We start from the raw sequence: 96,137 nt of genomic DNA, 5'->3' as shown, positions 1-96,137 counted from the left end.
AACCGTTATCAACTAACGAGAGGCGGAGAGTGCAAAGATGGGTGGCCTTATACACCTCGTTGCTTTTTTTGCCCGCTCATAGTAGTCTTTACCTCTGATTTCGTATCCAGATTCTATAATCTAGATTCAAGAATCAATTTCGAAATGCCCACAATAAACCAATTAGTTAAAACAAGAAGGAGCAAAACCGGCCGAAAGTCAAAAGCGGTGGCGCTGACTAAGGGCTTCAACGCGATTAAGAATCGTCCTCGATTTTACTATTCTCCTTTCAAACGTGGTGTCTGCACCAAGGTGACGACCAAGACTCCGAAGAAGCCAAACTCGGCTATCAGGAAAATCGCGAGAGTTCGCCTTACGAACGGCATGGAAGTAACCGCTTATATTCCGGGAATCGGCCATGCTCTCCAAGAGCACTCGGTGGTGCTTCTTCGCGGAGGACGCGTGAAAGACGTCGGGCTTCGATACACGATAGTGCGCGGGGTCTTGGATGCAACCGGAGTGGAGTCCCGAAGAAAGGGAAGAAGCCAGTATGGGATGAAACGCCCTAAGAAGGCGTAACGCGGAAGCAACACGGACGAAGAACGCAGAATGTGCACAGAAGTTCCGTTTCAGTTCCGAGTCTAAGTTCCGATTCTGTTCCGTGTATTAAAAAGATGCGAAGAAAAATAAAAAACAAAAAAGAAATACTGCCTGACGGCATTTACAACTCGGCGAAAGTGTCGAAGTTTACGAACTATCTCATGGAGAGAGGCAAGAAAAATGCCGCCCGAAAAATCATGTATGATTCCATGAATTTGATTAAGGAAAAAGCAAAAGTTGAAAATCCTCTTGAAATATTTGATACCGCGCTCCGAAATACCGCTCCCAACATGGAAGTGAAATCCCGCCGAGTGGGAGGCGCCAACTATCAGGTGCCGATTGAAGTGAGACCCGAGCGCAAGCAGGCTCTTTCAATGAAATGGATTATTGAGGCCTCGAGAAGCAAAAAAGGAAAACCCATGGCGGAGAAACTTGCCCTCGAAATTATGGCGGCGTCCAAAAACGAAGGCGACGCTGTCCGCAAACGCGAAAATACTCACAAAATGGCGGAGGCAAACAAAGCGTTTGCGCACTTTAGCTGGTAGTCGATTTCCTTTTTTCTGTTATAATAGGAATATGAAGAAATATAAATCAAATAGACTTTTTGCAGAACCTTCTTTCTTTGAGGGTGTAGCTAGTGTTGTTGATCTTGGTGCTGTTATACACAAGGATTACAATTTTTCCGAAACTGGAGTGGAAGCAGATCATAAGGCCTTACAAAATGACTGGCGAGCTGTCGGTGATGACATTAGAAATTCTATTTCAAAATATGAGCAACACCTCGCCGAATCAACAAAATAGTCAGCCTTCCGGCCAATCTGTTGCAGTTCGATCTCAACAATATTATTCTGGTCCGTTACCACCGCCCGAAGTGTTAAAAAAATTTGATGAAGTTGTTCCCGGGGCTGCCGAAAGAATAATAAAGATGGCAGAAAATCAATTTGCGCATAGGACGGAATTAGAAAGAAAAGTTATTGACTCAGACATTGCTCGATCAAAGTGGGGTCAAATACTCGGTTTCCTCATTGCAATAGCTGGATTGATAGGTTCTGTCTTTATTTCTATTTATGGAAGTGGATTAGTCGGTGGAATTATTGGAGTCGGTACCCTGGCTTCATTAGTGGGCGTGTTTATGTATGGTTCAAAGACTCGAAGAGTCGAGCGAGAGAATAAATCCAGAGAAGAAAGAGAAGATAAAAGATAATTAGGATTTTTTTCAGGTATTTTGCATTGTCTTTCAATTTCGTGTAGTCTTTTCTCCATTCAGCTAAAGCTGGATTTTATTTTTTCTACAACAAATATTAATTTATTATTTATGAACCGTGATTATCCTTTAGAGAAAGTCAGAAACTTCGGAATCATAGCGCACATAGACGCAGGGAAGACCACCACTTCCGAGCGAATTTTGTTTTACACGGGAATGAGCCATAAGATTGGAGAGGTGCATGAGGGAAATACGGTTACCGATTGGATGGAGCAGGAGCGGGAGAGAGGCATTACCATCACTGCGGCGGCTATTACATGCTTTTGGAATCCTTCCTACATGTCGAAGATCCTGAATTCCGAAGGAGGACCGGACCTTTCTTTGAAACACAGATTTAATATTATCGACACGCCCGGACATATTGATTTTACCGCCGAGGTGAAGAGGTCTTTGCGTGTATTGGACGGCGCGGTCGTTGTTTTTGACGGAGTAGCCGGAGTTGAGCCCCAAAGCGAGACCAACTGGCGTTATGCGGACGATGGAAAGGTGCCCCGAATTTGCTTTATCAATAAACTCGACAGAACCGGGGCGTCTTTTGAGCGGTCATTCAATTCCATTCTCGAACGTCTCACCAAAAATGCTGTGCGCGTCCAGATCCCAATGGGACTCGAAGAAAAATTTGAGGGCGTGATTGACCTTTTGAAAATGAAGGCGTATCACTTTGCGGGCGAGATGGGCATCGATATAAAAGAATCCGAAATTCCCGCAGAGTATCTCGAAGAAGCGAAAAAATATCGTGCCGAGCTTGTCGAGAAAATTGTTGAGCACGATGATGTTCTCATGCAGGATTTTCTTGACGGAAAAGAAATTTCCATTGCCGATTTGAAAAAGACGTTGCGAAAAGCAACACTTGAAATCAAATTGATTCCTGTATTTACCGGCTCGGCTTTGAAGAACAAGGGAGTTCAGCTTGTCTTGGACGGTGTTGTCGAGTATCTTCCGTCGCCTCTGGACATTCCTCCAGTAAAAGGAATTGACCCCCGCGACCCGAGTAAGGTGGTCATTCGACATGCTTCTGATGAAGAGCCTTTTTCCGCGCTCGCGTTCAAACTTCAGAACGACCCTTTCGTGGGTCAGCTAACGTTCTTCCGAGTTTATTCTGGAACAATCGAGGCGGGGTCATATATTTACAATTCAACCACGGACAAAAGAGAGCGACTGGGAAGAATCGTCCGACTGCAGGCGGATAAAAGGGAAGAGGTGAAAAAAGTTTTCTCGGGAGAGATTGCCGCCGCGGTGGGACTTAAGGACGCGCGGACTTCTCATACCTTCTGTGACGAAGACAATCCGATAATTTTGGACCCAATTAAATTCGTTGACCCAGTGATGTCACTTCGCATTGAGCCAAAGACAAAAGCCGACCAGGAAAATATGGGAACAGCGTTGAAGAAACTTTCCGACGAAGACCCTACGTTTAGAATCAGCTCAAACTCCGATACGGGAGAGACAATCATCTCTGGCATGGGAGAATTACATCTTGAAATCATGGTTGACCGAATGAAGAGAGAATTTAAAGTTGAGGCGAATGTGGGCGAGCCGCAAGTGGCTTACAAAGAGACGATTCAGGGAGAAGCGGAGGCGGAGAATAAATACATCAAGCAGTCGGGAGGGAAAGGTCAGTACGGCCACGTGCGGATAGCTCTGAAGCCACTCGGTCCTGCGCCCGAGAAAATCCCAAAAAATACTCACCGGGAGCCCGGTTTTGAATTTATAAACTCAATTAAGGGAGGGGTGATTCCGATTGAGTTTATCCCTGCTTGCGAGAAAGGAGTTCGGGAGTCCATGGACCGCGGAGTGGTGGCGGGATACAAGATGACCGATATTTCCTGTGAGCTTTTGTTCGGTTCTTACCACGACGTTGACTCGTCTGAAATCGCATACAAAATAGCTGCTTCGCAGGCATTTCAAGATGCCGCCAAGCGGGCGAAGCCGGTCATTTTAGAGCCCATTATGAAAATCGAAGTGCTTGTCCCGGAGAAATTTTTCGGAGATGTGACCGGAAGTCTCAACTCCAAACGCGGACAGATCGAAGGATTTGATGAAAGGCAAGGAGGAATCAAAGTCATTACCGCCAAAGTGCCTCTTTCAGAAATGTTTGGCTACACCACGGAGCTCCGCTCGATGTCAGAAGGGCGCGGAAGCGCAAACATGGAATTTGACCACTACGAGGCAGTGCCCGCGCATGTGGCTACAACAATTATTGAATCACGAAAGTGATTCAATAATTGTTCGTCCGACCGCTTCTGCGGTTTAGGGCTACGGGGATAATTGAAGCCCGCAAATAGAATATGGATTATTGAATCTGGATTTTGGAATGAATTAAGACAAAGCCGTCGAGTGCCGGAGGCGCTCGACGGCTTTTTCTTGTCGAAAAAATTATGTCAAGGTTTAACCTTGCCGAAGGCTACCAAGACTTGACAAGATAGGATTAATGAGTAAGGTGAACTTCAGAAACAGACACTGACCTTGTTTGTTTAGACACGGAAAATCCGATTGGTCATCGCAACCAAAAAAAGGACAGTATGAAACTATTAGTCGCAGTTGCAAGTGTTTGCCTCGCAATTCCTGCATTCGCCCAGGCGCCACCGTCAGGATTTGAACTCCTTGTCGGGTACAGGAATGTTCGCGTACCAGGGGTGAAGTTTGAGCATGACACCCATTCAGACGATGGATTCTTGCCAGACGCCGATGTGCCCGGTTCTGCCGGGACCACTGGTTTCGATAACGGACTGATGCATTACGCCGTGGTTGGTGTTGGCTATCATTTCCCTTTTAACGATTCGCTCGATTTGACCGCCGACTTTGGTGGGCTTTTCGGTGGCACGCGCGATGATCGCCAAAATGTCAACGACTTCAGGGCTCCTCAAAACGGATCCTTTGTCTATTCTGAAGCCAGATACGGCCTGCTTACCAGTCTCAACCTTTCGTACCATATCAAGAACCTATCGCTTGGTGTGGAGGGGACTCTCACAGGAATCTTCATTGACAATGGGTGGGATCGTTTCGGCAAGGATGAGTCTCAGCACACCAACTTTCGCCTGGAGCCGACAATCGGTCCTACCATCGGCTATTTGTTCTACGATTACGTCAGAGCTGAAGTTACTGTTCAAGCGGGCGATGGAGGAATCGTTGGCGCATTCTCGCTCAGATTCATTTTTTGAAATCGCCAGACAGTTTACATCAGGCATCGGAATGAATTTCCGATGCCTTTTTTTGCTTAGTTTCTTCTGAACTTGATGGCTAGCAAGGAAATTACTTGATATTTCTTCAGACGTGAGAGCGAAAATTCTCTGGAAAAAATTGTCCGCAGTTCTCCGGCTCGGCTCTTCGGCGGACGAGGATTAGCGAGTTTTTCGCAGGAAAAAACGAGCGCTTTCTTTTCCAGAGATTTTGAGTGGCCTGTTGACATTGACTTTGATTCTGATAAGATGGCACATAATGCACGTTTGTGCTTTTTCAATATTAATTATTTATTATTAAGAACGATTCAGGATTCAAGATTTAAGATTCAGGAGTTATTCCTGAATCATGAATCTAGATTCATGAATCTATTAAACATATGGTAGAAGTATTTGATCGGTCCAAGCCTCACGTAAACGTGGGAACCATCGGCCACGTTGACCATGGAAAGACGACATTAACAGCGGCGATTTTAAGCGTGCTTCACCGAGCTGGCAAACAAGCCACAGTGAAGGGAGTTGACCAGATTGACTCCGCTCCCGAGGAAAAAGCCCGCGGCATTACCATCTCTCTTTCCCACAATGAATATTCAAGTGACGCTCGTCACTATGCTCACATTGACGCGCCCGGACATGCCGACTACATCAAAAACATGATTACCGGCGCCGCGCAGATGGACGGCGCGATTCTCGTCGTCGCCGCAACTGACGGTGTGATGCCACAGACAAGAGAACATATTCTTCTTGCATACCAAGTGGGAGTGCCTAAGGTCATTGTTTTTCTAAACAAATGCGATATGGTGCCTGACAAGGAGTTGATTGACCTTGTGGAAGAAGAGGTCCGCGAGCTTTTGACCAAGCAGGGCTATGACGGAAAAGACGCTCCAGTTATCCGCGGGTCGGCTTTGAAAGCTCTTGAAGCAAAAGACAATACCGATGAATGGTCAAAGAAAGTTCTTGAACTCGTTGACGCTCTCGACACGTATATTCCGATTCCGGTTCGCGAACTCGACAAGCCATTTCTTATGCCGGTTGAAGACATTTTCTCGATTGAAGGAAGAGGAACGGTGGTTACCGGAAGAATTGAAAGAGGTATTGTGAAAGTCGGCGAAGACGTGGAGATTGTGGGAATCAAGCCTACCGCAAAGACCGCTGTTACCGGAATTGAAATGTTCAACAAATCGCTTGGAGAAGGAATGGCCGGAGATAATGCAGGAATTCTCCTTCGAGGAACCAAGAAAGATGACATTCATCGCGGACAGGTCTTGGCAAAACCGGGCTCTGTTACCCCGCACACCGATTTTGAATCAGAAGTCTACGTTTTGAAAAAAGAAGAAGGAGGCAGACATACGCCATTCTTCACCGGATACAAACCGCAATTCTATATTAGAACCACAGACGTGACCGGAGAGGTTACATTGCCTGCCGGAACGGAGATGGTAATGCCTGGAGACACCATTAAATTCGTCGTGAAGCTCGTCGCCCCTGTTGCCCTTGAAGAAAAACAAAGATTTGCTATCAGAGAGGGAGGTAAGACGGTTGGCGCGGGGGTGGTGACGAAAATCACAAAGTAACGCAGAACTAGCACGGACGAAGAACGCGGAAAACCACAGAAGTTCTGTTTCAGTTCCGAGTTTTTGTTCAGATTCTGTTCCGTGTAAACAAAATGCCGAAAGAAACCCCAAAAAAGAAAACTTCTAAAGTTGCGCCAAAGGAAGAGGCGTCGCATAAACTGCGAATCCGAATTCGTGCCTACGAGCACAAAATTCTCGATTCTTCCGTAAAGCAGATTATGGACACCGCTCTTCGCTATGACACGACCGTTCAAGGTCCTATTCCTCTTCCAACGGAAATAAAAAAATATACCGTCAATCGTTCCGCTTTCGTCTACAAAAATGCCCGCGAGCAATTTGAAATGAGAACTCACAAACGGCTTATCGACATCGTGAATCCAAACGCCAAAGTCATTGAGGCGTTGACCAATCTTTCGCTTCCGTCTGGAGTGAATATTGATGTCAAGATGATATAACGTTCGGGAAGCATCTTTTTCAGAACCAGAAAGCCTCTCCAGCGAGAGGCTTTCTTCGTCCTCGGAAAATTTTTCCAATCAGAATTGGAAACCATGCAAATTTTCCTGCGAATGTTCTGAAAAAGACTTCCCTCACTCTGACGGTAAGAAAGAAAAGAAAAAAGAATGGATGGTCCCCCCACATATCAGGGAAATTTTTCAATATTCTAATGTTGACCTGTTTACAGAATATGAGATACTTTCCTCATATGGAAAAGCCGAAATTTGAAGAATATCGTGACGATTTAGCGAAGAAGCTAGAAGACATAAGAAATGCGGATAAGGATAATCCTGAAATCGCAAAGAGCAAAGCAGAGGGGTATTTGGAGGCTATTAAAACAGCGAAAGAGTATCAGACGTCTAGAGAGAAACACATAAGACATCGTCCTAAAATAAAACAGAGCCCTGAAGTCTCCGAACCGAAGGAAAAACGGTCTGAGATTTCTGCTGAGCTTCCCAAGGAAGAGAAAGATATGCCGAAAGAGTTTCCAGGCAAAATGACGGAGGGAGAAAAAGGCCTGATCAATGTTCTTAGAATTCACAATTCTGAAAAATTGGCTTTGTACGATACTTTTTTGAAGATTTTAAAAAGACATAGTGGGTTTACTGAAAGTTTCGCAAGATTTCTCTTTGAAAGCAAGCTAAGCGCGGAAGATTTATCACCGTTTCTTGATACGTTGTTTACCAGATTAGAAATAAGTGCAACAGATCCAAATAGGAGAGGTGCTTTTATTTCAGGGTACTTGAGAGATATAAAAAAGAAGCATTTAAAAAGGGCAGCGATAGTTCGTACGGATGATCCTCGATATTCAAAACATATGAGGGCTTCTTCGGAAGCCCGTCGAGTAGGACATCATCATAAAAAAGGAGGTCACACATAGGTAAGCATTTTCAAAGATAATTTCTTTAATTTGATACGAACAAAAAACTCCCCTATGGGAGTTTTTTGTTAAGAAAAAAGAGCGTATTTAGCGCTCTATGGATTGAGATTGTGCGGGCGGTTGAGATTGCACCTTCTTGATCAACAGCCTGCCGACGATGATGAAGGCTATGAGCAAGATAAGTCCAGTCAGTGCTCCCAAAATTGCATATTTCCATTGGCGAACGAATTCCATTTCGGTCATATAATCTTTGGTTGGTTTGGAGACTCAAGGAACTCGTGGTGTTACGAATTTCATGAAGCCATCGAACATCTGCACTATCTTTCCAAAAGGTAACACATCGTGTTAACAGAATCAAAATCTAACCTAATTAGCTTGAACAAATATTCCAATGTCTTAAATAACATCAAAAAGCCTACATACGTTATAATCTTGCTATAGCAAGATTATAACGTATGTAGGAATATCAAGGAATTTCCTTGATATCGATCTAAATTTTTTACCGAAAAAGTTTTTAGGGTCCAAACGCTGAACTATGCGGAACTAACTCCGTCAGCACGAAAAAACCTCCCAAAGGGAGGTTTTTTCGTGCTTGCTCCGTGTTTTTTATTTTTCTCTTGTCCAAGGGGACCATTAGACAGAGTTAGTAAGGGTAGCTTCTTGCTGATTGACTTTTCCCTGCACTCCTATAATGTTGTTTTCAGCAAACAATTCTTCCACATGAAGTGAAAGAATAACAGATAAGGAGTCTATGTTGACCGGAGAAATCGTGGTAGAGCGTCTTCGACCCAATAAAGTCACGCACAAGGTGGTTGGCGACCTAAACGACTTGTTGAAAAAACAACATTCTGAAGCAATGCCTGTCAGTCGAGAACATCTTCTCGAACGAATGCGGGAAGTGGTGGTTGTCGTTGCTTGGAATCATAATGAAAGGGTTGTGGGCATGGGCGTTCTCATCATAGTCGCAGGCCTAAACTTTACCTGTGGCGATATTCGTCATTTTGTGATTAACGACGGTTTAAATATTCTCTCCGTCGGCATGCGTATCGTCCAGGAACTCATGAATTTCCACCTACACGGCATTGCGTACTATGAAGGTGGTGTGTGGGTACAGGACGAGGAAATGAAACGAATCTTCACGGCTCTTGGTTTTGAAGAAAAGCCACAAAGCAGGTATCGTCTTCGAGTACCCAAAGTTCTTTGAATCCAGCTCTTTTTTCCCTTAATCGCCCGAACTAGGAGTAATCATCTGGTTCGGTTTTTTTTGACAAAAAAAAGCTTATTTGATAGGCTTCTAATCACTGTTTACAGAATGGATGTCGTGACCCTAAACCGCAGAAGCGGTCGGGCGAAGCCGAAACAGGAACCGCCAGTTTATCTCGCCGAAGCTTTATGCGGAGGCGGACACTGTGTTCAAAAAAGCAATGAAATTTCTCTTAGGAACAAAAAAGGGCATGACCCAAGTCTTTAACGCGGAGGGGACAGTTTTTCCGGCTACTTTAGTGTCTGCAACGCCATCAGTTGTAACGCAAGTTAAGAAAAACGATACGGATGGATATGAAGCAGTCCAAGTCGGATATGGAGAGAGAAATAAAAATAAAATCAATAAGCCGATTCGCGGTCATATTAAAGAGTTGGGCAATTTCAAATTTCTTAAAGAATTCAGAGTGCAAGATACGAAATTTGCGTTAGGAGACAAAATTAATGTGACAGTTTTTCAAGAAGGAGACATCGTGACGGTGACCGGAGTAAGTAAAGGAAAAGGTTTTCAAGGAGTAGTGAAGCGACATGGATTTGCCGGAGGGTCGCGAACTCACGGACAGAAACACTCTGAAAGAGAGCCGGGAGCAATCGGAGGAGGAGGCGGGCGCGCCGGAGGCCGAGTGGCAAAGGGAATACGAATGGCGGGACGTATGGGAGGAGACAAGGTGAGCGTCAAGAATTTGAAAGTGGTCAAAATTGATGCTGAAAATAACGAGATTTATATAGGAGGAGCAGTGCCGGGACGAAGAGGAACGCTTTTAGAAGTTAAAGGTTTTTAAAGTCATAAAGTTATAAAGTAGGAGATAAGAAATTCAGAAAAAACTTTATAACCTTATAACTTTCCACTTTATAACTATTATTCATGGAATCAAACGTCTACAACCAAAAAGGAGAAGAGACAGACAAGATTACATTGCCGGAAGCTGTCTTCGGCTTGCCATGGAATGGAGATTTGGTGCACCAAGTTGTTGTTTCCATGATGTCTAGTGCACGGCATCCTATCGCTCACACTAAAAATCGGGGCGACGTGAGTGGAGGAGGCAAGAAGCCCTGGCAACAGAAAGGGACTGGGCGGGCAAGGCACGGCTCTATCCGCTCACCACTGTGGGTTGGAGGAGGAGTAACGCATGGCCCGAGAAATGACAAAAATTTCGAGAGAAAAGTGAACAAGAAAATGAAATCCAAAGCGCTTTTCACGATTCTTTCAAAGAAGCAGAAGCAGGGAGAAATAATTTTTATAGATGAAATATTGTTGCCAGAGGCAAAAACAAAACACGCTATCGGCGTTTTGAAAACTCTTTCAACCATTCCCAATTTCGAAAAAATTTCAAAAAAACCAAAAAATGCTCTCTACCTCCTTGCTCCGAAAGAAAAAATGTTGAGAATGCAAAGGGCCTTCGGCAATATCGGCAGTATGGAAGTTGACGCCCAAGAAAACCTTAATCCTTTGAAACTTCTCAAATATAAATATTTGGGCGTAGCGTTCCCTGATGAATTTTTGAAGGTGATGGAAGGGAAGCAGAAGGCGTTAAGAAACCAGAAAAGGAAAGCGGAGAAAATTAAGGGAAAGGTGTAAGCTGTTAGGTGTTAGGTTTTAGCAAAATACAAGGACTGACACCTTACACCTAAAACCTTAAACCTATTCAAAACAATGGCATTATTTAACTTCAAAAAGAATAAGAAAACCGATGAGCCTCTCAAAAAGGCAAAGAAGGGCGTTGCCAAGCAGGAAAAAAGCGTCGTACTTGCAGAGGGAGAACCGAAAAAAGAGCGAATCGTTCCTTCGGGAAGCCGTCCATCGGTAATTTTGAGGCCTCGAATTACGGAGAAAGCTTCAAGCATTGCCGAGAAGGGCTTCTATACGTTTGATGTTTCGGCTCTTGCAAACAAAAAAAATGTTATGGATGATGTGGCTAGAATTTACGGAGTGACACCAATCCAAGCGCATATCGTCAAAATCCCGAGAAAGAAAACATTTAACCGCGGAAAGCTTGGAATGCGCTCTGGAGGCAAGAAAGCGTATGTGAGATTAAAGGAAGGAGACAAAATAGAGTTAGTCTAAATGAAGTTTATAAGTTACGCTCCGCTCAAGTTTCTAAGTTAAAGAGAAGAAAAAACTTACAAACTTAAAAGCGAGTCAGCGAGCTGAACTTATTAACTTACAAACTAAGATGAAATCCTACAAGCCCACATCAAAATCACGACGGCACATGACCACTGTTTCTTACGGAAGTTTTTTAACTGTGTCCGAGCCACACAAGCCTTTGACTGCCGGATTTCGAAGACCAGTGGGAAGGAATAGCCAAGGGAGGCTTACCACTCGACACAAAGGAGGCGGACACAAGAGGGTGTTCCGAGATGTTGATTTTACCTATACGAAAATCGGCGTGCCCGCAAAAGTTTTGACGGTAGAGTATGACCCGAACCGATCCGGATTCATTGCCCTCATTGGCTACACTGATGGAGACAAAAGGTACGCACTGATTCCCATGGGGCTCAAAGTCGGAGACGTGATTGAATCCGGAGAAAAAGTTGCCGTAAAGCCGGGCAACAGACTTCCACTTAAAAATATTCCTGTCGGTACGTTCGTGTATAACGTGGAGTTGAAGCCCTCGGGAGGCGCCAAGATTGCGCGGGCGGCGGGAAACTTTGTGGAAGTAGTGGCGATAGACGGAGGCGAGGCCCACCTCAAAATGCCCTCGACTGAAATTCGAAAAGTAAGTGAAAATTGTTTCGCTTCTGTGGGCTCCGTTTCAAATGATGAAAACCGTCTTGTAAACATTGGAAAAGCCGGACGTTCTCGCTGGCTCGGTATCCGACCAACTGTTCGAGGAACCGCCCAGAATCCCGTTGACCACCCATACGGAGGAGGAGAAGGAAGGCAGGGCCGTGGCACGCGTCGCGCTAAAACCCGCTGGGGCAAGCCCGTCGGTAAAGGCCAGAAATCCCGCCGAGCCAAAAAATACTCAAATCGTCTTATTGTTTCAAGGAGAAGGGTTGGGAAGCAACGATAAATATCACTCACAATCAAATTTTCAAGAACACGGATAAAGCCGGCCAGCGCCGGCTTTTCCTATTCCTTACAGGAACTGTCCACTTTTTCGCTCTCTCTGAATCGAGCTGAAAAAGTCTTGCGGAGCTCCATGTATTCGCTCCTCACTCGCCTCGCCACTGTCAAGAGCTCCTCGCATAAGAATACTCAGAGTCATTGACAGACCTGCTGGCGAAGCTCCGCAACCCGCCCGAACGTAACGATTCGGAACGGGCGGGTGTTCTTGAAAATTTATTGCTCGCTCTTTCGACTAAGATCGGCACTTTTTTGCCAAGAGGCAAACCATGCAAAAGTACCTGCGAATGTTCTAAAAATGAAGTGTCTCACTCCGACGTCTGAAGAAAATGCCGTGAGGTAGTTTTTGGTACAAATAAAAAACCACTGTCGCGCTTGCCGAAAGTGGTTTTAGAATTCAACGAGAAGCATGGGCCGACTCAGGTGGTTTTTTTGAGGACAACTCTCGCATGAGTGCCCGACCCCTAGCTTGGAATTCTGGAGAGCGCAATACCTCCCAATTTGGATTGGGAAGATCTGCAGGTTCCGTGTGCCAAAAATGCTGGCGCTTCGGATCGTAAAGAGCAGAAGGGTGTAATTTTCGTTTCATATTTTTTTCTTTTTTCATTATCTCATATGTAAAGTCAAAGTAAAACTAAGAAGATGGCAATATTTCTGATAATTTAATTTAAAAATTTTTTTGGCAGTTGTTTATGAAAAGAAAAAAACCATTGGATGGTGTGTCAACGTGGCAGGTGGACATAGTTGCACTGCCTCCTGGCAGTTTTTTGTAATTGGGAAAAGAAAAAACCACCGGCATATTGAGGTGCGGGTGGTTGATGGAGGACGAGCGTATCAGTCGGGATTGAGCTCGAACGTTTTGCCGGTGAACTGCGATTTGATCCGAATTGAAGGCTTCCTGCGCCTTACGATTGTGCCGGCAGGTTTTGCTCCGATGCCGAATCCTTTTGCCAATGCGATGAAACGGTGCTGGTCTTTCTCGTCAACGACAACCAAAGCGCCTTGCCCACCATTCCATGTGGTGTAACAGTCCTCATCATTGAAGCCTCTCCAGCGCGCGCAGTCTCGCATGATGCGAGGAGGTGTCCAAAGCTTCGGTAGGTCAGCGGAGAGCCCTCGTGGGAACAGTCCATCTTCGCCAAACTTCGATTGAATTGCGCCACCGGAAAGATGGGCGATGTAGTGCATTGGAATGTAGCGGCCCCATTTGTCCCAGCCGTTAGCGGTTGCCAGAAAAGTATCGTAGATGATTGAAGGGGCGGCCGCGGCGTTGATTGCTTTGCTCGCCTCTCCGTTGTAGTACCACTCATGTCCAAATTTGAGAGCCAACGCCTTTCTGACGGCGCTAATGCCGTTTGACCTGAACCCATGTTCTCGAAGAGCGATTACAATTTGTCCAGGTCGGAGTCCCTCTCCAGTAATCATTCGATCTTGGCGGCCGATGCCCAACGCGAATCCTGCCCAGTTAAATTTGGTCGTTGCTTCCGGATTTTCTGATCCGACGCATACGCCAAGTTCTGCTGTTTCTCCCCCCAGTAGAACGAATTTATGAACATGTGCCAGATCGCCGAGCCCCTTCATGAGATGAACGAAACTGGAGAACCTCTTGGTCACCAATTCTCCAATGGAAGAAGCGTCCAGAACATTCATGAAGACGAGTGGCAATCCACCGTACCGGGTGATGTCACCGAAAGTCATCGCAATCAAGTTGGCGGCGCCTTCAAGATGAACGCCCGCCGAATCAATCAAAATGACTTTTGTCCCAATTCCATCTGCGGCTCCCATTTGAAAGGTGGTGCCATCAGATTTGAATCGAAAGCCTCTTGGGCCTCGAAAATGTCCTTGAGACATGTCTTCCACGGTTACCCATGGAGAAAGTTCGTAAGTCGATCGGCAGATTTCTCCGCAGATTGCACTGAACGAGTCTCCAGCTTTGATGTTGACGCCATCCACGGCGTACAAGTCCGGTCTGCTTTTCCGTGTTTTCATAGTTGAGCTTTCCGTGTCTGTTTTGGTTTTGTCTAACTCTTCGGTGACTTTAGCACACTATACATAAATATCAACGAAGTCTCGAAATGCAAGTCTTGCCCTTAGAATCTGGCTCCAAAATCTAGTGCTGTCTCCTCGCTTTGACAAATGTGTGCTATCTGGTAACATTCTAAATCAAGCTCTGTAGAAGGCTAAATCATTCATTTTATGAATGAGTGCCCGAAACACTTTGTCAGAAGGTGTTTTTAGGGGCTTTTTTATTCAGGAAGTTAAATCACGGAAGTCACACAGACGAAAAACACGGAAAGGCACAGAAGTTCAGTGAGAGTTCCGTGTTAAGGTTCCGATTCAGTTCAGTGTAATTATCATGACACGCTCTGTCGCCAAAGGTCCATATGTTTCGGAGATTCTCATGAAGAAGATTTCCGGAAAGAAGCCAGAACAAGCTGGGGTGATTAAAACGTGGGCGAGGGCGAGCCAGATTGCGCCCGAGATGGTCGGATTCAAGTTTGGAGTTCATAACGGCAGGGATCACGTTGAGGTTCTGGTTACTGAAGACATGGTCGGACACCGTTTGGGCGAATTTTCCCTCACTCGCAAGTTCCTGCGACACGGAGGAAAGATGCAGAAAGAGCTTGAAATGAAAAAGAAAGAGGCCGAAATCGCAGGAGCCCAGTCGGCGAAGGCGGTTACGGCGGAGAAGAAATAACACGGAAGTAACACGGACGAAGAACACGGAAAGGCACAGAAGTTCAGCGGGAGTTCCGTGTTAAGGTTCCGAGTCGGTTCAGTGAAAAAAACATGAAAGCATCACTCAACGATTACAGACAGTCACCGCGGAAGGTCCGCTTGGTTGCAAATTTTGTTAAGGGAAAAAAGGTTTCCCAAGCTCTTTCGGTGTTGAATTTTATGACAAAGGATGCCGCACAACCAATTAAGAAGCTCATTGATTCCGCCCTCGCCAACGCAAAAAATAATTCCGACGTCAGTTCGGATTTTCTTTTTATTAAGGACATTCAGGTGAACCCGGGAGCGGTATTGAAGCGAAGAATGCCGAGAGCCAGGGGTACGGCATTTCAGATAAAAAAAAGAACGAGTCACATCACAATTGTTTTGGAAGAAAAAACAATTGTAAATTCGAAATCCGAAGCACGAAATCCGAAAAAGAAAGAAGCTAAACAGCTAATAGCTAAAAGCTAACACCTAACCCATGAGTCACGTTGTCCATCCTTATGCCCATAGACTAGGAATTTTAAGAGACTGGAAAAGTCGCTGGTTTGGCGTGGGTCACAAGCGTTATAAAGAGTTTCTAAAGTGCGACATTCTGATTCGAGAATTTTTGCAGGAAAAGCTTCGAGGATTCTACGTAAGCTCCATTGAAATGGAGCGAAGCGAAAAATCACTTCGGCTCATCTTGAAAACTTCTCGGCCCGGAATGATTATCGGCAAGGGCGGAGATGGGGCTCAACGCCTGCGAACGCAGGTCTTGAAAGAAATGGGAAGGCTCAAACTCGCACTTCCACCGGAATTGAAACTCGATATTGAAGAGGTCCGCTCGCCAGAATCGAATGCGGCTATTGTGGCATATATGATTGCCGAAGGACTTGAAAAGAGAATGCCTTTCAGGCGCGTAGTAAAACAGATGATTGAGAAAGTCATGGCGAACCGAGATGTGAAGGGAGTGAAGATTTATCTTGGGGGACGCCTTGGAGGAGCTGACATGGCAAGGAGCGAGGAAATAAAGAAAGGTCAGATTCCGCTTCAAACCTTCAGGTCTGACATTGATTTCGCGAGGGAAAAAGCGCACATGACCTATGGAGACATCGGCATCAAGGTGTGGATTTATAGAGGAGAAGTCTTTGATAAGGAAAAGAAATAGCACGGAATAGCACGGACGAAGAACACGGAAAGGCACAGAAGTTCAGTGAGAGTTCCGCGTTGAGGTTCCGAGTCGGTTCAGTGATACATATATGTTGTTACCCAAAAAAGTTAAACACAGAAAGTGGCATACGATGAGGAGGAATGCCAACAAACCCCTGGTTGAGACCAGAGGCATCGCCCTTTCCTTTGGCTCCTACGGCTTGAAAGCGCAAACTGCAGGAAGAGTGACTTCAAACCAGATTGAATCGGCGAGAAAAGTCATGTCCCGTTTTGTGGGCAAGGTCGGAAAGATTTGGATTCGCATTTTTCCCGATATGCCGTATACTGCAAAGCCAGCGGAGGTGGGTATGGGCAAGGGAAAAGGAGACCCGCAGGGATACAGCTTCCAAGTCAAACCGGGAAGAATCTTGTTTGAAATTGACGGAATTACGGAAGCGGACGCGAAAGAGGCGCTTCGAAAAGCCGGCACGAAATTGCCGATTAGGAGCAAGATTGTTTCGAGATAACACGGAAGCCACACGGACGAAGAACACGGAAAGGCACAGAAGTTCAGTTTAGTTCCGTGTTGAGGTTCCGAGTCAGTTCAGTGTAAAAAAATGAAAGACATAAAAGACAAAAAGGAAGAGGAATTGGTGAAGCTTCTCGATGAAAAAAGAGAGGCGCTTCGAAATTTTCGATTTGCCATGGCCGGGAGCAAGCAGAAGAATGTAAAGGAAGGGAAGGGATTGAGGAAAGATATCGCGAGGATACTGACGGAGGTGAATGCGAGATAGCACGGAAGCCACACGGACGAAGAACACGGAAAGTTCAGCGGGAGTTCCGTGTTGAGGTTCCGAGTCAGTTCAGTGATAAAAAATATGGAAACTCAAATTCAAACAAAAGAAAAAGAAACAAAAAGCAAACCAAAGCAGCTCACCGGTCTTGTGGTATCCACCAAAATGAAAGACACGATTGCTGTTCGAGTTGAACAGTTTAAGAAGGCGCCTAAATACGGGAAATTCATAAAAAGAAGCAAGAAATTTTTGGCCCACGATCCAGGCAACACGAAGAAAGAAGGCGAGAAAGTAACCATTGTAGAATGCCGGCCGCTGTCGAAGAATAAGCATTTTAGAGTAATATAACACGGAAGCCACACGGACGAAGAACACGGAAAGGCACAGAAGTTCAGTGGGAGTTCCGTGTTAAGGTTCCGAGTCAGTTCAGTGCAATATCATGATTCAACCACGTTCCATCGTAAAAATTGCGGACAACTCCGGAGGAAAAATCGGCAGAATTTTCAAGGTGCTCGGCAGTTCCAAGAAACGGTACGCGGAAATCGGTGAAATAGTCGTTCTTTCCGTTCAAAAAGCTGAACCGCGAAAAATGACCAAGAAAAAAGATGTGCTTCACGCGGTTGTGGTGCGACAAAGAAATGCGTTCAGGAGAAAAGACGGTTCCTACATTCGCTTTGACGAAAATGCCGTGGTGATACTGGAAAAAGGCAAGCGTGAACCGATTGCGGGAAGAGTTTTTGGACCGATTCCACGAGAAATCGCGGAGTTCGGTTTTCAGAAAATCGCGTCATTGGCGCCGGAGATCGTGTAAATAACACGGAAGACACACGGACGAAGCACACGGAAAGGCACAGAAGTTCAGCGGGAGTTCCGTGTTGAGGTTCCGAGTCAGTTCAGTGAAATAAAATGAAAATAAAAAAAGACGACAAAGTAATAGTGTTGACAGGCAAGGACAAAGGCAAGTCTGGCAAAGTGACCAAGGCATTTCCGCGGGAAGACCTGGTGCTTATTGAAGGCGTGAATATGAAGAAAAAACACATGAAGCCAAGAAAGAGCGGCCAAAAGGGAGAAATTATAAATAAAGCCTATCCGATTCATGTGTCGAATGTTAAGAAAACAGAGGAGTAGCACGGAAGCCACACGGACGAAGAACACGGAAAGGCACAGAAAGTTCAGTTTAGTTCCGTGTTGAGGTTCCGAGTCGGTTCAGTGTAATTTTATGAATACCCTAAAAGAAAAAGAAACAAAAGCATTCGCGACCCTCAAAGAAAAATTGGGGTTGAAAAACGTTATGCAAGTGCCGAGAGTTTTGAAAGTGGTGGTTTCGGCCGGTGTGGGGTCTATCAAGGACAAGAAGAAAATCGAATTGGTGGCAGACCGGCTGACGAAAATCACTGGCCAGAAAATTGTAACAAAAGGAGCGAAGAAATCTATCGCGTCATTTAAGGTTCGCCAGGGGGACACTTCGGGTTATCAGGTAACCTTGCGAGGCGACCGCATGAGAGGATTTTTGGATAAGCTTTTGAATGTTTCGCTTCCACGGACCAAAGACTTTCGAGGCATTTCCGTGCGGTCAATAGACGACGTAGGAAATATCACTATTGGCATCAAAGAGCATACTATTTTTCCTGAAACCGCCGATGAAGAGCTCAAAGACGTCTTCGGTCTTGCCGTTACTGTGGTAACTTCGGCCAATTCGCGCGAACAAGCCAAAACATTTTTTGAATATTTGAATTTCCCGTTCAAAAGGAATGAGGAAATGAAAAAACCTGCAAAAAAAGACGCAAAGCGGTCTCGAAAGCCGAAGGTGGAAGCGAAGTAGGCGACTAATAGGTGTAAGGTTTTAGGTGTTAGGTGCTAGAAAATCAGACCCGGAAGGGTCGTTCTCCGTAGGGGTTAAACTCCTAAGGAGAGGATTGTTCTCATTTCCAAAGGGACTCTTTGGGGTTCTAAAAGAGTCCCTTTGGAAATCCGACTCCTCCAAAGTTATGCACATGCAAAAAACCACAGAAGTGCTATTGTAAAGCTGTTATCAAGCAGAATTAATCATTTAATAAAAATCAATTATGGATCAGCAAACTCCAAATATTCCAAATGCTACTCAGCAAAATTCTCCAGCTCCACAGATGGGAAGTGGGGGGAATGCAATGGCAGTGTTTTGCTATCTCGGTATTCTTATTATTATTCCATTTCTCACTGACGGGAAGAATGATCCGTTTGTGAAATTCCATATCAAGCAGGGGCTAGTTCTCATCATTTCATTTGTGGTAGGAATGGCTATCGGCATTATTCCGATTCTAGGATGGATTGTTGGAGGATTGCTCCTTCTTTTCAACGTTGTAATGGTAATTTTAGGGATAGTGAACGTTCTTTCAGGAAAAAAGAAAGAATTACCTCTCATCGGTAAATATGCAAGCAAATTCAATTTTTAATCGATACATTCGAGCGAAAAGTTAAAGTAATTTTCAATCAGAAAAAGCCCCGCTCCGCGGGGCTTTTTGCAAGGCGTATTCTATTTTTTTCAATTTCTGGTATATTTCTCATATGGAATTGCCTCGCATGGAAGAAATACCGGAGTCGCCAAACATCGAAGAAATTTTATCGGCGCCATTTTCATATCTTCATGAAGGTTTCCAAACACGGGCATTTGTAAGTGAAGATGGCAAATATGTCCTAAAGACTTTTAAAACTTTGGATGAGGGTAAACAGCAGTTTATTGCATGGGGCCTCGACCCAGATAGAGTAACTCAAGAGTTGGTAGATAATAGTGAGAAAAGCTATAAATTAGCATTTCATGATTTCCGACAGGAAACCGCTCTCGTTTACTTACATTTAGAGAAGAGTAGTCCTTCGCTGATAGAAAAGGTGACCCTTGATGGTAAGGAATATAATACCCGCGAGCTTCAATTTATATTGCAGGAGAAAGTAGAATTAGTAGGTGACCGGATTAAAAAACTTATTGGTGCAGATGATATTGAGGGTGCAAAAAGAGTTATCGATGACGTAATGAATTTTATTGCCAGAATGTGGGAAAGGGGCGTTACCGAGGATACGTTTAATTGGGACCATAACTATGGCTATGCATCGTCTGGATACATTGCCCAGATTGATGTTGGTACCTTTTGGAAAGGAGAAGAATATCTAAAAAAGGAGATAGAAGCTAAAAAATTACTGGACAGTGTTTCTTCTAAGTGGCTAAAAGAAAACGGTCCTCAATTAGTTGGCCATTATGAGCAAAAAGCTCGGGAACTCTACGAGGAGTATGAAATGAAATAGCCTTCGGCAGGACCGTCCTTGACATAGGTTGTTTAATTTTCTTAAACAATTTAGCGAGCCGATCTCTTTTTGAGAGCATTGCGGGAAATAATTTGAAAATAGAGAAGCCGAGTAGAAAAACGCATCTGGCGGCAGGAGCGGGGCGACTCATGCGTTTTTCGTAGTGAGGCGACTACTATTTTCAATTATTGAAGCTCGCTCTCAAAAGAGACTGCGAGTGGCCGTTGACTTTGCGAATGGCTATGGTAAGCTATTTTCTACGCTCTTTTGAGCTGTTTTTTAAGTAAATAGCACGGAAGCTACACGGACGAAGAACACGGAAAGGCACAGAAAGTTCAGTTTAGTTCCGTGTTGAGGTTCCGAGTCAGTTCAGTGAAATAAAATGGCAAAAACATCTGTCATAGCTCGGTCAAAAAAGAAGCCAAAATTTTCCTCAAGAATAGTGAGGAGATGTTTTCGATGCGGGAGAAAGAGAGGGTTTATGAGAGATTTTGACCTCTGCCGTATTTGTTTTCGGGAATTCGCCAACGAAGGAATGATTCCGGGAATCAAGAAATCGTCATGGTAGAAAATAGCTGTTAGCTGTTAGGTGTTAGCTTTTAGGAAAGGATATTAAAAGCTCTCAGCTAATAGCTAAAAGCTTTAAGCTATTAAAATGGACCCAATTGCCAATTTCATCACCCAAATAAAGAATGCCGGAGAAGCCGGAAAGGAGACCGTGGTTTTGCCGTACTCGAAGTTTAAAAATGCGATTACCGATGTTTTGGAAAAGGAGGGTTTTATCAAAGCCCAAGCGAAGAAAGGAAAAAAAATCAATAAGTCTATCGAAATCACTCTTTTGTACGAGGGCAAAACTCCAAAGATAAGGGGAGTGGAGCGAGTTTCAATGCCATCAAAGAGAATTTATTACGGCGCTAGCGAGCTTCATTCCGTAAAATCGGGCTTGGGCAGATTGATTCTATCGACGTCCCGCGGGATTCTCTCGGAAAGACAAGCTCGAAAAGAAAAAGTTGGAGGCGAGGCGTTGTTTAAAATTTGGTAACACAGAACAACACGGACGAAGAACACGGAAAGTCACAGAAGTTCAGTGGAGTTCCGTGTACAGGTTCCGAGTCAGTTCAGCGATAAAAAAATGTCACGAATTGGAAAACAAAATATTATGGTTCCACCCAAGACTTCCGTTGCAATGAATGACGGCAAGGTTACCGTAAAAGGGCCATTAGGAGAAATCTCCCGCCAATTAAGCGAGCGTATTTTGGTCGTGAGCGAGAATGACCACGTCACGTTAGCTCCCCGAGAGCAGGATACAGAGTCATTAAAGCTTTGGGGAACGTATGCCTCCGAAATCGTGAGTATGATTGAGGGAGTGAATAAGGAGTTTCAAAAAAAACTTATCGTGGAGGGCATCGGGTTCAAATCGGAGGTCAAGGGGAGCGATTTAGTCATGAGTCTCGGTTTCTCTCATCAGGTAACATTGAAAATCCCACAGGGCTTAAAAGTTACGGCCGAAAAGAATATAATTACTGTTTCCGGTATCGATAAAGAATTGGTCGGCCAGTTTGTTGCGAAAGTCAGAGCGCAGAAATTGCCGGAGCCCTATAAGGGAAAGGGCATACGAGGGTTCGATGAAGTGATTCGGAGAAAGCAGGGGAAGAAAGCGGCGTAGGGGCATGTAACGCAAAACGTGTAACGTGTAACGTAAGAAAAAGAAAGATCTTTCTCAGACGTTACCCTAGTCCGACACGTCGGACGGGTTTAGGACAGGTTACAGGCTACATGTTATATGATGAATATGAATACCAAACAAGACAAAAGAATACGACGACACCGAAGAATCCGCGCAAAGGTCAAAGGAACGGGGGAAGCTCCTCGGCTTGTCGTGTACCGCTCCAACAAATATATCTATGCCCAGCTTGTGGATGATGACAAAGGAGCGACACTAGCCCAATCGAACTCGGGAGAAATAGGAAAGGGCACAACGTTGGAAAAGGCAAAAGAAGTAGGGAAGACAATCGCAAAGAAGGCCAAGGAGAAGAAAATCGGAAAAGCGGTGTTTGATCGGGCAGGTTTTATTTATACAGGGAAAGTAAAAGCGGTTGCGGAAGGAGCGAGGGAAGGGGGACTTAAATTTTAAAACACGGAAGCCACACGGACGAAGAACACGGAAATGCACAGAAGTTCAGTGGAGTTCCGTGTCGAGGTTCCGAATCGGTTCAGTGATAAAAATATGGATACTACTACACAAAAAAATACCAACTCTGTTGCGCCAGCCGTGCCAGTTCATGCGACTGATGAGAGACGGCCGAGGATGGGCAATCGCGACCAAAAAAAGAACCCGAGAAGGGGTTTTGAGCGCGCTCCGAGAGTTAAGCCCGAATTTGACCAACAAATCGTGAGTATTCGCCGTGTCACGAGAGTGGCTTCGGGGGGAAGGCGCTTCAGCTTTAGCGTGGCCTTGGTTGCGGGCGACCGTAAAGGCCGAGTGGGAGTTGGAACCGGCAAGGCAGGAGACACCTCGATTGCAATCGACAAAGCATTGAAGAATGCAAAGAAAAATATGATACAGATTCCCCTCACCACTTCTCGGTCAATCGCGCATGAAGTGGATGCCAAATTTACGAGTTCAAGAGTTGAGATAAGACCTGCTCCGGGAAAGGGACTGATTGCCGGAAGCTCGGTTCGTAATGTGCTTGAGCTTGGTGGAGTAACCGACGTGACGGCTAAGATTTTCTCGAGAAGCAAGAACAAGCTCAACAATGCTGAAGTGGCAATACGTGCGCTCGGGAAACTTAGAGAGAATATAAAGAAGGTGTAACGCAAAACGTTTAACATGTAAAGTAAGAAAAAGAATTTTCTTTCTTACGTTACACGTTACATGCTACACGTTACATGATTTAATAACATGCAATCAAACACCTTACAAAGAAATACCCAGCAAAAAAGAAAGATGTCCGTTGGACGCGGAGGAAAGAGAGGCAAGACTTCCGGAAGGGGGACGAAAGGTCAGAACGCGAGGGCGGGAAGAAAAAAACGTCCAGAGCTTCGGGATCTCATTAAAAAACTTCCCAAACTTCGCGGTCGAGGAGTGGGAGGGGGCAAGAGTTTCCGTCCTAAATCTATCCCAGTCAATCTCGAGACGATTGAGAAGTATTTTGCAGACGGAAGCGAAGTGACTCCGGCGAGCCTTGCATCCTCGGGCATAGTGAGCGCTGAAAAAGGATTGAGCTCGTCTTTCAAAATTCTAGGCGATGGGGAACTTACAAAGAAAATTATGGTAATCGGTTGCGCAGTGTCCGCGAGCGCGAAGGCGAAGATTGAGAAAGCCGGCGGAACGATAAAATAACACGGAATAGCACGGACGAAGAACACGGAAAACACACAGAAAGTTCAGTTTAGTTCCGTGTCAAGGTTCCGAGTCAGTTCAGTGAAACAAAATGAAAGAAAAAATCCTACTCTTATTACATGACAAGATGTTGCGGAAGAAACTTCTGTTCGTGCTTTTTGGTTTGGTGATTTTCCGATTGCTCGCGGCGATACCAATTCCCGGAGTGGATCCTCTGCGACTAGAAGGTTTTTTTTCCAATAATCAATTCTTCGGCCTTTTGAACGTTTTCTCGGGTTCTGGTCTCGCGACACTCTCTATTGTCATGCTCGGAGTGGGTCCTTACATCACCGCCTCGATTATCATGCAACTTTTGACCATGATGTCACCGAAATTGAAGGCACTTTACCACGAGGAGGGGGAAGCAGGAAGGATGAAGTTCGCGCAATTATCAAGAAGGATGAGCGTCGTTTTAGCCGCGATTCAGGCGTACGGATTTCTCGTCCTGTTACAAAAGCAAGGGGTGATAGATCCTCTGGCTACATTTGATTTCGTTATCAACATCTTCGTCATTACCGGCGGGTCGGTGCTCTTGATGTGGATTGGGGAGCTCATTACGGAATACGGCATAGGGAACGGCACATCGCTCATCATCTTCGCGGGAATTGTTGCGCGAGTGCCCCAGGTTGCGAGCCAACTGATTTTTAAGTATGTTTATCCTACTCTCGATCCGTCAGTTATTCCTAAATTACTCGGTTTTTTAATTGTTGCAATTTTAGTTGTTGTTGCTGTCGTTGCTATCACAGAAGCCGAACGTCCTATTCCTGTAACATATGCTAAACGAGTTCGAGGGATGAAAGTATATGGCGGTATTTCCACTTACTTGCCTTTGCGAGTCAATCAGGCAGGGGTGATCCCAATCATCTTCGCGCTTTCCATTTTGCTTTTCCCGCAGATGATTTTAAATTTTTTTGCGAGTGGTGTGAAAAATGAACAAATAATTTCTTTTGCCAAATCCGGATTAGCGTTCTTGGAAAATCCTTGGTTTCATAATAGTATCTATTTCATTTTGGTATTTATTTTTACCTACTTTTACACTGCAGTCACTTTTGACCCAGTTACCATTTCAACGAACCTGCAAAAAAACGGAGCTTTTGTTCCGGGAGTAAGGCCGGGAGGGTCGACATCGGAATACATCGGAAAAGTGGTTACCAGAATCACGTTGGTCGGCGCTCTTTTCCTCGCAGTTATCGCTGTCATGCCTTTTATTATGCAGGGCGCAAGTGGAGACCCAACATTAGCTATCGGAGGTACCGCGCTTTTGATTGCCGTTTCGGTGGTCTTGGATTTCGTAAAGAAAATCGAAGGGCAGGTCTCGATGCGCGAGTACTAGATAAAGACATGTAACGCAAAACGTGTAACGTAAGAAAAAGAAATCTCTTTCTCAGACGTTACACGTTACAAGATACGTGAATAAAATGACTTCACAAAAAACAGTTCTCTTTTTCGGAAGAGCAGGTTCGGGAAAAGGAACTCAAGCTCAACTTCTCGCGAAGTATTTTAAAGAAAAAGATAATCGCGACGTTCTTTATATTGAGACGGGTAGAATGGGCCGTGAGTTTGTGGATTCTTCATCCACTTCCACGAGTAAAATTATTAAAGAAGTTATGGCGCAGGGAGGGCTTTGGCCTGAGTTTTTTCCTATATGGCTGTGGAGTGACTATTTGATAAAAAATTTTACCGGGGAAGAGCATATTATTCTTGATGGAGTATGCCGAAGGTTGCACGAAGCTTTCATGCTTGATTCTGCTCTCAAATTTTATAAAGTGGCTAAGCCCTACATATTTCTTATTGATATTCCAAATGAAGAGGCACAAAACCGTCTTCTTGAGCGAGGACGCAATGATGACGACAAAAAATCTATCACCGCACGACTTCAGTGGTTTGATAAAAATGTGATGGAGTCAGTGAACTTTTTTAAGACAAATGTTGCGTATAATTTCTTTTCCATTGACGGTAAGCAGTCGATTGAGGAGGTACATAGGGAGGTTGTGCAAAAGATAAATAGTAAATTAGTGAGTTAGTAAATTAAAATCGATTCGCTAGTATACTAACTTACTAACTTACTAACTTACTAACTTACTAACTTACTAACTTACTAACTTACTTACTAACTAACATACCTCATCTATTCTAAAAATGGTTTCCATCAAAACAAAAAAAGATATCGAGATACTCCGAGAAGGCGGGAAAAGACACGCACTTATTTTGAATGAAATCGCGAACCGTGTTACTTCGGGAATTGCGACAAACGAGCTCAATGATTTGGCAAACACATTGATTGCAGAAGGCGGGGATACTCCCGCTTTTTTACAATTTAAGCCCTACGGTGCAAAGCGTCCCTACCCCGCGAGTCTCTGCGTCTCAATAAATGATGAAATTGTCCACGGAATACCAAACGAAAAACCTAAAATTTTAAAAGAGGGTGACATCGTGAGCTTGGACCTGGGACTCATGCACAATGGACTCATTACGGATATGGCAGTAACTATTGCCGTCGGGAAAATCGGCAAGGAGAGTAAAAAACTTCTCACTGTTACAAAAAAGTCGCTCGATGCAGGTATAAAAGCCGCGAAGAGGGGCAATCATGTGGGCGACATCGGTTTTGCCGTGCAATCTGCGATTCTGCCCTATGGTTTTGGAATTGTTCGTGAGCTTTCCGGCCACGGAGTTGGACACAAAGTGCATGAAGACCCGTATGTGCCGAATTTTGGAGAAAAAGGAAAGGGAGAGGAATTAGTTCCCGGCATGGTGATTGCTATCGAACCCATGGTGAATATGGGGAGCGAAAAAATTATGCTCGATGACGACGGCTTCACCTATCGCACTCGCGATGGGAGCCGAAGCGCGCACTTCGAGCACACAGTTTTGATAACGGAAGGCGATGCGGAAATTTTGACAAAGCCCTAACGCAAAATTCTAAGAGCCTGCTTGCAATCTACCTGTAGAGTATAAACAGGCTCGAAGCGATTGGTGGACAAACTATCTACAATAAAGGTAAAATAGATACTACTATGGCAGAAGACAAAGAAAATGCGGGGTTTGAAAAAATTCAAGGTCTAGACGCGCTTGAGGCGAAATTCAAAGACAAAAAACCTCCTGAAGAAAAGAAGGAAGCCTCTCTAGCGCAAAAAAAAGATATTGGAAAAGTGGACGAGAAAATACTTAAACGGTTGGCAGAAATTTCTAAAAAAGTAGGAGACCCAAGGAAAACAGTTATTGAAAATACAGATGCCCTCTTTGAAAAGCGAGCTAAAATCGCAGTTGAATCTGGGGACGAAGGTTTGATTAAGGCATCTAATGAATTGCACGAGATATTTAAGAAGAGTGTGATTGAAGATTCAGCTATTCCTGTCGAAGGAAAAAAAGAAACCACTTTATCTGACTCGCTTAGACTTTTGGGAGAAAAAGTATCGAAGGCAACACCTAAAATAGGGACAGAAGAAAAAAAGGGAGGCGAAGCTCCTCTTGTTACTCATCTTGCCGATGAATCTTTTGGGGCGCCGAAAAAGCCCGATGCCCCTTTGTTGAAAAATGATGCAGAATCTGGAGATGAGAAAAAAGAGAAAAAAGAGAGAAAAGGGAAGAATCAAACTAGATTCAAGGGGGAAGAAGGGGAAGAAGGGGAAGGAGAAAAGAAAAAAGGAGGAAAAAAGAGAGGAAAAATAGCCGGAGGACTACCGCCAGAGACAACGGCAAAAGCTGAGCCTCCTCCAAAAAAAGAGGAAATCCCTCCAAATCCCATAGGCGCTTCTGAATCTAAACCCGCAAATGTCGAGCCCGCTCGAACAGAATCTTCTAAACCTGTTAGAAATTTTGAGGACTTATACGAACGACTTGAGAAAGAACCGTCTATTGTCTTTAACAATGTTGAGCTTGCGGGCAGTGTTGCGGTAGAACGTATCAAAGATAAACTCGAAGAGGTTAAATCAACTACTTCTCCAGTGTATAGATATTCCGCGTTCGACGCATTTATAAAGCTATTTTCTGATCGGAATGTTAAAGGCTATCTTCGCAGGTTATTTGTGGAGTCTGACCAGGAGGTAGGAAATTTGGCAGAAGTAAATAAAAATTTTCAAGAAATAAAAAGCATACCAGGAGTAGCTGACTCAAAAGAAAAAAAAGAAAATATTGACGACTATGTTCATAAAACTATGGAAAGAGCGGCAAGGATTATTGAAGAAAATCCAACTTTATATTCCATGCTTGAAGAGGCATACATGAAAGCCAAATATCTGACACCTCTCGAACTAAGTGTTAAAAAACCAGAACCTATTGCTCCACTTTCAAATCCTGAAGACACAGCTCCTGTTGTCCCCGAAGTGACCCCTCCAGTCATTTTAAAGCCACCAGGCGAGGAAGGTGTTGCGGAACAAAAACCGCCTGAAGAAAAGTTGCCTCAGAAGTCGCCCGAAGAATTGGCTCAAGAAGAGCAATTAATTCTAGAGCTGGGCCTAGCTCCAAAGCCGCCAGCGTCACCTTCTGAAGAAAAGCTACCCGCTCAACCTGAAGCGTTGACGTCAGAGTCTTCTAATTCCACAGCAAAGAGAGAGGTATCCTCTGCGGACGCAGGTATACCCTTTATGATTACTCGAGATATGCAGGAACGACTAATAGGAATGGGTAAAACACAAAGTGAGATTGACTCTCTCAAACCAGAGGAGGCATGGAGAATTCTTGAAGGAAAGGGAGAGCCAAAAAATGATGCTGAAGCTTTGAAACCTGCCGATGAGGAAATTCCATCAGCGGGAGAGGCTCTATTGATGACCGAACCTCCTGAAGAACCAAAACCTGTCGAAAAGCCGGTAGAACCAGTTGTGTCAAAAGCCGAAGAGCCACTGAAAACTGAACCTGTGCCTAAAGCTGAGCCGCCGAAAACTGAACCAACGCGAGAGCCCGAGGCAGTGATGAGGGGAGCAACACTATCACGCGTTACGAACGCGGAAATACTGGCGATGAGCATTCGGCAGATGCAAAATTATGACGCCAAATTTCCACTTTTCCTCGCTCAATATCCGGAAAGCGAGGAGTGGATTGAAAACGATGACGCGGACAAGATTCGGTCAGTTTTCGAGGTGTATACCAAGAAAGAAAAAGTTATAAGCGGGCTTAAGAGCGAATTTCAGGGCTTTTTTGAAAATGTTTCAGGTAAGTTTACTCCGGAAGAACTCGAGGCGATTCAGGGTGAAATTGATGCGAAGTCCATAAACAGTCCAGAAGAGATTATTCGACTTGCGGATATTCTCGACACTATTAAGAAGAATCAAGCCGAAATTAAAGCCAACGAGGCCGCAATAATACAGCTTGTCGGCAATAAGAGTGTTGACGACCTTGCAGCCAAAATAGGACTATTGCAGGGAGAAAAGGAGTCGCTTACAAAGAAAAAAGGAGAATTTAAATATGTCGGATTCAAAAAGTTTCTTCGCGAGTGGATTCCCGGCTTCGGGGGCAAATTTCAAAACGAGGTTTCCTCGCATGATGAAACTGTTGCAAAATTGAAGACGGTGAGCGACAACATTACCGCGAGTCTCGCGGCTCTCGCGAAAGGTGAAAATTTTGCAAAGATAAGGACAGAATTTGAAAACCAAACAAAACAGATTAGGATATCGTTATTGGAGAGTCTGGATTCTTGGAAGCGGATTTCGGAAATATCGATAGAGAAAGCCCAAAGCCAATTGGCGGAACTCATGAGTCCGGGTATGGACCCTGACAAAGCTCAAGAGAAATTTGATGAGTTGAAGAGAATGGAAGACGAAGAGGGTGTCGATTTCCTTGAGGGATTAAATGAAGATGAGATGCAGAAGAGAAATGACGATGCGGTCGACGGAAAAGTTTCTGGCGAAATAACCAAAGCTTTAAAAAACTTCTCGTTTGGGGCGAATAGTGTCGAAGAGTTGCAAAAAGCTCTTAAGAGTCATTTGGAAAGAAATAAGGCCGGATCAAGAAAAGGAGACCAAGCAAGAAAAGCTGTGAGGGATTTGCTCGTGAAAGTGGGTAAAGATTTGCCCGGCACTCTTGAAGGTAAAGCAAAAAGAGGATTTATTATTACTATATTAAAAGGCCTGCCAGAATAAATCTATGAACGAGCTTGATACAAAAAAAATTGAATCTCTCTTGGAGGAGGAAAAATACGATGAGGCAGCTTCTTTGATGGCGGAATTTTTCGGCAGAGAAATGACAAAAAAAGAGAAAGCTTCTTTTTACCTTGCATACGCGGGGTTGTATCTTGAAGTTATGGCGGGAATTAGCGGGAGATACAACGAAGCCTTGAAGCAGATTAGGAAAAATCTTGAGGAAGTAACAGCTTTTGAGAAGAGGGAAAAAGACAAACTCAATCTCGAAGAAGTGAGGACGTCGCTTTAAGATGTGTAACGTAAAACGTGTAACGTGTAGCGTCAGAAAAAAGAATTTGCTCCTCTTACGTTACAAGTTAAACGCTACACTTTTTATTTGCCGATGAATTGTAGGTTTTTGCTAAACTCTATATAATGGAGTCAACATGAGTGAATCTACTTTCCCTGCCGTTGAGAAGAAATTCAGCACTCCCGAGGAGGAGCTTTCTTTTTTGCGCGGGGAAGTAGCGAAAAGAGAATCAGAGCTCAAAGAAAAAGGCATCGAGAAACCAAAGGAGCAGGTCATTTCTGAAGAGGTCCAAAAGTATAAACAAGTTCCGGGAGGCGAGGTTCTCCACCCTCAATTTGAAATGTCAAAGGAGGAGCGCGGGAAAATTGTACTTGACCTCACGCCCGAAGAGCACGACCAGAAGATGAGTGAATTTCTCGGAATACTCGAGGAAAAGGGCATTAAAAATACTCTTTCAATCATCGAAGAGCTCGGGAGTCCCCATCTTGAAGATGATTTCGAGCGTTTTTTGGTTCAATATATTAAGGCCGGATTTGAAGTGAAAGGAATAAAAGAAAAAGACCCGCTGTTTCGCGCTCTCGAAATGACTCTTTACGAAATCACTCTGCCGGAGAAGGCAAAGGAAGAAAATCCAAAGACGCTCAAGGAGCTCGTGTCCTCAATGGAGCAATTTTACGCAGGTATGCTCTCCGTGTCCGACAGAAGTGACAGGGGGCCAAACTACTTTACCATTGAGCTCGCGGTTGAAAACCACAGTAACGAATTTATTTTCTTCGCGGCGGTGCCGGACTCCAAGCGCGATCTTTTTGAAAAACAGGTTCTCTCTATTTTCCATAATGCTAGGATTTCCGAGCGAAAGGATGACTACAACATTTTCGACAGTCGAGGGGTCTCTCTCGGCTCGTCCGCCGAGTCAGCGAAGAATCCTATTTTTTCTCTCAAAACATATGACCAGTTTGACCACGATCCTCTGAACGTGGTTCTGAATAGCTTTTCTAAAATCGAGCGGGACGGCGAGGGAGCGGCAATTCAGATTGTCTTTAAGCCTGTCGGGGACGAGTATACTTCCAAATACAAGTACGCGCTTGAGCGAATCGGGAAAGGCGTTAAGGTGAAAGAAGCCATAGATTTTCCTGAAACAGTCTTTGGGCACGTCTTTAAATTTGGCAAGGAGGTTGCGAGAGATCTCACCAATAAGAAGGAAAAGGAGGAGAAAGAAAAGCAGAAAGAACTCAGAAATGTAGACGAACTAGTGGTGGAAGATATCAAACTCAAGATTGCAAGTCCAATCGTCGCTACGAACATTCGTATCGTCGCTTCCGCAAAAGAGGAATCGAGGGCGCTGTCTATTTTGCGCGACGTGCAGTCCGCGTTCAACCAGTTTGAAAACAGCCACGGCAACAGGCTTGCATTTACAGAACTCAAAAAGGGGAAACTGAATAAACTGCTTAAAGATTTTTCTTTCAGACTCTATAACGAGGATGAAAAAATTCCGTTGAGTCTGAAGGAGCTTACCACCATGATGCATTTGCCATCGACTGAAATCAAATCGGCTCCACAGTTGAAAATCTCGAAAGCGGCGAGCGCTCCCGCTCCAATCGGTCTCGCATCTACCGGAATTCTTCTTGGGATAAACAAAAACAGGAACACAGAAACTCCGATTTATATTGGACCCGATGACCGTCTCCGGCACTTCTATACTATCGGCCAGACTGGTACGGGAAAAACGACGCTCTTGAAAAACATGATTGCCCAGGATATCGCGAATGGCGAGGGGGTCTGCCTCATCGACCCACACGGCTCCGACATTCAGGATGTCTTAGCCATGGTGCCAAAAGAGAGATACGAGGACATCATCTATTTTGACCCAAGCTACACCGCCCGCCCGATGGCTTTAAACATGCTCGAGTACGACATTAGATTTCCGGAGCAAAAAACATTTGTGGTGAACGAGATGCTCTCCATCTTCAACAAGCTCTTCGATATGAAAACGGCGGGAGGTCCTATGTTCGAACAATATTTCAGAAACGCAGTTCTGCTTTCGATGGAAGACCCGGAGAGCGGGAACACCCTTCTCGATGTCTCGAGAGTATTGGCGCAAAAAAGTTTCAGGGAATTGAAGCTCTCGCGGTGCAAGAATCCGATTGTCGTTCAATTTTGGAGAGAGGTGGCGGAGAAAGCCGGTGGGGAAGCCTCGCTCGCCAATATCGTGCCGTACATCACTTCGAAATTCGACGTGTTTCTCTCGAATGACATCATGCGGCCGATTATCGCTCAAGAAAAGTCCAGTTTTAACTTCAGGCAGATAATGGACGAGAAAAAAATTCTGTTGGTCAACCTTGCAAAGGGTCGTTTAGGGGAAATCAACGCCAATCTTTTGGGGCTCATTTTGGTCGGCAAAATTTTGATGGCGGCGCTCTCTCGGGTTGATTCGTTCCACAAAAATCTGCCTCCTTTTTATCTCTACATTGATGAATTTCAGAATGTTACGACAAATTCGATTTCGACGATTCTCTCCGAGGCGAGGAAATACAAGCTTGGGCTCATTATCGCGCATCAGTTTATCGCCCAGCTTGAGGAGAGCATTCGAGATTCCGTTTTTGGAAACGTGGGCTCCATTGCCGCATTTCGTGTCGGCGCGGAAGACGCGGAATATTTGGAGAAGCAGTTTTCTCCGGTATTTTCAATGAAGGACCTTATGAATATAGATAACCGAAACGCCTATCTCAAGCTTTTGAGCAACGGTCGGCCGGTGAAGCCCTTTAATATTGAAACCGTGTCGCCAGACACGGGCAAGAAAGAAAATGTCGATAAATTGAAGGAACTCTCATACTTGAAGTTCGGCAAAGAGAGGGCAGATGTAGAGGAAGAAATTATGAGAAAGTACGAGAAAAAGCCGCCGGAGAGCAGTTTGTAGTCTCTTACCCCACTCTGTTTATTGTACAAAGAATTCTGGTATTTGTTGATTTTCTGGTCTGATTTGATATAATGACCCTATTATGGTGGATTTAAAATTTACAGCGGCGTATAAAAAAACGGGCAAGTGGGTTAGCGCTTGGATTGAGGAGATTCCGGGTGTTAACACTCAAGGCAAAACACGAAAGGAAGCGCATGATAACTTGAAAGAGGCTCTGATTTTGACGTTGGTAGCCAATAGAGAGATTGGAAACAACGGAAATAAGCGCGGTATTTCCCGCGAACTTTTGAATGTGAAAGTTCCGGCATAGTCACAATGAAACGTCGCGATTTGATTTCTTATGCTGTGTTCTGTGGCTGTCGTTTACTCCGCGAAGGAAAACGCCACTCATAATATTGGAATCCGAAAAATCAAAAGACCTCAACGTTGCCTCGCCATAGCGAAATAAATACTTTCTTAGCTAAGAAAATATGCAAAGATCTCGGCATTCCAATATGGGGAAAAGATAAATGATCGCTTAAGGCAAATGGACAACTTGAGGATGAATAGTATACTGTACCAAAGTAGAAAGTAATTATTTATATAATGTTTGAGAGACAAATTAAACCAGAGTGGGCGATGCGCGGTGAATCTTCGAAAGCACTTTTAGAGCGGGTCAAGGAAATGCAAGGAGGAGTTAATGCGGAGATATTGGAAAAAGGCTATGATCGATTTGCTGATTTGAAAGGAGGATTGCAAAAAATACTAGAGACGCGAGAGGCTTAAAACTGATTGCCGAATCATTAACGTTATGAATCCGCTCAAACAAAAAATCGAGCCCCGACTCAATCTGTCCGGCTTTACCCCCGAGGAGAGAGAAGAACTTATTGCCACCGTGCTAAACATTGTTCAGGATAAGATATTTATTAAAGTGTTGGACGAGCTTTCGCACGAGGAGAAGGCGGAACTTGAGAAGATGACAGAAGGAGAATACAAGGATAAGCTACGGTCATTCCTCCAAATCGCTCTTCCGCAATTTCAAAAAATTATCGACGATTGCGCAGACGAAGTTATCGGGGAATTCAACGCCCTACGGGCTTAACACAGAACAACACGGACGAAGAACACGGAAAGTCACAGAAGTTCAGTTTAGTTCCGTGTTAGAGTTCCGAGTCAGTTCAGCGATAAAAAAAATGCATCCCAAAAACGAAAAAACCCTAGTAATCATCAAGCCCGACGGAATCCAAAGAACTTTGGTCGGAGAAATAATTAAGCGCTACGAGCAGATTGGACTCAAGCTCGTGGCTGTTAAAATGCTTGCCCCATCGGGAGAGCATATAGACAAGCACTACAATCTCGACCCGCAATGGAAAATGAATGTCGGAGTGAAATCCATCAAAGGATACAAGGATAAGGGCCTGAAACCGCCTTCGGAAGATCCTTTAGTGATTGCGGAGCAGGTAATTAGCGTACTCAAAAAGTACATGAGTTCTGGACCTGTCATCGCAATGGTCTGGCAGGGAGCACACGCTGTAAAAATTGTCCGAAAAATCACCGGAGGAACTGAACCTCTTTCGTCTGATGTCGGGACAATCCGTGGGGACTTTGTTTTGGACTCGTACGAAATGGCGGACAGAGACGGCCGGGCAATAAGAAACCTCATTCACGCATCTGGTTCGGTCAAAGAAGCGGAGGACGAAATCAAACACTGGTTTTCCAAAGATGAAGTCATTGATTACCATCTCTCTCCAGAAAGTATTCTCTACGATACGGATTTGAAGGGGATATTTAAGTAGGTCCCAATTTTTCCCACGAATTTTTAATTCGTGGATGAAAAATTGAGGATGCCGACATTTCTTAATGTCGGCGCACAATTTCTGTCCCTCGCCACGCTCGGGATCCTCAATCTTGCACCCACTCGAGAACTCGTGGGCAAGATTGGGAGATGCCGACATTTCTTAATGTCGGCATGAATTAATTAGGTTTTAGGTTAAAAATCCCAAGGGTTACCCTTGGGATTTTTAATTTTTTTCATTTTATTTACTTACACCTTAAACCTAAAACCTTACACCTATTTTAGCTTGCATTCCATTCTTACGAGTCTATAATGAGAGCAGGGTTATTTGGAGTATTATCTAGATTAAAGCATATTTAGGAAGCTCAAATTGTTGCGCCATGATGAAGACCGTAAAACGCCATCTGATTAGTGCAATTGAGGGCATCCACCTAGTTTTTGACTAGGGCAATACTTTCAAATGACCCTACTAAAAAATCCTCATGGAGGATTTTTTAGCTTCTATACATCTTTTCTGATGGTACGAGTTACCCAGTAGTGGAGAGGCTCAACGGGGTAGGCAGGTTACACGCTATACTATTTTCTGCTACTATATATCAATGATTCGAGAAACGTTATTGAAGCAGATTTTTGTTCTGATTGTTTGCATCGTGGTATTGCATTTTTCGGCTTTAGTTTTTTATCTTTACTGGTCAATTTGGTGGTATGATGAGGTAGTACACTATCTCGGCGGGGTTTGGATAGCACTTGCTTCTCTCTGGCTCTTCTTTTTTTCCGGCTATGTTCATCTCAAGGCGAATCGGTCTGCGCAAATCCTCGCCATGGTTGTGATTTTTGCTCTCACAATTGGGGTGCTCTGGGAACTCTTCGAGTTTCTTTTCGGGGAGAGCTTCATTGTTTCAAATTACGAAATTGATACTCTATCTGACCTCCTCATGGATATAGCTGGCGGACTTTCAGGGTATCTGTATTTTGTGTTTAGGAAATACGAGAAAATTTTAATTGAAAACAATTGACAATTAACATGTGACATTTGACCAGGATCCAATTTTTCAAGTCACATGTCAACGGTCACATGTTAAATGCAAATGAATAATCCTTCCATCACATTTTACTCCGGCGTTGGCACAGTGACGGGCTCGAATTTTCTGTTTGAGTTTGAAAATCTGCGGATACTCGTTGATTGCGGGCTTCTTCAAGGGGATAAATTTTCCGAGGACCAAAACGCAAAACCGTTTCCCTACGACCCGTCTTCCATTCAGTATCTTTTTGTCACTCATGCTCACATGGATCACATAGGGAAAATTCCGAAGCTCGTCCGTGATGGATTTACAGGTGTAATTTATTCTACTCCCGAGACGAAGAGTCTTTCCGAAGTGATGTTTCCCGACGCTTTGCGCCTTCTTCAAAAAGAGGCGGAACAAAGAAATACAGAGGTTCTTTATACTGAAGAAGATATTACCCACGCGCTCTCCCTCTGGAATGTAATTCCGTATCACACAAAGACGGAAATAATTCCCGGTCTCTCATTTTATTTGAAAGACGCTGGGCATGTTTTGGGTTCTTCCATGGTTGAATTTTCGTTTAAAACTTCCAACGAGAGCAATGAATGGAGAAAACTTGTCTTCACCGGCGACTTGGGCAATTCTCCCTCGCCATTGTTGAAGGATACCGAAGAACTGACTGATGCAAACTATTTGGTGATGGATTCAGTTTATGGCGACCGCAATCATGAGCCCTTGGACGAGAGGCGAAGCCGGTTGAGGGAGATTATTTCCGATGCAATAGCGCGAGGGGGAACTTTGGTAATTCCTGCTTTTTCTCTGGAACGTTCCCAAGTAATTCTGTATGAAATCAATAATTTGGTGGAGGAAGGCAAGATTTCTTCGGTGCCGGTTTTTCTCGATTCGCCACTCGCAATTGCTGTCACGGATATTTACAGAAAGGGGACGGAGCATTTTAATCAAACTGTGCAGGAAGAAATAAAAGGCGGAGACAATATTTTTAATTTTCCAAAATTGAAATTCAGCGTCTCTGCCCGCGACCATGACGAGATTGCTAAAGTCGCGAATCCAAAAATCATTATTGCCGGGTCGGGGATGTCAGTGGGAGGGAGAGTAGTGAGTCATGAAAGACATTATTTGAGCGATCCAAAAAGCACCCTTCTTTTAATCGGGTATCAGGTCGCGGGAAGTTTGGGTCGAGCAATCCAGGATGGCGCGAAAGAAATAGTGATTGGAGGCGAGAGAATCCCCGTACGTGCGACCATTGAGCGGGTAAGCGGATATTCTGCGCACAAGGATTCTGACCACCTCATCGAATTTGTGGAGAAAACTCGAGACAACCTCAAAGAGGTTTTCGTTGTGATGGGAGAGCCGAAGTCGTCTCTTTTTCTCGTTCAACGTCTGCGGGATTATGTCGGAGTCAACGCGATCTTTCCTGAAAAAGGAATAAAGTATGAACTGGAATAGCTTTTAGCTGCTAGTTGTTAGCTTTTAGCTTCGGGACTCAAAATTCAGAAATGAATCCCTAACAGCCAACACCAAATAGCGAACAGCTCCCAATTTTATTCGCAAATACATATTTGTGATAATAAAATTGAGGATGCATATATTTCTGAATATAGGCAAGAACTAACTGAAGATGAATTTAATTTTTAAAAAAAGCGCGAGGGTGCGGAGAGTTTCTATTTGCATCGGCTCGAGCGAGGAGGTTGTGGTCAAGATGCCACTAGGGTTTCTAGAGGAAAGAGCAAGGATATTTGCGGAGGAAAAAAAAGATTGGATAGATGAAACCCTCGAAAAATTTCGGAAGAGGGAAAAGAAATATGAAGGAGCGTTGAAATTTCCGAAAAGCAGTTTGAGCGACTATAACTGGCACAAGGGCACTGCCGGGACACTTGTCCAAGAAAGACTTGAATTTTTTAACAGGGCTTTTTACGATGGCAGATTTGCCTGGAAAAATGTGCGAGTGAGAAATCAAAAGTCCAGATGGGGAAGCTGTTCAAAGAACGGGAATTTACATTTTAATTATAAAATTGTTTTTTTGCCGCCGAATCTCGCCGACTATCTCGTCGTCCATGAACTCTGCCATCTTCTCGAGCTTAACCACTCGCAAAAATTCTGGGACTTAGTCGTCCTTGCCTGTCCCGATTATAAAAAACTGCGGAAAACACTTCGGCTTGCAAGAAATATGTAACCGGTCTGTTCTCCTATCGTGAGAATAAGAGAATAGATTTGGATTATTAGTATATTGTCATTATTAGTGTATTGTCCGAATACAAAAAACCGCTCGAGATTACGAGCGATTTTTTGCATCTTTCTTATTCCATAATCTGTAATCCAAATTCGAAATTCTTCTTAGACGACCTGCTTCACGAGTCTCGTGAATGTCTCCGGGTTTTTCTCCGCGAGTCCCGAGAGAATTTTTCTATCAATTGCGATATTTTTCTTTTTGAGCGCTCCCATAAACTTGCTGTATGAGAGACCTTCTTTTGCTAAGGCGGCGTTGATTCTTACTGTCCAGAGTCTTCGAGCATCTCCTTTTTTATCTTTTCGGTGGGCAAAGGCATAGGAGCCGGCATGAAAAATAGCTTCCTGAGCCTGTCTCTCCTTAGTGCTTCTTCCAAAGCGGTAGCCTTTGGTTTTTCTAAGGACATTTTTTCTGGTTTTTAAGGCATTCGTGCCTTTTTTTACGCGGGTCATGGTGGATTAGCTGTTAGCTACTAGCTATTAGTTTTCAGCTTTAATTAAAAAAGCTAAAAGCTAATAGCTAAAAGCTTATAGCTGACTTATGAATCGGGATCTCGACTTGCCGGTCATTACAAAAGGTATTGTGCGGCTTTTGCGAAGCTGACTTCGTCCGCTTTCCTTTGCATTAAAATGGTTTTGGCCTGGCTTTCGAGCGCGGATTTTTCCGTTCTTGCTTACCTTGAGGCGCTTTGAATAGGATTTGTTTGTCTTCATAAATAGCTATTAGCTGTAAGCTATTAGCTGTCAGCTTTAAGATTCTTTCCTAAAAGCTAACACCTAATAGCTAACAGCTGATTTTATGCTTTCTCAATAACTACCGACAATCCTTTCGGGCTTTTCTTCGGCGAGTCGGCAATTTTATATTCTTCGGTAATCAATTTCAGCACTCTCCCCATTCTCTCTTTCAAGAATTGGAAATCCATGTATTTGCTTCTACCAATTAAAAAAAGATCGATTTTTACCCTATGGCCCTCCTTGAGCCATTCTCCGGCTTTCTTGGCTTTGAGCTCTAAATCGTGCTCTCCTGTGCCAATTTTTACCTGAATTGTCTTGGTTTCTACGGAGGGGGACTTGGCACGGGCCACTTTTAATTTCTTGTTCTCGGTATACTGGAATTTACCATAATCCATGATTTTTGCAACTGGCGGAGTGGCATTCGGCGATATTTCAATAAGATCGAGCCCGACTTCGTCCGCTTTCTTGAGGGCCTCTTGAAGCGAAATAACTCCAAGGTTTTCGCCCTCGCTCCCGATGACGCGGAGCTCCGCGGCCCTGATTTGATGATTGATTCTGGTTCGTGTGTTCAATATGGCGTGTAGTTAGTGGAAAATACACACTAGCATGATTTTCTTGATTGTTCAAGCACTACACGATGCGAATATACGAATAAGTCAGCGAATGCAACGAATAGGACTTTTCTCCATTTATTTGTAGATTCTTAACTTACCTCGTCCGATTGAGGCGGGGTAGTAGATTAATCTGGATCCCCGCCTCCGCGGGAGACAAAATCAGAATTTTGTCAGCTTGCCGCTTCTTCAAACCACGTAAGAAGTGCGCGCACGTCCTTTTCCTGATTTTGGGATGAGAGAACGATGAAAGCAATATTCCTTTTTTCGTTGCCGATGGGAATTTCGAAAAGCGAAATCATCGTTCCGTTGGCCGCTCTGGTGTAACCGGTTTTCCCTCCGAGGAAATTTTTCTCTGCTGAAAATACATTGAAATTGCCGAAGTTGTGCACTTGGAAAGACGATGTGATTTTTTTCGTCGGGAGGCGGGTGATGTTGAGTATGAATGATTTATTATTTTTCAGATATTTGGAGAGGATGTAGAGGTCATACACGGTGGAAGTATTGCCACTCAAGATTCCAGACGAGTCCGCGTAGGTGGTGTTTTTCATTCCAATCGCCTTGGCTTTTTTGTTCATGTGCGAAATAAAACTGCTTTCGCCATAGTATGCTGAAAACGCCCGTGCGGCGTCGTTCGATGATTCCATCAAAAGGGGATAGAGGACGTCGTTTGCGGTCATCACTTCTCCCGCCTTCAGGTTTCCGCTTTCACCCAGTGTTTCGACAACTTCCGGAGTGATAGTGATTTTTCGGTCGAACATGATTACTTCATTGGCTACGATTGCCGTCATGAGTTTGGTCAAAGAGGCGATGGGCATGGGAGTGTCGATGTTCTTGTCAAGAAAAACCTCTCCCGTGTTCACATCGGCGACGATGTAGGCTTGGGCTGAAATCTCCGGGGGAGGAATATTCTTCAAAGAAAACAGTGCGCGAGTTTCTGCCATCTCGTCGCTTTTTTCGTAGACGAAAATGGGAGTGCTTGTTTTTGAAAATTCGTAAATTTCTTTGGCGTCATCTGTTTTCATGCGAATGCATCCTCCTGAATATCCAAGCGCAACATCTCTTCCGTCGGGATAGTAGGGCCAGCCATGGATGAAAAAATTGCCGTTGAACTGCATGCTCCACGGCATGTACACCTCTCCCACCGATGAGAAGTGTGTTCCCACTTTGGCAAGAATCTGATAGTCTCCGCTCGGAGTTTCCCAAAATGAGCCCGGCTTTCCTTTGGCGATAATGGGGTACTTTTTCAAGAGCAGATGATTTTCGTAGAGCGCGAGCTCCATGTGGTCGAGGTCAGCCGAAATAAATTTTCCCACCGATGGTATATGGGCTTCAATCGTATCATCGGCGATTGTTCTTGTTTTTAAATATTTTTCCGCCTGGATTTTTCCCTGCAAGAGTTCCGAGTTTTCTGTATATCTATCGAGAGCGTAAAGGAGAGTGGATGCATTTCTGCCTTGGCCATATTTTAACTTCGTATTGAAGCCCATCGCAGCCGCGGAAGCGAAAACAAGAAAAAGAAAACTGCCGATGAAAATCAGTTTTACGTGAGGATGATATTTTGTCGCGGTATGGGCGGTCACGTGTCTCAAGTTTATGAAAATGCGGACTTTCTAAAAGCTATATAGTAAAAAAATGCAAACTTTTTTAAATCATAGCATACACTGGAGAAATATGGCTACTTTAGGACAAGTCTCGGCATTTCGTTATTGAGAATCGAGTAAATATGTTAGAATCTGAATTGGAAATTGTTTTTCCAGACTTTTACTCTTAACCGCAACTTCTGACCGAATGAAAAGACAAGGAACGTATGAAAATTTTTGGAAACGGATTGGCTCATGTACGAGATGTTCACCGCACAAAATCAGAAATCGAGTCCCTGAAAAGGTGGCTTTTTATCGCATGGGAGACGACTGCTGTTCTCGTGACGCTTATCTCGCTCATTTTTGCGTGGAAGTACCGCGCTTTCTGGACTGTTTTTCCGGTTCTCGTCGTGGCGTGCGTTGTGGGATTTCGGATAGTGCGCCGAGCTCATCGCCGTTGTCCCCGCTGTTCAATCAGGGAAGTTACACAAAAGGATGGTTCGGTCAAAAAGAAAAGAAATCTTTTTGGGGGATGGTTTGTTCGGAGGAACTATTGGCGAGAAGTTCCTCCCTGGAAATTTAAAAGACACTCGGCTAGTCGTCCCGGCTGGTGGGATGATTTTCCCAAAAGAGAAAGTGAGGATCCGGGGAAAATAGTGCACCAGTGCCATTTTCATTACACCTGCTTAGTCTGCAAGCTGGACTATGCTGTGAAGCCACCGGAGCTCAAATCTTTTGGGCATCGGCATCCAATATTTTGGAACTGGTGATTCCCCATCTCCGTCCACGACTTTGTTGTGGACGGGATTTTTTTTGCAAGAATCGACGACCCTAGTTTATCCCCACTTTTTTTTAAGTATTGCCAATGCTTCTATGATAAAATATGGCTTATGCGAAGGCGATTACAAAATACGGCCGGGGGTTTTTCAACTATTTTTTCTTTTTTAGTATTCGGAGCCACCTGTTGTATTTCTCTCTTCTCTTACTCTCTCCAAGAAGGATACCTAACAAGTGTTCTCACCGCTCTTCCTTCTCCTCTTGGCATTCATGTAGCGAATGGGGAAGGTAATTATGCCGCGTCCGTTGCGGACGCGGCCCTCTCCCCGCAATCTCTCTCGCTCTCCTCTCCTCCCATCACCCAAAACCCAATCTACGTTCCCCAATTCAATCTTGAAGAAGTCACCGAGTCTTACGCAACCTATCTCAACGCGCTCTACGTCTCTCTTCAAAATCAATTCACTACTCTCTCCCACCTCGCAATCATCGAAACAGCTCCTGTCGCAAGCTTCGTGAGCACTTTCGACAATCCGAGAGAAAAAATTAACTCCACCGTCCTCTCCGAAGACATTCCTGCCGATTCTTCACTCGCATCTCTTCCCCTTGCAGACGCTTCACTCGCATCTGTCCCTCTTGCTCTCGCAGACATCTCACTTTCCGACACCGCTTCACAACCCGCACGCTTATCCTGGTGGCAGAAGTTTCGATGCGTCATTGACCCCTTTGTTCCCTGGGCCACTCCCTCCTATTGTCCCAAAAAGAGCGAGCCCAATGTCTCCATTACTACAATCACGAACTCCGTAGCTTCAGTCACAAACTCTGTCGCTACAGTTACCGACTCTCTCTCGCTCACCCTGTTGAACTGGTGGCAGAAACTTCGATGTTTCGTCGACCCCTTCATGCCCGGAGCCACACCTGCATATTGTCCGAAACCAACCGTGCAAATCACGCCTGCGCCCATCTCTTCCCCCACGCCTTCTCCTCTCTTTTCTCTTTTTCAGAACAACCCGTCTACCACAAACATCACCCAAAACCCTACCTACTACACCACCTACACTACGCAAGGTGTCCCACAATCCTACGTCGACGCTCTTTTCACGAATCTCCAGAACCAACTCTACGGTCTTGCTCTCCACGAATCCCTCCAGACCGACCGAATTTTTGACAGTATCAGACGATCAAACTCAAGCTCTGACTCAAATTCAAATTCAAACAATGGCACCTTCACCAATCCCACAATCACCGGAGCCACCATCACCAACTCCACTTTTTCCGGAAGCGAGCTCACTATCAACGGAACATCCACCTTTGCAGGAAATTCCACCTTCGACACCGATACGCTCTTCATTGATTCAGTGAACCACCGCGTAGGCATTGGCACCACTACTCCCCAATTTGACCTTGATGTAGATGGCACTGCTCGCTTCGGCTCTCTTGTGACAGGTGGCCAGACCATCGGTGGAGACTTTGCCGTAACAGGGAATACTACCTTGGACACATTGAACGGACTTCTCTTTGGCACGAACGGTCTCGTGGGAGCTGTTGCAACTTCTTCTCTCAACATTAATTCTGACAATCTCGTCCAAGGTTCCACCAATCTTTTCTTTTCCAATACTCTCGTCAATTCTTTCGTGAACGGCTCAACTACTATTCCCAAGACGTACACGGCCAACACCTTCACTGCTCTGCAAACAATGAACGGAGGACTCTCCATTGATGCATTGAACGGACCTCTTCAAGCCAATAACGGCACAGTCTCTGCCACCACATCAATCGGAGTGCTCTATGGAGGCACTGGAACTTCTACTCCTCCCTCACTCGGACAGCTTCTTCTTGGAAATGCATCCGGAGGATATGACCTTGTAGCGACTTCATCGCTGAACATTACCTCGAATCTCGCTAGCGTCTCCGGAACTCTCGGTATTGCTAACGGTGGCACCGGCGCGACTTCATTCGGACAGGGTTGGCTGTTTTCAAGCGGAGGCACAGGAGCGCTCTTAGCTTCGTCTTCTCCGACCGTTGCATACTTGACGGCGACCTCTACAGCTGCCACTTCAACATTCGCAGGCAATCTGTCCGTCGGAGGAAATCTCAACTTCAATGGAACATTTCTCCAGAACGGTTCGCCCTTTATTGGAAGCCAGTGGACGACTTCCGGCTCAAACATATTTTACAATGCGGGCAATGTTGGCATTGGCACCACCTCACCTTTCGCCAAACTTTCTGTAGTCGGTGCAGTTGTTGCAGAATATTTTAATGCCACTTCGACAACGGCGACCTCGACGTTTGCGGGAGGAATAACGTCACCTTGTTTCTCAATCGACGGCACGAGTTGTTTGGGTGGCGCAGTTGGAAGCGGAACGACGGGACAGTTTCCTTACTACGCGGGGAACGGCACGACGTTGACAGCGACATCGTCAATCTTTTTGGCGACATCGGGGAATGTGGGGATTGGGACGACGACGCCGACCCAACAACTAAGTATTGTCGGTCAACAGAGTCTTCAAGCTTCGAGCGTTGATAATTCAATAGTAATATCTAATCAACCTTATCCCTCCCACCCTGGTGACGATAATCTCGTCATCGGTAATAATATAATTACGGGAACAGGTTTAGGAGTATCAGTACTGTTAGGGAATAATATTGAAACTGTGGCGACGGGCAACTCATATTTCAATGTATTGATAGGCTATGGTGTAAAATCTCTAGCTGACCAGCCTAAAAATATTGTTATCGGTGCGACAGCAGTTAGTGCTGAATCCGATACAGTGCTTGTTGGATATGCCGCTCAATCACGAGGATTTCGATCAGTTGTCATAGGGTCGGGCGCACAAGCAACTGCAAGTAGCTCAAGTGCGGTAGTCGTAGGGAGAAATTCGATTATCTCTAACGCAGACTCGATAGGATTTGGAGCGGCTCTTAATGTATCCGGCGCTCGATCTGCAGTATTTGGATCGAACACTGCGATTTCAGCAAGTGACTCATACGTATATGGATTTGATACTGATGGCGCAAATGGTGGCGCGACATTACATGGTTTTGGCACCATAGCTCCTTCTGCGCGACTTCACATTCGAGGAACGGGAGCGACATCGGCAACCAACGCCTTTCGCGTGGACAACAGCGCAAACACCAATCTGTTTACAGTGAGGAATGATGGCAACGTCGGTATCGGGACCACTTCTCCATGGCGCACGCTCTCCGTAAAAGGCTCATCAGACTTGGGCACGAACGCTCTTGCGGGTTCATTTACCGCAACTTCTTCAAATGCCACTTCAACTTTTGCTGGAGGCATAAGAGCCTCATGTTTCTCAATCGACGGCACGAGTTGTTTGGGTGGCGCAGTTGGAAGCGGAACGACGGGACAGTTTCCTTACTACGCGGCGAACGGAACGACGTTGACCGCGACTTCGTCAATCTTTCTGGCGCAGAATGGGAATGTTGGTATCGGCTCTACTTCTCCACTGGCAAAACTTTCCGTGAAAGGTGCGGGTTTGACGACAGGAGTAAATTTCCAGACGACGAATTCCAGCGACAGTCCGCTGTTTACTATTTTGGATAGTGGGAGTGTGGGGATTGGAACGACGTCTCCTACTTTTAAGTTGGACGTTGAGGCAGACGGAGGTGCGGGGGGGGTTGCTCGCTTTACCAATACAAATCTCTCTGGCGGTGCCGCTGCTGTTTTCCGTTCCCTGGATACAGGTCTAGGTCAGATACGAGCACAGTTCGACTCGTTGGGAGGTCCACGCATAGTCGTTGATTCGATGTCTGGGCAGTCCGCATATTTTGAATCATTAGAAACTGGAGTATCGAAAATGCGCGTGGGCCAAACATTTACGGGAGGACAAAACATCTCAGCGGTGAGCAACCTGCAAATTGCAATAGACAGTGACAATGATGGAACTGGTATATTCCAGATTGCTAAAGGATCTTCAACTGGACGTGTAAATATTGATGGAACAGCACTCCTCACTATTCTTAATAATGGCAACGTCGGGATCGGCACCACTTCGCCTTTCGCGAAACTTTCTGTCGTCGGTCCTGTAGTTGCAGAATATTTCAATGCCACTTCGACAACGGCGACCTCGACTTTTGCCGGAGGCATAAGAGCATCATGTTTCTCAATCGACGGCACGAGTTGCTTGGGTGGCGCGGTTGGAAGCGGAACGACGGGACAGTTTCCTTACTACGCGGCGAACGGAACGACGTTGACAGCGACATCGTCAATCTTTTTGGCGCAGAATGGGAGAGTTGGGATTGGAACGGTGAGTCCTCAAGCTCTTCTTGATGTAGGCGGTTATGGAGGTCCTGTGTTTTCAGGAACGGCAGTTGTTATAAAAGCCAACAACACGAGTTTCGGAGGCATTGAGGTGTATAACGCGGGAGCTGGTGGATATTCAGCACTATCGCTTTATAATTCTAGTGGAGGTGGTAATGCGAGCGTGTCTATTTTACAGGGGTCAGCGACAAATTCCGGCACGATTTTTGGCCTTAGTAACTTTGATACTGCCCAAGTGGCCGCAACCAATAATCTGATTCTTAAAACAAACGGGGCGAACCCAATGCTTTTTGCAACCAACAACACAGAAAGGATGAGAATATTATCGAATGGCAACGTCGGCATTGGCACCACTTCGCCTTTCGCAAAACTTTCCGTCGTCGGTCCTGTAGTTGCAGAATATTTCAATGCCACTTCAACAACGGCGACCTCGACTTTTGCGGGGGGCGCAACATTTGCCACAGGAGGAGGGAATGTAGGGATTGGCTTGACTAACCCGAGTTTCCTCACGGATATCAATGGCAGTTTGGGTATCGGGAAAACTATTGATACCGCTGCACAAGGAGAACTTATGAGGCTTAGGATTGGCTCAAGCGGTGGGGCTACTGGATATATGGCGTTCCAGAGAGCGAACGCAGCGAATGCTTCCTATCAATTTGGATTTAATGGTTTAGGAGCATTTGGGATACGGCAAGTGGGAGATTCCTCGGATACCTTCTCGATTTCTTCACCAAACACTGCAAATTCAAACAAAGCTGTTAACTTTGGGTCGTCAAATGGAGTTGTCAGTGACACTGTTTCGATATTTAACTCTGTCGCATTAGTGCCGACAACGCCTCTTATTTTGGCGAACAACTCCACCTCGCTCGGAAGCGGTGTAAGGATTTCTTTTGGGGGCCTTCTTGATACTGGCGGCGTGCAAACTGAACTTGCTTCAATAATTGCCACCAAAATTGTAGGAGGCGCAAGTGGTATTTCAGGAGCTCTAACTTTCAACACGGCAAATAATGCAACTTCATCTTCCGAAGTCATGCGTGTTAATTTCACAGGCAACGTCGGGATTGGCACCACTTCACCGTGGAGAAAATTGTCCGTCAACGGCTCGTCAGACTTGGGCACAAATGCTCTTGCGGGTTCGTTTACCGCCACTTCTTCAAATGCCACTTCAACTTTTGCGGGAGGAATAACGTCACCTTGCTTCTCAATCGACGGCACGAGTTGTTTGGGTGGTGCAGTTGGAAGCGGAACGACAGGACAAATTCCTTACTACTCGGCGAACGGAACAACCTTGACCGCGACATCGTCAATCTTTTTGGCGACATCGGGGAATGTGGGGATTGGAGGTCCTGCGGGGGTAAACGTACTTAACATCGATACTGGTCCGGGCAGTGTAAATAAGGGAGCAATCAGCATTAACAACTCTCCCGCTGTCGGGTTCACTTCATTAAGTATGCTTAGTGCCTGGTCGAATGGAAACGGGGGCGATCTTTTGAGCATTGCGAATGCAACAGGCCCCATGATGAAAATAAATAATTTAGGCAGAGTCGGCATTGGAACAAGCAATCCTACCCAACTTTTAGAAATTTCTGGCACTGTCTCTCCAGCCCTTAAGATTACCAATACGGGAGTGGGTGGGAAGTCGTTTACTATGTTTGCGGGAACTTCTGGGTTAGCTATGGGTGTTGGAGCCAACACTTCGATGTTCGTTCTTCAAGATGGAACTCCACAAAACACTATTACCACGTCAGTCGACGGCAGAGTCCTATTCGGAGGAAGTATTCGAGTACCAAACACGCAACAGTACCAATCTCTCAATGCTGCAGGCAATGCTAATTTAGTGATGGCCGCCTTAAATTCAAGTGATGATTATTTGTATGCAGATTCTAAATTAGTTGTATTGAATGGAGGCAATGTAGGAATCGGGACCACTTCACCATTCGCGAAACTTTCCGTGAAAGGTGCGGGTTTGACCACAGGCATAAATTTCCAGACGACGAATTCCAGCAACAGTCCTTTGTTCACGATTTTGGATAGTGGGAATGTGGGGGTGGGGACGACAAATCCACAGACCATGCTTGAGATCGGACCACTTTCGAATGCCAGCTTTGACAGAAAGCAATTAAGAGTCGGAAACGGAGGTGGTGGCCCCACATTTACCTACGATATTAGTAGAATAGCAAATACAGGTTATTTGGAATTTTTTGGTAATCAAAGTGGAGCGAATGGGTATATATTTTCAGGAGTGAATGGAGAAAGAATGCGAATAGATACCTCTGGTAACGTCGGGATTGGAACGACAACTCCCTCAGCTCTTTTGCATTTAAATAATATAGGATCAACTCCTCAGGCTTTAATCCAAGGGACAGGAGGGAGTTCAGTTACTGCAGCGTTAGCAAAGTTTACGGTAGATCAAGGGTCAGTTCAGTTGGGATACCAAAGAAATTTCGTTGGTTTCAAAATTCAAACTACTGGCACCATGGATAATACAGGTTTTGCCGCCTCATCTGATTTTGTAATAAGAAATACAGGCAGTGTCGGCATCGGCACGACAACTCCAACCCAAAAGTTAACTGTGAATGGAAGTATCAATATGCCCGCAGTTAACAATCAAGGGTTTCTTATTGATGGTGGGCCACAACTTATGAGCACAGGTGGGGCAAATGGAAAATTGGTTACCTCTGGTGCCTTTGCATTTGATAGTGGTGGATTCCTAGTCAGAAACGCTGCAGGAACAGTTTCTTACATTGATATAAATCAAACATCAGCTGGAAATGTACTATTTCCAACTGGCAACGTTGGCATCGCCACTACCTCCCCTTGGCGTAAACTCTCCGTCACCGGCACCGTCGCCTTTGACGGCCTGACCGCGGAAACCACATCAGGTTCAGCTCTCTGTTTGAGTGCTCAAAATGAAGTCCAAGTCAACACGGGAGCCCAAACCTGCACCACATCATCGGAGCGGTTCAAGCACGACATCAGCACGCTCTCCCTAAGCGCTCTCGACATGGTGAATGCTCTCCGTCCCGTCTCCTTCAGCTACATTGGAAGCAACGACCAACATGTCGGTCTCATTGCCGAAGACGTTGTCAAAGTTGACCCCCGACTCGTCTTCACCGACACAGATGGAGTTACCCCTCGCGGAGTTCGCTACGAAGACCTCACCTCTATCCTTACCAAAGCTATACAGGAACAGCAAGGTCAAATCGGCTCGCTCGCAAGTTCGACAGCCGAGCTCGGAGAACACAATGCCTCCCTCGCTTCTCTCGCTTCCACAACCGCAGAGTCACTTTCGACGAACGTTGGACTTTTGAATTCTTCTCTTTCTTCCTCTCTCCAGACAGTTTCTAGTCTAGCTCTAGCTCTTGACGCAACTGACAAGAAAGTGAACGAAAACTTCAGCTCTCTTGACTCTAAGATTGCCGATATCGCAAGTTCTACGAGCGACCTCCAGTCTTCACTCCTCACTCTCGACTCCACTCTTGCATCCAAGCTCACCTCTGATAAAAAATTCATAACATCCATCGCTTCCTCAACCGCTCTCCTTATTGCTTCCTCAACTGCCGATACCCTTGCTTCATCATCTCCATCATTCATCACTCGAGTTGCTTCCGCTGTGCAAGAGCTTGTGCAGTCGGCGGGGGAGTGGGTGGTGGCAAAAGTGACATCCGCTTTGGGCATCTTCGGAAGACTGGAGACGGATGAGATACAGGTTGGAAGCAAGGAGAAACCTTCGGGCATTACTCTTTTCGATGAAGCGACTGGTGACCCTTACTGTTTGAAAATTGTGCACGGAGAAACGAAAACTTCCGAAGGACAGTGTGAGAGCATGGTAACGACTGCTCCAGAAATACCGGTAGAAACGTCTCCTTCGGACATATCCGTCCCATCTTTACCTACCACGCCTACAGCATCAAGCACCACTTCTTTGGAGATACATGTTCCAGCCCTGTCTCCAACGAGCACTTCTACAGCTTCAAGCACTCCTTCTTCCGATTCGGAAGCACCCGATGATACATCGGTCATTTCGTCATCTACTCCGTCAACATTAGGGGTGCCAGAGCCGGAACCAGAAACGGATATTCCCTCTACTTCTCCGGAAGATTTGGAAGGAGAAACACCTCTTCTTCCAAGTGTAGATGTGCCTCCAGAATCGGAAATGTCCTCGGATGCGGTGCCCGGTCAGTAATTAAAAGATTTCGAGAATCTAGGCAGGGCTCTCCTTTCTAAGCCGGGCTCTGCTTGTAGTTATCGCCAGATTATCTCTAGAAATGTTACATACATATGACTTATGCGGCCGTATAAGTCATATGCAAATAATGAGAATCAAAAAAAAGAGAAAAAGAGAAAAAAAGAAAAAAAGGAAATGCAAAAAAATCTGCCTGTGGTAGCTATCTTGCATTAAAGATACGTGAGGATATAATAAAACGCATGAAAAATTCTGAAATTGAAAAAATCTTAAAACCATATAATGATGAGATAAAGCAACATATTGATACTCTAAATAAGAGGTCAGATGAAGATATGAGACGGTATGTGGGATCGCTTACGGAAGATTTTCAGGACAAAGTGAAAGTCGTTGCGGAGCAGTATACTGATATTATGCAAACTCTTGGTAAGCATACAAAAATTCTTGATAAACATTCTGAAATTCTCGATAACCATACTAAAACTCTTGACAAGCATTCTGAAACTCTCGCTAAACATTCTGAAATTCTCGGCAACGATTCTAAAACTCATAAATCTCATACGGAAATGATCGGCAATTTAGCAATAGACATGACCATCGTGAAGAGTGATGTAAAAACAATCAAAGAATCTCTGAAAACTAAAGTTGACCGCAAGGAATTTGTTGGACTCGAAAAAAGAGTTTCTTTGTTTGAATTAAAATAAGGTTCGTCCTAACCTCTCATATCGGGAAAGGTAAATGCGGATTGACATTTTTTTTGTTACAAGTAACATAGTGACAATGAATATTTCGAGCAACAATCTTCTCGGTCTCCTCCTTAGCCTCCTTACACAAGGTGGAGATTTTGCTCGTGTCTATAAGGTTGATTCAAGAATCTAGATTCAAGAATCAAGAAAATGTAGAAACAAGGAAGCTCTTCACCCCGAAGAGTTTTTTTGTCGCTGGCTAAGAGCCGGAACAAAAGTCACGGGGAGAAATTGGTTCTTTACACTGTAGGTAAACTAGGAGCGAAATGTATGATTTCTCACAACATACAAGACAGACTGAAGGTATTGAAACTGCATTTGGACAGCATTGACTTCAGGGCTCATCAGTCTAAAGTCTGTGTTGGGATTGCGGATGGATCTGGATATCGATGGATAGGTCGCGTGGACCGATCTAGTGATATCTGCGAAGCACTTGAACTGGCTTTGGAGGACGCTCTAAATCAGTTCGATCCAAATTGGAAAAGGCATTTTCCCTGACTAGTGCAAAGCCACACTTGAAGTATTTCAAGCATGTGGTTTTTTTTGTTTAGGATTGACAACTTCTTGCCCATATTTATAATAGATGGCAATGAAAACGAGCATAGGGATTATCATCGGTATCATTATTATTTCCACACAAGGTGGAGATCTTGCTCGTGTCTATAAGGTTGATTCAAGAATCTAGATTCAAGAATCAAGAAAATGTAGAAACAAGGAAGCTCTTCACCCCGAAGAGCTGTTTTGTTTCTGGCTTGGTCAGAGGGCAAAATTAGAGGGGGGAAATTGGTTCTTTGAGGAATTTTTATGAGCCATGTTGTTGTTGTGCTGAATTCTTGGTCAATATCTATTTACGCGGATGAAGGTGAAAATGTGACGGTAGACGTCCTCAAAAGAATTTTTGAGGCGGCCCGCTCATGTGGTTTCTCGGCAGGTTCTGTAGGTCTGTATTATACGCCCGAACCAGATCCCAAAAATCCGCCCGCCGTTCCATTTGTCACGGTGCCTCATTGTGAACGGGAAGATACAGTGAGAATTCTCTCTACTGCTGTCATCTCTTCCTACGAATTTCATGAATGGGTATGGAATGATGAAATAAAGGATTGGCAAATCATTCAGCGAAAACCAATATGCAGAGGGGAGGGGTAAAATACCCCCCTCCTTTTTTTATTTGCAAAAAAACACCGCCCGTTGCGGGGCGATGTTTTTGTTTTACGTGGTCTGTCGCGTAAAGCAGATTGCAAAGCAATCATCCACGCGACCAACCACGTGACAAAAACACCGCCCTCATTACGGACAGTGTTTTTGTTTTACGTGGTTGCGGAGGCCCGAATTGATCACGAGTTACTAAGTCTTTTGTCACTTGTGTGCCAAAAGTCTAAGTACTCTCGATCCCACCTCGTCTGTTTTTTAAGAAAAAACATGACTCCGGTTTGCAATTCGGGACGCAAGTGAAGCAGTTCACTTGCTCCTCTCGCAACATCAACAAAAATAAAACGCCCCAATAGGAGCGTCTTATTTTTTGCTGTTGCGGAGGCCCGAATTGCACGGGCGCCTCAAGGTTATGCATACTACTATGATTTTCATCATCTCGTCCGCGCAAAGCGGATTAGAGTTTGGAGTCTGGACTATACCTTATTCCGTTCCATTGAACGGATCTCGCCGTCTAGTCTCTACACCTTCACCAATCTTGCCCACTCCAAGTGGTTGCAAGATTGAGTGCCCGCCTTAGGCGGACGCCCAATTTTGTAACCGCCTAAAGCGGACAAAATTTGCGCTTGGCTCGGTATTACCATTTCGTATTTTACGAAGAAGGCTTCACCGAATTTGACGAGTTATCCATAAGAAATTACTCTCCTATGAGCCCAATTGAGCCTTGCGAGTTACTGCTTCTCTACCCCGCAGTGTTCAGTATGATACCTCTTTAAAGGTTTAAAATCAATATTGTTAGACAGGTTGCATATGTTACAATACCTGTATATAGTCAATCAAATCTATGGCGAACATTTATCTAAGAGAAGCAGCTCAAAAATTAAGAAGGGAAGGCTTGAGTATTCAAGATATCGCAACAGAGATAAAAGTGAGCAAAAGCACTATCGGATATTGGTGCAGAGACATTGTCTTATCAAAGCAACAATTGCTTTATATTCAAGAAAAACAAAAGAAAGCCGGAATGAAGGCGATACTAAAATTTTTAGAAAAAAAACGGGCTGAAAGATTAAAAAAGGTTGAACAGTTGACAACGCAAGGTAAAAAAGAAATTGGGCAACTGACAAAGAAGGAGTTCTTTTTTATAGGTTTGGCACTCTATTGGGGAGAGGGATATAAAAGAGGGAACGATGAAGTGGGATTCACAAATAGCAATCCCTTTATGATTAAATTGATCATTAAATGGTTTCAGACTTTCTACGAGGTAGCTATTCAGGATTTTATTTTAAGGATAAGCATAAATAATATACATTCAAAACGAGTTGCTGAAGTAATGCACTATTGGTCAGATTTGATTAAGATTCCAACTGCTCAGTTTACAAAGCCAAGTCTAATAAAAACTCAGAGTAAAAAAAGATATTCCAACGAAAATGAACATTTTGGGACATTAAGAGTAAAAGTAAGGAGGGGGGCGGACATTCATTGCAAAATTTTAGGTTCCTTATCAGGTCTAGAATCTTTATTTGAATGATGAGTCCTCTTATGTTATTTTAAGAACTAACGTCGGGGTAGCTAAACTGGTTAAAGCACCGCATTCATAAAGCGGAGACCTGTGGGTTCAAATCCCACCCCCGACACAGAACTTGGTGAGGCGGCAGGGAGCATTGCATCTGCATGCAATGCAGGTGGGATTTGAAGACCTTGAGTATATCGCACGGAGCTTTGCGAGCACGATACGAAAGGTATACTGAAACTGTAGGTTTCAAATCCCACCCCCGACACAAATTTTTGGACTAATGCAATACTTTCGAATAGTGCTAAAATGATTCACGGACAACCCTCATACCAACTGTTTTGGTGCGGGGGACAGGTACAAAACTTGTTAGAGAAATCAACAAACCTACGAAAGCGAGTCAAACAAATGAAAACACTATCCCTGCTCGTCGGCGCTCTGCTGTCGGTGGCTGGGGCAGACGCAAGCGTCCCTCAAGAAAAAAACGCACCGGAAAAATCATACCGGAGAAAAACAGTGAAGCAAGTGGTTCAGCCTCCGGCCCCAATTCCAAATCCGGAAGAGGCGCAAAATCGCACAAACCACGTGGTTGAGGTGCTCCTGCCAGTGAAAACAGTTGTGCCACCGAGTCTTCGGGACAGTCTCCCGGGTGAGCTGTCCAAAAAGAATCCTGCGGGAACGATGGTGATGGACGATTTCAATTTCAAACTCATCGAAATGAGCAAGATTTCTTATGTGGGTTTCAAGTATCGCGCTCTCTATTCAGTCTCCAAGATGGGCGGCGAGCGGAGGGAAAGCCAGTCCGGTTTGGTACTTTTGAACTGGCGGTTCTGAAACAGGCTCGAGTTACAAGGTGCCCGTGGGTGGCACCTTTTTTTTAAGGCAAATGACTCTTTGAAATTTTGTGATTTTATGTATAATCAAGGAGGTTAAGAATACAATGCGGCTGTAGCTCAACGGTAGAGCACTCCCCTGTGGATACGCAGCTTTTTGTCGAAACGGCAGATTGAAACTCTCTGGGATAACGGTGAATGCTAACCCCTGATTTTATCGGGGTACGCGAATACCGTGGGAACCCTTCCATATTTTTACTTTATAAAAAAAAGTAAAGAGAAGGGGCACCGTAGAGACTAGATACCAGAGCACCTAAGTCTTGAGTTTATCGAAGGATACGGTGAAGATATAGTCCACGCCTTTATGAAAATATTGGATAAGTGCACGGGAGAGGCCGTGGGGTCAGCACCCATCAGCCGCGCAAGGAAAAGCCCCGTATGGGGCTTTTTGCTTGCGCGGCTGAAGTAAGCCAACTACTCGGCTTACGTTGGGTGCTGACGGGCGGAGCGATGTTTTGTCAGTAGACAAAACCGTGAGCCGGGGTCGCGAAATTTTCGAGCGTCGGCGAGAAAATATTTGTGACCAGCACCCGAGAGCCGCGCAAAGCGAAATTTCTAAATAATATCTATATTTGATATGGCATTTTCAGTTCTCACGGAAGGCACTTTTTCTGCTGGTCTATTGGACGGTGGAACTGCTATAATAAAATTATGGCAGACGAATATCTAGACTTAGTAGACGAAAGCAATGACTTAACTGGTGAACGAGAACTACGCTCAGTTATCCATTCAACGGGTTTTTGGCATAGAACTGTTCACATTTACCTATTTAAAAAAATAAACGATAAAATAGAATTTTTAGTTCATTTACGCTCTAAGGATAAAGATTTACATCCTAACTGTTGGGATACAAGATTTGGTGGTCATATAAAAAGTGGGGGGAGCATTGAAGATGCAATAAAGGATGAACTCATGGAAGAAGTCGGCTTAGAATTAGAACAAGGTGATTTAATTCAAGGAGAGGTGTATAAAAGAGACCATGATCCCAATAGAGAATTTACTCATTCTTTCTATTATAGGTTTGAGGGCAATATAGCCACTTTGAAATTTAATGATGGTGAAGTCCAAGAAATTAAGTGGATGATGGCAGAGGACATTTTAGATTCAATGGATAAAAGTCCAAATATATGGTCAGGAGGTAAAGATGGCATAAGTAAGGTCTTGGATGTATTAAAAGGCAAACTATCTGCTTAAGTTAGGTATATAAATATAACCATTATGCTGTTGTATAGCAGTTCTCACTTCGTCCACTAGTCCGCGCATCGGTTTTAGCTAATAAATAGGACACAGAAAATTCACCCTCTTTCGTTAAAACTTCAAAGGGCGAAGCAGGTGTCGTGCTCGAACTGTGATACTATTTTGATATGTCTGTGAAGATTACATATTTCGTGCACGGCACTTCAATAGACAACGAAAAAGAAATTTCGTCGGGTTGGTCTGATGTAGAGCTTTCCCCACTCGGAATACAACAATCAATAGATTTGAAAGAAAAGACTCAAGATAAAAAATTTGACGTAATTTTCTGCTCTGATTTAAAGCGCGCCGTTAAATCTGCAAAGCTGGCCTGGGAAGGGGTTTACACAATTATTCCCGACGAGAGATTGCGAGAATGCAACTATGGAAAACTAAACGGGGGCTCTTCTTCAATTATAGAGCCTATGCAGGAAGAAGAATGTATTTTAAAAAAGTTTCCAGATGGTGAAAGCTATGAAGATGTCAAAACTCGGGTCGCTGATTTTCTCGAGTTTTTGAAAAAGAATTATGATGGGAAAAGTGTTGCGATTGTGTCCCACAAAGCACCCCAACTTTCATTGGATGTATTGCTTAATGGTAAAACTTGGAGGGAAGCTTTGGATGAAGATTGGAGAAAAACTAAATCTTGGCAACCAGGCTGGGAGTATGTGTTGTAGACATAATCGTAGTTCCCCCGCCTTCGCTGAAGCTTCGGACGGGCAGGCAACTTTGTCCACTAGTCCGCGCCAAGTTTTTGGTAATTTATTTATTCTTGCTTCTGTAAAAGAAATAAAGCGCCAAAGGTGCTGCCCAGTTTGCAAAACGCTCTACGAAATCCCAAATAGGCAAACCTACTAGTGGCCTCACAAGAGCAGTCCAGAAACCCCAGAAGGTCATCCACAGCAGAATTGGTTTGATTGGTTTTATGAGTACTAAAGTTGCTAATAAAATATCCACTATTCCTACCACAAGCATAAATGTCGTAGCTGTTGCCGTATCAAGCCCAGTCAATTGTTCTGTCCACTTTATCCAATCAGCTTTTCCCATAACAGCAAAGACTCCGTGACCAAAAAATTCACCGGCGACACCAATTCTTAAAATCCACTCTACTTTTTTCTCGTTTGTCATATGAAAAATAGTTAAATAATAATACCTCATTATACACCTATTAGTTTTTAAATAATAAAGTTTGCCGATCGTCCATGCCCGCGGGAAGCCCTCGGAGTATTCTGGCCGCTACCAATAAAGTAAATCTGATACTATGCTATAGTTAATTTTTTGCAGAAATCAGGTATATAAATATCCCCACCATTCCCTCGTATTCTGGTTTCCACTTCGTCCGCTAGTTCGCGCCAAGTTTTTAGCCCTATTTTAAGACACGAAAAGTCCACCCTCTTTCGTTAAAACTTCAAAGGGCGAAGCGGGTGTAGTGGACCTGAACTGTGGTATAGTTGTGCGCATGGATATGTTTAATCAAAACAAAGATTCAAGTTTAGTAGTGAAAATGCTAAACAAAGTTCCAGAAGTTACTTTGTATTTCTGGATTATTAAAATACTCTGTACAACTATAGGTGAAACCGCCGCTGACTTTCTCAATGTCAATCTTAATCTCGGTCTTACTGGCACATCTGTTATCACTGGTGTTTTACTTATAGTTGCGTTTATTTTTCAATTTAGATCTAAGAAATATATTCCGACTATTTACTGGATTACCGTAGCGCTGGTAAGTGTGTTTGGGACTTTAATAACTGACAATCTTACCGATAGAATCGGTGTGCCTCTGGAAACGAGCACAATAATTTTCTCCGTCCTTCTAGGTGTTACTTTTATTGTCTGGTATGTTAAGGAGAAAACACTTTCTGTGCACTCTATTTTTACGACCCGCAGAGAAGTATTTTATTGGCTTGCTATTCTTTTTACATTTGCGCTTGGAACAGCTTCAGGTGATTTAATGTCCGAAGGCCTTGCGCTCGGATATTTGATGACAGGAATCATAGTAGCATCAGTAATCGCTGTTACGGGGGTTGCTTGGAACTTTAGGCTTAATTCCGTTCTCTCATTTTGGATTATTTACATTATGACCCGCCCGCTCGGCGCTTCGATTGGCGACTATCTCTCACAAACAAGAAATCACGGCGGACTTGGGCTCGGTGTTACCGCCACAAGTGCAATTTTTATCCTTGGAATTATAGGAATAGTAACTTATCTTTCCATTACCAAAAGAGATGTCATCACAAATACCTCAAAGAATGATGAAGAAATAAAAGAGAAAGGTGGTTTATGGCAAACTATTGTTGTCGGTCTTATCTTTCTTTTATTTGGGGGGATAGGATACCAGATACAGAAAACTAAATTACAAGAAAGTGTGTTGGGTGTGGGAACTTCAGTGCAGTCAAATAAACCAGTTTCATCACTTGGAGATCTTTCTCTATTTCGTACTATTACTCAAGATACACTTAACAAGCTGAATGTAGGAGATCAGTCAGGCGCTAAAACTCGTATAGGAGATTTGGAATACGAATGGGACACCGCGCAGGCGAGATTAAAGCCAAAAGATGCAAAAGAATGGACTCTTATTGACGGAAAGATTGATACAGTTCTGCGCGAGTTAAGAGCAGTAAATCCCAATATTTCTAGTGAGAAATCTTCTCTCGAGGCATTGCTTTCTGTTCTAAATTAGGTAGATAAATATAATCATTGTGGGTTTGGATAGCAGTTCCCGCTTCGTCCACTAGTTCGCGCATATGAAAATAGGGAGTAGCTTAAAAACTTTCACACTACTTTACCATGATAATTGAAATCTCATTTGTCCACTGGCTCGTAGTGCTAAGCGTCCTTGTGAGTCTTGCAGGTGCGACTGCGTACATCCGCGACACCATTCGGGGGAAGACTAAACCGAATCGGGTGACATGGTTCATGTGGGCGCTTGCCCCGCTTGTCGGCACTGTGGCAGCGCTCTCCGCCCATGCGGATCCTTGGGCAACGAGCCGAATTTTTCTTGCAGGTTTTATCCCGCTCATAGTTTTTGTTTCTTCTTTTTTCAATCCGAAAAGTTATTGGAAATTAGCAATTTTCGATATTTTGTGCGGGGTGTGCTCGCTTCTCGCATTTGCCCTCTGGCTAGGAATTGATTCTCCTCGCATAGCAATTTTACTTGCGGCACTGGGCGATGGATTGGCGGCGCTCCCAACAATCCGAAAAGCATGGGTAAATCCCGAAACCGAAACGGGGCTCACCTACATCGCAAGTCTAGTAGCAGTTCTCCTAGTTCTTCCCTCAATACCTGTTTGGAATATCGAAAACTCGGCTTTTCAAATTTGTCTTCTGATTGTTAACGTACTTCTTATTTTTTCCGTATACCGAAAACGCATAGGAAAGAGATTGTAAACTCATTTCGTTTGGGGTGTGGATAACCCTTAGTATCTGCTGATTTTCGCTAGTAAGGGGTGTGGTATAATATAAATGGAATTACTAGAAGATAAATCTAAGTTTTTTTGAACTTTACATATGAAAATATCATTGAATAAAATTATCGTCGGGGCAGTTTCGGCGCTCGCAACTTTCCCTATAGTTGCGTTCGCGGCTGACGGAGAGGGGTCGAGCACTCTCGAATCTCTCATCACTCTCGGATATTATATTTCATCAATCGGTTTTCTCGTCGCTTCAATCACTATGTTTTTTGCGGTCAAAAGATTTGGAAAATCCACACTTGGATCCATTTTTTCTTACATATTTATTGGAACGGGAATATTCTTTGTTATTACGATTTTTCAAAAATTAGGAGGAGAATTTTTTGGCATCGGAAGCGCGTCAATGGATATCTGGTGGCACCTGATGTTTTATATGGCCTTTATCTTCTACTTTCACGGTCTCAAGTTGCTTGTCGGTCTTGGAAATGTTGAAACGTCGCCGAATCAGGGTGTGAAGATAGGCGCTGAGAAAACATGGGCAGTAGTCGCGGTGCTGGTCTTTGCGGTTCTCTTCATCATTCCAAAATCGGCTGATTCCATCGTTGTTGCCTACGACTCTTCTGTTTTTGGGGTTTTTGGACTGCATCATTTTATTGCATTTGTCTTCGCGTTCGCTGTGGGGTCATACCTGTTGAGCGCAAAAAAGAAGCTCGGTATGATAGGGCGCGCAATCGCAAATCCGATGATTGTTGCTATTTGGGCATTCGGCCTTCAACATGTTTGGGAGTTACTCTTTGAAAGCTGGAAAGTAGTAGATGTTACAAGCGCAACAGGCGAGGGAATTGAGAAAATCTTCCTAGTTATTTCCGCAATTGGTTTAAGCTACGCGGCATGGTGCTTGATATCTTTCTCAAAAAAAGCAATGTAAGATAATTTTTATTTAACGTTAACTCAAATAAACCTATGAACGAAAAAGAACAATATAGCGCTCTCATTAGCGAGATAATTAAAAAACAAATTGTCATTCTCGGTCCTGAAATAGCGATACTCAAGGCCCGCAGTGTTTCCGGTCTTATGGTTGACAATGATGGCAAGGTTACGGGAGTTGGAGATAATCCAAAAGAGACATTACAAAATTTGGTGGATCAATATGTCGAACTTTCTGGTCAGATTGTGAAAAACGCGCTTGGCTCGATTTTTGCCAAGTATCCTGATCTCAATATCAATAAGTAGGCAGGTCTTTCCTAGGCATAAGAACAGTGGACAGCTCTCTCTATCGAATAGCGTCTGTAGGACTTGCGCAGTTGAGTGCAGTTCGAGGCGCAAGAGAGGCTTGTGACTAAGGTGTAGTTAGATGCTACACCGCAGGAGCAAGGAGGAGGCAACGAAGAAATGCGCCGACTGCGCAAGTCCTAGTTTGGTATTTTTTAACCAATGATACTCACTGTAATATCAATCATTCTGGCTCTCGGTGGCATTGCTTCTACCGTCTATTTTTTAATTAAAGATAGCAAAGCTAAAGAAGTTCTCGAAAAGCGTGAGCGGGATATAAACCGCAGGATGTATGAGCTTGCAATCTTGAAAGAATTGGGAGACAGGATCGGTTACTCTCTTGATGTCCAACAGATTATCGATATCATTACGAGTTCTCTCCATCAGTTTATCGAATATTGCGCTGTTTCCTACATGCTTCTTGAGCCGGAGAAAGTAATCTTCAAAATCCATCTTGAAAAGTCCGTGCACCGACGCTTTGTAACCGACATCCGAGATAGGATGCTCGGCTCTCTCTCGGCTCTTCTTGACAGGGAATTTGACAAGAATGTTGTTAAGGAGATTCTTTCCGGCGCAATCATTATTGAAGAATTGGACGAGCCTGTGCGCTCTTTCTTCAACATTCCGCTCGTGATTGATGAAAAAGTGGTGGGAATTTTGACCGTGGCAGATACCAAAGCCGGTCTCTACAAAGAAGAGGAGATGACCATTCTGTATAAGATTATTCAGCAGGCTTCAAAAGCAGTAACGCGACTTCAGGGAGTGGTAAAGACTGAACAAGCCAAGGTGAATGCCATGGTAGAAAGCATGGAGGATGGCGTGGTCATGACCGACGCTGATTACCGCATTCTAGTCATCAATCCTGCCGCCAAAAGGGTTATTGGCCTTCCCGAGAAAAAAGAAATAACTATTTTTGATTTTATAGACAATCTTGGGGGCAAGGTAGATATACGCGGCAGACTGGAAGAAAGCGTTAAGTTAAAAAAATCGTATGTGTCAGAAAAATTCTTGATACGAGACAAATTTTATCAAGCATTCGTTTTCCCAGTGAAAACGAACTCAACGTTGAGCGGTGATGATATTCTGGGCGGGGTGGTCATTTTCCATGACGTTACTCGGGAAATGGAATTGGAAAGAGTGAGAGAAGATTTTACGTCAATGATTGTGCATGAACTTCGAACTCCCCTCGATGTTATCAAAAAATTTAGCGAGATACTCAAAACTCCGGGCAAGAAAAAGAATGCCGAATCCTATAAAGAGTATATAAAAATGATATATCAGAATTCTTCGGCAATGCTTGATTTGGTGAATGACATTTTGGACATCGCGAAGCTTCAGGCGGGCAAATTTGAAATCAGTCCAGAGCCGGCCGATATCGCAGATGTGATAGATAATCGGATTAAGTTTTTTCAACTTTCCGCGCAGGATAAAAAAATTCATCTTGAAAAAATGACAGGAGAGGGGATTCCGAAAATTGTATTATTTGATGTCCAGCGGATCAAGGAAGTATTGAACAATCTAATTTCGAACGCCCTGAAATTTACGAAGGAAGACGGTGAAATATCAATCATAGCGTTTACCCATAACCCCACGCTTTCTATTGAAAGCGAGATAAGCAAGCTAAAAGTTCATCTCCCCACCGCGCTTCCCGATGAAATTTTTAAATCGTTATCCCCATCTCTTGTAGTAATTGTTCGAGATACCGGAGGAGGAATTCCGCAAGAGCAAATCGGAGAACTTTTCAATAAATTCAAGCAACTCAACAACAAAGAATTTGTTTCTACTGTGAAGGGCACGGGCCTGGGACTCGCGATTGCAAAGGGGATTGTCGAGGAACATAAGGGAAAAATCGGTGTGATATCATCCGTAGGAGCTGGAAGCGCGTTTTATTTTGTGCTACCATTGTCTCCACAAGGTAAATAGCAAATAGAAAGAAATTATATGAAAAAAATACTCGTGATAGATGATGATCCATTTTTTGCAACTCATATTGGTGAGGCTCTTCCTGCCGATGCATATACAGTACTATCCGCTGAAAATGGCGAAGAGGGTTTAAAAAAAGCGGAAGAAGCGCTTCCTGATTTGATACTTCTCGATATTATGATGCCTAAAATGAATGGAATGGAATTTCTAAAACAGTTTAATCTAAAGTATGGTAAAGGAAAAGTCCCTGTTCTTATCACGTCAAATATGTCCACTATGAAGAAAATCAGCGAAGGCTTAGAGCTCGGCATTCGAGGGTATATTATAAAATCAGGCGAAACATTTGAGACTATTGTTGACTCGATTAAAGCGGTGTTTGCAAAGAAGGCGTAGAGCCTGTTGGTTTTGTGTCGGAGAGTAGCTGGAAGGCCCTTTTTATCCACAGGTGTGCGAGCGCCATTCACAGATTTCTAGTATGATTAACACAAATGGATAATCTTTCTCAAAATCCTGTTAGCACCCCTCCTTCTTCAGCACCTTTAGCGACTCCGCAACCTCCTATTTCTCCCATGCAGAAGAAACCGAGAGGACCGGTAAGAATTTCGTCCGCCGTAATTATCGGAGTTGTGTATCTCTTCGTACTCATTATCTTCTGCTCTCTTGCGATAATCGGTATAAATCTTAAAAAAGATACTATTCCAGACGCCACAAAAGGAGCTGAATCTGGCACGGACGGAAATTCAGGAACATTCTCCGCTTCTCCTAAAAAACCGGACATCACATTCCAAGGTAAAATTTTCAGCCAATCATATCACGCTAAAGATGACAATATAGAGCTTTACGAATTTCTCCAAAAAGGGGAAAGTTCCGATTCATGGACGGAACTCATAACCATTATGAGATACATCAATGCTTCAGGGGTTCTCCCGGAGCTCGATAGGTATGCCGAAGCCGTAAAGGGAAGCGTAGAATCGAGTGGAGGATTGATTATTGACGCTTTTACAAAAGCAGATGATGTGAGCAATCTGGCGCAAAATTTTCTCGTATATACACTAAAAAATCCGGAGAAGAAGTCTGTCGAAGTAGATTTTCAGAAGTTCTACATAAGAGGAAAACAAGTGCTCTCCGACACGTATTCGATTAATATTGATGGGGAAACTATGGAAGAAGCGGGAAGAAAGGCACTGGAGTTTATCAATAATAGTGACAAAAACGAAATTCGTGATACTATGGTCAGGATGAGCTTGGCTGAAAATTATTGGAGTAATTAAACTACTATGGAACAGGTATTAGCAAATAGCGCTCCTGCGACAACATATTTTAGCAAGAAAGGACTGCTGTTCGGAATTATTTCTCTTGTTCTTATTCTTGTCAGCCTCTTTCAGGGTTTGATAGCTTTTCCTGCTTTAGTGTTTGCTATTTTGGCTTACGTGAAAGGGGAGAAAGCGCTCGGTTTAACTGCAATCATACTGTCTATTATCTTTTTTATAGTTATCATGGGATTCGGCTTGTATATAAGTTACGGGCTTAATGAACAACAGCTAAAGAATCTTGGAAGCGCAAGCGCCGTGAATGCTTTGCATACTCTTTTAAAATAGTGCGACTAAAATAGTGCGACCAAAATAAGCATGTTCCTCATTATTATTGTTTATATTGCATGCGTCGTTTTTCCTCTTTTATTTTGGAGTCTGATTGTGAAGAGGGTGGACAGCGATAACACCGAACCGGTAAAGCTTCTTTTGCTTACATTTGGGTTGGGAATTGGCGCCGCGTTTTTGGCAATGTGGGTCAATGGGGTCGCCTCTTTTTTGTTTGACCCAAAGGCAGATAGTACACTTTCAATCTTTTTTAATATCTCGGATAATCGTTCGCCCGCCACCTTCTTTTTGGCCGGTCCGATTGAAGAATCGCTCAAGCTTTTTCTTGTGTATGAGGTTATTTATCATCGGAAAGAATTTGACCGGATAAAAGATGGTGTCATCTATGCAATCATGTGCGCGCTCGGATTTTCATTTTTGGAAAACACCTCCTATTTTTTTCAGGCAGTTGCGACCAGTCCGGAAATATATTATCTCATTCAGGGAGTAGTAAGAGCGATCGCGAGCACCCTTATTCACGTTTCGGCCGCCTCAATTTGCGGATGGTATCTGGCAAGGGCAAAATTATCCGGTGGAGCAAAAAAGTATATCATCGTGGGACTAGTATTAGCCTCTCTTCTTCATGGGTTCTCCAATTTGATGCTTGTTTATTTTAATTTATATGGATTAGCATTGGAATTCATCGTCTCTCTTCTTGTTGTTTATTTTATATTACGCAAGCTAAAGAAATCTGAATCGTATTCTCCAGTTGAACGCATTTTTGTTCCGAATCAAGGCACTCCTTCGTAAGGCAAGGTGTGCCTCGACGCGCAGACTACTCAAAAAATTGACAATACTTGAGATATGTCTCCGAATGATATTTTGCTTGGAATCTCTGTTAGGGTGTGAGTATTGTGAAAAAAATATATGGATACCCAAGGGTTTCCAGTTTCCCTAGACGCCTGTTGTTTAAGGGTTTTCCACTGTTCTTAGTGTTTTCAATGGTTTTTGGCCCCTTAGTGCAGGTAGAACTGGCTTTTGCTCAATATATCGACAATTCTCCAACTTTCACCCCAGCACCTGAAGTCGCACCCACACCTCTTCCCACACCTGATTCTAGCCCCGCTCCCTCTCCTTCAAGTAATCCAGAAGAAACACCTGGACCCGTTCTCCCAGGCACTCCCGACGGGGTGCCGGGAAATCAACCTACTCCACCTCCCGGAACTTCACCAGGCGACAAGAAAAATCAAGATAACGAGAACCCCAAAAAAGATGGGGGTCCTGCAAAAGATGCTCCTCCTGACCCGCAGGCCGAGTTGAGCGTGGAAACCACTGATGTCAACCCGATAACCTACCCCGCGAACCAAAATAAACAAACACTCTCTCCTGAAATTGATAAAACAAACGGAAGTCTCAATTACACCTACCCCATCTCGTTGCCTCCGGGCAGAAACAATGTTACTCCGGAGATTTCACTTTCATACAATAGTGCCCGCCAGGAGAACGACTCAATCGTCGGATTCGGATGGAACGTAGGAATTCCCTTTATCGAACGCCTCAATAAAACCGGAACAGAAAATTTATACACGACGAATAATTATGCCTCTTCACTTTCTGGCGAGCTAAGCTTGGTCACTGGCTCGACATGGGCGCCTCGGTCAGAGGATTCCGATTTTCTCAATTACGATTACAGCGGAAATGTGTGGACGGTAAAAGACAAAAACGGCACGACCTATGTCTTTGGCCAGACGGCGCAGTCGCGTCAAGACGACCCGTCGGACGCGTCTCATGTATTCAAGTGGATGCTCGAAAGCGTTACCGACACGAACGGAAACACGGTCACCTATAATTACTTTAAAGATATCGGGCAGATTTATCCTGGAACTATCGACTACACTTCAAACGGCGGAACTGCCGGCGTTTTTAAGGTTGAATTCGAGCGCGAAGCCCAACCCTTTCCGACAAAAATTGCCTCGCCTGCATTCGTTGTCGAAACCAAGTATCGCATCAAAACGATTACCGCGAAGATAAATTCCGATTGGGTAAAAAAATACGCATTGACATATACGACCACTGCGGAAAACAATCGCTCTCTTCTCGCGACAGTTATAGAAAGCGGAAAAGCGGACGGTGGAGCAATTATCACACTGCCCGCTACATCATTTTCCTATACGACGAACAACGGGTCATCAAGCTGGGCCTCGGATCCAGCATGGCATAATGGACCAATTTTTTCTGAATATTCTTCTGGTCGGTCCTATGCCAGCATCAATACCAAATTTGGAGATGTCAACGGGGATGGTTTCCCAGACGCTGTTACACCTACCACATTTTTTCTCAATACCGGCAAATCATGGAACACGAACACTTCAGGACCACTCATTCCCGTTCCATTTGTAAATCCTTATACCGACGAGACGCAAAAAGATTATGGTGTTCGCTTGCAGGACGTGAACGGAGACGGGCTTGCGGATATTCTTTTTGGTCATTACAGAGGTGCCGCTCCTAAAACAACTTATTCACAGACGTTCCTTAACGTTGATGGCACTGCTTGGACGCAGAATACTTCTTATGACGGCAATACGCCTATGTTTAATGGCGGTAGCAGATATGATTTTGGCAACCACCAGTTTGACGATATAAATGGTGATGGATTATTGGATGTAGTTTGCGCAACATCTGTGGGAACCTGCTCGGGCACGCAATATCGAAATAATGGCTCGGGGTGGACAATTACTAATAATTTTCCTTTTAGTTTTGACTATAAGACATCTAGCGGAGAACAGCATGAAACTGGAGTGAGATTGGCAGATTTAAATGGCGATCAACTTGCTGATGTAATTAGTGGTCCTTCAACACAGACAAACTCAAATCTGTTTTATATGAATAACGGTAAGGACTGGATTAATGATCCTACCTATTCTACTGCTCCTCTTCTCGCTTCCTTTTATCCTAACGTATTTCAATTTGGAGATGTGAACGGAGACGGTCTTACCGATATTGTATGTAGTAACACTGGCGGTAATAGCAGTGACAAAGAGTGCGAAAATTTAAGTCAAACGCAGAGCTTAAGGATGAATCAATTGTTATATATTAATAATGGCTATGGCTTTACTTCCAAAGATGCCTCTTCTTTGGGTCTCCCATCTTTTGTGACTAGGGATAATAAATCAGGTGCGCGTATTAATATTGCTTACCTCATGGACATGAATGGTGATGGATTGAGCGATATAGTTTTAGGATTTAGAGCGGACGACGGTACTGAAAGTAGCGAAGTTTCCATAAACCAAGGAATCAAATCACAACTTCTTAAAACAATTATTGCTTCCACCGGTTCTCAATCGAACATCACTTACAAACCATCAACCGGTTATCGAGACGACTATGATAATTTGCTGAACCCGAAACTTTCTCAAATTGTCTACACCGTTTCGTCTATCAAAACCGACCCCGGGCAATCCAATGAGCAATCGCTTACGAACACCTACGCGAACGGATATTATTACTACAATAATGCTTTTGACAGAAAATTTGCAGGTTTCGAATTAGTAACATCCTCCGACGCTGCGGGCAATGTGACAAAGACGTACTATCATCAGGGCAATACGACCAATGCTTCGCTCGGAGAATACGATGACCATATTTCAAAGGCGGGAAAAATATACAGGATTGAAGAATATGACAATGCGAGACATTTGTTTCGATTAACAGTCAACAAGTGGGATAGAAATAACTTCGGCGAAAATCATGATTTTGTAAAACTCTCCCGTCAAACGGTACTCACCTACGACGGAAACAGCAGTCACAAAGATACTGCTGTCGAATATACGTATGACAATGCAAACGGCAACCTTCTTACGAAAACTGAATGGGGACAGGTGACGGCAAGCGCGGACGGAACATTTACTGACACTGGTTCGGATAAGCGCGTTACTACCTACACCTATTCGATAAATGGCGCAACCAAGGTGAATGTCCTTTCAAGCGAAAAGGTTACGGATGCCTCTTCGGCAAGAGTAGGCGAATCAAAATATTATTACGATACTCTTCCCTTGGGTTCAGTAGATAAGGGCAATCAAACCAAAGTAGAACAGTGGAAATCGGGCGACAGCTTCGTGAACAGCCAAAAAACCTATAACAATTTAGGTTTAGTCACGACCTCGATTGACCCGCGCGGAAAGGTAACCTCGTATACTTACGATACCTATAGCCTTTATCCTGCATCCGTTACCACCCCACTGAATCTGACGGTTCAATACAATTACGATTACTCGCTTGGAAAACCTCGGCAAATAAATGACGAGAACGGTAATACTTACGAGACCGTCTACGACGGGTTAGATCGCGTCATTGAACAAAAAATTCCAAATTTCTCAATTCCATATTTCCCGGTCACAAAAACAACTTATGCATATAGCGATATCCCGGGAGAGTTAAGAATAGTGCAAAAGGATTATCCCGACAGTATTACTGAAGTCTTAACATTTCAATTCTTCGACGGTCTTGGACGCCTGGTTCAAGAGAGTAAAGAAGCCGAAGCTTCTGGCAGTTACAATGTAAAAGATACTGTCTATAACAATGTAGGGTTAGTAGTGAAGCAGTCGCTTCCTTATGTAGGCGGTGGTTCTAAATCCTCTCCAACAGGAATTGCTTCCCTCTACTCGACAAATACCTACGATGCTCTCGGTCGGCCACTCTCCATAGTGGACGCCACAGGCGCGACAAAATATAGCTACGACGATTGGAAAACAAAAGTTACCGACAAAAATGGCAAGGTAAAGAATTATTACAAAGACGCGTACGGCAACTTAATAAAAGTTGAAGAAATAAACGGCGGGTCAACATACGCGACGTATTACGAATGGAATCTTTCCGGCAAACTATTGAAGATTACCGACGCATTAAGCAATATCCGCAACTTCACTTACGACGGTCTCGGACGGCTCTTAACTGCGCAGGACTTGCACGTATCTGGGGACAGCACGTTCGGAACATGGACGAATAGCTACGACGACGCTGGAAATGTCCTGCAATCAGTGAGCCCAAATTCTCAGACAACAAATTATACCTACGACAGCATGAGTCATCCCTTGACCGAAGATTACACGGGGGGTCCAGGAACTGAAATTACATATTTCTTCGGCGGTTGCGCAAACGGCAAGGGAAGGCTCTGTTCCGCAATTATGACGGCAGGAGCAAATACTGACTATACCTACGACTCAAACGGTAATATAGCAAGTGAAGCAAAGAACATTGCCGGCACGACGTATACCACTTCGTATACCTATAACCGACTGGGTAATCTTCTTACCATTACCTATCCCGACAACGCGCAGACCAAATATACCTATAACTCCGCAGGTCAACTTGATAAAATTATGAGAAAAGAAAACGGCGGGGGGTTTACAAATGTAGTTTATAATTTTGACTACAATCCGTTAGGGCAAATTGCGACGCAAGTAGACGCAAATGGGGCGACAACGAAAAACACCTATGATGTCGCAAATCTATATCGCTTAATCAACAAGAAAACTTCGGTCGGCTATGTTCCAACTGCCAACAATGTTCCCTCCATTACTCTTACAGGCTCAAGTGCAATTAATTTGCTTATTGGCGATACCTTCACCGAACCGGGATATTCTGCAACAGATGTTGAAGACGGAAACCTTACGTCATCTGTCAAAGTGACGGGAAGCGTGAAAACTTCAGTGGCTGGAACGTATAAACTTAATTACAATGTTTCCGATTCGGGAGGAATGCCCGCAACTGAAAAGATAAGAACAGTAACGGTGGGCACCGCTCCCGCTCCTAAGTTTGTAAAGGTCTTGATTATAGGTGGCGGAGGCGGAGGCGGTAAAGGCCCAGAACTTCAGGGTGGTGGAGGAGGTGCGGGAGGGTATATAGAAAATAATGCTGTGGGAGTTTTGCTCGGAACATATTCTATTATGGTTGGAGCAGGTGGTGTTGGGGCGGTGGGAAGCTATAATGTTGGAGCAAAAGGAGAAAATGGAAACGACAGCTCTGCTTTCGATATAACAGCTATCGGCGGAGGTGGAGGAGCAGGGGCGAGGAATAATTCTTACGACGGTGGAATCGGGAACAATGGAGGTTCGGGTGGAGGTGGTTTTTCAGGTAGAGCAGGAGTTAGTGGAGCAGGAGGAACCGGTGTCGTGGGACAAGGAAATAGTGGAGGAGCGGGAGAAGGAAACTCCACATATGACAATAGACAAGGTGGCGGAGGCGGAGGTATGGGAGCTAGCGGGGGAAATGGAACGAGTAGAAAAGGGGGAGTAGGAGGAGTAGGCAGAGAATCGAGCATCAGTGGTTCACCTGTCATGAGAGGAGGCGGAGGGGGAGGCGCGGCAAGCTCTCCAGGGGCGGGAGGCGATGGAGGAGGAGGAAATGCTTCAAATTTTTCTGGGGCAGGTGATGGGGCTCCAAATACAGGTGGCGGAGGCGGTGGCGGAGGTTGGCATCTTAATAATGACAATGGCGGCTCCGGTGGCTCCGGTATTGTGATAATAAGTTACCCAACTGGCTCCGTAGACGCGATAGGGGGAATGATTACAACTTCGGGCGGAAACACGATTCACACATTTACTTCGCTTACGAAAGACAAAACGTTTACGGTTTTGTCAGGAGTCGCCACAGCTGGTCTCAAGTCCGACAGTGCTCCCGATGTCGGGAAGTCAAGCGGTGGGAATGGGTCTCCCGGCATTATTGACTTGCAGAACTTTACTTACACTTACGACCCCGTCGGCAACATTACCAAAATTGTAGACGCGTCGAATACTCAAGGAGCGAAGACGGCAAATTATACCTACGATGACCTCTATCGTTTAACTTCAGCCACTATTTCGGGAACTCCGGCGGGCCAGAGTTCATACACGTATTCTTACTCCTATGACGCGTTGGGCAATATTTTGACTGGTCCGGGGGGCGTCTATCTCTATCAGGGCAATTCCGGCGCGCTCAAGGCGAATCCGCACGCTGTAACTTCAATAAACAATGTCATCTACACGTATGATAGTAACGGCAACCTGATTGGGAATGGCACATTGACGAACACGTGGAATTATAAAAATCAAATTACGCAAACTGTAGTCGGAGCTAATTCGGTAAAAAACCCGTCCGATTCATATGACAAGAACGGCAACGCGGTAACGAAAGGAACTGTAACCAGCTCGGGCATTGATACAAATAAAATGTCGCTAAAAGCAGTGGAAGGTGGCACAGCGACGAACTATTTGTACTATCTCTATGACCACGAAGGCAACCGAGTAAAATACGCCAAGGGCTCGACGGCAACGTTCTATCCAAACAATTTCTACAATGTTGAAGGCACTAAAAAAACCAAGCAAATCTATGCAGGAGACCAACTGGTAGCGACAGTAGAAACAGTCGGTAGCGTGGTAACGCCGTTCTATGTTCACACCGACCACTTGAATTCAACTACTGTTGTTTCCGACAGCTTAGGCGCTCCAGTCGAAACCCTCGACTACTATCCATTCGGAGCGCAAAGAATTTCCTCCGGCAGTCATACCGAGCAAAGGCAATACATAGGGCAGATGTATGATAAAGACACAGACCTTGATTATCTGAACGCGAGATATTACTATTCTAAGATTGGAAGGTTCTTGAGCGAGGACCCGGTGTTCTGGGTAGGTTTCGAAAAAATCCTGAATGACCCGCAGAGTCTGAATAGTTACTCTTACGGAAGAAACAATCCAATACTTGGAAGTGATCCATCTGGATTACTCACGATAGTTATCCCCGGGACTCGATATAATACAAATGAGTGGAGCACTAACGGCAGTCTGGCTGGGTTCCTTTCTGAAGTGCAAAATACGTTCAATGATACAATGATTGTTGAAAATAACAAAAGCGTTTGGTCTGGTGGAGATAATGATGCAGCCAGACAAAGTGCTGCGGATGCCATCGCTAAACAAATCAATGAGTACCATTTCGCCGACGGCGAGAAATTAAATATCGTAGGTCATAGTCATGGTGGTAATGTAGCAAATCTGATTACTGGGGAAATTAATCACAGTGTAGATAATTTAGTGACGCTCGGTACTCCTGTAATTAATGGCTATAGTGCGGACAGAGATAATGTGAAGAATCAAGTGAATGCGTATTCAGTGCTCGATCCAATACAAAAACTGGGCGGAAATCAACTATCAGCGACTGGTGTTGCCGGTTTTGCTGGAGGAGGAGCAATAGGAGGACCAATCGGTGCAGGTATTGGAGGAGTAGCAGGAAGTCTTTTAGGTTGGGGTCAGTTTGGTTATGGAGGAAGAAAAGTAAATGGCGCGACTAATATCAATGTAACTTTTCAAGCGCTTAATCCTTTTAATGCTCACGGCAAATATATGACAAAATCAGTGTGGTCGAAAGTTGATAAAAAAATAAATAAATAATTATTCAATTGACATGAACAGGGTTATATTCAAAACTTGCGCGAGTTTAATTCTTATTATTTGGTGTTTATTTGGGACAGTCAGTCTTTTAACGGTAAGAAATTCATATGAATTTCTGATTCCGTTTATTTTTCTACTTTTACCCTTTCTCCTGCTCCTATTTTATTTTTCTTTATCATTTATGATGAATAGTATTGGTTGGCAAAAAATATTTGGTACAATTGGAATATACATGAGCGCGATTATTCTTATAGTGAATGTTTTAATTTTTGCCAGGGATATTATACGATAATCTTTTAAATCTTTGAAGATATTTTATTTTAATCAACTGTCTAGGCGATACGGAAAAATCTTATTAGGTATAATTGCCGTACTAGTAATAGGTATTGTTGTTGTCTGGCTAGGAGGAAAATTAGCTAACAATTCTAAAATGGAAAAATCAGAGCCCATTCTTCCTTTTGATTATACTGCACCCGACACGAACAATGATGATTCCACAATAGATTATAGAAGCGGAAATAGCTCAGTCAATCCGGAGAAATTGACTGATGAGCAACAAGTATTAGTGGAAAAAACAAAAAATCTAGCAAACAAATATGGACCAAGCATGCGCATCGCGATTGGTTTGCTACGCAGTGCAAATATTGATGCGTTAATAGCTATGACTAATCCGCTTGCAATTCAAGAGAATGGCGATAGCGTCATTCGAAAAGCCTATCAGGATCGCTACATTCCATTTTTCACAGATTTCAAATCTATGAATGAGGACGACGGAGGCGTTTCTTTATATTTTCCGGATAAATACGCTGATGAAGGGGTGTTCTTTCAAGAAACTTTTGAGACACAAAACGGCAATAAAAAAACTTTCCTTATGGTTTTGACTGAAAAAGACTCAAAAATATATATAATGTCCATTGCACCAGGTAAAACCATTTCTGAGTATCATAAATAACAAAATTGCTTTTTTTGAGAAATTCATAACTATAAATGTATGAGAAAACGAATAATTATTTTTCTCGCAATTTTGCTCACAATTTCCTTGGTGATAATTATTTTATTTCGTTTATCTTTTATTCACAATGGGAGGGATTGGTTTGCTGATCAATCTAAAGAATATATTGCGAATTGCAATGACGTTAAAATTGGGGCATCTTTTGATGAAATAGCAAATATTATGGGAAAACCTGACCGCAACTTTACTGAGAATGGCGAAACTAAGTTACTTTATTTTACTGGAGGTATCAAAACTGAATTAGGAATAAGTTTCGAACTCATAGATAATGCTTTGGTCAAAAAAAATTGTATGGCGGACTGAACGTCGAAATAGCGTGGTCCGCCAGAATTTGCGATAATCAAACATTTATCTCAAATATTAAAAAGGAGAATGGTGACTGGTTCCATTTACTGACTGGCAAAAAAACTTTGGAATTTCACTTTGGCGGGACATGTTGCAAGTCAGTGTATAAGAGATATACTGTAACAATTACCAATTAGTCATTCTATTATGCCACTAGAAGGATATACACATTTTAAAGATATGGGTCAATTTGACCGACCAGAAGATGAACTCGAGACGCCGGTGAATATTGAAATAAAAAAAAGAGAGAGGGCGTTTAGTGCAGAGCAAGGGTTTCAAGAATTGCTTAAATTAAAAATAATTATTCGCGATTTACACTCAGAAGATGGGCCACTGCGTACATCGAACACTGCTGACTGGCCAGTTGATCTCATAAGGGATCCGAAAATGTATGCATATAGTAGTTTAGGCTTTGATTCTTCTTCCCAGAAGGAAATTCTTCCTGAAGAATTGAATACCGCACTTCAGCAAAAGCTCAAGGAGATAAAAATCGAATCAACAAAAACTATGGATAAGTATTTAGAGACAATTACCATATTCGAAAATGTTCACCAATCAAAAACCCTCAACTATGTAAAATACTTGCTCGAAGCATGCAAGGAATCATTGACGCAAGATGATTGGGAATCATATGGCCATTCAGCCACACAAGCACAAGCGACTTTGCGTGGAGTAGAGGGGCTGGTGAATTTGTGTTGTGGTAGCGGTGCTGAAACTGATGAGACAAGAAAAGCTCTCCGACTTGAAAAAGCAAAATAATCATTACGCTTTTCTATTTTTGTAAATGAAAAATCCCCAAATAAAATCTTGAGGGGATTTTTTAAACCCTAGTAAACTATGCAGTCTGCGGACGAGTCTGGATACCTGGGTCCGCCACCATTTATTGAAACATTATTTAAAAAAATTGTGACTAACCTCGTTTTTTCCCCAAAATAAAACGCACTTTCGAATGAAAAACAAAATTCAAATTATTGCAGAGGTGAAAACGCACTCGCCGTTTGGGTTTGTGTCAGAGAGTAGCTGGGATGAATTGTTTCAGGTTGCAAATGAGATAGGGGATATTATTTCAGTTCATACCGACCCGAGGTGGCATGGGTCATTCGAGCTTGTGAAGAAAGCGAAGTCCATGACCCTGAAGCCCATCTTGGCGAAGGGAATTCATGCGACGGATAGGGAAATTCAGGAAGCGATTTCCGCAGGCGCAGATTTCGTGTTGGTCGTGGGAAGAATTCCAAAAATTCATTTGAACAAGTGTCTAATCGAGCCCGACACTTTGTCGGAGCTCGAGCGACTGCCCGATACTCTCCGCGCCGTGTGGAACAGCAGGGATCTCAAAACTGGGGGTTTAAAAAAGGAAACATTTGAAGAAGCGCGGGCCGTTTTCCCCGGCTGGCTCTGTCAGGCAAGCAACATAAAAACAATACGAGACGTGAAGAAGGGCGCCCAAGCGGTTCTTGTTGGCACGCATCTTTTTGAATTTGCCGAATCTCTTCTCAATAGATAATAATTTCCGTATCACTTATTACTTATCGCTTATTACTTTTCGCTTATCGCTTATCTACTACCACTTAGCAAAATGACGCTATCGCGTCATTTTGCTAAGTGAGACGAAAGAAAAAATTTTGGCAGATTATGTCCTATGCCCTATGGCCAGAGACTAAAAGTCCAAAGAGTAAGTGGAAGCATGAGAAGCATACAAGTGGCTCCCAAAAGAGCAATGTTTTTGTTGAAATTGATTGCCTCAATCATTTTTCTGTCAGGGTCGGCGACGCTCCAGTAGCGGTGCATGGTGAATGTGACCGGAATGAGAAAGAGGATAATGAAAATGAGTGAGAGTCTGACATACACTCCCAAAATGACTCCCAAGCCCCCGAGGAAAATAAGCGCGCCCGAGCCGACAACAGCCAACATAGGCGAGGGCACTCCTTTTGAAGCTGAATATCCCGCCATCGCAGTCCGATTTTTAAAGTGACTAATGCCCATTTTCAAGAAAAAACCTCCGAAAAGTATCCGCCCGATGAGAAATAAGATGCTCATAGTTGCTAGTAATTAGTTATTAGTGATTTTAGTATATCAAGAAATGACCTAGGAAAACGTTCCGATGAATGTTATAACTTCCGTAGCGATTTGCTCCGGAGTCTTGTTGTCTGTCTCGAATTTTTTATGCAAATTGGGATAGTAAAAAGCTGATGGAGGAGTGAAATTGTGAGTCTTTTCGAGTCTTCCTACGCGCTCGGAGTCGGGTGCGTGAGCTTTAATTTCTTTTCTTTGAAGACTCTTTGCTCTCTCAATTCGAGTGATGAGTGGAGCAGACAATTCGGCAAAGATAACTGACCCTCCTCGCGATTCGTAGATGCTTTTATATCGGTCAATATTGATTTTACCTTTTTCCTTATCAAAATTCCAAACATAGGTAAAAATGAGATTGAATCCATTTTCTGCTGCTTCTTCAATAATTCTCGTGCGAAATTCACGGCTTAGCTTGTCTTCGATAGGAGTTCCAACACCGAACAGTTGCATGACACCGTCCATAATCATGTGGTTGTGGAACAGTTTGAAATCAGACTTTTCCTCGATAATTTTTCCAACAGTGGTTTTACCGACTGCGGGAGGGCCGAATAGTATGAGAAGCTTCATGAGTGTCTGTTTAAGAGCGCGTTTTTTATGGTTTCCGCGTCGGAGTATTCAAGTTCGAGGCCTGTGGAGAGTCCACGGCCGAGCTCGGATATTTTGAAAGCGTATTTTTCCGAAAGAGGTGTGAGACTTTTTTTCAGGAACATTTCGGTATTTTCTCCTTCCGGCGTGACATTCAGGGCAAGAATGACCTCTTTCAGCGTCTTGTTTTTTGCCCGAGCTTCAACAAGCGCGACAAGCTCACGAGAACGGATTTTTGATTCTGGCTCTTTTTCAAGGATGGGAATATTACCGCCCAACACAAAATATTTTCCTACGAAACTTCGACTTTTTTCAATATTTTCATAGTCCACGTCACGGCTTACAACAAGGAGCATTCCATTTTCCCGATTCTTGTCACGGCAGATAGAGCACTCATTGGATTGGATTTTACCGACAGGAAAGTACCGATAGCATGATTTGCAAATCTCAATCGTATCTTTTAGTTCTTGGATATTTTTGACCAAGAGATCTCGGTAAGCATTGGTCTGCGAAAGGAGAAAATACACAAAACGGCGCGCCTGCCGAGGCCCAATGCCGGGAAATTGTCTAAAAAGTTCGATGAGTTTGTTTAGACTGTCCATAGATTAAATAAATTCGAAGCACGAAATCCGAAATCCGAAAAATAGCTAAATTTAAAAAAACAAGGAGGATTTCATTATTTCTTCATTTTCATTTTTTGGATTTTTTCGAATTTCGCTATTCGAATTTCGTGCTTACTTAAAACGTATCATTCGACAATTCTCCAAATTCCGCTTTCTCGATGCTCAAGAATGTCGCTTTTTTATCGTCGAAATACAGCTCGACCGAGCCCGTCGGGCCATTTCGGTGCTTTTCGATGTGTATCTGCGCGATATTGGGCTTTCCGGAATTTTCGTTGTATTTATCTTCGCGGTGAATGAACATGACGACGTCGGCATCTTGTTCGATGGATCCCGAATCACGAAGGTCGGAAAGTTTCGGCCGACCCGACCCGCCCCTTTGTTCCACCGCGCGGGAGAGCTGGGAGAGAGCAAGGACGGGAACATCAAGTTCTCGCGCCATGTTTTTCAAAGACCTCGAAATTTCTGTAACCTGCTGGACGAGGTTGTCACTGTTTCTCGAATTCGTAGGCATCATGAGTTGAAGATAATCGACTACCACGAGCCCGAGACCTTTCTCTGCTTTCAGGCGTCTTGCCACCGAGCGCATCTTCAAAATGTTATTGCCGGGAAGGTCGTCAATGTAAATCGGCGCTTTGGAAAGTTTCTCGAGCGAGTCGCGGATTTTATCGAATTCAGACTCGATGTTGAGTTTCCCCGTGCGAAGCTTCCACGCGTCCACCCGGCTCTCCGCGGCAAGCATTCGGTCCACGAGCTGTTGCGAGCTCATCTCGAGAGAGAAGATACACACTGGAGTATTGTGTAAAATCGCTGTTTGTCTCGCAATGTCTAGGGCGAGCGAAGTCTTTCCCATACTAGGCCGTGCCGCAAGAATAATCAAATCGGATTTTTGAAAGCCCGCGAGCTTGTTGTCGAGCTCTTTGAATCCGGTAGGGATTCCCCGCATCTCGTCTTTCGATTTGTGCAGACGGTCAAGCCTCTCCCACGCTTCTCCGAGGGCGTCTTTCAAGGCGATGAATTTGTTTGCTCCGCTATAATTGGTGACTTCATAAATCTTTTTCTCGGCTTTTTCAAGAAGCTCTTCGAGGTCTGTTGCTTCATCGTAGCCCAAATAAGAAATGTAGTCGGAAGCCTCTATAAGATTGCGCATCATGTACTTGGTGCGGACGATGTCGGCGTAATGCTTTATGTTTGCCGAAGAGGGGACGAAGTTCACGAGCTCTCCGAGGTAGCTCGCTCCGCCGATGCTCTCGAGTCTCCCGTTTTCTCCCAATCGCGCAGACATGGAGAGAAGGTCAATCGGTATGCTTTTCTGGAAGAGATCGAACATTGTTTGAAATATGATGCGATGCTTTTCGGCGTAAAAACAACTGTCCTGAATGAAGTCAATAATTTCATTGATCGATTCAGGGCGCAACATAATCGAACCCAAAAGAGCTTTTTCGGAATCAATATTTTGAGGCGGAATTCGAAGAGGAGATTTTACATTTCTGTTCGCCATTCACGCATTTTAACACAGCCACGCGAGGTGCCACAATTTGGAAACCTTTATAAGCTGTGTGTAAGGTGGGGATAGGGGAAGCTGTTAGCTGTTAGGTGTTAGGTGTCAGCTTCCTGCCGATTCAAGCAAAGCTAAAAGCTAATAGCTAACAGCTTTTTTTTCTGCTACTATTTGTGATTATGCAAGTTGTAATACTAGCTGCGGGCAGAGGCACAAGGATGAATCATTTGACGGAAGGAACGCCGAAACCGATGCTCAAAATCGGTGATAAAAATTTGCTCGAGTACAAAATTGAAAGACTGCCCGATTCTGTAACGGAGATTATTTTTGTCATCGGCTACAAAGGAGACCAGATTCGAGCGCATTTTGGCGACTCGTTTCTAGGTAGAAAAATTCAATATGTTGTGCAGGAAAAATTGGAAGGAACGGGGAGGGCTTTATGGGAAGCAAAAAATCTGCTCCAGAAAAAATTTATGGTGATGAACGGAGATGATATATACGCGAAGGAAGATTTGGAAAAATGTCTTTTATACGACTGGGCATTGCTGGCAAAAAGGAGAAAATCGAAAAACGAGCAGGGAGCAAGAATTGTTTTAAATGCCGAAGGGAAGCTAAAAAATATCATCGAGGACAGCAATCAAACGACCGAAGACAGGAAGTTGAATCTCATTAATGCCGGCGTCTACGTGCTTTCTCGGCCCTTTTTTGAATATAAGCTCGTGAAGTTGCCCGGGCGGTCGGAATGGGGACTGCCACAAACTGTCGCACTTCTTGCGAAGAAGTTTCCTGTCCAAATTGTCGAAACTGATTTTTGGATTCCTGTAACTTCGCCCGCAGATCTTATTATTACCGAATCAATTTTGGTTTCGAGGAAGTAGCTTTCTTTTTCATTATCGAACCTTCTTCGACATCGATTACGGAAAATCCTAACGCCTCAATTTTTCCCCTCAACATATCGGCGTTTTTCCAATCTTTGTTTTTTCTGGCGAGCTCTCTTTCCTCTTTCAGCTTCTCGACATCTGACGGAAGAACCACTTCCTTACGCATCTCATTTTTTAAATTGAGTCCGAGCACCCTGTCGAAATCTTCGAGTGTGGCTTTTTTGTCTTCTGGCGCGATTGAGGTCGAAGAAATCAATTTTGGGATAAGCGCGATTGCTTCTGCGGTATTCATGTCGTCATTTATCGCTGTCTCAAATTTCTTTTGCAAATCAGCGTCAGCTTTTCCTTTTTTGATGGCTTGTAATGAAAGATAAAAATTAAGAATTTTTTCATAAAAAACCTGCGAGGCCTTGACCGCTTCCGCGCTCCACTCTATTCCTTTTCGGTAATGAGCGGTAAGCAACCAGAAGCGATAGGCGAGCGGACTAATATCGTGCTCATCTTGCATTTTTTTCAGGGTCAAAAAATTTTCCCCAGATTTCGCCATTTTTTTTACCTCGCCAGAGCTTTTGGCGACGGCCGGGCCCGATGTGACATTCAAGAAAGCATTGTGAAGCCAATAATGAGCGAGGGGCACACCATACGCGGCTTCTGATTGGGCAATCTCGTTGTTGTGGTGAACTGGAATATGGTCGATACCTCCAGTATGGATATCAAAAGGTTGACCAAAATAGTGACTAGACATGGCGGAGCACTCGATATGCCAACCGGGAAAACCCACGCCCCAAGGGCTCTCCCAGCCTAAGACGTTCTTATTGTTTGGAATAGTCCCAATTCCGTGCGTGCCGAATTTCCAAAGAGAAAAATCGGCAGGATTTTTCTTTTCCGGATTGACGGCAACTCGCGCGCCGGCTTTCTGTCCCTCGAGATTGATGTTGCCGAGCTTGCCGTAGGAAGGAAATTTGCCGGTGTCAAAATATATTCCATCCTTTGTTTTGTAGGCGAACCCTTTTTCTTCAAGTTTTTTCACGAGCTCAATATCTTCTTTGATGTGGTCGCTCGCAAACTCCAAGGTTTTCGGAATTTGAATGTTTAGTTTCGTAAGATCTTGCTTGAACGCTTCAGCATAAAAATCGGCAATCTCTCGCATCGCCACTAACGTGAAGGGTTTGCCTTCGCGCTTCAGGGCTTTCACCATTTTGTCATCACCGTCGTCTCCGTCTCCCGTGAGATGTCCGACGTCGGTTATGTTCATCACGTGTTTTACCTTGTTTCCGTTATATTCCAAAACTCTTCTCAAGGTGTCTGCAAAAACATACGAACGCAGATTGCCAATGTGCGCGAAGTTGTAGACGGTCGGCCCACAGGAGTACAAAGAAACCGCTCCTTTTTTTATTGGCGAGAATAGCTCTTTTTTTCCCGATAAAGTGTTGTGGAGATAGAGGGACATAGGGAAAGTGTAAAGTATGTCAAAGTATAACGCAAAACGTGTAACGTGTAACGTCTGAAAATATTCCTCCCTCTTACTATACGCGTTACCTGCCAAGCGCTCACTCCTTTCTTGCAAGTTTGACCCAACCGTAAGAGTGAGAATTTTCTTTTTTAAAGCCTTGCGCAGGGTGCCGTCTACAGGTGCCGATGCCTATCCCATCGGCACGAGCCGAGCGGAGTAAAAATTCAGCAGAATTTTATACGTGCTTTTAAAAAGAAAATTCGAACGATATTTGACCGCCAGACTTATTTTTGCAATAATGACGACATGAACCTATTTAAGCAGACACGGTATCTCATTATTTCGGTAGCGGTTTTGACCGGCGCCGCTTTTATGGGCGGGGTGTATGCTGGACATGCCAATTATTCCCCAATAGACTCCCTATTTTCACTATCAGGAAAACAAGCTCTTGCCTCCACCACTTCCGCTGATTTTGCGCCTTTTTGGAAAGTGTGGGACGTAATCAATGAGAAATATGTGACCCCGAACAAAGTCACCGACCAGGAAAAAGTCTGGGGAGCGATTTCCGGCTTGGCGAAATCTTTGGGAGACCCGTACACTGTTTTCATGCCACCCGAAGAGGCAAAATCTTTCGAGACCGAAATTAGCGGAAATTTTGAAGGAGTGGGAATGGAAGTCGGAATCCGAGACGAAATGCTCACCGTCATCGCTCCTCTGAAAGGCAACCCTGCTGAAAAAGCTGGAATAAAAGCTGGAGACAAAATTATCAAAATCGATGATACCGTCGCTTCGGACTTGAGCGTGGACAAAGCAGTGCTATTGATTCGGGGGCCGAAGGGAACAGCTGTGACGCTCACCCTTATCCGCGAAGGCAAGAGTGGCTCATTTGAGGTGAAAGTAATGCGGGATGTGATTACCATTCCAACGATTGATAAGGAATTGCGCAAGGACGGCATCTATGTGATACAGCTCTACAATTTCTCCGCAGTCTCGCCGAATTTGTTCAATAAGGCAATTTCTGATTTTGTTAAAACGAAAAGTAACAAGCTCATTCTTGATCTTCGGGGAAATCCCGGCGGATATTTGGATGCTTCGGTGGATATGGCAAGCTGGTTTGTGCCGAAAGGCAAGGTGATAGTGAGAGAAGATTTTGGCGGAAAGCAGGAAGAAAATATATACCGAAGCGACGGCAGGTACACGTTCGGGAACACATTCAAGATGATTGTGCTTGTCGATGAGGGTTCGGCTTCGGCCTCGGAGATTCTCGCAGGAGCGCTACAGGAACATGGCATTGCCAAGCTTGTAGGCACGAAAACGTTCGGCAAAGGCTCTGTGCAGGAGCTGGTCAAAATTACTCCCGACACAAATTTGAAGATTACGATTGCCAAGTGGCTTACCCCTAACGGAAAATCGATTTCAGAGGGAGGACTCACGCCGGACTATGAAGTGAAAATGTCTGAAGACGATATCAAGGCGGACAAAGATCTGCAGATGGATAAGGCGGTGGAACTATTGAAATAACAACACGATGCGAATATACGAATTGTGCGAATGATACGAATGAAATTTCTCATTCGCAGATTCGCATGTATTCGTTGATTTGCATCGCACAAAAATGAAAGTAATTCTACTATCGGATGTTCCGAAGCTCGGTAAAAAATTTGATATAAAAGAGGTGTCTTCGGGGCACGCTTTGAATTTTCTGATTCCGAAAGGGTTTGTTCAAGTGGCGACCCCTTCCGCAATTAAAAAAATTGAGAAAGAAAAAGCGGAAGACACGGAGAGAAAAAAGAAAACGGAAGAGAAAATTGCGGGAAGTTTGGAAGCGATTCAAGGAATGACGTTAGAAATGAAACGAAAGGCGAGTGAAAAAGGACATCTGTTCGCATCGATTCACAAAGACGAAATCGTCTTGCTTCTCAAAGAGCGCGCGGGAGTAGAGATTGTCCCCGAGCGCCTCATCTATGACAAGCCCATCAAAGAGCTGGGGGATCATACGATTGAAGTGAAGGCGGGAGAGAAAAATATTAAGATAAATCTAAAGGTTGTCGCAGAGTAATCAAAAAAAAGAATCGTCCGCCTAGGCGGACGATTCTTTTGACGTTAGAGTGAGTATCTCTCGGGAAAAAGCCTTGTCTAAAACAAAATCCCGTAGAAACGGGATTTTGTTCGTCCGATCATCCGCTTTGAGCGGATGATTTAGGAGGGCGTTATTTTACATGAACGACTTTCTTGACTTGAGTCTTGTTATTGAATCCCACTTTTCTTTTTGAGCCGAATTCAACTTTTCCTTCTTTAAGGGCAAAAAGAGTATGGTCTTTTCCTATGCCGACGTTTTTACCTGGCATGATTCGAGTCCCGCGCTGGCGCACGATGATAGAGCCTATTTGGGCGACTTCGCCTCCATAGAGCTTGATGCCCAGATATTGAGCATTTGAATCTGTTAGGTTTTTGGCTGATCCGCCGGCTTTTTTGGTGGCCATATGGGTAGGTGTAAGGTGTTAGGTTTAAGGTGTCAGGTGCTAGGAAAGACAAGATATGAAATCGATTGAAATCTTGAGACATTCCATCTATACTGTGAACAATGAGCATATCAAAAGAGCGAGAAAAAAACAAGTCCGAGTCAGATACTGAATTTGAGGAGATTTCGTATGATGAAGTCGAGAAGTATTACCCTAAAGACGGGGCTTCCCGAGGCGTGAATGCGGGAGGGAAATTTTGGAGCGAGAACAGGAAAGATATTTTAACTATCGGGATTATTTTTTTGGTGGGCACGGGCTCGTATGGCTTAGGCCAGCTTTCTAAAATTGAAAGCGGGAGAGCGCCGGTTCGTATTCTCAATTCCGAAACAGCCGTCGCAACTCCTTCACCGCAACCCTCTCCGGAGGCACCCGCGTCTTCTCCTGTCGCATCTCCCCAGGGAGTGGTGAATGCAAATTTGAGTGCGGCGGTTGTCTCGGCAATACCCAAAGCAGTGCCCCAAGCGGGCATGCTCGTGGGAGCGAAGAGCGGGGACAAATACCATTTCCCTTGGTGCTCGGGAGCGCAGAGAATCAAAGAAGAAAATAAAATCTGGTTTGCGTCCGTCGAAGAGGCTCGGAAAGCCGGCTATACCCCCGCGGCGAATTGTAAGGGGTTGAAGTGAAAATATTTTGGGCGTGTGGCGGAATTGGTATACGCTATTGTTTCAGTGTTATTTAGTTGCTATAATTGAATGAATGAAAAGTGGACCAAAACCTAAAGGTAGTGTTTTTATCAAATGGTCCTCTAATTTTGCCTACGCGATAGGGTTAATAGTTTCTGATGGATGTCTTTCAAAAGATGGCAGGCATATTGTACTAACTTCTAAAGACAAGGAACTGCTCTCAGCTTTCAATGCCTGTCTTGGAATTAAAATGAAGATTTGCAAAAAATTGTCTGGGGAAGGAAACTTGTCCTATTATATACAATTTAGTGACGTCTTATTCTATAGATTTCTTTTGAAAATTGGTCTGATGCCCGCAAAGTCGAAGATTTTATCTGCTATACTGGTTCCTAAGAAATATTTTTTTGATTTCCTCCGTGGCTATTTTGATGGGGACGGATGTAGTTACTCATATTATGATCCAGTATGGAAAGATAGCTTTCGCTTCTATATTTCATTTGCCTCTGGCAGCGAAAAATATTTTTGCTGGTTAAGAGGGCGATTGAATACATATGCAAGTTTGCACGGCTTCATAAGTAGAAAACGAGATTCTACAAATGTTCAACTTAAGTTTTCCAAACGAGAGGCAGAAATTATCGCAAAAAAGATGTATTATCGTAAAGCAGTAGTATGTTTAGAACGAAAAAGACTTAAAATAATGAGGTCTTTGGAGGAGATAAAGTTTCGTCGGAGTGGTGAAATTGGCAGACACGCAGCGTTCAGGGCGCTGTGAGCTCACGCTCATGGGGGTTCAAGTCCCCCCTCCGACACACTTTTCTTGAGAGTTCGAGTCTCTCCACGCCCACAGCAATAAAAACCAACTGAAATCATTTATGTGCGGAATAGCAGCAATCATCGGAAAAAAAAAGCAGGAGAGTGGTCGGCTTAAAGCAATGCTGGCGCCAATTGCTCATCGCGGAGAACAAAAATACTTCAACGAAAGTGCGGATTTTGGAGTCTGCGTTCTCGGAATGAATCGCCTCGCTATTGTTGATCGGGAAAAAGGGAAACAACCGATTTCTTCGTCGGACGGTAGATACCACATTGTTTTTAATGGAGAGATTTATAACTTTAAGGATTTACAAAAAGAGCTAAAAGAAATAGGCTATTCGTTCTCTACTGATTCAGATACTGAGGTGCTAGTGAACGGCTACGCGGAATGGAAAGAAAAACTTTTAGAGAAAATAAGCGGGATGTTTGCGTTTTTTATTTATGACAGCAAAGATGGAACATTCTTTGCCGCCCGAGACTCGTTCGGAGTGAAACCTTTATATTGGGCAATAGATGGAAACGAAAATTATTATTTTGCCTCTGAAATAAAATCGCTGGTGGACTTTGAGGAACTAAAAACTGCCAATCTTTTTCCGGCCGGACATTTGATGGACAATGGAAAATTGAAAAAATATTTCTCGATTGACGCAAAAATTGATGAAAATATTACAGAGAAAATCGCCGTTGATAAAATTCGAGAACTTTTTGACCATTCGATAAAAATCAGAACGCAAACCGATTTACCCGTTGCCGTTTATTTGAGTGGCGGAATAGATAGTACCGCAGTACTGGCTACGGCTCTTAAATATCATCCAGACACAACGGCAATAATTATTGGTAATGACCATTCAACAGACCGAGAGACGGCTGTCAGATATTGTAAAGAAAATAATATCAAGTATGTTGTCGGTGTTCCCCCGACGGAAGCAGAATTAGCGGAGACCATACCGGAGATAGTACGGATGACCGAGAGTTTTGAGCCAAACATGATACGGCAATCTGCAGTTTCATATGTCATCGCAAAAACAGCAGCGGAGAAAGGATTTAAGGTTATCCTATGTGGTGAAGGTTCAGATGAAATTTTCGCGGGGTATCCTGAATTTACACACTTGAAAACCTCGCAAGAAATTGAAAAGAAAATCGACTCATTCCTTTCAGATTTGCACAGAACGCAATTGCAACGAGTTGACCGTACCTCCATGGCGTTTACAACCGAGGTGCGCGAGCCATTTTTGGACAAGGACTTGGTGCGATTTGTCTTGACCATTCCTCCCTCATTAAAGATCAGGAATGATAATGGAAAAGTAGTTAGTAAATATATTTTTAGAAAAGCAATGCAAGACCGACTGCCTGATTATATTTACAATCGGGAAAAAGTTGTCTTGAGCGAGGGGGCGGGTTTCAAAGGAAACCAGAAAATTGGTGGGTTGTTTTATGATATTGTCAGCAAGGAAATTTCCGACCGAGAGCTAGAGGAGTTAAAGGTTAAATATACGGACTGGAATTTGGAGACAAAAGAGGAGGCGTATTATTTCAAACAGTATCTCAAATTTGGCTACGACAAAGCGATATTCAATCAGCTAAGGACGACTGTAAATAAGATTGACACACAACAAAATGACACAAGTCTTGCAATGGAGATTTTGAAAAGTTTCGATACTTGGAAATTTAAACGCGAACAGCCAAAGACATTGGCAAAACTTTTGGAAACGATATTGCTTGCCGTTCGTTCAAAAAAACCGATTCAATTTGTGATGTATTGGGGAAAAGGTGAAAGAGATAAAGTAGGAGAGAAGGAAAAGAAAGCTATTTCCTATCTCGAAAAAATGCTTAAAGGGATACAAGAAAAATACCCAACTGGATCAAAAATAACTTTTATCTTGACTGATACTCACGCTGAATTGAATGGTTATACGAAATTACAAATCGACCAATATTTTGATTCCGTTATCCAGCTTGCAAAACAAGTTGGGTTTGCCACAGTTCGTTTAAGTACTCTTGCAAGTTTTGATGAGAAAGACTTGATGAAAAAGAAAGATGGAATCAAGATTAACAATGATCTTCTCGGCATTTTAATCGAGTCGTCGGAGAAACATTGTAAACGATACGATCCTGATACAGGAGCGAAGCTCTACTATCTACAAAATCAGATTGAAAAAAAGGAGATAGAGAAAAATTTCTCCGACACGATTTTCCTTACATACAACGGGAATGAGTTCGACGAGATTCTGCCGAACGGATTGCCGATTTTCTATATGCATTCGTTAGACAGAGGAACAAGCATAAAACCTTGGTTCGATGACTAGAAGTAGCATATTTGAAATTTGACGAATTTGCCCGGTAAAAAAACGAAGCTATTTTTTATCGAAATGCCGGAATTTGAACTCGGATCGTTCATACTTCGGTTCTACTACACTCCGACAAAGTCAATGGTGGTGCGCGGGAGAGGACTTGAAACCTACTGTTTCGGTACACCTTTTCTGTTTTTTCTTCGCCTGAAACAGACTTGAAAAAACTATATGTGTTATAATATTTCCAAAGTATGAAAAATCCATATTTACGCTCAATTCTAATAACGAGTCTTATTATAAGCATCTTATTCGTAGTGGCTTCAGTGGTTGGACAGTGGGCTACCCTTTACTCGATTTCTCATTACGGTTCGACAGACATGACCGGAGATACATGGACATTTATCGAAAAACCAAATGTATACGGAGATATTTCAAAAATACTTAGTTATGTTGAGACCGGCACCTTTATACCTTTATACCCTTTGTTTTTTGTCACGGACCTTTATTTAGTAGGTATCATCTTTGAACTTATTGGCCCAATCATAGTTTTTCTTGCTTGGTTTATTATTCTCTACATTGTTACCTATCTATACGCGAAATTTGTAAAAAAGAATTTAACCACAGAAGCAAGAAATCATAAACTTCTAATAACTATCTGTGTCTTGACGATAATCCTTATGTCAGCAGGACAGTTACTCTATTTATATAAATCTCAACTACCGAAGTCTATTACATTAGATTCTGTGTCACCAAACAAAGCTTCTGATGGAGAATCCATTACTCTTTCTGGTTCCGGTTTTTCCGCGAATGATATTACTGTGTGGTTAGTCGGTAAAAAGGGACAAAATAATATTTACGGCTTTTTGTGGGGCGGACGACCGAAAGACGACAAGACTTTGAATATACAATTGAAGACTATTGGGCTTTGCGAGAATGCGCTACAAGATCCGTGTCACGATGCTCTTGAGAATTTTGGTTCGGGAAACTACTCAATCGAGATAAGAGGGGGAGACAACACCCCTTCAGTGCCGTTTGAAGTGGTAAGTATGACGACGGGCATTACATTTACGGGAACGACATCGAAATCCCAACAAATAAACAGCACAGTAAACAAAGAGACTTTCACCATCCCTATAAATTATCTGCCTATAGATGAGCTTGCTTCCATGACAAAGAACAATATGGGCATCAAGATAGACTATGATATAAGAGAAGGAAATTTTGATTCTTCTGTTCAATCTGGAAAACAAGAAACACTTGCGCTCGTTTCATTTGACCAATATTTATCGACTGATGAAGCAGTTAAGGTTATTAACGAGTTAGGATATAGGCCGGCCAATATAGCCGAGTTTATCTCATTCGTGTGGAATGAATATAAATCGCTAAAGAATGTGGCTGTAAGCACAGCTATCATTTCCAAAGTACCCCTCGGCGGTACATATATGACACCAGTCTTTCATTGGATCAATGGCGTGCCACAGATTGATTTGCGTAGCGGTGCACAATACCAAGAAGCGAGCGAATTCAGTCTTATTGTGAAAGTCGGGGCTTAAAACTCCTTAACTACTTCCAACTTCCCACCTCGGGTCCGCGCGGGAGAGGACTTGAAACCTACTGTTTCGGTACACCTTATCTGTTTTTTCTTCGTCTGAAACAGACTCGAAAAAAACTATCAAAGGTCTTCAAGTCCTCACGAAAGCTCTCCCAGAGCTTTCTTCCCGCGCCAAATTTACTTCGTAAATTTGTGCGTTAACGCGAGATATTCTTGTTGTATTTTTAGTGTGTTACAATTATATGTATGTTTCAACATATTGGAAATTTCATTAAAGTTTTGCACTTGCCTGTGTTTGTTATTTCTTTGTTAATTTGTTTTTCATTTTTTGCATTCAAAGATACTTCGGGACCACTTCCTCTTTCATTTCGGATTATAAATTGGACAGTGGCGACTTATCCATTGGTATATTTAGCCGGCTTTCTTTTGGGAAAATATGTAAACCCGAATTTCATTTGGTTACCCTGCATTAATCTTTTAATTATTGTTGGGTTTTTGGTCAACACTTTCGTTATCGGTTCGATCATAGATTCAAGTGCGCAAAAAGGAGAAAATCTCCAAAGACTACAGACAATCCCAAGGGATTTTGTCTGCGACGACGGAAGTTTCTTTAGTATTGCCAAAACTGGTGATCCAGATTATTCAAATCTAAATTATTACGATACTTACTCACAAAAAAACTTAAGCGATTTCTATTCGCCTTTTATAGGGGTTATTAGTCGGGGTAAAGCAGTTATTGATCTAGATAAAAAAAGAGAAAAGGATATGGGTGATAACATCAGACAAAAATTAAATTCATGCAAAAACACAGATGGCAAAGCCTTATTGGAGTTATATCCGCTAGAGTAATAGACACATCAAGATGATTATGAACACCTCACGCGATGAACTTATCTCAACTATCACCTCGAAATTGGGAAAGTATTTGACTGATTTTCATCTAGGCATACATGAGGTAACGGGAGAATCCGCGCCGCTCTGGAAAATAAGTTTTTCATACCACTGTACAGCGAGTGGTACCGATGTATCGATTTCTGATGCGATAGATGTGGGAGATACGGGAGCCATTTTCAACTGGATTGTGTCTTCTTTGTATGAAGAAGCGTCGAAGGTAAATATTGGTGGGAAACTCGACTCCTATATCCGTGATATTGTAGAGAAGGGCGAGAGTATGGGATGGGTTAGTCCGGAGCATGCGGGGAGGTAAGAATGTGTTATAATTCTAGCAATGAAATCCCACAAAATGATTATCATAATTCTCGTACTACTAGTCATTCTTGCAGCCATAGGTTGGATTGTCGCACGTTTCAGTTCAGGAAACCCAAAGGTGGTGTCCGTCAAAACCTACACAGCTTCTGACGGTGGTTTTTCCTTCCAGTATCCGGAGTTTGAGGGGTGGAAATCATCAGCTGCGGACAAAGATGGCAATATTTATTTCAGTGCGCCTTTTGAAAGTGTTGTTGCACCATCGATTAAGATTTCCAGAAATTATCAATCATCACCTATCGCATTACCTGACAGATTGCCGACAAATCCTAATGGAATTACTTACACAAATTACGATGTAAAGATTGGATATTTGTCATTTATTGGAAGTTCAATATCAACTCCACAGTCAAAAACTGAAGTTGTTGAGATATCAGTTCCTCTTCCTTCACCATATGATGAACAAAATAGCTACTCCGCCAAGAAAATGGCGGATATGATAATAAAGACGTTTAAATTTTCGAAAATAGAAACTGATCAAGAATTGCTATCGGTAACCGAAATGCGCGATTTTTCATGCCAAGGAATTGACGGGTTCACCTTCAGGTATCCAGTTTTCAGTGGCTGGGATTTTAACAGGGTCATGGAGGATACTACGGTTAAAACCAATGGACAGGAATGCTTAATCTTTTTGAATGATCGACATTCGCAAGAGGTATCGGCGATGTTTAAAGCGGATATCTCTGTCAGCAAGTTTCCTTATGGGAAAAATGATTTTGAAATACCTGTAGAGGCAATTTCCCATCCAAATCCAAACAATATTCCTACATGGTATATGAAAGAAAACAATTCGAATGGGGATTATTCCCCTGACCATTTCGCCTACGTTGTTTTTTACGGCAAAGATTACAAATACTATGTGAATTTGAATATATCAGCGGAATCTGGATTTCCCGTAGAACAGTTCCTTAAAACTGTCATCGAATCATTCAAAATATTAGAAAAATAAAATGAAATCGCCTAAAATGACCACTGGAATAATTATTATTGTACTAATATTATTGCTCTTCGTCCACATGCGATTCGCGTGCACAGGTATTTATTCGAAGGCTTTAGTAATGTACTCGGACGAATCTGGTGGAACCTTTGAAAAAATAGAATGTAAATATATAGGCTGGAAGAACTTTAAATTTGAGTTGTTCAAGAAATGGTTCGACACAGATTCTTTACTCTAACATGTTATAACAACGAGATGGGGTATACCCACACGTTAGTCGAGTATTTGGTGTAATATATATCCATGAACACAAAAATGATTATTTATTTGTTAGTCGGAATATTAGTTATTGCCGTCGTTATCTCGATGTTTATTTCAAAGAATAATAAGAGTAGTTCGTCAGTGCCGACAACAAATGGTTCAGGATACCTAGGCAAGGTCGGTGAAGTTATTAGTTATATCGATAACCCGATTATTTCTGTGGGTGATATAACTATCAAGTATATTGGAACACGGGAGCAGCCGGCGACAGAACAGCATGTTTGGTTGGGTGGTGTTGACATTTTCACTGTATCCACCGTTAATGGCAAATCTTTTCAGATTAACTGGTCAACGGGAACGGGTTTATTACCTATACCTTCAAGTTTAATAACTAAAGATGGTTGTTATGAATTGAGCATAAACATCATGGAAAGAAAAAAATTTTTCGGGGGTGATAAAAGTATTCCAGGAAAATTGGTACTAAACAAGGTTTCTAGTGCCAAATGTAACAATAACTGGACAAAAGATTTACGGTAGATATATTACTTGTTGTATAAAAACGTCTTGGTGGACTAATGTATGATAATAAAATCATTTATATTTTACCCTCCAGTCGTAGACATATCCAATCCCTGCTACGGCATTCCAGAAGGGCAGTGTAGGGAGTAGAAAAAAGTGGGTGGAAACTATTAAGTCAATGGTCGTGCGCGGGAGAGGACTTGGTCACGACTTTTTGCTTGACCGACGTCTCACAAAAGTCTCGACCCCAGCTCGGCTGTTTTTCCTGTTGGAAAAACATGCCTCCGCTTTGCAAGTCCTCTCGCAAGCTGAGCAGTCGGCTTGCTCCCCGCGCACAAATTTTCGCGAGGCTCAATTTGTGCGCGGGAGAGGACTTGAAACCTACTGTTTCGGTACACCTTATCTGTTTTTTCTTCGTCTGAAACAGACTCGAAAAAAACTATCAAAGGTCTTCAAGTCCTCACGAAAGCTCTCCCAGAGCTTTCTTCCCGCGCCAAATTTACTTCGTAAATTTGTGCGCGGGAGAGGACTTGAACCTCCATGCCATTTACGGCATCAGCTCCTAAGGCTGACGTGTCTGCCAATTTCACCACCCGCGCAATATATCAACTAAACTTGATTGTGGTCACGAATAATTTGTTCGTCGCCACTCACAAATTTTCTCGACCCCGACTCGGTTGTTTTGACTACTGTCAAAACATACCTCCGTCTTGCACAAGTCCGAAATAATCTCCAGCAGTGGAGATTATTTGACTTGTGCGCCCACCAGGGATCGAACCTGGGACATTCTCCTTAAGAGGGAGTTACTCTGCCAACTGAGTTATGGGCGCAAAATTTAGTAGCCCAAATGTAGCAAATTTTTGCACTTGGAGCAATTTTGTGGGCTAGGTGGGAATCGATTCTTACAGAATCAGTACCCCGATTGGATTTTTTCTTCGCCTTGGGACGGCCCAAAAAAATGCTCAATCGGGCTTCGATTCCCACCGCGCAAGTGAAGCAGTTCACTTGCTTCGATCACTGCGCTTCACTTGTGTGTTTATTGTACCAAGTTAGAACCTATTTCCAAAACAAAGTGAGGTAATGAATTCCGTCACGCCGTAGCGTCCACTCCACCGAACACCACAAGGTGTTCGGCTCCGTTCCCGCTCCGTCGTTCCGCCCTCGCCTCGCCACCACGCATTCTGTTTTGATTTGGCGGGAGTTTTCTCTTTTTTTATTTTGTATGGTGGTGGGGGGCGAGGTCGGGTTTCTCCTAATGGAGAAACTGACGGAATTCAATGCGTGGTAATTTAACGCTCTGTGGTGGACAAGGCGAAACTATTTTTCTGGGGATACGGTTCGCCTTGTCCACTTCCGTTTCGTGATTGTGAATGCGAATTCCCGCGCGGAGGAGGGGTCTGGGGAGGAATCCGCGCGGGTTTCTGATTTTGTTTTTTCGGAAAAAATTTGCGCACAAAAAATAAATTTTAATATTGAATCAACAAAATCATTAAAATTTTATTGATATTCTATAAATGAAAAAGAGGGTCAGCGTCCAGTGAAGAACGCTAACCCTCGATGAGTTGTCCGTCGTGACCGACGGGGATGAACTTTTGCTGTTTATGAAGAAAGCGGACGACTCCGCGAACTTGTTCCTCGTCCGCTTCGCCCGTGTAGAGTTGAAGCAGTGGCGTTGTAAAACCGTCAATCTCCGAAAAGATTAGACCGGTTATTAAACGCCAACGACACTCTCGCTCAGTGTCGTCCTCAAGCTCGTAGCGATTCTTGCGGTTTCGTAACGCCTCGATTGCCTTGATGCGTTCTGCAAGCATATCGCCCGCCATGTGGTGCATACCGAAACGGAAAGTTATCAGCGTTTCCAGTGTTACTGGATCAATGGCAAAGCCATTGATGTTGTTACCACAACTTGCGCGGGTAACAAAAACGCCTCCACCTTCCGCCGGTTCGTAACCTCGCGCACGCATGAGTGCGTGTTCGAACGACTTGCGTTCTTCGCCACTCAACTTACGGATTTTTCGCAACTCCTTTTTGTAGGCAGATGGTTGAGTTGGGATGAACGCGCGCGGGACTTCCTCGATGGTATCGTCGAACTCCATTTTCAGAAATTCGACGGGAAGCAACTTGATTCGCAACGCCTCAGCAACAATCATGTGGTTATGGTCGGGAGTGCCGAGCATTCCATCATTCTCGTCGTCGAGATAGTGTTTGCGATATGCGTTCTCAAGTTGTGCCATGAGCGTTGCTTGGTCTTCCACAGTTTCTGCACCAAGCCAGTTTTGTGGCGGTTTCCATTCAGCTATGAGACGATTTACGAGTTCGACGAGTCCAGTATCGGTGTGATCAAATGCATACACCGACTTATCATCAGGACTGCCAACAAATCGTTTATCGTCCCAGCCGTCTGGAATTACCACTACCGGTAAGTTTGCAGAAAGTTCCCCACGAACTAACTGGAAAACTTTCTCGTGCTGTTCTGAATACTCTTCCTGCTTGACTATCACGAGGATAAGTCGGTGGCAAGCAAAGTATTTTTTCAGTCGAGGCATGTCTTCCACAAAGTCGTGGTCATACCGATACTGGACGACTTCACAACCGCAATGCTCTCTCAAAAAATAGCTGAGGGCATCGCGATTGGGATTATCGTCGCTAAAGCTACTTACGCTCTCACTTTCGATGTAAACGACGATTGGCTTTCTCGACATAGCGATACCCTCCTTTCTCTTGTTGTGAATGTACAATTACAACTCGACGATCGAGTTGATTACTCGTCACATTAGCGTAATTGTCAAGAATAGTCAAGTAAAAAATCCTACATTTTTTACAATTTTTGTTGCATCATTTTTAGGATGCGCAAATTTTTTCCGAAAAAACAAAATCAGAAACCCGCGCGGATTCCTCCCCAGACCCCTCCTCCGCGCGGGAATTCGCATTCACAATCACGAAACGGAAGTGGACAAGGCGAACCGTATCCCCAGAAAAATAGTTTCGCCTTGTCCACCACAGAGCGTTAAATTACCACGCATTGAATTCCGTCAGTTTCTCCATTAGGAGAAACCCGACCTCGCCCCCCACCACCATACAAAATAAAAAAAGAGAAAACTCCCGCCAAATCAAAACAGAATGCGTGGTGGCGAGGCGAGGGCGGAACGACGGAGCGGGAACGGAGCCGAACACCTTGTGGTGTTCGGTGGAGTGGACGCTACGGCGTGACGGAATTCATTACCTCACTTTGTTTTGGAAATAGGTTCTAACTTGGTACAATAAACACACCAGAATAGAACTCAGAGGTTTTGAAGAAGCCCAAATGCGGGACGCGCGAAGCGCGTCCCAATGGTTTCCGCCTGAATTCCGCCCAGAATCCGCAGAGGAATCCGCCAAAAATGAATCCGAATTCGGCGCGCTTGTGCGCAGAGTTTTTTCGCCAAGAAGCAGGTTCGAAATCAGAAGCAATTTTGACATAGTATTTGCTTTGAATACAAAAAGAATTTTTGCTTTATTTTTGAAAGTGATATACTGAATTTGCGCAAACTTAATGGAAGGCCTATTTTAATGGCCGTCTTGGACTTATCTAGGTCTTCCTAGGTTTGCGCACCAGGGCGGCCATTTAAGTTTTATCAATCTAACTTTTTATATTATGCAAAAATTCTTTTTGTATGCTCGCAAGAGTACCGATGTCGAAGATAAGCAAGTTTTGAGCATTGATGCGCAAATTACGGAATTGCGCGCTTTCGCCAAAAATGAAAAGTTAGAAATCGTAGAGGAGTTTGTGGAAAAGCGTACTGCTAAAATTCCAGGTCGTCCCATTTTTGGCGAAATGATGAAACGAATTGAGAAAGGTGAAGTGTCTGGAATATTATCATGGCACCCCGATCGTTTGGCGCGCAATTCTGTGGACGGCGGACAGATAGTTTACTTTATCGACATCGGACTCCTTGCGAGCCTCAAATTCCCTAGCCACTGGTTTGAAAACACGCCACAGGGCAAATTCTCGCTGTCTATGGCATTTGTGCAAAGCAAATACTATGTAGATTCTCTTTCCGAGAACACGAAGCGTGGACTTCGCCAAAAAGTCAGAATGGGTATTTTCCCAAGCCAAGCGCCAGTGGGATATTTGAACGACAGCAGAACAAAAACAATCGTGGTGGAAAAGAAAAAATCTCGCATTATCCGCTTGGCTTTTGAGAAGTATGTCAAAGGAAATATGCGACTGGAAGATGTGGCAAACTTTTTGGCGAAGAACGGAATATCCACGCGTTCCGGAAAGAAAATCTCCAAAACAAAAGCGTCTTTTATTCTCTCCAATCCTTTCTATATTGGATTATTCAAATATGGTGGTGAAATCCACGAAGGAAAGCACGAGCCAATCATTTCAAAGAAACTTTTTGATGAAGCACAGGAAATGTTGAAGTTTCGTGGACAACCCGAGCGCAAACCACAAAACGAACCTCAACCATATTGCGGGCTTATTTCCTGTGCTTCTTGTGGAATGATGATAACTGGCGAACACAAATTCAAACGGCAGAAAAATGGTAATGTTCACTACTATGTGTATTACAGATGTACGAAGAAATCTAAAACGATTAAGTGCAGAGAAATGTCGCTTCGTTCCGAAAAACTGGACGAGCAGTTATCATCCTTAATTCAAAAAGTTTCTTTGCCCAAAGACTGGGCGGAGGAA

At 43.8% G+C, this 96,137-nt stretch carries 90 protein-coding genes, 4 tRNA genes and 2 pseudogenes; 81 read left to right on the top strand and 15 right to left on the bottom strand.

Annotated elements, in window-relative coordinates; all coding sequences use genetic code 11:
- Window positions 1-144: 144 nt before the first annotated feature.
- The 9 genes from rpsL (at window position 145) to ABI430_01505 (ending at window position 7,971) form a co-directional block, all read left to right on the top strand.
- Window positions 145-558 (top strand): 30S ribosomal protein S12, encoded by a 414-nt coding sequence (gene rpsL, locus ABI430_01545; GenBank protein MEO8637566.1) that lies wholly within the window; start codon window positions 145-147, stop codon window positions 556-558.
- A gap of 95 nt (window positions 559-653) precedes the next feature.
- Window positions 654-1,124 carry a 30S ribosomal protein S7 gene (gene rpsG, locus ABI430_01540; GenBank protein ID MEO8637565.1) on the top strand — a complete coding sequence of 157 codons (471 nt, stop codon included), beginning with the start codon at window positions 654-656 and terminating at the stop codon, window positions 1,122-1,124.
- A gap of 31 nt (window positions 1,125-1,155) precedes the next feature.
- Window positions 1,156-1,380, top strand: coding sequence for a hypothetical protein (locus tag ABI430_01535; protein ID MEO8637564.1), 225 nt, complete (start codon window positions 1,156-1,158; stop codon window positions 1,378-1,380).
- Window positions 1,349-1,783, top strand: a complete 435-nt coding sequence (locus ABI430_01530) for a DUF2335 domain-containing protein (protein ID MEO8637563.1) — start codon at window positions 1,349-1,351, stop codon at window positions 1,781-1,783. The genes ABI430_01535 and ABI430_01530 overlap by 32 nt, the downstream gene beginning before the upstream one ends.
- 111 nt (window positions 1,784-1,894) lie before the next feature.
- Window positions 1,895-4,060, top strand: a complete 2,166-nt coding sequence (gene fusA, locus ABI430_01525; protein ID MEO8637562.1) for an elongation factor G — start codon at window positions 1,895-1,897, stop codon at window positions 4,058-4,060.
- 305 nt (window positions 4,061-4,365) lie between these two features.
- A complete protein-coding gene (locus ABI430_01520) occupies window positions 4,366-5,004 on the top strand; it encodes a hypothetical protein (protein MEO8637561.1) in 639 nt (212 codons plus the stop codon).
- Window positions 5,005-5,402: 398 nt separating this feature from the next.
- Window positions 5,403-6,596, top strand: coding sequence for an elongation factor Tu (tuf, locus tag ABI430_01515; protein MEO8637560.1), 1,194 nt, complete (start codon window positions 5,403-5,405; stop codon window positions 6,594-6,596).
- 92 nt (window positions 6,597-6,688) lie between these two features.
- Window positions 6,689-7,051: a 30S ribosomal protein S10 gene (gene rpsJ, locus ABI430_01510; protein MEO8637559.1), complete on the top strand. Its 363-nt coding sequence runs from the start codon at window positions 6,689-6,691 to the stop codon at window positions 7,049-7,051.
- Between the two features lie 248 nt (window positions 7,052-7,299).
- On the top strand, window positions 7,300-7,971 hold the full coding sequence (locus ABI430_01505) for a hypothetical protein (GenBank protein ID MEO8637558.1): 672 nt from the start codon (window positions 7,300-7,302) through the stop codon (window positions 7,969-7,971).
- 87 nt (window positions 7,972-8,058) lie between these two features.
- Here the strand turns inward: ABI430_01505 and ABI430_01500 are convergent, their stop codons facing one another.
- Window positions 8,059-8,205 (bottom strand): hypothetical protein, encoded by a 147-nt coding sequence (locus ABI430_01500; GenBank protein ID MEO8637557.1) that lies wholly within the window; start codon window positions 8,203-8,205, stop codon window positions 8,059-8,061.
- Window positions 8,206-8,722: 517 nt separating this feature from the next.
- Between ABI430_01500 and ABI430_01495 the strand changes: the two genes are divergently transcribed.
- From ABI430_01495 to rplB, 5 genes are all read left to right on the top strand, one after another.
- A complete protein-coding gene (locus ABI430_01495; protein ID MEO8637556.1) occupies window positions 8,723-9,175 on the top strand; it encodes a hypothetical protein in 453 nt (150 codons plus the stop codon).
- Window positions 9,176-9,395: 220 nt separating this feature from the next.
- Window positions 9,396-10,013 carry a 50S ribosomal protein L3 gene (gene rplC, locus ABI430_01490; GenBank protein MEO8637555.1) on the top strand — a complete coding sequence of 206 codons (618 nt, stop codon included), beginning with the start codon at window positions 9,396-9,398 and terminating at the stop codon, window positions 10,011-10,013.
- Between the two features lie 83 nt (window positions 10,014-10,096).
- Window positions 10,097-10,810, top strand: a complete 714-nt coding sequence (gene rplD / locus ABI430_01485) for a 50S ribosomal protein L4 (protein ID MEO8637554.1) — start codon at window positions 10,097-10,099, stop codon at window positions 10,808-10,810.
- 75 nt (window positions 10,811-10,885) lie between these two features.
- Entirely contained in the window at window positions 10,886-11,296 is a 411-nt protein-coding gene (rplW, locus tag ABI430_01480; protein MEO8637553.1) for a 50S ribosomal protein L23, read from the top strand.
- A gap of 109 nt (window positions 11,297-11,405) precedes the next feature.
- The gene (gene rplB, locus ABI430_01475) at window positions 11,406-12,248 is read left to right on the top strand and encodes a 50S ribosomal protein L2 (GenBank protein ID MEO8637552.1); all 843 of its coding nucleotides are present in this window, start codon (window positions 11,406-11,408) and stop codon (window positions 12,246-12,248) included.
- A gap of 887 nt (window positions 12,249-13,135) precedes the next feature.
- Here rplB and ABI430_01470 read toward each other — a convergent pair.
- A complete protein-coding gene (locus ABI430_01470) occupies window positions 13,136-14,290 on the bottom strand; it encodes an AIR synthase-related protein (protein ID MEO8637551.1) in 1,155 nt (384 codons plus the stop codon).
- Window positions 14,291-14,657: 367 nt separating this feature from the next.
- Between ABI430_01470 and rpsS the strand changes: the two genes are divergently transcribed.
- The 31 genes and pseudogenes from rpsS to ABI430_01315 all read left to right on the top strand — a co-directional run bounded on the left by rpsS (window position 14,658) and on the right by ABI430_01315 (window position 37,854).
- Entirely contained in the window at window positions 14,658-14,999 is a 342-nt protein-coding gene (gene rpsS / locus ABI430_01465) for a 30S ribosomal protein S19 (GenBank protein ID MEO8637550.1), read from the top strand.
- A 92-nt stretch (window positions 15,000-15,091) separates the two neighbouring features.
- Window positions 15,092-15,490 carry a 50S ribosomal protein L22 gene (rplV, locus tag ABI430_01460; GenBank protein MEO8637549.1) on the top strand — a complete coding sequence of 133 codons (399 nt, stop codon included), beginning with the start codon at window positions 15,092-15,094 and terminating at the stop codon, window positions 15,488-15,490.
- Between the two features lie 10 nt (window positions 15,491-15,500).
- Window positions 15,501-16,169, top strand: a complete 669-nt coding sequence (gene rpsC / locus ABI430_01455) for a 30S ribosomal protein S3 (protein MEO8637548.1) — start codon at window positions 15,501-15,503, stop codon at window positions 16,167-16,169.
- 91 nt (window positions 16,170-16,260) lie between these two features.
- On the top strand, window positions 16,261-16,677 hold the full coding sequence (gene rplP / locus ABI430_01450; GenBank protein ID MEO8637547.1) for a 50S ribosomal protein L16: 417 nt from the start codon (window positions 16,261-16,263) through the stop codon (window positions 16,675-16,677).
- Between the two features lie 90 nt (window positions 16,678-16,767).
- Window positions 16,768-16,944, top strand: coding sequence for a 50S ribosomal protein L29 (rpmC, locus tag ABI430_01445; GenBank protein ID MEO8637546.1), 177 nt, complete (start codon window positions 16,768-16,770; stop codon window positions 16,942-16,944).
- Window positions 16,945-17,028: 84 nt separating this feature from the next.
- A complete protein-coding gene (gene rpsQ, locus ABI430_01440) occupies window positions 17,029-17,292 on the top strand; it encodes a 30S ribosomal protein S17 (GenBank protein ID MEO8637545.1) in 264 nt (87 codons plus the stop codon).
- Window positions 17,293-17,383: 91 nt separating this feature from the next.
- Window positions 17,384-17,755 (top strand): 50S ribosomal protein L14, encoded by a 372-nt coding sequence (gene rplN, locus ABI430_01435; GenBank protein ID MEO8637544.1) that lies wholly within the window; start codon window positions 17,384-17,386, stop codon window positions 17,753-17,755.
- A gap of 95 nt (window positions 17,756-17,850) precedes the next feature.
- Window positions 17,851-18,054: pseudogene (gene rplX, locus ABI430_01430) on the top strand (50S ribosomal protein L24).
- A 109-nt stretch (window positions 18,055-18,163) separates the two neighbouring features.
- The gene (gene rplE / locus ABI430_01425) at window positions 18,164-18,766 is read left to right on the top strand and encodes a 50S ribosomal protein L5 (protein ID MEO8637543.1); all 603 of its coding nucleotides are present in this window, start codon (window positions 18,164-18,166) and stop codon (window positions 18,764-18,766) included.
- 244 nt (window positions 18,767-19,010) lie between these two features.
- Window positions 19,011-19,376 carry a DUF4870 domain-containing protein gene (locus ABI430_01420; protein MEO8637542.1) on the top strand — a complete coding sequence of 122 codons (366 nt, stop codon included), beginning with the start codon at window positions 19,011-19,013 and terminating at the stop codon, window positions 19,374-19,376.
- Between the two features lie 112 nt (window positions 19,377-19,488).
- Complete coding sequence (locus ABI430_01415) at window positions 19,489-20,220, top strand: hypothetical protein (protein MEO8637541.1); 732 nt, start codon at window positions 19,489-19,491, stop codon at window positions 20,218-20,220.
- A 382-nt stretch (window positions 20,221-20,602) separates the two neighbouring features.
- The gene (locus ABI430_01410) at window positions 20,603-20,788 is read left to right on the top strand and encodes a type Z 30S ribosomal protein S14 (GenBank protein ID MEO8637540.1); all 186 of its coding nucleotides are present in this window, start codon (window positions 20,603-20,605) and stop codon (window positions 20,786-20,788) included.
- Between the two features lie 87 nt (window positions 20,789-20,875).
- Entirely contained in the window at window positions 20,876-21,262 is a 387-nt protein-coding gene (gene rpsH, locus ABI430_01405; protein ID MEO8637539.1) for a 30S ribosomal protein S8, read from the top strand.
- A 90-nt stretch (window positions 21,263-21,352) separates the two neighbouring features.
- Complete coding sequence (rplF, locus tag ABI430_01400; GenBank protein ID MEO8637538.1) at window positions 21,353-21,886, top strand: 50S ribosomal protein L6; 534 nt, start codon at window positions 21,353-21,355, stop codon at window positions 21,884-21,886.
- 126 nt (window positions 21,887-22,012) lie between these two features.
- Window positions 22,013-22,354: a 50S ribosomal protein L18 gene (rplR, locus tag ABI430_01395; GenBank protein ID MEO8637537.1), complete on the top strand. Its 342-nt coding sequence runs from the start codon at window positions 22,013-22,015 to the stop codon at window positions 22,352-22,354.
- Window positions 22,355-22,447: 93 nt separating this feature from the next.
- The gene (locus ABI430_01390) at window positions 22,448-23,035 is read left to right on the top strand and encodes a 30S ribosomal protein S5 (GenBank protein ID MEO8637536.1); all 588 of its coding nucleotides are present in this window, start codon (window positions 22,448-22,450) and stop codon (window positions 23,033-23,035) included.
- 87 nt (window positions 23,036-23,122) lie between these two features.
- Window positions 23,123-23,563, top strand: coding sequence for an uL15m family ribosomal protein (locus ABI430_01385; protein MEO8637535.1), 441 nt, complete (start codon window positions 23,123-23,125; stop codon window positions 23,561-23,563).
- A gap of 91 nt (window positions 23,564-23,654) precedes the next feature.
- On the top strand, window positions 23,655-24,935 hold the full coding sequence (gene secY / locus ABI430_01380; protein ID MEO8637534.1) for a preprotein translocase subunit SecY: 1,281 nt from the start codon (window positions 23,655-23,657) through the stop codon (window positions 24,933-24,935).
- Window positions 24,936-25,020: 85 nt separating this feature from the next.
- Complete coding sequence (locus tag ABI430_01375; GenBank protein ID MEO8637533.1) at window positions 25,021-25,626, top strand: nucleoside monophosphate kinase; 606 nt, start codon at window positions 25,021-25,023, stop codon at window positions 25,624-25,626.
- 115 nt (window positions 25,627-25,741) lie between these two features.
- On the top strand, window positions 25,742-26,512 hold the full coding sequence (map, locus tag ABI430_01370) for a type I methionyl aminopeptidase (protein ID MEO8637532.1): 771 nt from the start codon (window positions 25,742-25,744) through the stop codon (window positions 26,510-26,512).
- 104 nt (window positions 26,513-26,616) lie between these two features.
- Window positions 26,617-29,676 carry a hypothetical protein gene (locus ABI430_01365; protein ID MEO8637531.1) on the top strand — a complete coding sequence of 1,020 codons (3,060 nt, stop codon included), beginning with the start codon at window positions 26,617-26,619 and terminating at the stop codon, window positions 29,674-29,676.
- Between the two features lie 4 nt (window positions 29,677-29,680).
- Complete coding sequence (locus tag ABI430_01360; GenBank protein MEO8637530.1) at window positions 29,681-29,965, top strand: hypothetical protein; 285 nt, start codon at window positions 29,681-29,683, stop codon at window positions 29,963-29,965.
- A 136-nt stretch (window positions 29,966-30,101) separates the two neighbouring features.
- Window positions 30,102-32,882 carry a DUF87 domain-containing protein gene (locus tag ABI430_01355; protein ID MEO8637529.1) on the top strand — a complete coding sequence of 927 codons (2,781 nt, stop codon included), beginning with the start codon at window positions 30,102-30,104 and terminating at the stop codon, window positions 32,880-32,882.
- An 82-nt stretch (window positions 32,883-32,964) separates the two neighbouring features.
- Window positions 32,965-33,192: a type II toxin-antitoxin system HicB family antitoxin gene (locus tag ABI430_01350; GenBank protein MEO8637528.1), complete on the top strand. Its 228-nt coding sequence runs from the start codon at window positions 32,965-32,967 to the stop codon at window positions 33,190-33,192.
- A 5-nt stretch (window positions 33,193-33,197) separates the two neighbouring features.
- Window positions 33,198-33,395, top strand: a pseudogene (locus tag ABI430_01345) (type II toxin-antitoxin system HicA family toxin).
- Between the two features lie 72 nt (window positions 33,396-33,467).
- A complete protein-coding gene (locus ABI430_01340; protein MEO8637527.1) occupies window positions 33,468-33,647 on the top strand; it encodes a hypothetical protein in 180 nt (59 codons plus the stop codon).
- Window positions 33,648-33,672: 25 nt separating this feature from the next.
- Window positions 33,673-33,963, top strand: coding sequence for a hypothetical protein (locus tag ABI430_01335; protein MEO8637526.1), 291 nt, complete (start codon window positions 33,673-33,675; stop codon window positions 33,961-33,963).
- Between the two features lie 91 nt (window positions 33,964-34,054).
- Entirely contained in the window at window positions 34,055-34,657 is a 603-nt protein-coding gene (locus ABI430_01330) for a nucleoside-diphosphate kinase (GenBank protein MEO8637525.1), read from the top strand.
- Between the two features lie 598 nt (window positions 34,658-35,255).
- Window positions 35,256-35,672, top strand: coding sequence for a hypothetical protein (locus ABI430_01325; protein MEO8637524.1), 417 nt, complete (start codon window positions 35,256-35,258; stop codon window positions 35,670-35,672).
- A gap of 72 nt (window positions 35,673-35,744) precedes the next feature.
- On the top strand, window positions 35,745-37,127 hold the full coding sequence (locus ABI430_01320; GenBank protein ID MEO8637523.1) for an MBL fold metallo-hydrolase: 1,383 nt from the start codon (window positions 35,745-35,747) through the stop codon (window positions 37,125-37,127).
- Window positions 37,128-37,299: 172 nt separating this feature from the next.
- Window positions 37,300-37,854 carry a YgjP-like metallopeptidase domain-containing protein gene (locus ABI430_01315; protein ID MEO8637522.1) on the top strand — a complete coding sequence of 185 codons (555 nt, stop codon included), beginning with the start codon at window positions 37,300-37,302 and terminating at the stop codon, window positions 37,852-37,854.
- 161 nt (window positions 37,855-38,015) lie between these two features.
- On the opposite strand, the gene rplT is transcribed toward ABI430_01315, so the two are convergent.
- From rplT to ABI430_01300, 3 genes are all read right to left on the bottom strand, one after another.
- Window positions 38,016-38,360 carry a 50S ribosomal protein L20 gene (gene rplT / locus ABI430_01310; protein ID MEO8637521.1) on the bottom strand — a complete coding sequence of 115 codons (345 nt, stop codon included), beginning with the start codon at window positions 38,358-38,360 and terminating at the stop codon, window positions 38,016-38,018.
- 344 nt (window positions 38,361-38,704) lie between these two features.
- Window positions 38,705-39,214 (bottom strand): translation initiation factor IF-3, encoded by a 510-nt coding sequence (infC, locus tag ABI430_01305; GenBank protein ID MEO8637520.1) that lies wholly within the window; start codon window positions 39,212-39,214, stop codon window positions 38,705-38,707.
- A gap of 212 nt (window positions 39,215-39,426) precedes the next feature.
- Window positions 39,427-40,836, bottom strand: coding sequence for a L,D-transpeptidase family protein (locus tag ABI430_01300; GenBank protein ID MEO8637519.1), 1,410 nt, complete (start codon window positions 40,834-40,836; stop codon window positions 39,427-39,429).
- Between the two features lie 227 nt (window positions 40,837-41,063).
- Between ABI430_01300 and ABI430_01295 the strand changes: the two genes are divergently transcribed.
- The 10 genes from ABI430_01295 (at window position 41,064) to ABI430_01250 (ending at window position 56,286) form a co-directional block, all read left to right on the top strand.
- A complete protein-coding gene (locus tag ABI430_01295) occupies window positions 41,064-41,606 on the top strand; it encodes a hypothetical protein (GenBank protein ID MEO8637518.1) in 543 nt (180 codons plus the stop codon).
- A gap of 120 nt (window positions 41,607-41,726) precedes the next feature.
- The gene (locus ABI430_01290; GenBank protein MEO8637517.1) at window positions 41,727-50,078 is read left to right on the top strand and encodes a tail fiber domain-containing protein; all 8,352 of its coding nucleotides are present in this window, start codon (window positions 41,727-41,729) and stop codon (window positions 50,076-50,078) included.
- Window positions 50,079-50,320: 242 nt separating this feature from the next.
- The gene (locus ABI430_01285; GenBank protein ID MEO8637516.1) at window positions 50,321-50,782 is read left to right on the top strand and encodes a hypothetical protein; all 462 of its coding nucleotides are present in this window, start codon (window positions 50,321-50,323) and stop codon (window positions 50,780-50,782) included.
- A gap of 312 nt (window positions 50,783-51,094) precedes the next feature.
- Complete coding sequence (locus tag ABI430_01280) at window positions 51,095-51,322, top strand: hypothetical protein (protein MEO8637515.1); 228 nt, start codon at window positions 51,095-51,097, stop codon at window positions 51,320-51,322.
- Window positions 51,323-51,628: 306 nt separating this feature from the next.
- Window positions 51,629-51,970 carry a hypothetical protein gene (locus ABI430_01275; protein ID MEO8637514.1) on the top strand — a complete coding sequence of 114 codons (342 nt, stop codon included), beginning with the start codon at window positions 51,629-51,631 and terminating at the stop codon, window positions 51,968-51,970.
- A gap of 847 nt (window positions 51,971-52,817) precedes the next feature.
- A complete protein-coding gene (locus ABI430_01270; GenBank protein ID MEO8637513.1) occupies window positions 52,818-53,501 on the top strand; it encodes a hypothetical protein in 684 nt (227 codons plus the stop codon).
- A 31-nt stretch (window positions 53,502-53,532) separates the two neighbouring features.
- Window positions 53,533-53,607 (top strand) — tRNA-Met (locus tag ABI430_01265).
- 284 nt (window positions 53,608-53,891) lie between these two features.
- The gene (locus ABI430_01260) at window positions 53,892-54,317 is read left to right on the top strand and encodes a hypothetical protein (GenBank protein MEO8637512.1); all 426 of its coding nucleotides are present in this window, start codon (window positions 53,892-53,894) and stop codon (window positions 54,315-54,317) included.
- 710 nt (window positions 54,318-55,027) lie between these two features.
- Window positions 55,028-55,570 carry an NUDIX domain-containing protein gene (locus tag ABI430_01255; GenBank protein MEO8637511.1) on the top strand — a complete coding sequence of 181 codons (543 nt, stop codon included), beginning with the start codon at window positions 55,028-55,030 and terminating at the stop codon, window positions 55,568-55,570.
- 170 nt (window positions 55,571-55,740) lie between these two features.
- Window positions 55,741-56,286, top strand: coding sequence for a histidine phosphatase family protein (locus tag ABI430_01250; protein MEO8637510.1), 546 nt, complete (start codon window positions 55,741-55,743; stop codon window positions 56,284-56,286).
- Between the two features lie 85 nt (window positions 56,287-56,371).
- Here ABI430_01250 and ABI430_01245 read toward each other — a convergent pair whose 3' ends face one another.
- A complete protein-coding gene (locus ABI430_01245) occupies window positions 56,372-56,737 on the bottom strand; it encodes a hypothetical protein (GenBank protein MEO8637509.1) in 366 nt (121 codons plus the stop codon).
- Between the two features lie 331 nt (window positions 56,738-57,068).
- On the opposite strand from ABI430_01245, the gene ABI430_01240 reads away from it, so the two are divergent.
- The 14 genes from ABI430_01240 to ABI430_01175 all read left to right on the top strand — a co-directional run bounded on the left by ABI430_01240 (window position 57,069) and on the right by ABI430_01175 (window position 75,072).
- A complete protein-coding gene (locus ABI430_01240; protein MEO8637508.1) occupies window positions 57,069-58,289 on the top strand; it encodes a hypothetical protein in 1,221 nt (406 codons plus the stop codon).
- 107 nt (window positions 58,290-58,396) lie between these two features.
- Window positions 58,397-58,996, top strand: a complete 600-nt coding sequence (locus tag ABI430_01235) for a hypothetical protein (protein MEO8637507.1) — start codon at window positions 58,397-58,399, stop codon at window positions 58,994-58,996.
- Between the two features lie 120 nt (window positions 58,997-59,116).
- Window positions 59,117-59,947 carry a hypothetical protein gene (locus ABI430_01230; protein MEO8637506.1) on the top strand — a complete coding sequence of 277 codons (831 nt, stop codon included), beginning with the start codon at window positions 59,117-59,119 and terminating at the stop codon, window positions 59,945-59,947.
- A 35-nt stretch (window positions 59,948-59,982) separates the two neighbouring features.
- The gene (locus ABI430_01225) at window positions 59,983-60,252 is read left to right on the top strand and encodes a hypothetical protein (protein ID MEO8637505.1); all 270 of its coding nucleotides are present in this window, start codon (window positions 59,983-59,985) and stop codon (window positions 60,250-60,252) included.
- Between the two features lie 201 nt (window positions 60,253-60,453).
- Window positions 60,454-62,214: an ATP-binding protein gene (locus ABI430_01220; GenBank protein ID MEO8637504.1), complete on the top strand. Its 1,761-nt coding sequence runs from the start codon at window positions 60,454-60,456 to the stop codon at window positions 62,212-62,214.
- A gap of 18 nt (window positions 62,215-62,232) precedes the next feature.
- Window positions 62,233-62,607, top strand: a complete 375-nt coding sequence (locus ABI430_01215; GenBank protein MEO8637503.1) for a response regulator — start codon at window positions 62,233-62,235, stop codon at window positions 62,605-62,607.
- 95 nt (window positions 62,608-62,702) lie between these two features.
- On the top strand, window positions 62,703-63,485 hold the full coding sequence (locus tag ABI430_01210; protein ID MEO8637502.1) for a hypothetical protein: 783 nt from the start codon (window positions 62,703-62,705) through the stop codon (window positions 63,483-63,485).
- 6 nt (window positions 63,486-63,491) lie between these two features.
- The gene (locus tag ABI430_01205) at window positions 63,492-63,812 is read left to right on the top strand and encodes a hypothetical protein (GenBank protein MEO8637501.1); all 321 of its coding nucleotides are present in this window, start codon (window positions 63,492-63,494) and stop codon (window positions 63,810-63,812) included.
- A 30-nt stretch (window positions 63,813-63,842) separates the two neighbouring features.
- Window positions 63,843-64,601 carry a PrsW family intramembrane metalloprotease gene (locus ABI430_01200; GenBank protein MEO8637500.1) on the top strand — a complete coding sequence of 253 codons (759 nt, stop codon included), beginning with the start codon at window positions 63,843-63,845 and terminating at the stop codon, window positions 64,599-64,601.
- Between the two features lie 191 nt (window positions 64,602-64,792).
- Window positions 64,793-72,211: a glycine-rich domain-containing protein gene (locus ABI430_01195; protein ID MEO8637499.1), complete on the top strand. Its 7,419-nt coding sequence runs from the start codon at window positions 64,793-64,795 to the stop codon at window positions 72,209-72,211.
- Between the two features lie 430 nt (window positions 72,212-72,641).
- Window positions 72,642-73,163 carry a hypothetical protein gene (locus tag ABI430_01190; GenBank protein MEO8637498.1) on the top strand — a complete coding sequence of 174 codons (522 nt, stop codon included), beginning with the start codon at window positions 72,642-72,644 and terminating at the stop codon, window positions 73,161-73,163.
- 39 nt (window positions 73,164-73,202) lie between these two features.
- On the top strand, window positions 73,203-73,526 hold the full coding sequence (locus ABI430_01185) for a hypothetical protein (protein MEO8637497.1): 324 nt from the start codon (window positions 73,203-73,205) through the stop codon (window positions 73,524-73,526).
- A 189-nt stretch (window positions 73,527-73,715) separates the two neighbouring features.
- Entirely contained in the window at window positions 73,716-74,327 is a 612-nt protein-coding gene (locus tag ABI430_01180) for a hypothetical protein (protein MEO8637496.1), read from the top strand.
- A 190-nt stretch (window positions 74,328-74,517) separates the two neighbouring features.
- Window positions 74,518-75,072, top strand: a complete 555-nt coding sequence (locus ABI430_01175; protein ID MEO8637495.1) for a hypothetical protein — start codon at window positions 74,518-74,520, stop codon at window positions 75,070-75,072.
- Between the two features lie 140 nt (window positions 75,073-75,212).
- Here ABI430_01175 and ABI430_01170 read toward each other — a convergent pair whose 3' ends face one another.
- From ABI430_01170 to dnaB, 4 genes are all read right to left on the bottom strand, one after another.
- Complete coding sequence (locus ABI430_01170; protein MEO8637494.1) at window positions 75,213-75,605, bottom strand: DoxX family protein; 393 nt, start codon at window positions 75,603-75,605, stop codon at window positions 75,213-75,215.
- A 48-nt stretch (window positions 75,606-75,653) separates the two neighbouring features.
- The gene (locus ABI430_01165) at window positions 75,654-76,205 is read right to left on the bottom strand and encodes a shikimate kinase (protein MEO8637493.1); all 552 of its coding nucleotides are present in this window, start codon (window positions 76,203-76,205) and stop codon (window positions 75,654-75,656) included.
- Window positions 76,202-76,825 (bottom strand): toprim domain-containing protein, encoded by a 624-nt coding sequence (locus tag ABI430_01160; GenBank protein ID MEO8637492.1) that lies wholly within the window; start codon window positions 76,823-76,825, stop codon window positions 76,202-76,204. Before ABI430_01160 ends, ABI430_01165 begins: the two co-directional genes overlap by 4 nt.
- Window positions 76,826-76,961: 136 nt before the next feature.
- On the bottom strand, window positions 76,962-78,344 hold the full coding sequence (gene dnaB, locus ABI430_01155; GenBank protein MEO8637491.1) for a replicative DNA helicase: 1,383 nt from the start codon (window positions 78,342-78,344) through the stop codon (window positions 76,962-76,964).
- 179 nt (window positions 78,345-78,523) lie between these two features.
- Here dnaB and ABI430_01150 point away from each other — a divergent pair, with 179 nt between their 5' ends.
- Complete coding sequence (locus ABI430_01150) at window positions 78,524-79,222, top strand: sugar phosphate nucleotidyltransferase (GenBank protein MEO8637490.1); 699 nt, start codon at window positions 78,524-78,526, stop codon at window positions 79,220-79,222.
- Here ABI430_01150 and cysS read toward each other — a convergent pair.
- Window positions 79,191-80,675: a cysteine--tRNA ligase gene (gene cysS, locus ABI430_01145; GenBank protein ID MEO8637489.1), complete on the bottom strand. Its 1,485-nt coding sequence runs from the start codon at window positions 80,673-80,675 to the stop codon at window positions 79,191-79,193. The genes ABI430_01150 and cysS overlap by 32 nt on opposite strands.
- A gap of 309 nt (window positions 80,676-80,984) precedes the next feature.
- On the opposite strand from cysS, the gene ABI430_01140 reads away from it, so the two are divergent.
- On the top strand, window positions 80,985-82,199 hold the full coding sequence (locus tag ABI430_01140; GenBank protein ID MEO8637488.1) for a S41 family peptidase: 1,215 nt from the start codon (window positions 80,985-80,987) through the stop codon (window positions 82,197-82,199).
- Between the two features lie 94 nt (window positions 82,200-82,293).
- Window positions 82,294-82,737, top strand: coding sequence for a 50S ribosomal protein L9 (gene rplI / locus ABI430_01135; protein ID MEO8637487.1), 444 nt, complete (start codon window positions 82,294-82,296; stop codon window positions 82,735-82,737).
- A 151-nt stretch (window positions 82,738-82,888) separates the two neighbouring features.
- Here rplI and rpmA read toward each other — a convergent pair whose 3' ends face one another.
- Window positions 82,889-83,161, bottom strand: coding sequence for a 50S ribosomal protein L27 (gene rpmA / locus ABI430_01130; protein ID MEO8637486.1), 273 nt, complete (start codon window positions 83,159-83,161; stop codon window positions 82,889-82,891).
- Between the two features lie 101 nt (window positions 83,162-83,262).
- On the opposite strand from rpmA, the gene ABI430_01125 reads away from it, so the two are divergent.
- The 8 genes from ABI430_01125 to ABI430_01090 all read left to right on the top strand — a co-directional run bounded on the left by ABI430_01125 (window position 83,263) and on the right by ABI430_01090 (window position 91,477).
- Window positions 83,263-83,823, top strand: a complete 561-nt coding sequence (locus ABI430_01125; protein ID MEO8637485.1) for a hypothetical protein — start codon at window positions 83,263-83,265, stop codon at window positions 83,821-83,823.
- 725 nt (window positions 83,824-84,548) lie between these two features.
- Window positions 84,549-84,632 (top strand) — tRNA-Leu (locus ABI430_01120).
- Window positions 84,633-84,695: 63 nt separating this feature from the next.
- The gene (asnB, locus tag ABI430_01115; protein MEO8637484.1) at window positions 84,696-86,939 is read left to right on the top strand and encodes an asparagine synthase (glutamine-hydrolyzing); all 2,244 of its coding nucleotides are present in this window, start codon (window positions 84,696-84,698) and stop codon (window positions 86,937-86,939) included.
- Window positions 86,940-87,175: 236 nt separating this feature from the next.
- Window positions 87,176-88,477: a hypothetical protein gene (locus ABI430_01110; protein ID MEO8637483.1), complete on the top strand. Its 1,302-nt coding sequence runs from the start codon at window positions 87,176-87,178 to the stop codon at window positions 88,475-88,477.
- 245 nt (window positions 88,478-88,722) lie between these two features.
- Entirely contained in the window at window positions 88,723-89,325 is a 603-nt protein-coding gene (locus ABI430_01105; GenBank protein ID MEO8637482.1) for a hypothetical protein, read from the top strand.
- 19 nt (window positions 89,326-89,344) lie between these two features.
- A complete protein-coding gene (locus ABI430_01100; protein ID MEO8637481.1) occupies window positions 89,345-89,683 on the top strand; it encodes a hypothetical protein in 339 nt (112 codons plus the stop codon).
- A 21-nt stretch (window positions 89,684-89,704) separates the two neighbouring features.
- Entirely contained in the window at window positions 89,705-90,691 is a 987-nt protein-coding gene (locus tag ABI430_01095) for a hypothetical protein (GenBank protein MEO8637480.1), read from the top strand.
- Between the two features lie 291 nt (window positions 90,692-90,982).
- Window positions 90,983-91,477, top strand: a complete 495-nt coding sequence (locus tag ABI430_01090; protein ID MEO8637479.1) for a hypothetical protein — start codon at window positions 90,983-90,985, stop codon at window positions 91,475-91,477.
- A gap of 497 nt (window positions 91,478-91,974) precedes the next feature.
- On the opposite strand, the gene ABI430_01085 is transcribed toward ABI430_01090, so the two are convergent.
- From ABI430_01085 to ABI430_01075, 3 genes are all read right to left on the bottom strand, one after another.
- A tRNA-Leu gene (locus ABI430_01085) sits at window positions 91,975-92,058 on the bottom strand.
- A gap of 158 nt (window positions 92,059-92,216) precedes the next feature.
- Window positions 92,217-92,289 (bottom strand) — tRNA-Lys (locus ABI430_01080).
- A 717-nt stretch (window positions 92,290-93,006) separates the two neighbouring features.
- Window positions 93,007-94,161 carry a hypothetical protein gene (locus ABI430_01075; protein MEO8637478.1) on the bottom strand — a complete coding sequence of 385 codons (1,155 nt, stop codon included), beginning with the start codon at window positions 94,159-94,161 and terminating at the stop codon, window positions 93,007-93,009.
- 932 nt (window positions 94,162-95,093) lie between these two features.
- Between ABI430_01075 and ABI430_01070 the strand changes: the two genes are divergently transcribed.
- A partial coding sequence (locus ABI430_01070; GenBank protein MEO8637477.1) for a recombinase family protein occupies window positions 95,094-96,137 on the top strand: 1,044 nt, incomplete at its 3' end.

Source organism: Candidatus Taylorbacteria bacterium (assembly GCA_039934295.1).
Lineage (GTDB): Bacteria > Patescibacteriota > Minisyncoccia > Phycocordibacterales > HO2-43-120 > HO2-43-120.
The sequence above is the reverse complement of the archived record's forward strand: the minus strand, read 5'-3'. Positions and strand labels throughout refer to the sequence as shown.

What these genes read in the sequence shown, in the direction of transcription:
- rpsL (MEO8637566.1), top strand. Translation starts at nt 145, where the DNA reads ATGCCCACAATAAACCAATTAGTTAAAACAAGAAGGAGCAAAACCGGC.
- rpsG (MEO8637565.1), top strand. Translation starts at nt 654, where the DNA reads ATGCGAAGAAAAATAAAAAACAAAAAAGAAATACTGCCTGACGGCATT.
- ABI430_01535 (MEO8637564.1), top strand. Translation starts at nt 1,156, where the DNA reads ATGAAGAAATATAAATCAAATAGACTTTTTGCAGAACCTTCTTTCTTT.
- ABI430_01530 (MEO8637563.1), top strand. Translation starts at nt 1,349, where the DNA reads ATGAGCAACACCTCGCCGAATCAACAAAATAGTCAGCCTTCCGGCCAA.
- fusA (MEO8637562.1), top strand. Translation starts at nt 1,895, where the DNA reads ATGAACCGTGATTATCCTTTAGAGAAAGTCAGAAACTTCGGAATCATA.
- ABI430_01520 (MEO8637561.1), top strand. Translation starts at nt 4,366, where the DNA reads ATGAAACTATTAGTCGCAGTTGCAAGTGTTTGCCTCGCAATTCCTGCA.
- tuf (MEO8637560.1), top strand. Translation starts at nt 5,403, where the DNA reads ATGGTAGAAGTATTTGATCGGTCCAAGCCTCACGTAAACGTGGGAACC.
- rpsJ (MEO8637559.1), top strand. Translation starts at nt 6,689, where the DNA reads ATGCCGAAAGAAACCCCAAAAAAGAAAACTTCTAAAGTTGCGCCAAAG.
- ABI430_01505 (MEO8637558.1), top strand. Translation starts at nt 7,300, where the DNA reads ATGGAAAAGCCGAAATTTGAAGAATATCGTGACGATTTAGCGAAGAAG.
- ABI430_01500 (MEO8637557.1), bottom strand. Translation starts at nt 8,205, where the DNA reads ATGGAATTCGTTCGCCAATGGAAATATGCAATTTTGGGAGCACTGACT.
- ABI430_01495 (MEO8637556.1), top strand. Translation starts at nt 8,723, where the DNA reads ATGTTGACCGGAGAAATCGTGGTAGAGCGTCTTCGACCCAATAAAGTC.
- rplC (MEO8637555.1), top strand. Translation starts at nt 9,396, where the DNA reads ATGAAATTTCTCTTAGGAACAAAAAAGGGCATGACCCAAGTCTTTAAC.
- rplD (MEO8637554.1), top strand. Translation starts at nt 10,097, where the DNA reads ATGGAATCAAACGTCTACAACCAAAAAGGAGAAGAGACAGACAAGATT.
- rplW (MEO8637553.1), top strand. Translation starts at nt 10,886, where the DNA reads ATGGCATTATTTAACTTCAAAAAGAATAAGAAAACCGATGAGCCTCTC.
- rplB (MEO8637552.1), top strand. Translation starts at nt 11,406, where the DNA reads ATGAAATCCTACAAGCCCACATCAAAATCACGACGGCACATGACCACT.
- ABI430_01470 (MEO8637551.1), bottom strand. Translation starts at nt 14,290, where the DNA reads ATGAAAACACGGAAAAGCAGACCGGACTTGTACGCCGTGGATGGCGTC.
- rpsS (MEO8637550.1), top strand. Translation starts at nt 14,658, where the DNA reads ATGACACGCTCTGTCGCCAAAGGTCCATATGTTTCGGAGATTCTCATG.
- rplV (MEO8637549.1), top strand. Translation starts at nt 15,092, where the DNA reads ATGAAAGCATCACTCAACGATTACAGACAGTCACCGCGGAAGGTCCGC.
- rpsC (MEO8637548.1), top strand. Translation starts at nt 15,501, where the DNA reads ATGAGTCACGTTGTCCATCCTTATGCCCATAGACTAGGAATTTTAAGA.
- rplP (MEO8637547.1), top strand. Translation starts at nt 16,261, where the DNA reads ATGTTGTTACCCAAAAAAGTTAAACACAGAAAGTGGCATACGATGAGG.
- rpmC (MEO8637546.1), top strand. Translation starts at nt 16,768, where the DNA reads ATGAAAGACATAAAAGACAAAAAGGAAGAGGAATTGGTGAAGCTTCTC.
- rpsQ (MEO8637545.1), top strand. Translation starts at nt 17,029, where the DNA reads ATGGAAACTCAAATTCAAACAAAAGAAAAAGAAACAAAAAGCAAACCA.
- rplN (MEO8637544.1), top strand. Translation starts at nt 17,384, where the DNA reads ATGATTCAACCACGTTCCATCGTAAAAATTGCGGACAACTCCGGAGGA.
- rplE (MEO8637543.1), top strand. Translation starts at nt 18,164, where the DNA reads ATGAATACCCTAAAAGAAAAAGAAACAAAAGCATTCGCGACCCTCAAA.
- ABI430_01420 (MEO8637542.1), top strand. Translation starts at nt 19,011, where the DNA reads ATGGATCAGCAAACTCCAAATATTCCAAATGCTACTCAGCAAAATTCT.
- ABI430_01415 (MEO8637541.1), top strand. Translation starts at nt 19,489, where the DNA reads ATGGAATTGCCTCGCATGGAAGAAATACCGGAGTCGCCAAACATCGAA.
- ABI430_01410 (MEO8637540.1), top strand. Translation starts at nt 20,603, where the DNA reads ATGGCAAAAACATCTGTCATAGCTCGGTCAAAAAAGAAGCCAAAATTT.
- rpsH (MEO8637539.1), top strand. Translation starts at nt 20,876, where the DNA reads ATGGACCCAATTGCCAATTTCATCACCCAAATAAAGAATGCCGGAGAA.
- rplF (MEO8637538.1), top strand. Translation starts at nt 21,353, where the DNA reads ATGTCACGAATTGGAAAACAAAATATTATGGTTCCACCCAAGACTTCC.
- rplR (MEO8637537.1), top strand. Translation starts at nt 22,013, where the DNA reads ATGAATACCAAACAAGACAAAAGAATACGACGACACCGAAGAATCCGC.
- ABI430_01390 (MEO8637536.1), top strand. Translation starts at nt 22,448, where the DNA reads ATGGATACTACTACACAAAAAAATACCAACTCTGTTGCGCCAGCCGTG.
- ABI430_01385 (MEO8637535.1), top strand. Translation starts at nt 23,123, where the DNA reads ATGCAATCAAACACCTTACAAAGAAATACCCAGCAAAAAAGAAAGATG.
- secY (MEO8637534.1), top strand. Translation starts at nt 23,655, where the DNA reads ATGAAAGAAAAAATCCTACTCTTATTACATGACAAGATGTTGCGGAAG.
- ABI430_01375 (MEO8637533.1), top strand. Translation starts at nt 25,021, where the DNA reads ATGACTTCACAAAAAACAGTTCTCTTTTTCGGAAGAGCAGGTTCGGGA.
- map (MEO8637532.1), top strand. Translation starts at nt 25,742, where the DNA reads ATGGTTTCCATCAAAACAAAAAAAGATATCGAGATACTCCGAGAAGGC.
- ABI430_01365 (MEO8637531.1), top strand. Translation starts at nt 26,617, where the DNA reads ATGGCAGAAGACAAAGAAAATGCGGGGTTTGAAAAAATTCAAGGTCTA.
- ABI430_01360 (MEO8637530.1), top strand. Translation starts at nt 29,681, where the DNA reads ATGAACGAGCTTGATACAAAAAAAATTGAATCTCTCTTGGAGGAGGAA.
- ABI430_01355 (MEO8637529.1), top strand. Translation starts at nt 30,102, where the DNA reads ATGAGTGAATCTACTTTCCCTGCCGTTGAGAAGAAATTCAGCACTCCC.
- ABI430_01350 (MEO8637528.1), top strand. Translation starts at nt 32,965, where the DNA reads ATGGTGGATTTAAAATTTACAGCGGCGTATAAAAAAACGGGCAAGTGG.
- ABI430_01340 (MEO8637527.1), top strand. Translation starts at nt 33,468, where the DNA reads ATGTTTGAGAGACAAATTAAACCAGAGTGGGCGATGCGCGGTGAATCT.
- ABI430_01335 (MEO8637526.1), top strand. Translation starts at nt 33,673, where the DNA reads ATGAATCCGCTCAAACAAAAAATCGAGCCCCGACTCAATCTGTCCGGC.
- ABI430_01330 (MEO8637525.1), top strand. Translation starts at nt 34,055, where the DNA reads ATGCATCCCAAAAACGAAAAAACCCTAGTAATCATCAAGCCCGACGGA.
- ABI430_01325 (MEO8637524.1), top strand. Translation starts at nt 35,256, where the DNA reads ATGATTCGAGAAACGTTATTGAAGCAGATTTTTGTTCTGATTGTTTGC.
- ABI430_01320 (MEO8637523.1), top strand. Translation starts at nt 35,745, where the DNA reads ATGAATAATCCTTCCATCACATTTTACTCCGGCGTTGGCACAGTGACG.
- ABI430_01315 (MEO8637522.1), top strand. Translation starts at nt 37,300, where the DNA reads ATGAATTTAATTTTTAAAAAAAGCGCGAGGGTGCGGAGAGTTTCTATT.
- rplT (MEO8637521.1), bottom strand. Translation starts at nt 38,360, where the DNA reads ATGACCCGCGTAAAAAAAGGCACGAATGCCTTAAAAACCAGAAAAAAT.
- ABI430_01295 (MEO8637518.1), top strand. Translation starts at nt 41,064, where the DNA reads ATGAAAATTTTTGGAAACGGATTGGCTCATGTACGAGATGTTCACCGC.
- ABI430_01290 (MEO8637517.1), top strand. Translation starts at nt 41,727, where the DNA reads ATGCGAAGGCGATTACAAAATACGGCCGGGGGTTTTTCAACTATTTTT.
- ABI430_01285 (MEO8637516.1), top strand. Translation starts at nt 50,321, where the DNA reads ATGAAAAATTCTGAAATTGAAAAAATCTTAAAACCATATAATGATGAG.
- ABI430_01280 (MEO8637515.1), top strand. Translation starts at nt 51,095, where the DNA reads ATGATTTCTCACAACATACAAGACAGACTGAAGGTATTGAAACTGCAT.
- ABI430_01275 (MEO8637514.1), top strand. Translation starts at nt 51,629, where the DNA reads ATGAGCCATGTTGTTGTTGTGCTGAATTCTTGGTCAATATCTATTTAC.
- ABI430_01270 (MEO8637513.1), top strand. Translation starts at nt 52,818, where the DNA reads ATGGCGAACATTTATCTAAGAGAAGCAGCTCAAAAATTAAGAAGGGAA.
- ABI430_01260 (MEO8637512.1), top strand. Translation starts at nt 53,892, where the DNA reads ATGAAAACACTATCCCTGCTCGTCGGCGCTCTGCTGTCGGTGGCTGGG.
- ABI430_01255 (MEO8637511.1), top strand. Translation starts at nt 55,028, where the DNA reads ATGGCAGACGAATATCTAGACTTAGTAGACGAAAGCAATGACTTAACT.
- ABI430_01250 (MEO8637510.1), top strand. Translation starts at nt 55,741, where the DNA reads ATGTCTGTGAAGATTACATATTTCGTGCACGGCACTTCAATAGACAAC.
- ABI430_01245 (MEO8637509.1), bottom strand. Translation starts at nt 56,737, where the DNA reads ATGACAAACGAGAAAAAAGTAGAGTGGATTTTAAGAATTGGTGTCGCC.
- ABI430_01240 (MEO8637508.1), top strand. Translation starts at nt 57,069, where the DNA reads ATGGATATGTTTAATCAAAACAAAGATTCAAGTTTAGTAGTGAAAATG.
- ABI430_01235 (MEO8637507.1), top strand. Translation starts at nt 58,397, where the DNA reads ATGATAATTGAAATCTCATTTGTCCACTGGCTCGTAGTGCTAAGCGTC.
- ABI430_01230 (MEO8637506.1), top strand. Translation starts at nt 59,117, where the DNA reads ATGAAAATATCATTGAATAAAATTATCGTCGGGGCAGTTTCGGCGCTC.
- ABI430_01225 (MEO8637505.1), top strand. Translation starts at nt 59,983, where the DNA reads ATGAACGAAAAAGAACAATATAGCGCTCTCATTAGCGAGATAATTAAA.
- ABI430_01220 (MEO8637504.1), top strand. Translation starts at nt 60,454, where the DNA reads ATGATACTCACTGTAATATCAATCATTCTGGCTCTCGGTGGCATTGCT.
- ABI430_01215 (MEO8637503.1), top strand. Translation starts at nt 62,233, where the DNA reads ATGAAAAAAATACTCGTGATAGATGATGATCCATTTTTTGCAACTCAT.
- ABI430_01210 (MEO8637502.1), top strand. Translation starts at nt 62,703, where the DNA reads ATGGATAATCTTTCTCAAAATCCTGTTAGCACCCCTCCTTCTTCAGCA.
- ABI430_01205 (MEO8637501.1), top strand. Translation starts at nt 63,492, where the DNA reads ATGGAACAGGTATTAGCAAATAGCGCTCCTGCGACAACATATTTTAGC.
- ABI430_01200 (MEO8637500.1), top strand. Translation starts at nt 63,843, where the DNA reads ATGTTCCTCATTATTATTGTTTATATTGCATGCGTCGTTTTTCCTCTT.
- ABI430_01195 (MEO8637499.1), top strand. Translation starts at nt 64,793, where the DNA reads ATGGTTTTTGGCCCCTTAGTGCAGGTAGAACTGGCTTTTGCTCAATAT.
- ABI430_01190 (MEO8637498.1), top strand. Translation starts at nt 72,642, where the DNA reads ATGGAAAAATCAGAGCCCATTCTTCCTTTTGATTATACTGCACCCGAC.
- ABI430_01185 (MEO8637497.1), top strand. Translation starts at nt 73,203, where the DNA reads ATGAGAAAACGAATAATTATTTTTCTCGCAATTTTGCTCACAATTTCC.
- ABI430_01180 (MEO8637496.1), top strand. Translation starts at nt 73,716, where the DNA reads ATGCCACTAGAAGGATATACACATTTTAAAGATATGGGTCAATTTGAC.
- ABI430_01175 (MEO8637495.1), top strand. Translation starts at nt 74,518, where the DNA reads ATGAAAAACAAAATTCAAATTATTGCAGAGGTGAAAACGCACTCGCCG.
- ABI430_01170 (MEO8637494.1), bottom strand. Translation starts at nt 75,605, where the DNA reads ATGAGCATCTTATTTCTCATCGGGCGGATACTTTTCGGAGGTTTTTTC.
- ABI430_01165 (MEO8637493.1), bottom strand. Translation starts at nt 76,205, where the DNA reads ATGAAGCTTCTCATACTATTCGGCCCTCCCGCAGTCGGTAAAACCACT.
- ABI430_01160 (MEO8637492.1), bottom strand. Translation starts at nt 76,825, where the DNA reads ATGGACAGTCTAAACAAACTCATCGAACTTTTTAGACAATTTCCCGGC.
- dnaB (MEO8637491.1), bottom strand. Translation starts at nt 78,344, where the DNA reads ATGGCGAACAGAAATGTAAAATCTCCTCTTCGAATTCCGCCTCAAAAT.
- ABI430_01150 (MEO8637490.1), top strand. Translation starts at nt 78,524, where the DNA reads ATGCAAGTTGTAATACTAGCTGCGGGCAGAGGCACAAGGATGAATCAT.
- cysS (MEO8637489.1), bottom strand. Translation starts at nt 80,675, where the DNA reads ATGTCCCTCTATCTCCACAACACTTTATCGGGAAAAAAAGAGCTATTC.
- ABI430_01140 (MEO8637488.1), top strand. Translation starts at nt 80,985, where the DNA reads ATGAACCTATTTAAGCAGACACGGTATCTCATTATTTCGGTAGCGGTT.
- rplI (MEO8637487.1), top strand. Translation starts at nt 82,294, where the DNA reads ATGAAAGTAATTCTACTATCGGATGTTCCGAAGCTCGGTAAAAAATTT.
- rpmA (MEO8637486.1), bottom strand. Translation starts at nt 83,161, where the DNA reads ATGGCCACCAAAAAAGCCGGCGGATCAGCCAAAAACCTAACAGATTCA.
- ABI430_01125 (MEO8637485.1), top strand. Translation starts at nt 83,263, where the DNA reads ATGAGCATATCAAAAGAGCGAGAAAAAAACAAGTCCGAGTCAGATACT.
- asnB (MEO8637484.1), top strand. Translation starts at nt 84,696, where the DNA reads ATGTGCGGAATAGCAGCAATCATCGGAAAAAAAAAGCAGGAGAGTGGT.
- ABI430_01110 (MEO8637483.1), top strand. Translation starts at nt 87,176, where the DNA reads ATGAAAAATCCATATTTACGCTCAATTCTAATAACGAGTCTTATTATA.
- ABI430_01105 (MEO8637482.1), top strand. Translation starts at nt 88,723, where the DNA reads ATGTTTCAACATATTGGAAATTTCATTAAAGTTTTGCACTTGCCTGTG.
- ABI430_01100 (MEO8637481.1), top strand. Translation starts at nt 89,345, where the DNA reads ATGAACACCTCACGCGATGAACTTATCTCAACTATCACCTCGAAATTG.
- ABI430_01095 (MEO8637480.1), top strand. Translation starts at nt 89,705, where the DNA reads ATGAAATCCCACAAAATGATTATCATAATTCTCGTACTACTAGTCATT.
- ABI430_01090 (MEO8637479.1), top strand. Translation starts at nt 90,983, where the DNA reads ATGAACACAAAAATGATTATTTATTTGTTAGTCGGAATATTAGTTATT.
- ABI430_01075 (MEO8637478.1), bottom strand. Translation starts at nt 94,161, where the DNA reads ATGTCGAGAAAGCCAATCGTCGTTTACATCGAAAGTGAGAGCGTAAGT.